Origin of the sequence: Trichocoleus sp. ST-U2 (genome assembly GCF_039961875.1) — a bacterium.
Taxonomy (GTDB): domain Bacteria; phylum Cyanobacteriota; class Cyanobacteriia; order Cyanobacteriales; family FACHB-T130; genus FACHB-T130.
The window spans coordinates 114,898-230,240 of the sequence record NZ_JAMPJY010000002.1; the positions used below are offsets into that span (position 1 = coordinate 114,898).

General features: G+C 46.7%; 104 protein-coding genes, 1 pseudogene and 1 riboswitch (2 of these 106 only partly in view). Of the genes and pseudogenes, 57 read left to right on the forward strand and 48 right to left on the reverse strand.

Translation table 11 applies throughout. The annotated features are described in order from the left end of the window. Nucleotides 1–895, reverse strand: partial view of a flavin-dependent dehydrogenase gene (locus NC996_RS01810; RefSeq protein WP_190685643.1) — the 5' end (the start) only. Its footprint begins 1,349 nt before the window's first position; only the first 895 of its 2,244 coding nucleotides appear in the window; the start codon lies at nt 893–895; the stop codon falls past the left edge of the window. Nucleotides 896–1,124: 229 nt separating this feature from the next. Between NC996_RS01810 and NC996_RS01815 the strand changes: the two genes are divergently transcribed. The 9 genes from NC996_RS01815 to NC996_RS01855 all read left to right on the forward strand — a co-directional run bounded on the left by NC996_RS01815 (nt 1,125) and on the right by NC996_RS01855 (nt 7,811). Beyond that, the gene (locus tag NC996_RS01815; protein ID WP_190429539.1) at nt 1,125–1,355 is read left to right on the forward strand and encodes a hypothetical protein; all 231 of its coding nucleotides are present in this window, start codon (nt 1,125–1,127) and stop codon (nt 1,353–1,355) included. Between the two features lie 20 nt (nt 1,356–1,375). Next, nucleotides 1,376–2,131, forward strand: a complete 756-nt coding sequence (locus tag NC996_RS01820) for a phosphatase PAP2 family protein (protein WP_190685646.1) — start codon at nt 1,376–1,378, stop codon at nt 2,129–2,131. Nucleotides 2,132–2,172: 41 nt separating this feature from the next. Further along, nucleotides 2,173–2,658 (forward strand): glutathione peroxidase, encoded by a 486-nt coding sequence (locus NC996_RS01825; RefSeq protein ID WP_190685875.1) that lies wholly within the window; start codon nt 2,173–2,175, stop codon nt 2,656–2,658. 12 nt (nt 2,659–2,670) lie between these two features. Beyond that, nucleotides 2,671–3,099 (forward strand): DUF1824 family protein, encoded by a 429-nt coding sequence (locus tag NC996_RS01830; RefSeq protein WP_190429536.1) that lies wholly within the window; start codon nt 2,671–2,673, stop codon nt 3,097–3,099. Beyond that, entirely contained in the window at nt 3,096–3,917 is an 822-nt protein-coding gene (locus tag NC996_RS01835) for an SDR family oxidoreductase (protein WP_190685648.1), read from the forward strand. Before NC996_RS01830 ends, NC996_RS01835 begins: the two co-directional genes overlap by 4 nt. A gap of 245 nt (nt 3,918–4,162) precedes the next feature. After that, on the forward strand, nt 4,163–5,332 hold the full coding sequence (locus NC996_RS01840; protein WP_190533518.1) for a pyridoxal phosphate-dependent aminotransferase: 1,170 nt from the start codon (nt 4,163–4,165) through the stop codon (nt 5,330–5,332). Between the two features lie 70 nt (nt 5,333–5,402). Then, a complete protein-coding gene (locus tag NC996_RS01845; RefSeq protein WP_190533515.1) occupies nt 5,403–6,338 on the forward strand; it encodes an aldo/keto reductase in 936 nt (311 codons plus the stop codon). 214 nt (nt 6,339–6,552) lie between these two features. Further along, a complete protein-coding gene (locus NC996_RS01850) occupies nt 6,553–7,500 on the forward strand; it encodes an alpha/beta hydrolase (protein ID WP_190685651.1) in 948 nt (315 codons plus the stop codon). 26 nt (nt 7,501–7,526) lie between these two features. After that, entirely contained in the window at nt 7,527–7,811 is a 285-nt protein-coding gene (locus NC996_RS01855) for a DUF2470 domain-containing protein (protein ID WP_190410617.1), read from the forward strand. A gap of 60 nt (nt 7,812–7,871) precedes the next feature. Here the strand turns inward: NC996_RS01855 and NC996_RS01860 are convergent, their stop codons facing one another. The 5 genes from NC996_RS01860 to NC996_RS01880 all read right to left on the reverse strand — a co-directional run bounded on the left by NC996_RS01860 (nt 7,872) and on the right by NC996_RS01880 (nt 10,023). Next, entirely contained in the window at nt 7,872–8,309 is a 438-nt protein-coding gene (locus tag NC996_RS01860) for a hypothetical protein (RefSeq protein ID WP_190685654.1), read from the reverse strand. A 30-nt stretch (nt 8,310–8,339) separates the two neighbouring features. After that, nucleotides 8,340–8,483 carry a hypothetical protein gene (locus NC996_RS01865; protein WP_190685656.1) on the reverse strand — a complete coding sequence of 48 codons (144 nt, stop codon included), beginning with the start codon at nt 8,481–8,483 and terminating at the stop codon, nt 8,340–8,342. Nucleotides 8,484–8,562: 79 nt separating this feature from the next. Further along, nucleotides 8,563–8,904 (reverse strand): 2Fe-2S iron-sulfur cluster-binding protein, encoded by a 342-nt coding sequence (locus tag NC996_RS01870; protein ID WP_190410620.1) that lies wholly within the window; start codon nt 8,902–8,904, stop codon nt 8,563–8,565. 13 nt (nt 8,905–8,917) lie between these two features. Continuing rightward, nucleotides 8,918–9,298 (reverse strand): calcium-binding protein, encoded by a 381-nt coding sequence (locus NC996_RS01875; RefSeq protein WP_190439246.1) that lies wholly within the window; start codon nt 9,296–9,298, stop codon nt 8,918–8,920. Between the two features lie 71 nt (nt 9,299–9,369). Continuing rightward, nucleotides 9,370–10,023 carry a Uma2 family endonuclease gene (locus NC996_RS01880; protein WP_190685659.1) on the reverse strand — a complete coding sequence of 218 codons (654 nt, stop codon included), beginning with the start codon at nt 10,021–10,023 and terminating at the stop codon, nt 9,370–9,372. A gap of 188 nt (nt 10,024–10,211) precedes the next feature. Between NC996_RS01880 and NC996_RS01885 the strand changes: the two genes are divergently transcribed. Beyond that, nucleotides 10,212–11,288 carry an alpha/beta hydrolase gene (locus tag NC996_RS01885; RefSeq protein WP_190410623.1) on the forward strand — a complete coding sequence of 359 codons (1,077 nt, stop codon included), beginning with the start codon at nt 10,212–10,214 and terminating at the stop codon, nt 11,286–11,288. Here the strand turns inward: NC996_RS01885 and NC996_RS01890 are convergent. Then, nucleotides 11,269–12,780, reverse strand: coding sequence for an FAD-dependent oxidoreductase (locus NC996_RS01890; RefSeq protein ID WP_190685662.1), 1,512 nt, complete (start codon nt 12,778–12,780; stop codon nt 11,269–11,271). The genes NC996_RS01885 and NC996_RS01890 overlap by 20 nt on opposite strands. Nucleotides 12,781–12,909: 129 nt before the next feature. After that, nucleotides 12,910–13,416 carry a DUF1499 domain-containing protein gene (locus NC996_RS01895; protein WP_190533493.1) on the reverse strand — a complete coding sequence of 169 codons (507 nt, stop codon included), beginning with the start codon at nt 13,414–13,416 and terminating at the stop codon, nt 12,910–12,912. Between NC996_RS01895 and NC996_RS01900 the strand changes: the two genes are divergently transcribed. Continuing rightward, nucleotides 13,415–13,885, forward strand: coding sequence for a tetratricopeptide repeat protein (locus NC996_RS01900; protein ID WP_190685666.1), 471 nt, complete (start codon nt 13,415–13,417; stop codon nt 13,883–13,885). The two genes, NC996_RS01895 and NC996_RS01900, sit on opposite strands and share 2 nt — an antisense overlap. A gap of 265 nt (nt 13,886–14,150) precedes the next feature. Here NC996_RS01900 and aroQ read toward each other — a convergent pair whose 3' ends face one another. The 5 genes from aroQ to glyA form a co-directional block, all read right to left on the reverse strand. Further along, complete coding sequence (gene aroQ, locus NC996_RS01905) at nt 14,151–14,609, reverse strand: type II 3-dehydroquinate dehydratase (protein ID WP_190410627.1); 459 nt, start codon at nt 14,607–14,609, stop codon at nt 14,151–14,153. A 23-nt stretch (nt 14,610–14,632) separates the two neighbouring features. Further along, nucleotides 14,633–14,776: a hypothetical protein gene (locus NC996_RS01910; protein ID WP_190410628.1), complete on the reverse strand. Its 144-nt coding sequence runs from the start codon at nt 14,774–14,776 to the stop codon at nt 14,633–14,635. 167 nt (nt 14,777–14,943) lie between these two features. Continuing rightward, nucleotides 14,944–16,215, reverse strand: coding sequence for a competence/damage-inducible protein A (locus NC996_RS01915; RefSeq protein WP_190685669.1), 1,272 nt, complete (start codon nt 16,213–16,215; stop codon nt 14,944–14,946). Nucleotides 16,216–16,251: 36 nt separating this feature from the next. After that, nucleotides 16,252–17,310, reverse strand: coding sequence for an MraY family glycosyltransferase (locus tag NC996_RS01920; protein ID WP_190685672.1), 1,059 nt, complete (start codon nt 17,308–17,310; stop codon nt 16,252–16,254). Nucleotides 17,311–17,520: 210 nt separating this feature from the next. Next, nucleotides 17,521–18,804, reverse strand: a complete 1,284-nt coding sequence (glyA, locus tag NC996_RS01925) for a serine hydroxymethyltransferase (protein ID WP_190675215.1) — start codon at nt 18,802–18,804, stop codon at nt 17,521–17,523. Nucleotides 18,805–19,412: 608 nt separating this feature from the next. On the opposite strand from glyA, the gene NC996_RS01930 reads away from it, so the two are divergent. Both NC996_RS01930 and NC996_RS01935 read left to right on the forward strand, forming a co-directional pair. Next, the gene (locus tag NC996_RS01930; protein ID WP_190410633.1) at nt 19,413–19,610 is read left to right on the forward strand and encodes a hypothetical protein; all 198 of its coding nucleotides are present in this window, start codon (nt 19,413–19,415) and stop codon (nt 19,608–19,610) included. 237 nt (nt 19,611–19,847) lie between these two features. After that, nucleotides 19,848–20,321 (forward strand): Tic20 family protein, encoded by a 474-nt coding sequence (locus NC996_RS01935; RefSeq protein ID WP_190685675.1) that lies wholly within the window; start codon nt 19,848–19,850, stop codon nt 20,319–20,321. A gap of 25 nt (nt 20,322–20,346) precedes the next feature. On the opposite strand, the gene NC996_RS01940 is transcribed toward NC996_RS01935, so the two are convergent. Next, nucleotides 20,347–21,138, reverse strand: a complete 792-nt coding sequence (locus NC996_RS01940) for a fumarylacetoacetate hydrolase family protein (RefSeq protein ID WP_190685678.1) — start codon at nt 21,136–21,138, stop codon at nt 20,347–20,349. Between the two features lie 237 nt (nt 21,139–21,375). On the opposite strand from NC996_RS01940, the gene rpsF reads away from it, so the two are divergent. From rpsF to NC996_RS02005, 13 genes are all read left to right on the forward strand, one after another. Then, a complete protein-coding gene (gene rpsF, locus NC996_RS01945) occupies nt 21,376–21,708 on the forward strand; it encodes a 30S ribosomal protein S6 (protein WP_190410636.1) in 333 nt (110 codons plus the stop codon). A gap of 187 nt (nt 21,709–21,895) precedes the next feature. Further along, nucleotides 21,896–24,559, forward strand: coding sequence for an ATP-dependent chaperone ClpB (clpB, locus tag NC996_RS01950; protein ID WP_190530305.1), 2,664 nt, complete (start codon nt 21,896–21,898; stop codon nt 24,557–24,559). A gap of 97 nt (nt 24,560–24,656) precedes the next feature. Next, nucleotides 24,657–25,667: a hormogonium polysaccharide biosynthesis glycosyltransferase HpsE gene (gene hpsE, locus NC996_RS01955; protein WP_190685680.1), complete on the forward strand. Its 1,011-nt coding sequence runs from the start codon at nt 24,657–24,659 to the stop codon at nt 25,665–25,667. 110 nt (nt 25,668–25,777) lie between these two features. After that, a complete protein-coding gene (locus NC996_RS01960; protein ID WP_348259969.1) occupies nt 25,778–26,836 on the forward strand; it encodes a glycosyltransferase family 4 protein in 1,059 nt (352 codons plus the stop codon). Between the two features lie 19 nt (nt 26,837–26,855). After that, entirely contained in the window at nt 26,856–28,025 is a 1,170-nt protein-coding gene (locus tag NC996_RS01965; RefSeq protein WP_190685686.1) for a glycosyltransferase family 4 protein, read from the forward strand. Between the two features lie 48 nt (nt 28,026–28,073). Then, nucleotides 28,074–28,712 carry a methyltransferase domain-containing protein gene (locus NC996_RS01970; protein ID WP_190685689.1) on the forward strand — a complete coding sequence of 213 codons (639 nt, stop codon included), beginning with the start codon at nt 28,074–28,076 and terminating at the stop codon, nt 28,710–28,712. Nucleotides 28,713–28,907: 195 nt separating this feature from the next. After that, on the forward strand, nt 28,908–30,920 hold the full coding sequence (htpG, locus tag NC996_RS01975; RefSeq protein WP_190685693.1) for a molecular chaperone HtpG: 2,013 nt from the start codon (nt 28,908–28,910) through the stop codon (nt 30,918–30,920). A 94-nt stretch (nt 30,921–31,014) separates the two neighbouring features. Continuing rightward, entirely contained in the window at nt 31,015–31,251 is a 237-nt protein-coding gene (gene rpmB, locus NC996_RS01980) for a 50S ribosomal protein L28 (protein WP_190410643.1), read from the forward strand. Between the two features lie 584 nt (nt 31,252–31,835). Beyond that, on the forward strand, nt 31,836–37,370 hold the full coding sequence (gene hpsA / locus NC996_RS01985) for a hormogonium polysaccharide biosynthesis protein HpsA (RefSeq protein ID WP_190685696.1): 5,535 nt from the start codon (nt 31,836–31,838) through the stop codon (nt 37,368–37,370). Between the two features lie 47 nt (nt 37,371–37,417). Next, nucleotides 37,418–38,110, forward strand: a complete 693-nt coding sequence (gene hpsB / locus NC996_RS01990) for a hormogonium polysaccharide secretion pseudopilin HpsB (RefSeq protein WP_190685699.1) — start codon at nt 37,418–37,420, stop codon at nt 38,108–38,110. Nucleotides 38,111–38,148: 38 nt separating this feature from the next. Continuing rightward, entirely contained in the window at nt 38,149–39,243 is a 1,095-nt protein-coding gene (gene hpsC / locus NC996_RS01995) for a hormogonium polysaccharide secretion pseudopilin HpsC (protein ID WP_190685702.1), read from the forward strand. 97 nt (nt 39,244–39,340) lie between these two features. Then, the gene (locus NC996_RS02000; protein ID WP_347277788.1) at nt 39,341–39,967 is read left to right on the forward strand and encodes a prepilin-type N-terminal cleavage/methylation domain-containing protein; all 627 of its coding nucleotides are present in this window, start codon (nt 39,341–39,343) and stop codon (nt 39,965–39,967) included. A 107-nt stretch (nt 39,968–40,074) separates the two neighbouring features. Continuing rightward, nucleotides 40,075–40,611 (forward strand): type II secretion system protein, encoded by a 537-nt coding sequence (locus tag NC996_RS02005; RefSeq protein WP_190685708.1) that lies wholly within the window; start codon nt 40,075–40,077, stop codon nt 40,609–40,611. A 93-nt stretch (nt 40,612–40,704) separates the two neighbouring features. Here the strand turns inward: NC996_RS02005 and glgB are convergent, their stop codons facing one another. From glgB to NC996_RS02025, 4 genes are all read right to left on the reverse strand, one after another. Further along, on the reverse strand, nt 40,705–43,011 hold the full coding sequence (gene glgB, locus NC996_RS02010; RefSeq protein WP_190685711.1) for a 1,4-alpha-glucan branching enzyme: 2,307 nt from the start codon (nt 43,009–43,011) through the stop codon (nt 40,705–40,707). A 548-nt stretch (nt 43,012–43,559) separates the two neighbouring features. Next, the gene (locus NC996_RS02015) at nt 43,560–43,868 is read right to left on the reverse strand and encodes a hypothetical protein (protein ID WP_190685714.1); all 309 of its coding nucleotides are present in this window, start codon (nt 43,866–43,868) and stop codon (nt 43,560–43,562) included. Nucleotides 43,869–43,908: 40 nt separating this feature from the next. Then, nucleotides 43,909–44,625 carry a glutathione S-transferase family protein gene (locus NC996_RS02020; protein ID WP_190410651.1) on the reverse strand — a complete coding sequence of 239 codons (717 nt, stop codon included), beginning with the start codon at nt 44,623–44,625 and terminating at the stop codon, nt 43,909–43,911. A 294-nt stretch (nt 44,626–44,919) separates the two neighbouring features. Further along, nucleotides 44,920–45,081 carry a hypothetical protein gene (locus tag NC996_RS02025; RefSeq protein WP_190533454.1) on the reverse strand — a complete coding sequence of 54 codons (162 nt, stop codon included), beginning with the start codon at nt 45,079–45,081 and terminating at the stop codon, nt 44,920–44,922. Nucleotides 45,082–45,687: 606 nt separating this feature from the next. Between NC996_RS02025 and NC996_RS02030 the strand changes: the two genes are divergently transcribed. The 3 genes from NC996_RS02030 (at nt 45,688) to NC996_RS02040 (ending at nt 50,816) form a co-directional block, all read left to right on the forward strand. Next, entirely contained in the window at nt 45,688–48,075 is a 2,388-nt protein-coding gene (locus NC996_RS02030; protein ID WP_190685717.1) for a GAF domain-containing protein, read from the forward strand. A 239-nt stretch (nt 48,076–48,314) separates the two neighbouring features. Next, entirely contained in the window at nt 48,315–48,839 is a 525-nt protein-coding gene (locus NC996_RS02035) for a hypothetical protein (RefSeq protein ID WP_242031517.1), read from the forward strand. A gap of 321 nt (nt 48,840–49,160) precedes the next feature. Further along, on the forward strand, nt 49,161–50,816 hold the full coding sequence (locus tag NC996_RS02040; protein WP_242028987.1) for a penicillin-binding protein 2: 1,656 nt from the start codon (nt 49,161–49,163) through the stop codon (nt 50,814–50,816). Nucleotides 50,817–51,348: 532 nt separating this feature from the next. On the opposite strand, the gene NC996_RS02045 is transcribed toward NC996_RS02040, so the two are convergent. From NC996_RS02045 to NC996_RS02060, 4 genes are all read right to left on the reverse strand, one after another. Further along, nucleotides 51,349–53,415 (reverse strand): thioredoxin domain-containing protein, encoded by a 2,067-nt coding sequence (locus tag NC996_RS02045; RefSeq protein WP_190685719.1) that lies wholly within the window; start codon nt 53,413–53,415, stop codon nt 51,349–51,351. 118 nt (nt 53,416–53,533) lie between these two features. Beyond that, nucleotides 53,534–54,349 carry a hypothetical protein gene (locus tag NC996_RS02050; protein WP_190685722.1) on the reverse strand — a complete coding sequence of 272 codons (816 nt, stop codon included), beginning with the start codon at nt 54,347–54,349 and terminating at the stop codon, nt 53,534–53,536. A gap of 308 nt (nt 54,350–54,657) precedes the next feature. Further along, nucleotides 54,658–54,939, reverse strand: a complete 282-nt coding sequence (locus tag NC996_RS02055) for a hypothetical protein (RefSeq protein ID WP_190685725.1) — start codon at nt 54,937–54,939, stop codon at nt 54,658–54,660. A gap of 17 nt (nt 54,940–54,956) precedes the next feature. Continuing rightward, a complete protein-coding gene (locus NC996_RS02060; RefSeq protein WP_190410657.1) occupies nt 54,957–55,124 on the reverse strand; it encodes a hypothetical protein in 168 nt (55 codons plus the stop codon). A gap of 69 nt (nt 55,125–55,193) precedes the next feature. Here NC996_RS02060 and NC996_RS02065 point away from each other — a divergent pair, with 69 nt between their 5' ends. After that, on the forward strand, nt 55,194–55,403 hold the full coding sequence (locus NC996_RS02065) for a hypothetical protein (protein ID WP_190685728.1): 210 nt from the start codon (nt 55,194–55,196) through the stop codon (nt 55,401–55,403). A 68-nt stretch (nt 55,404–55,471) separates the two neighbouring features. After that, nucleotides 55,472–56,083: pseudogene (clpP, locus tag NC996_RS02070) on the forward strand (ATP-dependent Clp endopeptidase proteolytic subunit ClpP); the annotation flags it as partial. Nucleotides 56,084–56,380: 297 nt separating this feature from the next. On the opposite strand, the gene NC996_RS02075 reads toward clpP, so the two are convergent. After that, nucleotides 56,381–57,238, reverse strand: coding sequence for a hypothetical protein (locus NC996_RS02075; protein WP_190685730.1), 858 nt, complete (start codon nt 57,236–57,238; stop codon nt 56,381–56,383). A gap of 926 nt (nt 57,239–58,164) precedes the next feature. Between NC996_RS02075 and NC996_RS02080 the strand changes: the two genes are divergently transcribed. The 3 genes from NC996_RS02080 (at nt 58,165) to NC996_RS02090 (ending at nt 61,972) form a co-directional block, all read left to right on the forward strand. Further along, nucleotides 58,165–60,468 carry a ribonuclease R family protein gene (locus NC996_RS02080; RefSeq protein WP_190428770.1) on the forward strand — a complete coding sequence of 768 codons (2,304 nt, stop codon included), beginning with the start codon at nt 58,165–58,167 and terminating at the stop codon, nt 60,466–60,468. 79 nt (nt 60,469–60,547) lie between these two features. Further along, nucleotides 60,548–61,156, forward strand: a complete 609-nt coding sequence (locus NC996_RS02085; protein ID WP_190410662.1) for a flavin prenyltransferase UbiX — start codon at nt 60,548–60,550, stop codon at nt 61,154–61,156. A gap of 78 nt (nt 61,157–61,234) precedes the next feature. Next, entirely contained in the window at nt 61,235–61,972 is a 738-nt protein-coding gene (locus NC996_RS02090) for a LapA family protein (RefSeq protein WP_190685733.1), read from the forward strand. 129 nt (nt 61,973–62,101) lie between these two features. Here the strand turns inward: NC996_RS02090 and NC996_RS02095 are convergent, their stop codons facing one another. Next, nucleotides 62,102–62,293, reverse strand: a complete 192-nt coding sequence (locus tag NC996_RS02095) for a hypothetical protein (RefSeq protein ID WP_190410913.1) — start codon at nt 62,291–62,293, stop codon at nt 62,102–62,104. A gap of 381 nt (nt 62,294–62,674) precedes the next feature. On the opposite strand from NC996_RS02095, the gene NC996_RS02100 reads away from it, so the two are divergent. Beyond that, nucleotides 62,675–64,183 (forward strand): NB-ARC domain-containing protein, encoded by a 1,509-nt coding sequence (locus tag NC996_RS02100; RefSeq protein ID WP_190685736.1) that lies wholly within the window; start codon nt 62,675–62,677, stop codon nt 64,181–64,183. Between the two features lie 60 nt (nt 64,184–64,243). On the opposite strand, the gene NC996_RS02105 is transcribed toward NC996_RS02100, so the two are convergent. Then, nucleotides 64,244–64,471, reverse strand: a complete 228-nt coding sequence (locus NC996_RS02105) for a hypothetical protein (protein ID WP_190410665.1) — start codon at nt 64,469–64,471, stop codon at nt 64,244–64,246. Nucleotides 64,472–64,741: 270 nt separating this feature from the next. Between NC996_RS02105 and NC996_RS02110 the strand changes: the two genes are divergently transcribed. From NC996_RS02110 to argB, 3 genes are all read left to right on the forward strand, one after another. Further along, complete coding sequence (locus NC996_RS02110; protein WP_190685739.1) at nt 64,742–66,193, forward strand: NB-ARC domain-containing protein; 1,452 nt, start codon at nt 64,742–64,744, stop codon at nt 66,191–66,193. Nucleotides 66,194–66,266: 73 nt separating this feature from the next. Further along, nucleotides 66,267–66,842, forward strand: a complete 576-nt coding sequence (locus NC996_RS02115; RefSeq protein WP_190685878.1) for a shikimate kinase — start codon at nt 66,267–66,269, stop codon at nt 66,840–66,842. Between the two features lie 89 nt (nt 66,843–66,931). Then, on the forward strand, nt 66,932–67,825 hold the full coding sequence (gene argB, locus NC996_RS02120) for an acetylglutamate kinase (protein WP_190410667.1): 894 nt from the start codon (nt 66,932–66,934) through the stop codon (nt 67,823–67,825). Nucleotides 67,826–67,849: 24 nt separating this feature from the next. Here argB and NC996_RS02125 read toward each other — a convergent pair whose 3' ends face one another. Further along, on the reverse strand, nt 67,850–68,410 hold the full coding sequence (locus NC996_RS02125) for a hypothetical protein (protein WP_190428765.1): 561 nt from the start codon (nt 68,408–68,410) through the stop codon (nt 67,850–67,852). A 333-nt stretch (nt 68,411–68,743) separates the two neighbouring features. Between NC996_RS02125 and NC996_RS02130 the strand changes: the two genes are divergently transcribed. From NC996_RS02130 to NC996_RS02140, 3 genes are all read left to right on the forward strand, one after another. Continuing rightward, nucleotides 68,744–69,268 carry a tetratricopeptide repeat protein gene (locus tag NC996_RS02130; protein WP_190530348.1) on the forward strand — a complete coding sequence of 175 codons (525 nt, stop codon included), beginning with the start codon at nt 68,744–68,746 and terminating at the stop codon, nt 69,266–69,268. A gap of 291 nt (nt 69,269–69,559) precedes the next feature. Next, the gene (locus NC996_RS02135; RefSeq protein WP_190685881.1) at nt 69,560–70,867 is read left to right on the forward strand and encodes a metallopeptidase TldD-related protein; all 1,308 of its coding nucleotides are present in this window, start codon (nt 69,560–69,562) and stop codon (nt 70,865–70,867) included. 56 nt (nt 70,868–70,923) lie between these two features. Further along, a complete protein-coding gene (locus NC996_RS02140) occupies nt 70,924–71,751 on the forward strand; it encodes a DUF3153 domain-containing protein (RefSeq protein WP_339380321.1) in 828 nt (275 codons plus the stop codon). A gap of 65 nt (nt 71,752–71,816) precedes the next feature. Here NC996_RS02140 and NC996_RS02145 read toward each other — a convergent pair whose 3' ends face one another. Beyond that, nucleotides 71,817–73,184, reverse strand: a complete 1,368-nt coding sequence (locus tag NC996_RS02145; protein ID WP_190685742.1) for a mechanosensitive ion channel family protein — start codon at nt 73,182–73,184, stop codon at nt 71,817–71,819. A gap of 308 nt (nt 73,185–73,492) precedes the next feature. On the opposite strand from NC996_RS02145, the gene NC996_RS02150 reads away from it, so the two are divergent. The 3 genes from NC996_RS02150 (at nt 73,493) to NC996_RS02160 (ending at nt 77,860) form a co-directional block, all read left to right on the forward strand. Then, entirely contained in the window at nt 73,493–74,185 is a 693-nt protein-coding gene (locus NC996_RS02150; protein ID WP_190685745.1) for a hypothetical protein, read from the forward strand. A gap of 92 nt (nt 74,186–74,277) precedes the next feature. Continuing rightward, on the forward strand, nt 74,278–75,165 hold the full coding sequence (locus tag NC996_RS02155; protein WP_190685747.1) for an ADP-ribosylglycohydrolase family protein: 888 nt from the start codon (nt 74,278–74,280) through the stop codon (nt 75,163–75,165). A 241-nt stretch (nt 75,166–75,406) separates the two neighbouring features. After that, a complete protein-coding gene (locus NC996_RS02160; protein ID WP_190685750.1) occupies nt 75,407–77,860 on the forward strand; it encodes an HD family phosphohydrolase in 2,454 nt (817 codons plus the stop codon). A 52-nt stretch (nt 77,861–77,912) separates the two neighbouring features. On the opposite strand, the gene NC996_RS02165 is transcribed toward NC996_RS02160, so the two are convergent. Both NC996_RS02165 and NC996_RS02170 read right to left on the reverse strand, forming a co-directional pair. After that, nucleotides 77,913–78,833, reverse strand: a complete 921-nt coding sequence (locus NC996_RS02165) for an alpha/beta hydrolase (protein ID WP_190685753.1) — start codon at nt 78,831–78,833, stop codon at nt 77,913–77,915. Nucleotides 78,834–79,087: 254 nt separating this feature from the next. Beyond that, nucleotides 79,088–79,633, reverse strand: coding sequence for an HAD-IIIA family hydrolase (locus NC996_RS02170; RefSeq protein ID WP_190685756.1), 546 nt, complete (start codon nt 79,631–79,633; stop codon nt 79,088–79,090). 82 nt (nt 79,634–79,715) lie between these two features. Here NC996_RS02170 and NC996_RS02175 point away from each other — a divergent pair, with 82 nt between their 5' ends. Next, nucleotides 79,716–81,224, forward strand: a complete 1,509-nt coding sequence (locus NC996_RS02175; RefSeq protein WP_190685759.1) for a CIA30 family protein — start codon at nt 79,716–79,718, stop codon at nt 81,222–81,224. An 82-nt stretch (nt 81,225–81,306) separates the two neighbouring features. Here the strand turns inward: NC996_RS02175 and NC996_RS02180 are convergent, their stop codons facing one another. The 10 genes from NC996_RS02180 to NC996_RS02225 all read right to left on the reverse strand — a co-directional run bounded on the left by NC996_RS02180 (nt 81,307) and on the right by NC996_RS02225 (nt 91,539). Then, nucleotides 81,307–81,924 (reverse strand): ElyC/SanA/YdcF family protein, encoded by a 618-nt coding sequence (locus NC996_RS02180; RefSeq protein WP_242029194.1) that lies wholly within the window; start codon nt 81,922–81,924, stop codon nt 81,307–81,309. 363 nt (nt 81,925–82,287) lie between these two features. After that, nucleotides 82,288–82,764 (reverse strand): hypothetical protein, encoded by a 477-nt coding sequence (locus NC996_RS02185; protein ID WP_190535420.1) that lies wholly within the window; start codon nt 82,762–82,764, stop codon nt 82,288–82,290. Nucleotides 82,765–83,093: 329 nt separating this feature from the next. Beyond that, nucleotides 83,094–83,891, reverse strand: coding sequence for a carbohydrate ABC transporter permease (locus NC996_RS02190; RefSeq protein ID WP_242030340.1), 798 nt, complete (start codon nt 83,889–83,891; stop codon nt 83,094–83,096). A 323-nt stretch (nt 83,892–84,214) separates the two neighbouring features. Then, a complete protein-coding gene (locus tag NC996_RS02195; RefSeq protein WP_190685762.1) occupies nt 84,215–84,766 on the reverse strand; it encodes a 5-formyltetrahydrofolate cyclo-ligase in 552 nt (183 codons plus the stop codon). Between the two features lie 59 nt (nt 84,767–84,825). Beyond that, nucleotides 84,826–85,839, reverse strand: coding sequence for a transposase (locus tag NC996_RS02200; protein ID WP_190685887.1), 1,014 nt, complete (start codon nt 85,837–85,839; stop codon nt 84,826–84,828). A gap of 364 nt (nt 85,840–86,203) precedes the next feature. Next, nucleotides 86,204–87,148 carry a GDP-L-fucose synthase gene (locus NC996_RS02205; protein WP_190530363.1) on the reverse strand — a complete coding sequence of 315 codons (945 nt, stop codon included), beginning with the start codon at nt 87,146–87,148 and terminating at the stop codon, nt 86,204–86,206. Between the two features lie 129 nt (nt 87,149–87,277). Then, complete coding sequence (gene gmd / locus NC996_RS02210) at nt 87,278–88,357, reverse strand: GDP-mannose 4,6-dehydratase (protein WP_190685764.1); 1,080 nt, start codon at nt 88,355–88,357, stop codon at nt 87,278–87,280. A 553-nt stretch (nt 88,358–88,910) separates the two neighbouring features. Beyond that, complete coding sequence (locus NC996_RS02215) at nt 88,911–89,660, reverse strand: sugar transferase (RefSeq protein WP_190432811.1); 750 nt, start codon at nt 89,658–89,660, stop codon at nt 88,911–88,913. A gap of 160 nt (nt 89,661–89,820) precedes the next feature. Next, nucleotides 89,821–90,975, reverse strand: a complete 1,155-nt coding sequence (locus NC996_RS02220) for a glycosyltransferase (protein ID WP_190432838.1) — start codon at nt 90,973–90,975, stop codon at nt 89,821–89,823. Nucleotides 90,976–91,227: 252 nt separating this feature from the next. After that, a complete protein-coding gene (locus NC996_RS02225) occupies nt 91,228–91,539 on the reverse strand; it encodes a hypothetical protein (RefSeq protein WP_190410682.1) in 312 nt (103 codons plus the stop codon). A gap of 27 nt (nt 91,540–91,566) precedes the next feature. On the opposite strand from NC996_RS02225, the gene NC996_RS02230 reads away from it, so the two are divergent. Beyond that, a complete protein-coding gene (locus NC996_RS02230; RefSeq protein ID WP_190685767.1) occupies nt 91,567–91,713 on the forward strand; it encodes a hypothetical protein in 147 nt (48 codons plus the stop codon). Nucleotides 91,714–91,757: 44 nt separating this feature from the next. Here NC996_RS02230 and NC996_RS02235 read toward each other — a convergent pair whose 3' ends face one another. Genes NC996_RS02235 through NC996_RS02250 form a run of 4 tightly spaced genes read right to left on the reverse strand, consistent with a single transcriptional unit; the run spans nt 91,758 to nt 96,053 of the window. Next, entirely contained in the window at nt 91,758–92,159 is a 402-nt protein-coding gene (locus NC996_RS02235; RefSeq protein WP_190410684.1) for a hypothetical protein, read from the reverse strand. Next, nucleotides 92,152–93,150, reverse strand: a complete 999-nt coding sequence (gene galE, locus NC996_RS02240) for a UDP-glucose 4-epimerase GalE (RefSeq protein ID WP_190685770.1) — start codon at nt 93,148–93,150, stop codon at nt 92,152–92,154. Before galE ends, NC996_RS02235 begins: the two co-directional genes overlap by 8 nt. A 45-nt stretch (nt 93,151–93,195) precedes the next feature. Beyond that, nucleotides 93,196–93,339, reverse strand: coding sequence for a hypothetical protein (locus NC996_RS02245; RefSeq protein WP_190410686.1), 144 nt, complete (start codon nt 93,337–93,339; stop codon nt 93,196–93,198). A gap of 59 nt (nt 93,340–93,398) precedes the next feature. Continuing rightward, nucleotides 93,399–96,053, reverse strand: coding sequence for a filamentous hemagglutinin N-terminal domain-containing protein (locus tag NC996_RS02250; RefSeq protein WP_190685773.1), 2,655 nt, complete (start codon nt 96,051–96,053; stop codon nt 93,399–93,401). Between the two features lie 653 nt (nt 96,054–96,706). Between NC996_RS02250 and NC996_RS02255 the strand changes: the two genes are divergently transcribed. The 4 genes from NC996_RS02255 (at nt 96,707) to NC996_RS02270 (ending at nt 102,916) form a co-directional block, all read left to right on the forward strand. Then, nucleotides 96,707–98,197 (forward strand): right-handed parallel beta-helix repeat-containing protein, encoded by a 1,491-nt coding sequence (locus NC996_RS02255; RefSeq protein WP_190685775.1) that lies wholly within the window; start codon nt 96,707–96,709, stop codon nt 98,195–98,197. Between the two features lie 232 nt (nt 98,198–98,429). Further along, the gene (gene pap / locus NC996_RS02260) at nt 98,430–99,917 is read left to right on the forward strand and encodes a polyphosphate:AMP phosphotransferase (protein ID WP_190685778.1); all 1,488 of its coding nucleotides are present in this window, start codon (nt 98,430–98,432) and stop codon (nt 99,915–99,917) included. 75 nt (nt 99,918–99,992) lie between these two features. Continuing rightward, on the forward strand, nt 99,993–101,039 hold the full coding sequence (locus NC996_RS02265) for a YdcF family protein (protein ID WP_190410690.1): 1,047 nt from the start codon (nt 99,993–99,995) through the stop codon (nt 101,037–101,039). A gap of 128 nt (nt 101,040–101,167) precedes the next feature. Further along, nucleotides 101,168–102,916, forward strand: a complete 1,749-nt coding sequence (locus NC996_RS02270; RefSeq protein ID WP_190685890.1) for an ABC transporter ATP-binding protein — start codon at nt 101,168–101,170, stop codon at nt 102,914–102,916. 12 nt (nt 102,917–102,928) lie between these two features. Here NC996_RS02270 and NC996_RS02275 read toward each other — a convergent pair whose 3' ends face one another. Continuing rightward, nucleotides 102,929–103,054, reverse strand: coding sequence for a hypothetical protein (locus tag NC996_RS02275; RefSeq protein WP_277878954.1), 126 nt, complete (start codon nt 103,052–103,054; stop codon nt 102,929–102,931). A 95-nt stretch (nt 103,055–103,149) separates the two neighbouring features. Next, a riboswitch (cobalamin riboswitch) is annotated at nt 103,150–103,300 on the forward strand. A gap of 20 nt (nt 103,301–103,320) precedes the next feature. Here NC996_RS02275 and NC996_RS02280 point away from each other — a divergent pair. Then, nucleotides 103,321–103,983, forward strand: a complete 663-nt coding sequence (locus NC996_RS02280) for a HupE/UreJ family protein (RefSeq protein WP_190685781.1) — start codon at nt 103,321–103,323, stop codon at nt 103,981–103,983. Nucleotides 103,984–104,080: 97 nt separating this feature from the next. Here the strand turns inward: NC996_RS02280 and NC996_RS02285 are convergent, their stop codons facing one another. Further along, nucleotides 104,081–104,923 (reverse strand): M56 family metallopeptidase, encoded by an 843-nt coding sequence (locus NC996_RS02285; RefSeq protein WP_190685783.1) that lies wholly within the window; start codon nt 104,921–104,923, stop codon nt 104,081–104,083. Further along, nucleotides 104,914–105,345 carry a BlaI/MecI/CopY family transcriptional regulator gene (locus NC996_RS02290; RefSeq protein ID WP_190410694.1) on the reverse strand — a complete coding sequence of 144 codons (432 nt, stop codon included), beginning with the start codon at nt 105,343–105,345 and terminating at the stop codon, nt 104,914–104,916. The genes NC996_RS02285 and NC996_RS02290 overlap by 10 nt, the downstream gene beginning before the upstream one ends. 222 nt (nt 105,346–105,567) lie before the next feature. On the opposite strand from NC996_RS02290, the gene NC996_RS02295 reads away from it, so the two are divergent. The 3 genes from NC996_RS02295 to NC996_RS02305 all read left to right on the forward strand — a co-directional run bounded on the left by NC996_RS02295 (nt 105,568) and on the right by NC996_RS02305 (nt 109,647). Then, the gene (locus NC996_RS02295; RefSeq protein ID WP_190535441.1) at nt 105,568–106,248 is read left to right on the forward strand and encodes a tetratricopeptide repeat protein; all 681 of its coding nucleotides are present in this window, start codon (nt 105,568–105,570) and stop codon (nt 106,246–106,248) included. Between the two features lie 92 nt (nt 106,249–106,340). Further along, nucleotides 106,341–108,698 carry a TonB-dependent receptor gene (locus NC996_RS02300; protein WP_242037538.1) on the forward strand — a complete coding sequence of 786 codons (2,358 nt, stop codon included), beginning with the start codon at nt 106,341–106,343 and terminating at the stop codon, nt 108,696–108,698. Between the two features lie 169 nt (nt 108,699–108,867). Next, complete coding sequence (locus NC996_RS02305; protein ID WP_190535444.1) at nt 108,868–109,647, forward strand: superoxide dismutase; 780 nt, start codon at nt 108,868–108,870, stop codon at nt 109,645–109,647. 153 nt (nt 109,648–109,800) lie between these two features. On the opposite strand, the gene NC996_RS02310 is transcribed toward NC996_RS02305, so the two are convergent. Further along, nucleotides 109,801–109,929, reverse strand: a complete 129-nt coding sequence (locus NC996_RS02310; RefSeq protein ID WP_277879747.1) for a hypothetical protein — start codon at nt 109,927–109,929, stop codon at nt 109,801–109,803. 278 nt (nt 109,930–110,207) lie between these two features. Between NC996_RS02310 and NC996_RS02315 the strand changes: the two genes are divergently transcribed. Both NC996_RS02315 and NC996_RS02320 read left to right on the forward strand, forming a co-directional pair. Then, the gene (locus NC996_RS02315; RefSeq protein ID WP_190425305.1) at nt 110,208–111,314 is read left to right on the forward strand and encodes an extracellular solute-binding protein; all 1,107 of its coding nucleotides are present in this window, start codon (nt 110,208–110,210) and stop codon (nt 111,312–111,314) included. A gap of 125 nt (nt 111,315–111,439) precedes the next feature. Then, on the forward strand, nt 111,440–113,026 hold the full coding sequence (locus NC996_RS02320) for an iron ABC transporter permease (RefSeq protein ID WP_190685786.1): 1,587 nt from the start codon (nt 111,440–111,442) through the stop codon (nt 113,024–113,026). Nucleotides 113,027–113,407: 381 nt separating this feature from the next. Here the strand turns inward: NC996_RS02320 and NC996_RS02325 are convergent, their stop codons facing one another. Beyond that, the gene (locus tag NC996_RS02325; RefSeq protein WP_190685788.1) at nt 113,408–114,649 is read right to left on the reverse strand and encodes a hypothetical protein; all 1,242 of its coding nucleotides are present in this window, start codon (nt 114,647–114,649) and stop codon (nt 113,408–113,410) included. A 582-nt stretch (nt 114,650–115,231) separates the two neighbouring features. On the opposite strand from NC996_RS02325, the gene NC996_RS02330 reads away from it, so the two are divergent. Beyond that, nucleotides 115,232–115,343 carry the 5' portion of an ABC transporter ATP-binding protein gene (locus NC996_RS02330; RefSeq protein WP_190685794.1) on the forward strand. The gene runs 947 nt beyond the window's last position, so the window shows 112 of its 1,059 coding nt (coding positions 1–112); its start codon is at nt 115,232–115,234; the stop codon falls past the right edge of the window.

The window sequence follows — 115,343 nt, forward strand, 5'->3', positions numbered from 1 at the left end:
CATACTCCGCGGCAATAATGCTTTCAAATTCCGCCGGGGTAAATAAGCCTAAATCAATCAAGCTTTGAAATTCATCGCGGGAAATGTTCCACTCCCGGTTCATGCGCCCGAAAGGGAGCCGTTCCAGTAATAGCACCCGGTAGCCGAGTTGAGCCATGACAGCAGCGTGGATGACGCCCAAGGCACCACCTACATAAATCAGGTCGTAGGAAGAGGACTGAGGGGAGAGGACTGAGGGGAGAGGACTGAGGACTGAGGGCTGAGGGCTGAGGGCTGAGGGCGCTTCGCCTTCCCGAAGGATGGACTGAGAGGGGAGGGAGGAAGAGTCAGTGAAGGCTTCATCTCCCTTTTGATTCCTGATTTCCCTGTCTCTTCGGAAGATAACCTGCGCTGGCTGTTTCGGATTGCGAACGCTCTCGCGCCAACGTTTCTCCCACCAATAGACGCGATTCAGGTCATATTCCCCGTTCGGCATTTTTTGAAAGAAGCGGACGGTTTCCGGGTAATCGTGAGCCAAAGCTTCAAAGATAGATTGCTTTGACAAATCAATCGCCGGTGGTTCTGGATATTGTTGGGGAAACCGGCTTCTCAGATTCGAGGTAAGTTGTTTCAGGATCTCTCTTTCACCGGGGATAGCCTGCTGTGCCCAACGGAAGACCTTCAGATACGTGGTTCGCTGCACCGACCAAATAAAAATTGAGAGTTCGGGTTGCGGAATCGCGGGATTTTGGGTTGTATCCGTTTTTTTAAGACTCTCAGGATTGGGAAATTGCAGTCTGATACCGTCAGGCGTGAACATTTTCTCCCCTGCTCCTGGATCGTACTCTTGTTGCAACCAGGCGCGGACGGCGGCTATATCCGGGGTAGGAACTTCTAAGTAAAGTATTTCTCTCATATTGGCGATCTGCATTAGGGAACCTATTCCTGAGAAAGACAGAGTGAACCGGGGTCAAAGTGCGCTAAACTTCCGGATACGAATTGCTTAGAATCGATTAAAAAACTTTACACAATTCTCATTTTCTTAATGTACAGGGGTGCAACTGTTGGACGGGCGGGGAACCGCTCACGACGAAAGCCCTGAGCGATGAATCCTTTAAACCCGCCCATAGACTATGACCTACGCCATGAATTATCCCATCCCAGCCAGTCCTCAAGAAATTGTCGCCTTGCGGCAAAAGCCCGTTGATGAAGAATTAGTGGCAGCAGCGATCGCTGGAGTCGTTCAAATTGCCCGTCAAGAGGGGCAGTCTTTAGACGAATTAACCGCTCAAGTGCTAGAAGAAGATAGTCTGCTGGATCAGGCACAAAGACACTGGCTTAGCGACATCGTTGCCCAAGCTTGGGCTAGCCTCTAGCAAATTAGAACCGCCAGATCATGCGCGAAATTGCCAAGCGAGTTATCTCCGTGTTGCCGCAGTGGTGGCGATCGCACATATTGCCCTTGTTATTTACGATTCCAGCAGCGGGTCTATTCGTTGCTGCCCTAGGGCTGTGGGGATTTGCCCAAATTGCTGACGAAGTTTTAGACAAAGAAACCCAAGCCATTGATACGGCAATTCTAGTGGTTATCAGAAGCCTGCACGCGCCGCTGCTCGATCGGCTAATGCTGGGATTCACATTTGTGGGAGAACCCACGGTGTTGCTGGTCATTTGCTTGGGCTTCGGGATTTGGCTGTACCGAGACGGTCGGCGAGGGCAAGCCATAACACTTGCGATCGCTGGAGTGGGTGCGGTTGGCTTAAACTATTTACTCAAAGTGGTATTTGGTCGCGCCCGTCCGGCGCTTTGGGATCGGGTCATTGATGTGGGTCAATACAGCTTTCCTAGCGGTCATGCGATGATTTCAATGGTTGTTTACGGCGCACTTGGCTATTTACTGGTCAAGCAGTTGAGTAAATGGCATATAGCGATCGCTAGCGGGACACTGCTATTGGTTACGGGTATTGGTCTGAGTCGGCTTTATCTTGGCGTCCATTGGCCTACGGATGTCGTCGCTGGCTATGCAGCAGGGATTGTGTGGTTGATGACCTGTATCCTCAGCCTAGAAATTTGGCAAGAATATTACAAGCCAGCCCCTCAAAAAACGCCCATCCCTAACGAAGAAGAATCCAATATCGCTAACCGCAGATAAGGGAAAACACAGCTCAATCAGGGTGTATAGGAATGAAATTAATGAGCAGTACAGTCTCTGATATCGCAGTAAAAACTATCAACGGTGAAGATAAGCAACTTTCCGAGTACGGCGGAAAGGTCCTTTTAATCGTGAATGTCGCTTCCCAGTGCGGCTACACGCCTCAGTACAAAGGATTAGAGCAGTTAAACCAAAAGTACCAGGATCAGGGATTGCGCGTTCTAGGATTCCCTTGCAACGACTTTGGAGCGCAAGAACCCGGTAGCAATGAAGAGATTGTGAATTTCTGCACGACCAACTACGGCGTCAGCTTTGAGATGTTTGACAAAGTTCATGCCAAAGGTCAAGAACAGCATCCGCTGTATGCTCGGCTTACCAGTGCAGTACAGCCTACGGGAAATGTTTCTTGGAACTTTGAGAAGTTCTTAGTCAGTAAGCAAGGTGAAGTCGTGGATCGATTTAATAGCAGTGTGAAGCCAGATTCAGCAGAATTGATTGCAGCGATTGAGCGGGAATTAGCCCAGTAAGTCAAGGAATTTATGTCTGTCCAGAATTTGTCAAACTTAACCGTTCAAGAAGCACATAAAATCCTCAAAGTTTTCGACTGCTTAAGGATAGATTCCAGTGAAGATGCACCGGATAAAGATTCAATTCGCCAAGCGCTACTTTTGGTAAGTGAGCTTTCTGATAACCAAATACTAGGGGTTTGTGCCGATACAACAGAGCAAGGGATTAAAGCTTTAAAAACCTATGCAATGGCTTTAGGTTATGAAGTCAATAAAGATTTAGCACCGATTGATGGCTCTGTTTATATTAAATTTAACCCCAAGACTAACTTGTGTTATCTCAATCCGTACATAGGAGAACATCGTGGAGTTTTGGTGTCCTGCCAGTCTGCGAATGAAGACGGAATTAACGAGATGTACGGTCATTTACCTTTAGATTTATTTACATCGAAATTTTCATGAACGTTGCAATCATCGGCTGTGGTTATGTGGGTAAGACAATTGCCCAATATTGGCGTCAGGAGTTAGGATTTACTGTCACCGCAACCACAACTTCTCCCGAACGAATTTCAGAATTAGAAGCAGTTGGCCAACGAGTCGTCCTTACAAAAGGTGATGATTTGGCAGGTCTACAATCGGTGCTGGAAAATCAGGATACTGTACTGCTGAGTATTGGAGCAAAAAATGCCGATGTTTATGAAGAAACTTATTTAAAAACTGCCCATAGCTTAGTCTCAGCCTTAAAACAAACTCCTTCAGTACGACAGCTAATCTATACGGGGAGTTATGCTGTCTACGGGGATAAAAATGGGGAATGGGTGGATGAAGAATCACCCGTTGCACCGGCTAATAAGAATGGTCAAATTCTCTGCGATACCGAGCAAGTATTGCTATCAGCATCCACTGAAAATCTAGGCGTTTGCATTCTCCGTTTAGGCGGGATTCATGGGCCAGGTCGTGAATTATCCAAAATATTCAGTCGAGTTGTTGGTACAACTCGCCCAGGAAATGGCGAAGACCCAACAAATTGGATTCACCTAAATGACATTGTTGCTACTATCGAGTTTGCCCGCAAGCACAAATTCCAAGGAATTTATAATTTAGTAGATGATGCACATTTGACTTATCGAGAACTTCTTGACCGCGTGTGCAAGCAACATAATCTACCCAATGTTTCTTGGGATGCATCCCAGAAAAGTGTTCGACCTTATAATGCGCGAGTGTCAACTCAGAAGCTAAAAGCAGCCGGGTTTCAATTGAGTCATCCGGAAACGATATAGCAATCTTATTGGAGTTATGAGAGGCCATCGATTTAGATTCCCGACTTCTTAGAGAAGTCGGGAATCTCGGCTTCACTGTATGCAAATTTCCAACTTTCCCGTTTAAAGTAGGCTAGGGGATTTAAGCTTGTACAATTTGCCCTTTGATTCCTAAACTTCTTTGAAAAGGAGAACAAGAAAAAGGTAATTGTTAAATTTTAAATATTATGAAATACGCACAATAAACCCTGAACGATGAGTTTTGTATGCTTACCGAATCTTCTCGAATGCAGGCGGTGCAGTCGCCAATTATTCCCGTTGTTGGGGAATTGATTCGTAGCTGTCCGGGAACGATTTCCTTGGGACAAGGCGTTGCTTATTATAGTCCGCCGCCAGAAGCGATCGCGCAACTGTCCCATTTCCTGGCAGATCCAGAGAATCACAAGTACAAACCCGTACAAGGTATCTCGCCGTTGCTGGAGGCGATCGCTCAAAAATTAAAATTTGAGAACGCGATTGACATGAATGCTGAGAACTGCATTGTAGTCACGGCTGGCAGTAACATGGCGTTCGTGAATGTGGTGTTAGCGATCGCAAATCCCGGCGACGAGATTATTCTTCAAACGCCTTATTACTTCAACCAAGAGATGGCAATTACGATGGTGGGTTGTCGTCCGGTTCTGGTCGCGACGGATGAGAATTATCAACTCCGTCCGGAGGCGATTCGGCAAGCAATTACCGAAAAAACGCGGGCAGTTGTCACAATTTCACCTAATAATCCCACGGGAGCCGTGTATTCGGAAGCAGCATTACGCGAAGTGAATCAAATTTGTCGCGATCGCGGCATCTATCACATCAGCGATGAAGCCTATGAATATTTTACTTACAACGGCGTGCAGCATTTTTCCCCAGCAGCGATTCCAAACAGCCACCCCCATACAATTTCCCTCTTCTCGCTGTCTAAAGCTTACGGTTTCGCATCCTGGCGCATCGGGTATATGGTGATGCCGAAACACCTCCTCATCGCCGTCAAGAAGATTCAGGATACGATTTTGATTTGTCCCCCGGTGATTTCCCAGTATGCCGCATTCGGGGCATTACAAGCGGGAGTAGGCTACTGCAAGGAAAAGCTAGAAGCGATCGCCTCTGTGCGAGAAATTGTCCTCAACGAATGCGATCGCATCCAACATTTATGCACCATTCCCCCAGCAGATGGAGCTTTTTATTTTCTGCTGAGAGTCCATACAAAATTACCTGCAATGGACTTGGTAGAAAGACTGATCCGCGAACATGGTGTCGCGGTTATTCCAGGTACAACCTTTGGCATGGAAGACGGGTGTTATCTGCGCGTTGCCTATGGTGCCCTGCAAAAAGAAACCGCAGCCGAGGGGATTGGGCGATTCGTGAGGGGTTTGTCAGCGATTTTAAGCGCATAATCGTCAAGGGGGCATTTAGCGAAGAATTACACCTTTTTGCCATGAATTGCAAGGAATATTGACGGAAAGCATGAATAGCCAAGAAAAATCCTCTTTAATTATCGGCTGCTGGCAACTCGACGATCGCAGTTGGAAACGAATTCCAGAAACCGATATTGCCCGTGCTTTGGATATTTACTTAGCGCTGGGTACTACTCATTTTGATACCGCAGACATCTACGGACGCAGCGAAAGTGTTCTCGGTCGCTTGCTCAAAGGAAGCGACTGCACCATTTTGACCAAAGCCGTCTTTTTCGACAATATTCCGAATCCAACACAAATTCGCAGCAAAATTGAGAATTCTCTCCGCAATTTGCAGCGCGATACTCTCGATTGCGTACAAATCCACTGGCACAATCCAGGATTAGATTTTGCCTCTACTTTTACTACGTTCGCAGAACTTTTAGAACAAGGTAAGATTCGCAAACTTGGCGTTACTAATTTCAACACGCCGATGCTGGGAAAAGCTTTGCAATACGCCACAATCAGCACTCATCAAGTTCAATACAGCTTAATTGACCGACGAGTAGAAAACTCAATGCAAAGTCTATGTCTCCAGCATAATATTGCTTTGTTGCCCTACGGTCCTCTAGCAGGCGGCTTCTTGTCAGATAAGTTCCGGGGTGTTGCATCACCCCCAAGCGAAGGCTCTCACGCTCGTGGCTTCTACTACAACAGTATGATCCGCGCTCACGGCGGCTGGCAACTTGTCCTAGAGATGCTAGACACGTTGGCACAGGTGGCAAAAAAATATGAGAAAACAATTTCTCAGGTAGCTTTAAACTGGGTTAAACAACAGCCTAGTGTAGCTGCTGTCATCTCAGGCTTTACTCAAGATCGTCAGCAGATTCACAAGAATGTAGAAGCTTTGAGTTTCCAATTGGACAAGGACGATCTGCAATTGCTTTCAGAGCGTTCATCTACCCTATTCAAGCAGCCGGGAGATATTTATTCTTACGAGCGATAGATGAGCTGAGCTTTGCTAGGAGGCACTGTTAAGTTAACTCGAAATTTAGCTCGTCAAACCGAAAAATGAGCAGAGTGCATCCCATTTTTCTAAAAATAAGCTTACAGGCTGAAACCTGCTCTTGTCAGGCTTCATTGTATAGCTGCGATTTTAGCTATCAGGCGTTTTTACTCTAATTGGGATGCTCCTAACCTTAATTGCTTTCTGGATAACTATGCAACCCTTATCTTCAACTCAAAATTCACCAACTGAAACTGAAACCGTAACTCCTACGCAGTTTTACACTTGGAAAAACTATCGCTGCGCCTACGAGTTTCATACTGCAATTAATCCGAATACAAATGACGGGACTCCCCTACTATTGATTCATCCCATTGGGGTAGGATTATCCCGAAAATTTTGGCAGCGATTCTGTCGAGAATGGTATGAAGCGGGTCGCCGGAATCCAATTTATAATCCAGACTTACTGGGATGTGGTGAGAGCGATATGCCTCATGTGGCTTATAGTCCTCTTGATTGGGCACAGCAATTGCAACATTTTTTGCAGACTGTAGTAAAAAAACCTGTGATTGTAGTGGTTCAAGGGGCTTTGCTGCCGGTAGCAATTGAGTTAGTTCGTCTAGAAACGAATTCTAATTTTATTCGAGGCTTGGTGCTGGCTGGCCCTCCCGCTTTGACATTGCTTGCTAAACCTAGAGAAAATTGGCGGCAAAAACTTACCTGGAATCTGTTAGACTCTCCTTTTGGGAGTGCCTTTTATCGCTATGCGCGGCGCGAACAGTTCTTACGTTCTTTCTCAACTAAACAACTCTTTGAAAAGGCTGATTCAGTCGATCGGGAGTGGCTGGAAACGCTGGAGAAAGGTGCGACAGATCCAGAGACTCGCCATGCTGTTTTTTCCTTTCTAGCAGGGTTTTGGCGGCAAGATTATCAAGACGCGATCGCATCTATCTCTCAACCCACTCTAGTAGTCGTCGGCGACACGGCATCCAGCATTAGTCAAGCTGGCAAAGGCGAAACTCCCGATGAACGCTTGGCTGACTATCAGAAGTCTTTACCTAATGCTGAGGGTATCAAAATGTTAGGTCGTAATGTTCTACCCTATGAGTCAACAGTTGAATTCGTCAATGTAGTTACCAATTTTGTCACTAAACATTCTTAATTAATTACATCAGAGGATGCTATCTAATGTCCGATGCAATAACGTCTGAAATAAGCGATCGCATTTGCGCTCACATGAACGACGATCATGCTGATGCTGTCGTTCTTTACGCCCAAACTTATGGTAATTCTCCCGATGCTGCAAAGGCAGAAATGGTTTCAGTAGATCCAGAAGGTATGAATCTCATGGCACAAGTCAAAGGTTCGGATGTGCCGATACGCATTCACTTCGATCATATTCTCAAAGATGCCGAAGATGCTCACCATACGCTCATTGCAATGGTGAAACAAGCGCGTTCTCATTCAAAATAGTACCAAAAAGAACGTTGAGTAGGGTGGGCATTGTCCACCTTACTTTTATGCTCGTAAAATTTAAACTTGTTGATTAATCTGTGACTTATCTAGTCCCTCTTTTATCCAGGTAATGCACTCTTGTTCAGTTCCAAATATTTTTGGCGCGGCAACATTATTTAAGTTATCAGATTTATAATGATCGTAAAAATATTTACTTGCTAATTGATAAACAATAATCAAATTATCTTGATAAATGTATCTATTTTTAAAATAATCGTTTTGGCTAACAACATCTGAATTCTCATCTAGATGTTCTTTGGCTGCCTCAATAATCCTATCAATGCAACTTGAATAAATACCAGCCGGATTTTCCAATTTATGAAATCTACCTTTATGCCCTAATTCAGAAAGTAAAGTATAGGAGTAAATATTTTGACCATCCGCCATTCCAAAAACAAATGGGATGATCAGATATCCTTTATGAGAGACTGAGTTTTCGTAGAGTAACCGGCTCATTTTTATCCTCCGTACTAGCTATTTCACCCTTCATTTCTTCAAAACGGTGTGTTCTTTCTCAAAAGAACGGCATCCTTCGGCTTTTTCATATACGTCAGCGCGATCGCACTCAATAATCTTCCCTGTAAATACTTTTGTAGCGGCAAGTTTAACCAAATTTTCACCTAAAAACATGGCAACAAAACAATCTGTATCTTTAGTTAAAACTGACTGAATTGCTAGTTCCGAAATATTGCAAGCATTCGCACAAAAATTATTCAGATTTAGCAGTATCTGGCTGAAAGTAAAGAGCTGATTTATATAACACTTGTTCTTGGTGGGTTTCTAAAGTGCAATCCGACAGCGGATAAGCCACACAGGTAACAGTATACCCAGCCTCTAGTTCTTTTGGACGTAGAAATTTTTGTTCGCTTTGGTCTACTTCACCACTCACCAACTTGGCGATACAAGCCGAACATTCCCCTTGCTTACACCCAGAAGGTAATCGAATGCCCGCATCTTCAGCCATATCTAGAATATACTGATCGTCTGGCACGGAGATGGTACGGTCAAGCGCGATCGCTGGATTTACCAGCCGGACTTGATAAACTGCCATTAAAACGACTCCTTTAAAACTCGTATCCTCTGTCAAGCCAATAGTGCCAGTCTGCGATTGCTTCCAAGGTTTCGCTATCAGCATCAATCGGTTCTATTTCTGATAAACGAGCCGAGAACGTATCTTCACCTGTAGCATCTTTGTAAAGCACTTCCACAAACATATCGTGCAAGCATTCATCTTCTGATGACATTTCCACTACCTCAACTTCTTTGCCTTCAGGTGAGGATGATTTGCCTCCCTTTCTCACCCACTTAGCTTTAAAGGGGAAGTTAAGATTATCGTTAAGGTAGTAGTACCATCCCATCGCCTGTTCTTCTTCGTCATAGGCATCGACGATTATTTCCATTGCAATGCGATTCTCTCGGATTTCGTCTTCCTCAACGTTAGGCATAAGACATTAGCTCCGGATAATTAAACTTTGAATATAATAAATCTTTCGAGCGATCGCGTCCTCAATTCTCCTCAACAATTGTCGTCACGATGCTCTATTTGCTGCCTTACCCAAGCGCGAAAAGACCGAATCATGGGGATTTCCCCAATTCTTAGACTTTCTTCCAGAAACCCTGGAATTTCTGTTGTTAAGGGTAGATTTGCAAAAGTAGGAGAGACAGTGCAAGGAACATACACTTCGTCTCGCAATTGATAAATTTGCATCACAGGTTCGTCATAACGCCAAACTTCCGGAACACCCAAAGCAAGATAAATTGAAAGTCTGTCAACCGAAGCGCTGGTATAGTCCACCTCCACTGCTAAGTCAGGAGGTGGGTCAATCGTTAAGTCAATATCCCTTTTCTGTCTGATTAGCGGTTCATTTTGAATATAAAAGCAAGAATCCGGTTCAACACCCCGCTGTAAGTCTGGACGCTTACAAGTGAGAGATCCAGCACTTCTGAGGTTGAGGTTCAGTTCCTCAGCTAAAGCGAAAACCAAGTGTTCCAGCAGTCTATTGTTATGCTCATGAGGCATCAGAGGAGTCATTATTTCCAGCGTTCCGCGATCGTAAGCCAGCCGAGTGTTACGATCTTCCCCCATCTCTGCAAGTATTGTTTCAAAAGTCTGCCAACTAATGTTTCTAAGTACACCCCGCCCTTGAGTGGTTTTCGTTGTCGTCACCATAGGACTTAACCCCGCGTTTTCTACCAAGATATCAAGTTGAGTAGGCAGTGTGGATGCGTGAAGCGAAGCGGCTGCTTTCTTGGGCGTCGCATTCTGTATCTAAAGAACGTTGCTGTCAGCAATATTATCAGTAAGATTATTTGATAATCTCTCATGCTGCATACGTAGTTGATAAAGGAGTAAGTTCTGTGACTACCCTAAAAGTGTTATCAATCGCTTCTGCTGGTGCAGTGTTTATTGTTGCTGGTATCGCGGAAACTGCCGCTGCAAAGTTCAGCGATGCTCCTTTATTCAACGATGTAGGTAGCTACAGCACAACAATCTCCGCTAATAATGACTTAGCCGATATTTACTTTCCAAACCCATCAAACCTTAAAACTGGCAACTATTCGTTTCCCATTGCGCTGCTCTTGCAAGGTGCGAATGTTGATAAATCAAATTACACAAATTTTGCTAGTACAGTAGCAAGCTACGGATTCGTAGTAGTTGTACCCAATCACCAGAAGTCACTGCCAGAGTTAGGATTTACGGGACTTCTACCCGAAACGTCACAATTAAACGCCGTTCTAGCACAAATGGTGAAAGAAAACTCTAACTCTACTTCACCTGTTGCTGGCGTTATCAATACACAGAAACTAGCCTTACTCGGTCATTCCCAAGGGGGTGCTGTCGGACTATCTGCTATTGCCAACCTCTGCCTTCCTATTTTATGTGAAGGCTCCTTCAGCCGACCTAATGAACTCGTAGCAGGAGCGTTTTTCGGTGCAAATTTACGGAACTTCAATACTCAAGAGTTTATTCCCATCAACAATTCAAAAATTCCCACTGCTCTCTTACAGGGAAATCTTGATAGTATTGCTCTTCCTGTCAACGCCCAAAAAACCTACAATCAGATCCAAAATCCTCCTAAAGTATTGATTACCATTTTGGGTGCTAACCACTATGGCATCACAGATACGAACAACCCCATAGGTGCAAGACCAGACAGCAACACTCCGACAGTAACTCAAGATGTAGCAGTAGAAACGGTAGCTCGCTGGAGCGCACTTTTCTTGCGTGCCAGCGTTCTCGATGACAAAGATGCTTTTAATTATGTGTATTCTACAGGGGATGCTCTCGATGCAAATGTGAATGTAACTAGCCAATCAAAGCCAGTTCCTGAATCCTCTTTGACATCTGCATTGATGTTGCTAAGTGGTTTTGGTGCAGTGTTTGGACTGAAGAAAAAAACACAGCTAAATAGTTCTAAGGGAGCCAAATATTAGGTAAGAATGTTTTACCGAAATTACGTATGCTTTGGTTAATTGACCGACCAACTTGAATATGCGGCTCATCCGCCTCTATTGGTAGAATCAAAGCCTTACTCCCACGCCCAAAGCGAGAAATAACCAAATTTGCCGCTTCCAAACCAGTGACATAAGCCTTTTCTTGCGACCAAGAACCGTGACGAGTCACAATCCAATCACCGCTCATAAATACATTCTTGATACTTGTCTCTCCGGGTAACATATACTGATAGCTACCAGGGAAAAAGTGAGTCACTGCACGCGGTAAGCGGATTACACTACTATCGATTACTTTCGCATCTCGAAAAGCCGGGATACAAGTTGCTAAATCTTGTTGTACAAGCGAAACGATTTCTTCATCATTTAAGGGAAGAAACTGATTGGCGTGATAAAAATCTGCTTCAATAACTGTCCCTGGCTCATCGCGGTACTCATCATGTATGGCATTTAAATCGAAAAACGTCCATCCAGTTGTTGCATTAAAACCAAAACAGGCATTGGAAGGACGAGGAATATTAATTTTGCGGTTAAACCATAGGCGAGTTGCCAACACATCAACCGCGCCCAAGTTGTGAATATCTCGAAATTCTTTACGGTTTTGTAAGCTGGGGCTACCAGACACAATCTTCTTCATGCCACTGATACCAACAGCAAAAATAATCGCATCTGCCTCAAAAACTTCATCCCCACAGACAACTGCTGTCGCTTGATTATTGCTATCAACAATTACGTCACTGACTCGTCGATTAGCGAGTAATTTTGCCCCTGTTTGTTCAATCCGCTCCACCCAAGGCCGAAATATCATCTCACCAACCGTTCCGCGACACCAGACGACATCAAAATCGGGTTGGTGAGCCAAAATGAAGTAATAAAGCATACCCAGCGCGGCAGCGGCGGAACATTGCTCTCCAGGGGCAAATAAACCAACCAGCAGCATCGGCTCAAAGGAATCGCGGTAAAGCCGCGCCGAAACCCCAAAATCTTTGAAGAGTTCTCGCGCCGTTACAGAGTCATAGCGTCGCCAAGCTTCGTCGCTATTGTCAAAATCAATAACTGCGTAGAGTAGCGGTAAAGCTGATAGGCGATCGCTTAATGGCAACCGTTTAAATTGCGTGTAGAGAAAAGTTCCAAGTGGAGTGGGAAGCCGTGGTAAGTCTTGGAAAATGGGAGATTCGACTTCTAAACCGGCTGGAGAATACTGGGAGGAACGAGTCCAAGGCGTAAACGGACTCAGCCCTAATTCCTTTACCAAAGAAAAGATATTTCGGTAAGGATACCAGAAACCATGAATCCCCGCTTCTACAGAGCGCCCCCCTGCGGTCTTCCAGCCCGCCACCAAGCCACCCGGATAGGGGCCAGCTTCTAGAAGGGTTACGTCATAGCCTTGACGCGCTAGGTGGTAGGTAGCCCCCAACCCTGCCCAACCAGCACCAACGACGACTATTTTTGGGGTTTGTGTTTCTGTTGGCATCGCGCACATCTCCATTCTGTTTTCAGGATGACAAGAACCCCACCCTCAACCCTCCCCGCAAGCAAGGAGGGGGCGAAGAGGAGCTTTTCTGTGGGGGCGAACCGATTGAAGGGGTTTTATTAGTTACACCTAGCTTCTCAGTTCGTTGAGTTTGGCTCTGATTGTCTCTATTCTTTTACGGTTCACGCCCAAATCCGACTGTCCTAGGCGGGAGGCTGAACGGACATGGATCGTTTTTGCGCTTTCATCGAGATAAAATTCCACGTCATCGACAAACCCCATCAGCGCACTAGTGAATTCTGCGTAGAGGTAATTCTCCGTTTCAGTGATAATTTTGGTTTTCGGGAGGGAGTTGATAACTGTTTTGAGATTAGCGATCGCCTCCGTTGGGGAAGAGTTGTAGGTCAAAGGCTCAATTTTATTCTGGGCATTTTGGCTTTGACTGCTGACACAGTTGGGCGTACTAGGGCAAGGCGCTAGTTGGCCTGACTGGACACCGAGATTAGTGGGTGGTTTTCCGGCAAACACGATCGTTCCTCCTGACAAAGCGGTAGTTGCCCCTATCCAACAGATAGCTGCTAAACATAAGGATAGAGAGATTAGAAGCCAACGCGACCGATTGGAAGTGATATTCATGAATGAATTTTCTATCAATTCGTTACTAGAAGACCTAAAAAATCCTGATGAAACCGTCCGCTATGAGGCTACAGCAGAGCTGTGGCGCGTCTGGTTTCATCAAAAGGGAGCGGTAGGGTTTGAACTACTTGGGCGAGCGCAGGCAATGCTGGAGGCAGGAGAGCTTGCCAAAGCAGAGGCGTTACTCACCGATCTGATCGAGACTCAACCAAATTTCGCGGAAGCCTGGAATAGACGAGCCGTTCTTTACTATATTCTCAGGGAGTACAAAAAGGCGCTCCAAGACTGCCAGATGGTGGTTAAGCTCATCCCGTTCCATTTTGGGGCGCTGCATGGGATGGGGTTGTGCCATATCGGACTGGGGGACTACAGCGCTGCTATTCAAGCTTTTCGACAAGCGCTGGAAATTCAGCCTTACGCCTTAGAAAATCAAAGATTGATTCTTGAATGTACCGCACAGCTGAGCTAAGAATTTAAGCTAAGAACGATTCAGCTACAAGCAACAGCACTTGTTACTCAAAACACCCATACATAAGAAGTTTGGCAGTAAATGGCTCCCTGACGGGGAGGGAATAAACTCCAAAAAAAACCCGGTCGCTGCTAAGACGACCGAGCCAATATGCTATGCGTTTAATGAAGCTCATTTTCAGGCGATCGCTTGTTACGCCGGGAAGCAACGCCGAATCGGATCGGTCATCTGTTCCTCAAACAAAGACAATCATTCGCCACGAAGTTTATTCACCGCCACTTTTTTGTCTCAAATGGTGAACGAGAGCGTTTAACCCCAGGCGGTAACTCTCTGCACCAAAGCCGCTGATTTGTCCAATTGCAATGGGTGCGATATAAGAATGATGTCGGAAAGCTTCGCGTCGGTAAATATTACTCAGATGCACTTCTACAGTCGGAAGGTTAACAGCCGCGATCGCATCCCGTATCGCTACGCTGGTATGAGTATATGCTCCAGCGTTAATTAAAATTCCTTGGTGCTGCCCAACGGCATTCTGAATTGCATCCACTAAGACGCCTTCATGATTTGACTGTAAAGTAAAGACCTTACAGTCGAGCGTTTGCCCTTCTTGTTCTAACAGGCGATTAATCTCATCCAACGTCACAGAGCCATAAATCCCTGGTTCTCGGAGTCCCAATAGGTTTAAGTTTGGTCCGTGCAGCACCAGAACAGTAACTATGCCCAAGGTTTCAGCAGCAACTCAATAGACTAACTACGACGGCGCGACGATCTCTCATTCACTGGAATTGGAATCAGTTCTGGTTCCGGCTCAGCTTCCGGTCCCAGGAGCGTTTCGATGAGCTTACGTGCCCATTCTTTGAGCTTTTCCAACACATTTTCTATATAGTCCATTGAATTGAAAACTCCTGCAATACAACCAGGATGAGTACTTAACAACAGGGCAAACGTGAGAGTTTATGAATCCTATTGTGGTTAAGATTTATTCTAACCCTAGCACATGGAGAAACAGGTGAGTAATCTCACTATGGATGTGTGTGACCGGGCGGCGTCTATCCGTCTTAAGACACATCCGCCGTTAATTTTTTCTTCAACATTGTTCGCCGCAGTTGGTCAAGGGCAATTGAAGCGCTGGCGTACCGAATCGAGTCTCGCTCTCGATTTTGACCCAGCTGGTGCTTAAAACTTTCTACCGTGTCATCCGGCCCCGCTAGACCAATATAGACTAATCCCACCGGCTTGGTTTCCGTACCACCTCCTGGCCCAGCAATCCCTGTGATACTGAGTCCCCAAGTGGTTGAGAGACGTGTTTTTACACCTACTGCCATTTGCTTGGCGACCGCGTCGCTCACCGCACCGACCTGGGCTAAGTCTTCTGGATTGACACCCAAAAGGGAAATTTTCACCGAGTTGTCATAAGAAATGACGCCGCCCAAAAAATAATTGGAACTCCCGGCGACACTGGTTAGCATCTGCCCCAAGCCTCCACCCGTACAGGATTCTGCCACCGAAAGCGTTTCCCCGGCTTCTTGCAACAAAAAGCCGACAACAGAAGCAAGAGTGTCAGTGTCAGTGCCGTAATAATCCAGCCCTCCTATCTGCCGCAGTTGTTGCGCCACTGGCTTAATCAGTCCTAGCGCTTCCGGTTCTGACGCCGCTCTTGCCGAGACTCGCAGCCGCACCTCTCCGTGAAGGGCGTAAGGAGCAACGGTGGGGTTAGGGAGGTCGAGAAACGGCGCGACTTTTTCAGCTAGAGCCGATTCCGCAATTCCCCAGAACTTTAACATCCGGCTGTAGATGATTTCTTTGCCCCAGCCTTGATTCTTGAGAAAGGGGACGGCGGTTTCCTGCCACATCCGCTTCATTTCTGAAGGGACGCCGGGGAAAGTCAGAATCGTCAGACCCGTGCGGGGTTGCCAGATAATGCCGGGGGCTGTACCGCCTGGATTGGGTAAAACTGAGGCGTGCTGGGGAATGAGCGCTTGTTTCCGATTGCTGGGGGTCATCTGACGCCCCCGCATAGCGTATTTGCGAGTAATGTCTTCGACGATTTCCGGTTGTTCTACCAAGGGAACGCCAAAAAAATCAGCGATCGCTTCCACGGTCAAGTCGTCGGGAGTGGGACCCAGACCGCCAGTAAAGATCAGCAGATGGGATCTCCCAACAGCAATCTCCAACACCTGCTTGAGACGTCCAGGATTATCTCCCACCACCGTTTGATAGTAGTGGGGGATTCCCAGAGAGGCTAGTTGCTGCGCCAAAAATTGGGCGTTGCTATTGAGAATATCGCCGAGTAGCAGTTCCGTACCAACACAAATAATTTCAGCACTCATGCAAAAGTTTTTTATTTTTTAATTTTGTATTTTTCCTCATTCCTCACTCCTCATACGCGAATTTCGCCAAACTTGCCAGCTGGTATACCCCAACAACAACGTTGCACCCATCGCATAAGCAAGTCCGCTTGGTATTTTAGCCAAAGCTAGGGCTAAACTTCCCACCCAGAGCGTCAAAGCGTAGATAAACAAAACTATTAAACGTTGTGGCAGACCCGCTTGCAGCAGCCGATGATGCAGATGAAATTTATCGCCAATAAAAGGCGAATTGCCACGCAACAGCCGTTGCACAATCACCGCTGACATATCCACAATTGGCACAGCCAGAATCAGGTAAGGCAGTAATACCGCAGTGACAGCAGTGCTTTTTACTAAGCCAATTACGCCGACACCCGCCAGAGTAAAGCCCATAAAATAGGCTCCGCCATCCCCCATAAAAATCTGAGCGGGGTTGAAATTATATCGAAGAAATCCCAATGAGCCACCGGCAAGCGCTGCGGCAATCAGTGCTGCCGCCGGTTGGTTCATAAACAAACTTACAATCAGCATCACCACGGCAGCGATGCCAGAAACACCGGCAGCTAGACCATCTAGACCATCAATCCAATTGATGGCATTAGTCAGACCGACCAGCCAAATGACGGTAATCGGCCAGCTAATTGTGTCTGGCAATGTGACCAGTCCAGCAAAGGGAACGGTGAGGAAGTCAATTTGGACGCCGAGGTGCCAAGCCCAGCTGGCAATGATAATTTGCAGAAACAGCCGCAAGAAAGGCGACAAACTAAACAAATCATCGGCTAAGCCAACCAGGAAAAAACCAAGACCACCCAAGATAACGCCCCAAACTTCTAGGGATTTCTCTGCGCTCAAAGCGCCAAATCCCCCGGTTCCCCAAACAATCAGTAGGGCAATAATGGTGCCTGCAAAGATAGAGACACCTCCCACCCGCACGATAGGATGCTTATGGACTTTGCGCTCACTGGGTAAATCAACCAGTCCCTTTTGGAGGCCAATTTTGTTCACAACGGGTGTTGACCAGAGGACAACACAGGCAGATACGAGAAAGGCAACCAGGTGATACAGCTGGGGGGGCATCTGAAATTAAGTAGGGTACTAGACATCAGAAGGGAGAAATTAAAAAAAGCTGTTAGCTGATTGCTAATCGCTATTGATCTTTCATCCTTCAAAACAATCGTCAGGCAGAGTCTACTACATTTCAGACGGGAAGAGGCAGAGGGGGATGGGGAATTAAGCGGGGGAATGGGGAGTAGGGGCATAGCCGCCCTGACTATGCCCCTACGATTTTTATGCCAAGGCTGGTACGGGAATTGTCAGGTGGGGGTACAGGGGGAAGCGATCGCATAATGCTGCCACTCGCCGCCGACATTCCGCCGCCACTGCTTCCTCTTCTGGATTCAGGAGCCGTTCGGCAATAATATCCCCGATTTCTGTAAATTCACCAGTAGACATCCCGCGCGTCGTCATTGCTGGCGAACCCAGCCGCAAGCCACTGGTTACAAACGGCGACTCTGGATCGAAGGGTACGGTATTTTTATTGGCGGTAATGTTCACTCCGCTCACTAGCTGATCTGCTCGCTTGCCAGTCATGCTGATAGAGCGCAAGTCTACTAGCATCAAGTGATTGTCAGTCCCGTCAGAAACAATCTTGAAGCCGCGTTTTTGCAACTGAGTTGCCAACGCACGAGCATTTTCAATTACTTGCGCCGAATAAGTTTTAAACGCGGGTTGCAGTGCTTCCCCAAATGCCACCGCCTTAGCGGCAATGACGTGTTCTAAGGGACCCCCTTGAGTACCGGGGAACACGGCTTTATCTAGTTGCTTGCCGAGTTCTGGGTCGCTGGTCATAATTAAGCCGCCTCTAGGACCGCGCAGGGTCTTGTGGGTGGTGGTGGTGACGACGTGGCAGTGGGGTAGAGGATTGGGGTGATGACCTGTGGCAACTAAACCCGCAATATGGGCGATATCGGCTAATAGATAAGCTCCGACTTCATCAGCGATCGCGCGGAATTTCTCAAAGTCAATGATGCGCGGATAAGCTGAATAGCCGCAAATGATTAACTTAGGACGGTGTTGTAGCGCCAAATCCCGGATCTGATCGTAGTCTAGCTGCTCGGTTTCCTGACTGACTCCATAGTGGCAAACCTTAAACCACTTCCCCGACACATTGACCGGCGAACCGTGGGTTAAATGCCCCCCGTGAGACAAATCCATCCCCATAATCGTGTCTCCTGGCTGCAACAGGGTCAAGAAAACGGCAAAATTCGCCTGCGCCCCCGAATGCGGTTGCACATTCGCGTGAGCTGCTCCGAATAGCTGTTTGGCGCGGTCAATCGCCAATTGCTCAATTTTGTCGATAAAGTCACAGCCGCCGTAATAGCGTTTCCCCGGCAAACCTTCGGCATACTTATTTGTTAATACCGAGCCTTGTGCTGCCAGCACTGCTGCGGAGGTAAAGTTTTCACTGGCAATTAGCTCCAAGTGGGCGCGTTGGCGCTGGAGTTCTTCGTGGACAAAGCTGGCAACGGTAGGATCGGTTTCGGCTAGAAAGTCTAAGTTTGTTTTACTCACAAAGTGAACCCCTAGAAATAGTGTCAGTCTTCCTTTCAAACTTTGATTCGGGTGCGCTTTCGGTCAACGCCATGTCCGCGCTACTAGCCCAGGTCAGTATTTTCGGGAGTCTTCAATCTTAACGCTGTTGGAGTCGTGTCTCTACCCAACTTTTCTGTTAACACTTGAAGCGAACAATTTTTGGCAACCTTTCATCCAAACTAGCTAACCTGGCGCAGTATGCAATTTTGCTGTATTTCTCTCGCCCATTCATAAGGGGCTAGAGGCTCTGGAAAAATTTGCTTGACATTTGATCGCCAACCCCGGATAAATTGGGGTTTAGAAAAAGTTGCCCATGATCTTAACCTTACCCACTTGGCAACCGATGCGATCGCAAACTGCAAGACTTTAGAGGGATTAGACGCCCATACTGTTCAGCTCCCAAAGTTAGGTGCCAAATTTATTTTCTGCCCTCCTCTCTTCCCACACGCACAAAGCGTCGCTTTAGTAACCATCCTCACGCCTACTTTTAGGAGAGGACATTAAGCTGTATGTTAATTTACCATATTTCGCCGAAAACCTGACCTAGAATGGATGCGGGCGAATTAAAGCTCTCGTGGAGGTATTAAATGTTAGTCATTCTTACGGATGAGCAGATACTCTCCCCCAAACAAGTTTGTCAGACCTGTTTACTTGCCGATCAAAGTGGTCAACCCCGCTGGCGTCAGGGGCAGCTCCGCTGCGCTCAAGCGATTCACAAGCTTACCGAAAATCAACCCGATCAATACGAGTGTCTTATGGGCTTCCGGATTGCCAATATTGAGTAATCTCGTTTTGCTCAAGTTTATTTTCTGAAGTTTAAAGCCTGCTGAGGTGCTATCTGCGATTTGGGGCTTAATGGCGATCGCTACTTTCTCTGACAAACAAGAGTGCGCCTACGCTACAGGCTCCTTGTCTTTGATGAGGCACGTCTGACCTAGGGGTGTCCTGGTTGACATCGCATCTGCGTTATCCTGAACTTAGTAATAACTGGCGATAAATATATTATTTCAGGAGAACGCACGATGACTTGGCGTGGTTCAGCAACAGCGAAAGACCGGGTTTTCGCTTGCCTTCCTTATTTACTCCCTTTGCTTTCTGTGCTTCCCTTTGGGGCGTATCTGTTTAGACAGTTTCCTGTCTTAGCACTGATTTTATTGCCGCTACAACCGTTGCTAGCAATTTACAGTATACCGTTTGCCAGTTTAATCATTTTCTTTGTCTTGTTCTTAGGCGTAGTTAGAAACGAAAAGATTAGCCATTTCATTCGTTTTAACACCATGCAGGCACTCCTAATAGGCATTGCTCTATTTTTGTGTACTATGGCATTGCAAATTTTGACTCCAGCGCTAGGAACTGGCTTGGTAGGACAAACGCTGTTTAATGTTGTTTTTCTAGGAACGCTTGCTGCCTGCGCCTATTCAGTTGTTCAGTCTGTGATAGGACGTTACGCAGAAATTCCTGGGATTTCAGAGGCAGTTTACAGCCAAGTTCCCTAGTTTCTTGCCGCAGGCAGAATCTTCGTTAGGGCGCGGCTGGTGTGGGACGTGACACAATCGTGTTTTCCATGTGACCGATGCCTTCAATTTCGATGCGAACGCGATCGCCCACCTGCATCGGACCAATCCCTTGAGGCGTTCCAGTCAACACCACGTCTCCCGGCAACAGTGTCATCACCTGAGAGATGTAAGACACTAGAAAATCGGGCGCAAACACCATCTGATTAATGAGTGCTGACTGCACCGGCTGGGAGTCGTCGTTCAGAAAAGTTTGCAAGCGGGCAGCCGGACTCAACTCACGGACGATCCACGGCCCCAAAGGACAAAAAGTATCAAATCCTTTTGCCCGCGTCCATTGAAGATCCTGCTTTTGTAAATCGCGGGCGGTAACATCATTGGCAATGGTGTAACCCCAAATTTTAGTTTGTGCCTCTTCTGGCGTACAGCAATAAACGCGATCGCCAATGATTAAAGCTAATTCGCCCTCGTAGTCCACTCGCTGCGACTGCGGGGGGTAGTGAATTTCTGTCCCCGCTGCGGTTACAGACGTTGGCGGCTTGAGAAATAGTAACGGTTCTTTTGGCACATCCGTCCCCATTTCAGCGGCGTGGCTGGCATAATTTTTGCCCACCGCGATAATTTTAGACGGGGCACAAGGAGCCAGAATTTGATAAGTATCGGGTTCTAACTGCAAATCCGTAGGTTGCCCGTGTAACCAGGGAGGCGCATCAAGCACCTGAACGCCTCGGCTTAGTTGCAATAAACCGTAGTAAGTCTGTCCTTTTGCGGTTCGGACTCGGACGTAGCGCTGCGCCATAATGTTGACTGCTATTTGATTATGCTGATGTGTGGTCTGGACGTTGAGGTGAATTTACCCTGGTAACTTTGTACAATTGATGGACTGGTAGTAAGATTTTAATTCCTTGCTTCTTCATCTTTAGACGCTATAGGCTAGCGAGTTGAGATTTTCAAGGTGCGACTTCCATTCCCAATCCCAAACTTCCTAGTCCCAGTGCTAGAAGAAGCCGTCTTGTCCATAAGGAGATTAACAGCAATGCAGATCGTTTACGAAACTATGTACATCCTCCGTCCCGATTTGACCGAGGAACAAGTAAACTTGGCGATCGCCAAGTATCAAGGTATTTTGAGCGACAATGGGGCACACGACATCGAAATCCAGCATCGGGGTCGGCGGCGTCTAGCTCAAGATATCGGCAAGCATCGGGAAGGCATTTATGTCCAGATGAATTACCAATGCAATGGCAGCCAGATAGCGCCGATGGAACGGGCAATGCGTCTGTCGGAAGAAGTCATCCGCTACCTCACCATCAAGCAGGAAGTGCGCGAACCGAAGCCAGAGCCAGTTGAGGCAGAAGCAGTCAGTTAAGTGCGATTGGGGTGGAGTCTCTCCGCCCTTGTTGAGTCGCAAGGTGGACTTTCGTCCCACCCTCCATTCCTTCCCTCACACCAGGGAGGGAATTTTTTTTTATTCGCAATCTAGCAATGAGCCATTGACTCCAGATTGTTATACTGACGTGTGAGACACGGTATTCGACTGAGATTCGTTTTATAAAATGCAGCCTACTGACCCTGCCAAGTTTACTGAGAAAGCCTGGGAAGCCATCATCAAATCTCAAGATGTGGCGCGTCGATTCAAAAATCAGCAGCTAGAGGTAGAGCATTTAACGATCGCGCTTCTGGAAGAAGAAGAAGGGCTGACAAATCGGATTTTGAGTCGAGTCAATGTGGACATCCAGGCGTTAAAGTCGCAACTCGAAGCCTTCACCCAACGCCAGCCCAAAGTCGCTGTCGTTGACCAGTTGTACCTGGGGAGGGGCTTAGATGTCATGTTAGACCGAGCTGAAGCCTCACGAACTACCTTGCAGGACGAATTCATCTCGGTAGAACATCTATTAGTCGGCTTCGTCGAAGATGACCGCATCGGACGCCGGTTGCTCAAAAGCTTCAACTTCGATCGGCAAAAGCTAGAAGCAACGATCAAAGAGGTTCGGGGTACGCAGAAAGTAAAAGACCAAAATCCAGAGGCTCGCTATGAAGCCTTGGAAAAGTACGGGCGCGACCTGACAGAAACAGCCAAATCCGGTAAGTTAGACCCCGTAATTGGGCGAGATGAGGAAATTCGCCGCGTGGTGCAGGTGCTATCTCGCCGGAGTAAGAACAACCCCGTTTTGATTGGGGAACCAGGAGTAGGTAAGACAGCGATCGCAGAAGGGTTAGCCCAGCGCATCATCAACGGCGATGTACCTGAATCTTTGAAGAACCGCCGCCTAATTGCCCTGGATATGGGGAGTCTGATTGCGGGAGCCAAATATCGGGGAGAATTTGAAGACCGCCTCAGATCGGTGCTAAAAGAAGTCATCGATTCAGTCGGTCAGATTGTCCTCTTTATTGATGAGATGCACACGGTGGTTGGTGCTGGTGCCACTCAAGGGGCAATGGATGCGAGTAACTTGCTCAAACCGATGCTGGCGCGGGGAGAACTGCGTTGCATTGGGGCGACGACCCTAGACGAGTACCGCAAGCACATTGAAAAAGATGCGGCACTCGAACGCCGGTTTCAACAAGTCTATGTTAATCAGCCCAGCGTAGAAGACACGGTTTCGATTCTGCGGGGGCTGAAAGAACGTTACGAAGTCCACCACGGCGTGAAGATTACCGATTCTGCCTTAGTTGCCGCCGCCAGCTTGAGCGATCGCTACATCACCGAGCGGTTTTTGCCAGATAAAGCAATTGACTTGGTCGATGAAGCTGCTGCCAAGTTGAAAATGGAGATTACGTCCAAGCCGGTAGAACTAGAGGCAATTGACCGACGGGTGATGCAGCTAGAGATGGAAAAGCTCTCCCTGCAAGGAGAAGGTCAACGGACGGGTTTAACAACCGTTGTGGGTGCCTTTCGATCCTCTCAAGAGCGTTTAGAGCGTATTGAACAAGAGATTGCCTCCCTGAGCGAAAAACAAGTTCAACTCAGTTCCCAGTGGCAATCAGAAAAACAGCTCTTAGAAGACATTAACGCAGTGAAGGAGGAAGAAGATAAACTCCGGGTGCAAATAGAGCAGGCAGAACGCGCCTACGACCTTAACAAAGCTGCTCAGCTGAAGTATGGACGGTTGGAGGTTTTAGGACGCGACCGGGAAGCCAAAGAAGCCCAACTGTTGGAACTGCAATCTCGCGGTGCTGCCTTGCTGCGGGAAGAGGTACGCGAAGACGATATCGCCGAAATTGTTGCTAAATGGACGGGTATCCCAGTCAACCGCCTGCTAGAGTCGGAACGGCAAAAGCTACTCCAGCTTGAATCTCATCTCCACGAACGGGTCATCGGTCAGCAAGAAGCCGTTGCCGCCGTTTCTGCTGCTATCCGTCGCACCCGCGCAGGGATGAAAGATCCTAGTCGCCCGATCGGTTCTTTCCTGTTCATGGGGCCAACAGGCGTGGGCAAAACCGAGCTAGCCCGTGCCTTAGCTCAGTTCCTGTTTGACAGCGAGGACGCCCTGGTACGGATTGATATGTCCGAGTACATGGAAAAACACGCCGTCTCGCGCCTCGTAGGTGCCCCTCCAGGGTACGTCGGTTACGAGGAAGGCGGTCAACTGTCTGAGGCAATTCGCCGTCGCCCCTACTCGGTCGTGCTGCTGGATGAAGTGGAAAAAGCCCACCGCGATGTGTTCAACATCTTGCTGCAAGTGCTGGATGATGGAAGAATTACCGATTCCCAAGGCAGGACGGTAGATTTCCGGAATACGGTGATTGTGATGACAAGCAACATCGGCAGCGAGCATATTCTCGATCTGGGGGGGAACGAGGACCAGTACGAATTGATGCAGAAGAAAGTAACGGATGCTTTGCGATCGCATTTCCGCCCCGAATTCCTCAACCGCGTGGACGACATTATTCTCTTCCACCGGCTGGAACGCTCGGAACTGCGCCAGATTGTTAGTATTCAAATCAAACAGATTGAGAAGCTGCTTGCCGATCAAAAAATCACCATCGAACTCTCGGCATCTGCCCAAGACCACTTGGCGGAAGTTGGCTACGATCCGATCTATGGTGCCCGTCCTCTCAAACGCGCCATTCAGCGTGAATTGCAAAATACCCTTGCCACAGCGCTGCTAGAAAATACCTTCGTGAGTGGCGACACCATCTTGGTTGATTGTGTGGACAATACGCTGACTTTCAGCAAAAAACAGTCCCTCAGCCTCCTTGAAGCTCAAATCATTTAACAATCATCAGTAGAGACGTTGCCTCTAAACGTCTCTACTGTTAGTCTGAAAGCAATACAACATCCAAAATTGATGCGACAACGCCAAGAACATATCCGTGGACTTTACTGTAGCCATTTGCACATATAACGGTGCAGAACGTCTGCCCGAAGTTCTAGATCAACTGCTTCATCAAGTTGGTACAGAGGATATTGAATGGGAAGTGCTAGTTGTTGACAACAACAGCAATGACGATACTGCTGCTGTCGTTGCTCGCTATGCAACCAATTGGCGTCAAGATAGCCAGTTAAGATATGTTTTTGAAGCCAAACAAGGCGCTACCTATGCTCGATATCGAGCCGTGCAGGAAGCTAGAAGCAGCGACTTGATTGGATTTTTGGATGACGATAATCTACCAGCAGACAACTGGATAGCCGAAGCTTATCGCTTTGGTTGCGATCGCCCTCAAGTGGGAGCCTATGGTGGCATTATTCATGCCAAACTCGATGAACTACCACCCCCCTACTTTGAGCAAATAAAAGGGTATCTTACTATCTATAACCGAGGTGCAACGCCTTTTCACTACAAGCGTTCCGATAAACCGCGCCGAATTCCTGCTGCACCCGGTTCAGTCATCCGGAAGCAGGCATGGCAAGACGCCGTTCCTCCTCCAGAAAAACTCCTAATACCTGGCAGAGACGAGAAAACAATGGCTGCCGGAGAAGATGCCGAAATAATGTTCTATATTCAAAATAGTAAGTGGGAAGTTTGGCACAATCCCAAAATGGAGATTTGGCATCATATTCCCCCATATCGATTAGAACAAGCCTATCTACTCAGACTGGCTCATGGATATGGCCTTTCCAATCATCTCACGCGAGTCACTCGGTTTTATCGATGGCAGCGTCCCTTCCTACCTTTTTTGATACCATTTTTTACATTACGCAATAGCTTAAAGGTATTAATTTACTACCTAAAAAATAAAAATTCTCTACCCAATAATATTGTGCAAGCTTGTGAATTTCAGTCCCAATTAGGGCAACTTTATAGCCCTTTTTTAGTAAAATATAAAAAAATGCCAGTCAAAGGTTTCATTAACGTAAACGCAAATTTTGAACAAAGTCAATGAAGATAGCATACGCTACTCACTATGACATTTTTAATAGCCGTACTTGGCCTCGCAACTTAATTGGGCACTGTGGGACTAATTACTACAAAGCGAAAGCTCTGGAAAGGCAATTGGGATCGATAGAGTATATTGGTCCTCTTGAGGAGATGTACTCCCCCTCTTTAAAATTATTATCTAAGGCGAAGAACCGCTGGCATAAGCATATATCTAAAAAAATATATTACCCTTGGGCCGAACCTGTTGTTAATCAAGGCTATGCAGTACAAATTGCCCAAAAACTATCAAAAGATTCAGAAATTATCTTAGGTCCAGATATGAATTTGATTTCATATCTTGAATGTAAGCAACCGCTTGTTGTATGGACAGACGCTCCTTATGCAGGTTTAATAAATTTTTATACTAACTACACTAATCTTTGTAGAGAAACTATCCAGCAATTAACGGCTATGGATAAGTTAACGTTGGATAAGTGCAGTCTAGCTATATTCTCCTCCGACTGGGCAGCTCAAACTGTAATTGATACTTATCAAGTTGACTCTTCTAAAGTCAAAGTGATTCCGTCAGGAGCCAATGTTGAGTGTGATAGAACGTTAGACGATATTAAGGAGATTATTGAAGCTCGAACCTCGGATAAATGCAAGCTCCTCTTTTTAGGCGTGGATTGGTTTAGAAAAGGTGGAAAGATAGCTTTAGAAGTAGCTAGCGAATTGAATAAAAGCGGATTGAATGTTGAATTAACAATAGTTGGATGCCAGCCTTTTAAGGATAGTTCTCCTCCTGATTTTGTTGTTAATCTTGGTTTTATTAGTAAATCAACAGCAGCGGGATTAATTAAAATTAGTAAGTTGATAGCTGAATCTCATCTGTTAATTGTGCCTTCACAAGCAGAAGCCTATGGTAATGTCTTTTGTGAGGCAAACTCCTATGGAGTTCCTTGTGTATCTACCAAGGTAGGCGGCATACCAACAGTAATCAAGGATAATGTAAATGGAAAACTTTTTTCAAGAAACTGCAATATTCAAGAATATTGTGCCTATATTTCTGATCTATTTAATAATTATGGAGCTTATAAAAAATTAGCTTTATCTTCATTTAATGAGTATCAAACTCGGTTAAACTGGTCAGCAACTGCTCAGACAGCACAAAGGCTGCTTATGGATTTAATTTAATTAAGCCTAATTACTCCTCATGAAAATCGCTTATGTTACAACTTATGATGTCTCTAATAGCTTGACCTGGCCTAGGTCTCAATTAGGGCTTTGTGGTGCTGGGGCTAATATAGCAAAGGCTTTAAAAAGTCAATCTATTAGCCTGGAATACCTTGGACCTTTAAATAAAAAAACCTCAATAATTACTAGGGCTAAGTGGGGTTTATATCGAAACTTTTTTAATAAAGATTACTACCGCTGGGCAGAGCCATTAGTGCTTAAAAATTATGCATATCAGATATCTAAAAAACTATCTAAATTTAACTCAGATATAGTGCTTTGTCCTGAAAATGCAGTGCCGATTGCTTATCTGGAATGTAAGCAGCCGCTTGTTCTTTGGACAGACTCAACACTGGCGGGGTTGATTGATTTTTATCCTTATTTGAGCAATTTATGCCAGGAAACTAAAGAAAATATATATTTAATGGAGCAAGCTGCATTGAATAAATGCGAATTAGTAATTCTTGCATCCGAATGGGCTGCTCAAACAGCTATTGATATCTATGGAATTGCCTCCTCTAAAGTAAAAGTGGTTCCCCGAGGACCTAATATAGAGTGCAACAGAAATATTGATAATATCCGTACCTTAGTGGACTCAAGAATGCCAAATCCCTGCAAATTATTGTTTTTGGGCGTTGACTGGTACAGGAAAGGTGGGGATGTAGCGCTTGAAGTAACTAAACAGCTTAACAGAATGGGTCTGGAGGCAGAATTGACAGTGGTAGGATGTCAGCCTATTACTGGTGAACCCTTACCTAGCTTTGTGAAGTCATTAGGGTTTCTTAATAAATCCACCCAAGCAGGGAAAAATCGAATAGATGAGTTGTTATCCGACACACATTTTTTAATCTTACCTTCACGCGCAGAATGCTATGGAATTGTTTTTTGCGAAGCCAATTCCTTTGGAGTTCCTTGTTTAGCTACAAATATCGGTGGTATTCCCACAAGTGTCAAAGATAACGTAAATGGAAGGACTTTTTCCCTAGATGCTCCTATCTCTAATTACTGTAATTATATTGAAAATATTATGAGAAATTATAGTAAATATAAAGAGTTAGCTATTTCTTCATTTAATGATTATCAATTTCGGGCAAATTGGGATGTTGCAAGTAAAAGAGCAAAACAACTATTTATACAGTTAACATCCTAAATTAGAGATAATTTGGTCAAAATTATATTTACTAAGTGGGAAGTTTCTATGACAAGCATTAATACGTCCACAATCCCCAGCGATGAATACTTATCAAAAAATCGGCTCATCAGCTACTACAACCAGGCACGTCTCATTAGAGGGTTGGGACGGCAAGTCAACAGCATTCTTGAAATCGGAATCTTTAATTCCCTTTTCACGGAAATGCTCAAGCGAGGTGGATATAATGTCACAACAGCTGATATTGATGCAAACCTAAAGCCAGACTTGATTTTGGATCTAGCAAGTGATTTTTCATTACCAAAAGAGAAGTTTGATGCGATCGCTATTTTTCAAGTATTAGAGCATATTCCTTACGATGATGCAGAAAAAGCCCTCAAAAAGCTGGCAGATGCAACAAAAAAATTTTTAGTAATTTCGGTTCCTTATAGAAGTAGATTTTTGTCAATTCAATTTAAATTTTCTTTGTCATTAAAACCCAAGTATTTTTTTGTTCGGATTCCGCTTTTTTGGAGTCAAAAGCCTTTGACTGATGAACACTGCTGGGAGATGGGACTCAAAGGCTATCCGAAAAAGCGTCTGGTCAACTCAATTGAAAAAGCGGGTCTTACTATTAAGAGAGAATTTATCGATCCTTTAAACCCCTATCACTACTTTTTCGTACTAGAAAAAAACACAAATAATTAGCATTCTAGGCGGAGATTGAGCGATCGCGTCCAGATACAATTTCCCTTACTAAACTAGAAAGTAGGGAAATCCGCATCTCCTGTGGGTGGTAATCCCATAGGGTTAGGCAGCTCTTCCCTCTACTCAGAACTCACAGCGATCGCTCACAATCAATATTTAAGATACTCGAAGCAAGCGAATTAGAGATCCCTAACTATGCTGGAACAAGGCACAATCACGATACATACCGAGAATATTTTCCCGATTATCAAGAAATCTCTCTACACAGACCACGAGATCTTCTTGCGGGAACTGGTTTCAAACGCTGTAGATGCCATCCAGAAACTCAAGATGGTTTCCTTCGCAGGCGAATTCACCGGCGAACTGGGCGAACCAGAAATCAAAATCGCAATTGACAAAGACAAAAAAACCCTCTCCATCTCCGATAACGGTATCGGCATGACGGCAGAGGAGGTCAAGAAATACATCAACCAAGTTGCCTTCTCTAGCGCCGAAGAATTTATCCAAAAGTACAAAGCCAACGCAGAGCAACAGATTATTGGTCACTTCGGTCTTGGCTTCTACTCCTCCTTCATGGTGGCCCAAAAAGTCGAGATTGATACCCTCTCTTACCAGCAAGGAGCTTCTGCCGTCCACTGGTCTTGTGATGGTTCACCCGTATTTCAGTTAGAAGACTCACCAAAAACTGAACGCGGCACTACTATCACTCTCACACTTCAGGATGAGGAAGTGGAATACCTGGAACCAATGCGGATTCGGCAGTTGGTAAAAACTTACTGCGACTTCATGCCAGTAGCTATCCAACTGGAGGGAGAGACAATCAACCGCCAAAAGGCACCTTGGAAGGAATCGCCCCAAAATCTGACCAAAGAAGATTATCTAGAATTCTACCGCTACCTCTACCCTTTCCAAGAAGAACCGCTGCTGTGGGTGCATCTTAACACCGACTATCCCTTCATCCTGAACGGGATTCTTTACTTCCCGAAGCTCAAGCCGGATGTAGACACCACCAAAGGGCAAATTAAGCTGTTCTGCAATCAAGTATTTGTCAGCGACCATTGCGAAGAAGTTATTCCCAAGTTCCTGCTGCCGCTGCGAGGCGTCATTGATAGCACTGACATCCCCTTGAATGTCTCCCGCAGTTCCTTAACCAACGACCGGACAGTTCGGAGAATTGCCGATTACATTGCCAAGAAAGTAGGCGATCGCTTGAAAGAACTTTACCGCGAAAATCGCGACGAGTACATCCGCTGCTGGCAAGACGTAGGCACTTTCGTCAAATTCGGCTCCCTCAACGACGACAAATTCAAAAAGCAAGTCGAAGACATCCTGATTTATCGCACCACTGCGAACCCTACACCTGCGGCTCCAGAAACTGCTCAATCCGATATTCCAGCCGTTGAAGTGCAATCCCAGGAGGGCGATGTCTGGCAAGAAGTGACCCCAAGTCAAACCTCAGCTTCTTCACCTCTCAGCCCTCAGTCCGAAGCCCTCACCACTAACTACACCACCCTCAAAGAGTACCTGGAACGGAATAAAGACCGCCACGAAAATCGAGTTTTTTACTGCACCGATGAAGTCTCTCAGGCGACCTACGTAGGACTACACAAAAACCAAGGTCTAGAAGTCCTGTTTATGGACTCCTTCATAGACTCTCACTTCATCAGCTTCCTAGAGCATGAACATCCGAATGTTAAGTTCTCCCGCGTAGACTCTGACCTCGACCAAACCCTGCTTGACCAGGATAAAGCAGGAGAAATTGTTGACCCCAAAACTAACAAAACTCGCTCAGAACAGATCAAAGAGTTATTTCAGAAAGCCCTCAACAAGCCCAAACTGAACATCCGCACCGAGGCGCTCAAGTCAGATGATCCTCAAGGAACCCCACCAGCAATGGTACTCTTGCCAGAAGTTCTGCGGCGTCTGCGGGAGATGAACGCATTAATGCAGCAGCAAAGCGTTGAATTTCCTGAAGAACACATTTTAGTGGTCAATACCGCGCACCCGCTGATCCAAAATCTAGTTCAGTTAAGCCAAGGCAGTATTATCCAAGGTAAGGGTCAATCGCCCACCGGCGATTTAGCTAATCTAATGTGCCAGCATATCTATGATTTGGCATTAATGGCTCAGAAAGGATTTGACGCTGAAGGGATGAAATCCTTTGTGGAACGGTCGAATCAAGTGCTAACTCGTCTGACAGCACGCTAGGCGAGTATGGGTGGGCACTGCCCACCTAAGCAATAGCTTGGGTACAATCTAAAAGCTATATCTAAATAACGACCGAAAATCTGGAGATTCGACTATGTCGCGCAAATGTCAGCTGACCGGAAAAAAGGCGAATAATGCCTATGCAGTTTCTCACTCTCACCGGCGTACCAAAAAGCTACAGGAAGCAAATCTGCAATGGAAGCGGGTTTGGTGGCCTCAAGGGAATCGCTGGGTGAAGCTAAGGCTTTCTACGAAGGCAATCAAGACTCTAGAGCTAAAGGGTCTGCAAACGATGGCTAAAGAAGCGGGAATTAACCTGAATCACTATTAGTACAGCCTCTAGAGAATCCCTGAGTGCTTATGGCTTCTAGTAGAGACGTTGCTTGCGATGTCTCTACACTTTGTTATTTATGTGCTGCCTGATACCCCACTTCATGGTGCGTGTTGGGCAGTTTCTTTATTTTTTTACTAGAGGTGATAGGTTTTGCACAACATCTGGGTATCTTAACTACAGTGAATCTACCCCGGTTTTTTGTTAAGTTGTGTTGAAGCTAAACGCTATGTTTGCAAAGATGGTTTATAGAGATTCTTAAATCTATCCCTTGAGGGAAGCGCATATCTAGCTTTTATTCCAAAATACGGAACGGACATCTCTACTCCGGAAAGGTACTGGAAAATTTAACAAGCCGTTAAACATCTGAGTGCGTAGTTTCCCGGTTGCCCACTAGAAATTGGGTTGTTAAGACAGAGGAGAAATGTCGAACTATAAATTTTTGATGAAGCTTCCCTCCACCTCATAAAAGGCGAAATTTCAGGCAATCAGCCTTTTCTCAACCCTTTCAACGCTAGTTCTTAATTTTTTAAGTTTTAAACTCTTCATTCCACTAATCTCTCACCTTTGACAGGAAAGTAGCCATGTCATCCCGCAACAAGCTAGTTAAAGCTATCCAGAATTTTTTCCGACAAATGATGCAGCTAGCCAGAACAATTACCAAAACGCTCATGAATTGGCTCTTGCGGAGCTTAATGGTGATCGGTCGAGGCTCAAAGCTTGCCAAGTCTGGATTTATTTTGCCAACGGTGACAATGGTAATCCTAGTCGTCATATTGCTGACGACAGCAATAATGTTCCGAGCCTTCGATCGGTCGAAAAACGCCAATAATGTCAGGGTGGATCAGGCAGTACTGCGAGCGGCCGAGCCAGCACTTAACCGTGCCAAAGCCAAAATAGAAGCGTTAGTAAATATTGAATCCAATCCGGACTTGACAAGCCCAACTCCGAATGATGAAGTTCTGGAGGGCGCTTTTTATAAAAACGCTACAGATAAGGCTAAAGATAAATATACATTTGGTGACGAAACCCGTCTTTCTGTACCAGATCCAACAGATCCAACCGGCACAAAACCGAAATACAACGCATGGAGTTTTGAGGTTGATACAGATAACAATGGCGAAAATGACAGCTATACAGTGTATGGCATATTCTTCCGTACTCCTGGCATTGACCCAGTAACCAAAAAGCCCACGCCTAGAAATGCCTTAGAAGCTAGAACTCCGCCGATGGAGAGCGGCTCTTCAACTGCGGGACCCTGTGGAGCGCTGACTGCCGCTAGCTTAACAGGAAGCAAGGGTTGGTATAGAGTAGGTGCTAACCTCAAAAGAAGCTTTTTTGTTTACGCAGTAACCGTTCCCAAAGATCCCAACAAACCCAACAAAGGCTTTTCGGCTTTAGAGTATCAGCAAGATGTGCCGCGAATTCCTCTCAGCAATAACGCGGTGGTATTTGACGGCGATTTGGAGATAGCACCCGGTCCTGCTTTTAAGTTAAATGGACGTGTCAAAACAAATGGCAACTTCCTGACTGGTAAGAAAAAAGAAGTTGTTGAATTCTATCAAGTCAGCAGTCCAAATTCTTGCTTCTATCAGGAAGAAAACGGCAAGATGATTGTTGGGGGGAATGTGGGTATTGGCGCACTAGATACCAATCCAACGAATACACTCGACCCCGTCAAGGTTCATTTGTATCAGCCAGGAAAAGCACCCGACCAGAATAAATCGTTGAATACTGGCAACCAATCTGTTACCCAGAATGCGTGGCTGCTCTCCTATAACACCCAAGCGTATGAACAGCGAATTAACTATTTAGTAACAGAACAAAGCAAGAAAGCTGAGTCTAGCGATCCTCTGGAGGTAAATGAGAAATATAAAAACACTACAAACCCTCAAGAGCGAGCGGAGAAGCGCCAAAAAGCACTAGAGGTATACTTCAAAGATCGCACTCGTCAAGTTCCTTTTGAAGAAGTTAAGTTTGGTGACAAGGCTGCGGCATTGGCAGGAGCAGCCCTTGAAGGTAGCAATGAAACGCTGCGACCACCGGAAGCGTGGGTGTTTCCTACTAATCCTAATGATGGGATCAACAGCGCGAGCTATGCCAAGCTAACGCTGAACAAGCAAGGAACAAAACTACTGCCACCAGCAACGCAACCAGAAACACAAAAACAGTCGGGTAAGGAAAGTTTACTGGGCGATCGCGTGTTGATCGGCAATAACTTGCCAGCTCTGTGGTTCGATACTAAGAAAAACAAGTTTGTTGGACAGGATGCCACACAAGATATTCAGGGGACTGTGTGGGATGCCCCAAAAAATGCCTCGACCCGTAACCGTCAAAGCCGTGTCAAAGCACTTTCTGACCTGGGAGACACAGATAGAAATGGTTACTGGGAGGAAATAGCGTCAACTGCACCCAAAGATCCGCTAGAGGGCAAAGGAGGTTTGCGCGTCGTCACCGGGGCAGGAATTTATATTGATGATGATGAGTATGGTCTTCCTCAGACGAAAGGCCTTCCCAACTTTTCCCGACGCAACATTGGAGGCGCACCGCCAGTACCAAGTAAAGAATCGTTTTTACCTAATCCAACCTGGGACACAAGATTTGTCGATACCAGCGTAGGGGGAAGTGGTACACAGCCTATCAAAGTAGCGGATCTAAAATTTAGTAATCAAGATCCTATTTTGGTGTGGCCTGACACCATGCCGATGACCGGCGGTGCTGGAGAGGCTCGGAAAGGCGACCTGCTGATGAGGGCAACAGCAGTTTATCAATACGGCAGCAGTGCTGGAAAAGATCAGAACCCCATCGCTTGTGTCAGTAGCTATTACGATCCTACGGATGCAAACACCGCTAGAAATCCAGTCGGGCTACCTGATGTAAGTGGTGGTCTTGATACCAATGGTGACGGCATTATCGATCAGTTAGCGAATGGCTTACCTTCTGGTTCGCAGCCTGCTGATGGTGTGGGCAAGTCCAACAATGGCGTCGTTTACAGCTTCCCCGGAAGAAATATACAGCCCTGGATGCAAAGACAGGCAAGGTTGGTATTTCCCAATGGGCGGTTTGCCAATGAAGCTTTGAGAACGGCTCTCTTGAAAGGGGCTACCGATCGCACTCTGGCTGATAATGCTGCAATTGATACAGCAATTTGTGCCTTCACCATTTTAGGCAACCCCTTGAGCGGCATTAATCCTGCTGCTATTCCTCATGGTGCGATCTACGAAACTACTTTCTTGGATGCAAGGCAGGTTAAGACACTTCATCAGACCTATCCGATAACAGACGCGGCACAAAACATTAACCCGGTGTACGACCTCAGCCTAGAGGAACGTCAGCCCCAAGAAGTTCGCGTTACCGCCTTGGATCTAAATAAGCTGCGGAAAACAAGTGCCGCTACTTCAGCAACTGGCCCTAAACCAGAGTATTTGCTTCCAGACAGCGGAATTATCTACGCTACTCGTGATGACGCTTTACTGGATTTGAGCGACCCTCTAATCACATTGGCTGGCGACACACCAGCACAAAAAGAACAAAAGAAGGCAACGCAGAAGCGATTAAGTACGGTAGATTTTAAGCTCGACCCAACCCGCCGTTCTAATGGGATTCTGCTAGTCAACGGCAGTAGACTTTCTCGTAAAGATGACAGCAACTCTTACAAATTGGTGTCGCCAGAGGGAGCAGAAAAAGGTCTGATATTAGCTAGTAATTTACCAGCGTATGTGCAAGCAAATAAAGATGGTAACAATAGTGGCTTCAACTTGCATCAAACCTCAAGTGGCAATCTGTTAGAAGAGTTTGATGAAAAATTAGCAGGCATAGACTGGGTAGCTGGTGATTTTTACGGTCGCAAAAATTTGGATAAAAACTTTGCCTGCCGCAAAGACGATCCACGGCTTCCTCAGTGCAATCCTGGCGACTTATGGCGACAAGCAACTGTTCTGGCAGATTCTGTAACCCTACTTTCTGAGAATTTCAAGTTAGGTTTCCGGAATGAGGGAGATTATGACCTGAGAAATAACCAGGAAGCCGCAGATAAGCGGAAGAGAAACGGCTTCTTGAATAACAACTTCGTCACGAGTCGTAATTTCATCGATTCTGTCTACGCGGGCAGCAACGCTACTGATGCAAACTACCGTCCTAGTTCTTACTTCAACAACTTCGTGACGCCCATCCAACGTCGGGTGAGTTCAGCTCAGTCCTTTGAGTATTTGATGGAAATGTGTCCGAAACTGCCGGTTTCGGAATGTCAGGCGAAGGATTGGGTGGTTGGTTATCGGGTTAATGCAGACACAGACTTAGATGATCCAGTTGCTTTTGACGCAAATGAGAACGGTACCGTAGGAGACCCCGAAGACATAGAAAGAAATATTAAGGTAGGTAAGCTAACCAATGCTGTGGCGGCTTCTGCTCTACCTTTCGATAAAGCTCGTCTAGGTGCAGGTACAATCGCTCAAGCCGCCTTCGACTCAATTGCTGCTGACAACAACCCAGAGTATCAACGCTATGCCCGCCGCGTTGCCTTCGCACGGAATCCAGATAAAACGCTCAAAATGACGCAAGTCGCTTCCAACCCCGCTACTCCTATCCCGTTAGGATTCCCTATAAATGCGGCTGGAGCGGTTACGGAGATTCCATACAATGCTGCGACGCCACTAGGCTCAATATCAGCAGTAACAAATTCCCTCTGGTTTAGGACAACTAATGCAACTCTAGGCTCTGCACCTTATTGTGATGGAGGCAGTCCAGTAATTCCAGGTTGTCTTGGTGGAGCTAACAACATCACTTATGGCACCAACCAGCGACTGTACTATCTGCCTCCAGAAAGGGGTGGAAACAAACTGTTCTTGCCAGACATTTCTAAAGCACCAGCACTAGGTACCATAGCAACAGCCTTGAATGGTATCGATCCTAATGGAGACGATGATCCGGCTGACTATGCAGTTTGTGCAACGGCAGGTACTTCAAAGCTTTTAGCAGTTACTACTCCTCTAACAGCTGGTCCGTGTCCGGTTAGCGCTAATATTGAGGCTGCCAGAACTGGCCTTTTAGCTCTGACACAGACGCCACCGCCGTCTCTGTTGCCATCAGCACTCCCTCTACAGCTGCCCCTGCCCGGAACTGTAAGACCCGATAAATTCTACATTTACAAGCTCGACCCGACTAGCCCCCTTACTACGGGTGTGGGTTCACTTACGCTTAACGGAGATCGCGACACCGTCTTTGTCTTCCAAGCTCCATTAGGTAAATCGATTGCGTTTAATGGGGTAAAGCTGAACCTGAATGGAGTAGACCCTAATAATATTTTCTGGGTCTCAGACGATAACCTGACTTTCGCTGGTACTAACGTGTTAGCAGGTAATTTCTTTGGAAAAGCTACAGCGAATCCTACCATCAGTGCAACTACCACAATATCGAGAGGTCGTTTGCTAGGATTTGGTAATCCCACTATTGCGGCAGGTGCCATTCAAGCGATGACTTCCCCTGATGAGCCGCTGTTGGTGCCAGTGTTGCAGACTCGTCTAACCACTAAAACGACTGGCAACCCAACGACTGATGCAGACACAGCGGCTGACCAAACCCTCTGGATGCAAAAAGCCAAAGACACCACATTTAATCTGTTAATGGCTGGAGGATTAACTCCCAATCGTGTAACGGCAAATGGACTAAGCGAAACTAATGGCGGATTGATGGGATTTGCAGGAGTCTTAGAAAACTGGAAAGACATTCCGTCTCGAATCAGCGGTTCATTTATCCAGTTCAAGACCAGTACCTATGCCACAGCCCCGTTCCTTCCCATTCCCAACACTTTGATTACCCCAGCGCAAACTATTTTTGGCTATCCACAGGCGTATAGCATTAACAACTCTAGCGATGGGCTTAATAATGGACAGGGTCGAAACCCCTACTATATGCCACCCGATCGCCGCTGGGGTTTTGATGTGGGAATACTATCCCAGCAGCCTGACACATTCTCTACACGATTTACCGAAAAACCTGAGACTCTTCCTGACGAGTTCTTCCGGGAAGTCGGTCGGGATGACCCGTGGGTGAAAAACTTAATGTGTGCTAAGTCACCAGGTAGTCCTCCCCTCCTCGGTAGTAGTTATTGCCAGCCCTAGGCAAAACAGCTACGAAATTTCGCAAAACTCCTAGTTAAGAACCAGCCATGATCGCACACCAACAGCATCCACTCTCCACTCAATCTAGTGAAGCCGGTTTCACGCTTATTGAATCTTTACTGGCTATTATCGTGGTGACTATCTTGATGGTGGGGCTAGCACCAGTGCTAGTCCTCTCAACTGCCACTAGGGTTCAAGCAAAGCGAGTGGAAATTGGAGTCCAAGCCGTAAAAAGCTACATTGATGGGGTAAAATCTGGGGCGATTGAGCCTCCCAGCAACAAAGTTGAAACAAGTCCAAGCAAAAAGTTCATCACTGAAGTTGCTAAATTTCCTACTCCCACCAGTTCAGGCACTTTGGACATGAAAGCTGGTTACGACTCTGCTCTGTCACCAAAACTGTACTGCATTGATGGAGATGGAGATGGCTTCTGTAAACATACCAGCACTTATGATATGGTCATTCAGGCAGTTCGCAGCTATACCCCAACTGCGGCGAATGCCAACCCAGACCCCAAGCAAACCGGATACAGCCTAGGTCTACGGGTGTATAGATCGGATGCCTTTAGCGATGCTCAGTCGTTGCTCAAAAGTGACACCCAAACAAAAGTGACCCAATCTACTTTTACAGGGGGGACGGGGGGTCGCAAAGCTCCAATTGTGGAAATGACGACTGAGATGGCTCCCAGTCAACCCAAATTGCAAGATTTGTGCGTTCGCCTAGGTTGCGGCGGTCAATAAATTACGATGGCTCAATTAGTTGCAATGGGAATAAGGGTATGAAAAGCATACTGAGATTATTTCTGACCAGTCAAAAGCAACGCTTTGGTCAGGCTCAAAAAACGAGTGGCTTTACGCTGATTGAAGTTCTAGTAGCAATGATTCTAGCCACCCTCGTCATTGGACCTTTGCTAGGGTTTATGATCAACATTCTGGACACAGACCGCAGAGAACAAGCGAAGTCAAACTCCGAGCAAGAAATCCGAGCGGCACTTGACTACATCGCTCAAGACTTGCAACAGGCAGTTTATATCTACGATGCCGATGGTATGGCTGCAATCAAAAGTCAACTACCTCTTCCTGCAACAACAGATAAAGTTCCAGTTTTAGTGTTCTGGAAGCGGGAACTTAAGAAGAAAATCGTGCCGGTAACGACGAACAATTGTACTAACCCTGATACCTGTGACGATGCTTTTGTCTACTCACTTGTTAGTTACTACCTGATTAAAGACACTGACCCCACTTGGTCTGAAAGCGCCCGTATTGGCAGATTTCAAATCCAAGATGGCATCCGCAGTAATAGCGGGACTGTTAGAACAGAACCAGTGTATAACTATGATGGAGTGGCAAATACTTTAACTCAAAATGGTACGCAACAAGTCAAATATCTTGGCTCAGCTTCAAATCCAGGGAAAAATGGTTGGCCTGATGCAGGATTCTTGCCTTTTAATCTGACTTTCTCTGGCGACTTAACGAATAAAATGAAGTGGTGGAGAAAACATCCCAGTGAAGGATATAGCAATCAAATTGTACCATTAGTTGATTACATAGACCAAAGTAAATATACCGATCCTGATAAGACGACATTTTTGAAGCCAGCCAATCCTTGCAGAACAAAAGTTATTAATAACCCTGATGGGACCACAACAACAGTAAATATTAAGCCGGTTCCAGAGGAAAGTACTACTCCATCGGAACTTAAAACTGGAAGCTTCTATGCTTGTGTAGATTCATCCACAAATTCGGCTCAGATTTTTATCAGAGGGAACGCTTTGGCTCGAATTAGGGATGGTGCTACTTGGAGTAAAGATTCCGTATATTTTCCCAGCGCGAGTATTCAGGTGCAAGGACGAAGTTTTCTGGACACTAAATAACACGCTGCAAAGAGTCAGTTTAACCAGTGGGAGAATTGGGAGAATAAACATGGATAGTCTAGCTTTTACAAAAAACTTACAGCACCAATCGAGGCGAATCTTCTACCGAAACGCTTCAAAAACTCCAACTGCCTCTGAGAAGGGATTTACCATGATCGAGCTGCTGGTAGTAATTATAATTATTGGGGTGTTAAGCGCGATCGCAGCTCCTGGCTGGCTGGCTTTTACAAATAAGCAACGGATGAACGCTGTTAACGATGCAGCCTTAAACACCCTCCGAGAAGCCCAGAGAGAAGCTAAGAGAACAAAACAAAGCTATAGCATTAGCTTTAAAACCGACGCTGATGGTGTTCCCCAGGTTGCTGTTTACCTTGCTAAAGACTCCAAGGGAATTCTCCTACCTGCTTCTAGTTGGAAGAAATTGGGCGAGAACCAGGAAATGCCAAAAGGAACAGTTTTGGTGGGTACCAACCTTACAGGTGTAAACACGGCTGGTTCTTCCCTCACCCCTCTTACTGGTAATCAGACGCAACCAATTACCTTTGATTATCAAGGGAATCTGTCAAGTGAATACAACTCACCCAACTTGGGACCCAACAATAAAGGTTTAATTGTCTCTGTAGCATTAACCCAATCTGGATTCAGCGGCACGAAGCGTTGCGTTATTGTCAGAACTCTTTTAGGTTCTATTCAAACAGGGCAAGATAATCAATGCATCCCCTAAGTATTAAAAATTAGACTATTACAAAAATCGGTAAAGATACGGAACTCAAAAGACACATCCAACAAGGAAACTTGAGAAATTGGGTGTGTTTTTTTAATATCTAGCTAATGCGTAAAAAGTTATCTAATTGCTCCAGCGGTGGATTCACGCTGATAGAGAGTTTAGTCGTAATTTTAATAATAGGGATTTTGAGCGCGATCGCTGCCCCTAGCTGGTTAGGATTTCTAAATGCTCAACGCCTCAGAACAGCCCAAGACCAAGTTTACCGCGCGATGCGAGAAGCCCAAAGCAACGCTAAGCGGGACAAGGTTGCTTGGGAAGCCAGCTTTCAAGAACAAAATCAAGTCGTTCAGTGGGCAGTTCACCGCGCCGGTATAAACCCCAGCCCCGGACAATGGCAGAATTTTGAGCAAAATATTCAAATAGACGCTCCTAATACCACCTTAGCTTCACAGTCATCAGGTAGTCCGCGCCGAGTCCGTTTTGACTACAGAGGTTGCGTGATTATGAATTTGCAAGAGAATTTATATTTGGCAAGGCTAACGCTGAACATTAACAATGGTGGGGAAGTCAAACGGTGTGTATTTGTTTCCACCCTTCTGGGAGCGATGCGAACAGCGCAAGATAAAAGTTGCAAAGTGTAATCTATGCGATCGCTATTATCGCTTGGTAATAGGGAATGCGATCGCATCGAGATTCTTGTTCCCAGAACGGTTGTCTGGGAACAAGAAACCCGACTATCCCTGAGACAACCAAGACTGCATCGCGGCTGCTGTCTTCTGCCGGTCAAGCTTCAAAACCAGCACTCCTAGTGGCGGCAAACACAAGTCTAGCGAATAAGGACGAGTGTGGAACGACCACTCATCTGTCCACTTACCGCCTAAATTGCCCATGTTACTTCCCCCGTACTCACGGGCATCGCTGTTAAACAGTTCGGTATAGAATCCGGGTTCGGGGACACCTACACGGTAGTGACTATGCGGCTGAGGAGTAAAATTGCACACTGTGATAATAAACTCCTCCGAATCTTTCGCCCTGCGGATAAACGCGACCACGCTATGACGGTTGTCGCTGCAATCAATCCACTCAAAGCCTTCTTGAGCAAAATCCTGAGTAAAAAGAGCCGATTCGCTGCGGTAGACATGGTTGAGTTCACTCATAAACCGCTTCAGTTTTTGATGCGACTCATGCTGCAACAAATGCCACTCCAAGTCACCCCAGACATTCCACTCACTCCACTGCCCAAACTCCATGCTCATAAACAGAGTCTTCTTACCAGGGTGAGTGAACATAAAGGCGAATAAGCAGCGAGCATTCGCGAACTTCTGCCACTCATCCCCCGGCATCTTGCCAATGATATTACTCTTGCCGTGGACTATCTCATCGTGAGATAGCGCCAGCATGAAGTTCTCGCTGTGGTTGTACCACATACTGAAAGTAATATTGTTCTGGTGGAACTGGCGGAACCAAGGGTCCATGTGGAAATAGTCCAGCATGTCGTGCATCCAGCCCATGTTCCACTTCAAATTAAAGCCCAGTCCCCCTACGTAGGTAGGCCAAGACACCATAGGCCAAGAAGTTGACTCTTCTGCTATCGACAGAGTGCCAGGGTAATAGCTGAAAATCGTATGGTTCGCCTGACGCAGAAAATCAGCTGCTTCAATGTTTTCTCTGCCGCCGTACTGGTTAGGCAACCATTCCCCAGGCTCACGGCAATAGTCTAAGTAAAGCATCGACGCCACAGCATCCACACGAATTCCATCAATGTGGTACTTGTCAAACCAGAACAGGGCGTTGGCAACCAGGAAGTTCCGCACTTCATTGCGGTTGTAGTTAAATACTAGAGTGCCCCACTCTTTGTGTTCGCCTTTGCGGGGGTCGGCGTGTTCGTAAAGGTGGGTGCCATCGAAGAAGGCGAGACCGTGACCATCTTTGGGGAAGTGACCCGGAACCCAGTCCACTAGCACCCCAATTTCGTTCTGGTGGCACTGGTCAATAAAATACATGAAGTCCTCAGGTGTCCCATAACGGGAAGTACAGGCATAATACCCAGTTACCTGATAACCCCAAGAGCCATCATAAGGATGCTCAGCAATTGGCAATAATTCAATATGAGTAAATCCCAGCTCTTTAACGTAAGGAATTAACCGTTCTGCCAGTTCCCGGTAGGTGAGGAAACGCGCTCCTGGTTTGTAGTCAGAGACGACTACCACTGGCTCTGTCTCTCCATTGGACAACCGTGGCGGTTCAGCAGAGGAAGCGTGCAGCCAAGACCCTAGATGAACTTCATAGACAGAGATAGGATGGGTGAGCGGGTCGGTGTGGCGGCGCTTTTCCATCCAATCTTGGTCATTCCATTGGTAGGAATCTAAGTCAGTGACAATCGATGCTGTTTTAGGACGCACTTCATGCTGGAAGCCGTAGGGATCGGATTTTTCGTAAATGTGACCGTCGGCGTTTTTGATTTCATATTTATAGTGTTCCCCAACACCCAAACCTGGAATGAACATTTCCCAGATGCCGGTGGGACCTTTACGCATTTGATGTTTGCGACCATCCCAGTTGTTAAAATCCCCCAAGACAGAGGCGTTGCGGGCATTGGGTGCCCAAACTGCAAAATAAACTCCTGTCACCCCATCAATTTCCGTCGCATGGGCACCTAGTTTCTCATAGATGCGATGATGATTCCCTTCTGCAAACAGGTGCAGGTCAAATTCTGTCAGGTGGGGAGAACGGAAGGCGTAGGGGTCATAGATAACACGTTCGTGTTCCCCTTCTTGAATCCGCAGCTGATAGTTTGCCAGTTCTGGCATCTCAATAGTGCATTCAAAAAAATGAGGGTGATGCACTGCTTGCATGGGATATTCTGTCCGTTCTTGGGGGCAAACTACCCACGCGGCGTTGGCATTGGGTAGATAGGCTCGCACTGCCCAGACGGTTTTGCCATTTTGCTCAATGGGATGGGCACCCAGGATTTCAAATGGGTCTTGATGTTGATTCCAAACAATCCGCTCAATCTGTTCGGGGGCGATGGTCATGGACATAAACCTATTTATCTAAAGGTCTTGAATGAATGGGTTCTCGATAGGGCTTTTTGGACGCGCACGTGTGTTGCGATCGCCCGTATCGTTGGCTTAAGGCGATCGCGTAGCGCCTGCCCTAAGCCTGAAAGTCTTCCCGTAAGGTAGGGCTATAGCAGCTAGCGGTTGAAGAAAGAGCATCTCCCTCTGGTTAACAGCACTTTAATATTTATATACATTTTTTGTTTTTTGTATATTTTGTCATCGGTACCAGGATACAGTTCTTGCTTCTACGTAGAACAATGCAAATAAAAGTGCATTGTCATCTAGCCTCAAACTGACTTCTTTAGAATTAACGCGATCTACGTCTTCATCTGAGTACTGAGTGAAGAGCTGGAGCAAGCAAGTAGGTATAGTAAACAAAGGCAGCTTTTAAGTAGGGTGTACGCAGTTTATGATAGCGACTTACTTAGGCAAACGTTTTTCGCGTTGCTCTGACTCTCTCAGGAACGCGAACATTTATAACAGTTACCGCACCCAAACCAGAAAAATTAATCGCTAAAATGCGGGATTTATTTGGGCGTGGGGATACCAAAGGTACGTAGCAGCCGCCGCACGCGGAGCAGAAAAACTAATTCTCGCAGTTTGGGATTTACCTGGGATGTTGCAGCAGGACGGGTTTGCAGAGCGTTCTGCAATTGGGCATACTCAGCAGCCGTGAGTTGCTTGCCGTCGATAGGCGATCGCGCTTCCGTAATAATCTCCGTCCGCAATACTTCCTCAGGAGTATCCTCCGGTGGTGGCAGTCCCCTAGCAGGCATCACCCCCAGCAGTTGAAATGAAAATTGCAAAATCCATAGTGAAATAATGGCCTTTTTCATTTCTATTTTTAATTTTCAGTGTATTTTTAATTTTTAATTTTTAATTTCCCAATCCGGGGGGTAGTGGTTCCCGACAAAGAAGGTGAATCCGCTCAATGCGCTCAAACAACCAAGGATAATCTTCTCGGTATTGAGGAATCAGCGCCAGAGGACTGAGTAAAGCGGCTGCGGCGATGTCTGCAACACTTAAGCGATCGCCCACCAGGTAGAGGCTATTCTGCCAGCGACTGGATAACACTTCCATTGCTACCTTCAGCCGATTTGCTGCCAGTTCCACCGCCGCCTGATTAATTCCATATTGCCGCCGCACCACCTGAATCACCAGCTGACTAGACGGCGAAGGGTCGATTTGCTTACCAGCACCGGCACGAAAATCATAGTAAACAAAGCGAGTCGCCGTGCCGATACTTTCATCCAGCCAATCTTCCAGCATCAAGGCTTCTGTCTGTAGTTGGCGATCCGGTAACGATAGCGCTGGTTCTGGGCGATAGCGATCTAGAAATTGTAAAATCTGCGTCGAGTCAGCGATCGCTTGCACTTCCTGCCGCGTCCCTGACGGGATGGCTTCGCTGACTCCCTGCATATCTTCTGCCTCTAACAAAAGCACCGGCACTGTCGTGAGTCCGGTGATTGGCTTGAGTTTGAGGATATGTAGCCCTGGGGTTAAATTTTCAACCTGATAAGCAATTTGCTTATAACCTAGCCCCAGTCTTGCTTTCCGACAATAGTGAGAAGTACTAAATTGCAGTAGTCGCATTTAATGCCAAAGCCGCCTACCGCAACAACAGATAAACATAGTCAGACCTTACTCCGACTCTAGGTGAGCCAACTAATGCTTGTGACCCCAGTTGTTTTCGTCAGTCAGTTGTTGCCAACATAACAGTTGTCCTGGGTGTCAATATTGACTCAGATAGTAGTAGATACCCAGTGAATGTGTGAGGAGCAATTACCAGATCGGGGTTCAGATGTTTTAGAACTCACTACTAACTTTCATACCCGTCGATTCGGTATGAATCCCTTTCAGGAGAAGTAAGGAGCGAAAACCAGCTCCTTAAGGAGACTTTGTGGGCGCTGGGCTAGTAGTCGTTCCACCAGTCGTTGGAGATGTGGTAGGAGAAGGGCTAGTAGTACTATCACTCGGTCCTTCCTGACAAGCTCCCAAGGTGGTAGCCAAGCCGAGAACTAAAAGCAGACTCACTATTTTTTTGTTCATACACTCCTCTTTAAGAGATTGCAACCAAAGGAATCGTTTGCTATTTAATCACAATATTGCGGTTTTTGCTTAGACGCTCCCGCAGGTGAAATCTGGAATTCTTGGTTTCACCAGTCCTCTTAGCCAGTTTTGGGTATTCCAAAAGAGTGAGGTTCCTTGCTCCCAAGCTTGAATTCCGGTGCGCCCCACCGTATTCTTCAGATTTCGTACTTAGGAAAGAATACTCTCGTACTGCTGGATTCACACTCACTCTTGGGAGTGATATTGCTTTGAGTTTTTTTCAATTTCTTTTTTAGCAGAAGCCTCGGAAAAACAGAGCAAACTGTACCAGCAAGTGGTAATTTTGTCTATCCGCGACTTTTCGAGGATTTCCACATCGGGAGCGAATTTAGTTTTCTCAGTCAAAGCAACGGAATGAAGCTAAAAAATCAACCTTTATGGAGATGTGGAGACTCACTATCAGTTATTCTGAATACAATTTCTAACCAAAGTGACTGATAAACTAACATGGCTTACCAATTGCTAGTGATTTGACAACAGGACGATTGACCGCTGCCTAAAATTTTTACCAAACTAGACGCGCAAGAAGAGTTCAAGGGAGGCGGCGTGTTTCCGCTTGTGGCTTATACCAGCAAATTATTTCCAGCCTGGATTCAGTACCCGCGAAAGCATTGGGCACTGCTACAGAAAATTGTGGATCGCATCCGCAACTCGTTGGAGTTGCAAGTGGTGCTGCAAACGGCAGTGGACGAAATTGCCACGTTGCTACACCTAGATAGGTGTTGTTTTTTGTGGTATTTCGAGGATACCAAGCGGGTACAAGTTGTCTGCGAGCGGATCAATGGAGAGCAAAAGAATTCTCAACTGGGGTACCATCCCTTAGAAACTTTTGGCGCAGTGGAGAGTGCGATCGCTTCTGGGAAATTAATTATCAACAGCCAAACAGCAGGTTCTCACCCGACGACAGGGGGGATGATGAATCGATGGCTTTCCTGGCTAAAGCGAGATAACCAGCAAATCGACACCAGTGGACGCTCCCAAGGGTCTTCTCCCTGGGACAGGGCTAACTTGTTCGTTCCGGTTAAGCGAAAAGAAGGGTGGGTTGGCTTTATTGTCTGTATTTCAGAGCAACCCCGCACCTGGTCAAACTCCGAAATTGAATTTCTGCAAGCGATCGCCCAGCAGCTAGAAATTGCGATTTGTCAAGCTCAGCTTTACGAGCAAACCCAGAAACAAGCTCAAAGAGAGCAACTGGTGAATCAAATTACCAGTCAAACCCGGCAGAGTTTTAACTTGGAAACAATTCTGACCGAAGCGATCGCGCATCTGATGCAGGCGCTGTCAGCAGATCGGTGTCTAGTGCATCTGGTGGAACATAGCGACACTTTGGAAGAGGAGCGAAGCCGGGGAGTCGAGAAGCAGCTTGTAGAGACAAAGGCGATCGCGTCTGAAGCCGGGGAGCAAGAAGCAGAGAAGCAAACAGATAAAACTTTCTTATTGCAACCCTTGCCCACGGACGGTGCCGCTTTTCGGCGGAAATACCTTTTTGAGGTGTGTCGGGAGCCTTTTCCCTCTACCATTGATGACTTTGATACCCACGGGCCACTGACCCAATGGGCGATCCAGCATCGTCAACAAGTGAGTATTCCTGACATCAAGCAAGATCCCCGAATTGGGGAAGCAAACGAAGAGTATCAAAAAGCCCAGATAAAATCTTCCCTGGTCGTGCCAGTACAGGCAAACGGAACACTCAACGCAATTCTTTATCTCAATCAGTGTTCGCATATCCGGTATTGGTCGAAAAATGACCGGACACTTGCCCAAGCGGTTGCCGATCAGCTGGCGATTTCCATTCGACAAGCCAACTTATACGCCCAAACTCAGCAGCAGGCAGTAGAAAGCGCCGCTCAAGCTAAGCAACTGGCCCAAACGCTGATTGAACTGCGGCTAACGCAATCCCAGTTGATTCAAAGTGAAAAAATGTCAAGTCTGGGTCGGATGGTAGCTGGCGTTGCCCACGAAATTAATAATCCAGTGAACTTTATCTACGGCAATATTCCTTATGTGGAAAAGTATGTAGATGACCTGATTCGATTAGTGCGGAGCTATCAAACTTTCTATGTCAATCCAGATGCTGAATTACAAAAGCTCACTGAGGAACTAGAGCTAGATTTCCTCCTGAGAGATTTACCGCGCATTTTGAATTCGATGCAGGCAGGTGCCCAGCGAATTCACGAAATTGTTAAATCATTGCAGAACTTCTCGCGCCATAATCAAGCGTCCCTGAAACCAGTCGATATTCACATCGGGCTGGAAAATACGCTGTTCTTGCTGCACAGTCAGCTGGGCAATGAGATCCAAATAGAGAGAAACTATAGCGACTTGCCTTTAGTGGAGTGTTACCCGAAGCAACTCAATCAAGTTTTCTTGAGTATTCTGATGAATGCGATAGAAGCGCTCAATCGGGGGTCTTCCGAGGACAAAAAAATCGCCTTGCGTACCGAATTGGTGCCGGACTGCTCTCAAGGGGTCGCTAGTGTGCGGATTGCGATCGCTGACAATGGGCCAGGAATTCCCCCAGAAATTCAGTCGAAAATCTTTGACCCCTTCTTTACTACGAAAGACGTTGGTCAGGGCAGCGGATTGGGCTTAGCAGTAAGTTATCAAATCATCGTTACCCAACACAAAGGCAAGCTACAATGCCAATCCCAAGTCGGTCAAGGTGCAGAGTTTATTGTTGAAATTCCCTTAATGCCCCCCCAACCGTTGTTAGCGCGGGGTGAGGAGAAGGACGCTAGCATTCAGGAGTCAGCAGTCAGAAACTCGGAAGTAGAAATTTATTCCTCATCCTATCGGGTGGATAACGCGAGCAGCTCTCCAGCAGCTTCCCTCAGCATCCCAACATCTTACATTCTTCATCCTGGCGAACCTTCTCCTGTTCATCTCAAAGCAATCGCGACGACCTTGCCAAAAGAAGCAATTAGAGAGTGTTAAGCTGTGGTTGCGTCGAAGGTAGCGACTAGGTACACGTTCGCTATCGATTAGCCATCTCGACAAGAATGTTGGATTCGATGCGAGAAAATATGGACTATAGACAGCTCTTGTGTCTAGAGTTTAAATTGATTGGTTTATTGTCCTTTGTCAGTGGTCAACAGTCAGTGGCAAAGCAAACTGACCTTGAGAAGAGAAAAAAACTCATTTCTGACAACTGATACTAATAAAAAGAACTACTTATGGCTGCTGCCCCTCACTCCCTGACTCCAGATCGTCACCGTCCGGATAGAAGAAGCACTGTTTCCTCGCGGCAACCTAGAGGAAAGGCAATACCCCTGCGTTCCGAAAGCGGTTCATCGTCTAGAACCCGTAGCAGAAGCTCCCAACAGCGGGACTTTCAGGCACAGACACCCGCATGGCTGCGATCGCTGGTGACATTGCAGCGCACCTCCAACCTGGTATGTTTCTTCTTGATTGCTAGCACCCTGGGAGTTTATGCCTGGACGGTCTATACTCAGCAGATGTGGAGCCAGGAGTACCGCAAGTTGGAAAATCTGCAACGCAACGAGCGGCAAATGACAGCGGCAAATGAAGCCCTAAAAAATCAGTTGGCTCAAGAAGCTGAGCGTCCGGGTACGGGTTTGGTTGCTCCCAATCCAGCTAACACCATCTTTCTGCCGCCAGCGCCCCAGCGCCAGTCACGGCCCAAGCCAGTGGCAGCTCCTAACTCAGAAACATCCCCAACTACGCCACTAGGCTATTAACGAGGTATGGAAAAGTCAGGAGTCAGCAATCGTAGGTCGCTGCCTACGCAAAAGGTTTCTGGAACTGCTAAAGAGACGGGCGAGTTGAACCAGAATGGAAGTGGAATGCCAGAGTCAGTGAAAAAACTGCCTCGAAAACCCACTCAAAACGGAAAAAGTCGTCAGTCATCAGAACCAAAGCAAGGCGGCGAAAATCGGCAACAGGAGAAGATATCACCACAGCAGTCTTTACCTCAGAAGTCTTTTGATTGGAGCCTATTGCGTTCTCCGTCCTTGTTGCTGGGTACTTCATCCTTACGGTTGCTGCTTGTTTGGCTAATCATGTCTCTGAGCGGGCTAGGGCTGGCGATCAATTTGTATCGCCTACAAGTGGTGCAGGCACCGAGCCTGCTGCAAAAAGCGCGACAGCAGCAGATGGTCTATCTGCGCCCCTTTGTTCCCCGACGCTCGATTGTGGATCGCAGTGGTAACGTTTTGGCAACTGACCGTCCCGCCTATACGCTGTACGCCCATCCAAAGCTGTTTAAACAATCCAAACAGGCAATTGCGACGAAATTGGCGGTGATTTTGGGAGTTTCTGCTGACAATTTGCTTAAGCAGTTCAACAAGCAGGAAAGTGGAATTCGGGTTGCCTACGCCCTGACCGAAGAAGAAGCCGACGGTATTTCCCAATTGCGAACCGATGGCTTAGAGCTGATTCAACATTACGCCCGCCTCTATCCCCAGCAGGATCTAGCCGCAGACGTGGTGGGCTATGTGGATGTGGATCATCGCGGTCAGGCGGGTGTGGAGTATAGCCAGGAAAATTTACTCACCCGGGCTGTTCGCACCGTTCGACTGAGCCGCGCTGGTAACGGAACGTTGATGCCAGATCACGTGCCCGAAGGATTGCTGCATTTTGATGAACTGCAACTCCAGCTGACAATTGATAATCGCCTACAACGTGCTGCTCGTTCTGCCCTCAAGCAACAAATGGAGTTGTTTAGTGCCAAACGGGGCACTATCATCGTGATGGATGCGCGGGATGGTGCGGTGCTGTCCCTGGTTGCAGAGCCGACGTACAACCCGAATGAGTACTCTACATCGGATGTAGGTTTGTTTAAGAACTGGGCGCTGGCAGACCTTTACGAACCGGGTTCGACGTTTAAGCCGCTCAATATAGCGATCGCGCTGGAAGCTGGAGCCATCAAACCCGACACTGTATTCTACGATCGAGGTCAGATTCAGGTAGCTGGCTGGCAGATCAAAAATGCTGAAGAGGGAAGTCACGGTGCCCTGTCGATTTCTCAGATTCTGCAACAGTCGAGCAACGTCGGCATGGTGCAAGTTATCCAACAACTCAAGCCGAGTATCTACTACGGTTGGCTGGAACGGCTGGGGCTGGGACAAGCGGTTGGTATCGACCTGCCCTTTGAATCACCCGGACAAATGAAAAGCCAAGAGCAGTTTACGTCATCTCGAATTGAACCCGCTACCACCTCCTTTGGTCAGGGCTTTTCTCTCACCCCCATCCATCTGGCTCAGTTGCACGCTGCTCTCGCCAATGGTGGCAAACTGGTAACTCCTCATCTCGTCCGGGGACTCATCGACTCCCAAGGGCAGATGTACTGGCAGCCAACGCTACCCACGCCGCGCCCCGTCTTTTCCCCATCGACGACTCAGACGGTGTTAGAAATGATGGAAGCGGTCGTCACGAAGGGAACCGGGAAAGCGGCGCAAATCCCAGGCTATCGAATAGGAGGGAAAACGGGCACTTCCCAGAAAGCCAGCGCTACTGGGGGATATTCTAGCTCTGCCAGAATCACTAGCTTTGTGGGCATTTTTCCGGTTGATGCTCCCCGCTATGTGGTTCTAGCTGTTGTCGATGAACCGAAGGGCAAGGTCTATGGTTCCACCGTAGCCGCACCTGTAGTGAAATCAGTGATGGAAGCCTTAATTAGCCTTGAGAAAATTCCGCCTTCTGAAATTAAAAATTAAGTAGGAGAGCGTAAAGAAACCTATGTTGAAGCTGTCATTAGTTATTGGTGATAATTCAGAGCTAATAACTAATCGCAACCAACCGTTAGATTAGTTGTGCAAATCTGCTGACCCTTACATTTTTAATTACGAGTGGGGATAACGGCTTGCAGGTGATCGCGCAAAATTTTTATTTAATATGACTTTCTTAATTAGGCTGCCCAAGGTATCCTTAAATAATAGAAATATGTCTGATTTAAATATTAAAAGCTAGTTCTTCCTTATCGGTTTTATTTTAACAAAAATAAAATAAAAAGTCTATATCGTAGCCCTCAATAATTGTATGTAAAGGCAAGATCCCCGACGGCTAAGAGAAGTCGGGGATTCGGAAATCTAGCATCTCACAATTAAAATAGGATTGCTATCGCAGCCCTAAATGATTTGTGAAGCACCATCCTAAAATAAATTGCGGCTAATCGCTAAAGCCAATTCCGAAGGTGAAATTAAAAAAGAAGAATTAAATCTTACCTCTTTAATTTCTAACTTGGTACTTTTAATTGCGAATTTGACTTCGCTGCACTTGTTCCCACATTTGGTCGCGACTTTGGGACGGTTCCAGACAAGTTAGTCCTTGGCAAACTAACCCGACCGCACCTGATGGCAGATTCGACTCCGCCGTCGATACTGTTGTAGGCAGATATTGAGCAACTAAAGGAGTTAGGTGGTCGATAGTAGTGCGAACCAGCGTACAGTGATGATACCAATCCAGGGAGGTAAACAAACTCGGACAAGCTTGAGGTGACTGATGCATCACACTGCTGAAGGCTTGCAAAGCTTGTTCGCTGCGGTCGAGATAGGTAAGATTTTCAGTGAGTAAAGCCAGACGCACTAAGTTAGCGATCGCAATTCCATTCGCAGCCGGGGTGGCATTATCCACATAGCTGCGTTCCCGCACTAACAGATCGCTACTGGCATCGCTGGCGGTGTTATAGTATCCACCCAGTTCCACACTCCAGAGGAATTCGTCAAATTCTTCTTGGAGGGCGATCGCTTTCTCCATCCAGAAACTAGCGTGAGTCACTTGGTGCAAATCAAGCAGCGCTTTAATAAACAAAGCGTAATCTTCCGACTGCGCCAGTACCAAAGGTTTCCCGTCGTAGTTGAGACGGTGGAAGCGCCCCTCCACCCACTGACAATCCAAAATGAAATTAGCCGCTTTTCCAGCTAAGGAGAGATATTCTTCCTGCCTAAATACCCCGTAAGCTCTGGCTAAACCTGAAATCATTAGGCTATTCCAAGCCACAATCATTTTAGTATCCGTCACTGGCGGAATTCGACCTGACCAGTTGCCAGTTTTTGCCTCGTAGTTATTGCGGGCGGGAGGAAAGGTTTCTAGGGCAGTGGGAGACGTACCGTAACGTGCTTCAAATAGCTTTGCGAGTGCCTTTTCTACTGTTTCGCTCAAAATATCCGGATGGCGGCGCTGTAAGACGTTGAGACCTTCAAAGTTGCCCCCCGGCGTCACGGTAAATTGCAGTTGAATTTCGTCTAACTCGTCTGGAGTCAGCAATTCGACTACTTCAGGGTACGTCCAGACATAAAATGCCCCTTCCTCTGGTTCTGCTTCCTCTGGATGGGTAAAATTATCCGCGTCTTGGGCAGCATAGAAATAACCCTGCGGTGCCGTCATTTCTCGCTTTAGCCATTGAAATGTACCTGCGATCGCTCTTTCAAATGCCGGTTCTTGTATCCCAGCACTCCACAAATCAGCCAGATACTCCACGATCTGACCATTGTCATAGAGCATTTTTTCAAAATGCGGTACCGTCCAAGTCGGATCGACCGTGTAGCGGTGAAAACCGCCGCCTACATGGTCGTAAATCCCGCCCAGTGCTAAATCTAAACCGCGCTGGGTACACGCCTGCTTGGCGTCGTATTTGGATTCAAAATTAAATCGAATTGCTCGCAGCGCCAACTCGGCATAGGGCATCATTGGGAAACTAGCGCCATGTTCGCTAGAAGCCACTATCCCGGTATTCGTTTCTAACCCCTGCTGTAGCAAATCCTTGTTGGTCAAGGCAGGTTTTAAACCCGTCCCCATACTTGGTCGCAGAATGGCTGCTTGCTGGAGATGACCCAGAAGTTCTTCTTTTACCGCGTGCAACTTCGCTTTGTCTGTATCGTAGTAACCACGAATCGCTTGTAGCACTTGTAAAAATCCGGGACGCCCGTAGCGCGGTTCTACCGGAAAATATGTACCGCCATAAAACGGCACCCGATCCTCAGGAGAGAGAAAGACATTCAAGGGCCAACCGCCTTGACCTACCATCATCTGTAACGCCTGCATATAAATACTATCAATGTCAGGTCGTTCTTCCCGGTCTACCTTGATCGGGATAAAGTTGGCATTCATGTAGTCTGCGATCGCCTGGTCGGAAAACGCTTCTCCTTCCATCACCGTACACCAGTGGCAGCTGGAGTAGCCAATCGATAGGAAAATTGGCTTATTGTCCCGCTTGGCAGCTTCTAGGGCTTCTTCACTCCAAGGCCACCAGTCGATGGGATTTTCAGCGTGTTTGCGGAGGTACAGGCTTTCAGCTTGATTGAGGCGATTGGTCATGGGGCTAATAGCAGAACTCGATATGAGTACGTTTTCACCCCTAGCAGTTTAGCGTGATGAATGGAGCGATCGCTCCATCCCACGCTAGATTCTGGTCAATCGTGGCTGGGTGAGTACATTAGTTAACCGAACCTTTGAGCGAAGCGTTATTTTCTTTAATTTCGATATCGTTTATTTTTAAACGTCCCAATTCCAGTTCCAGTTTCAATCTTTGTTCAATCTTCTCTTGAGGAATTCCCAGCCGCTGGGAAAGTTCTGCTGTGGTAAAACTCAAATTTCCTACTTTTATTTTTGTTTGTTCTTCAAGTTTTAACTGCCCATTTTCTACCCTTGGCTTACCTTCTACCCCAATATAAACTTCCTTCTCTTCTAAAAAAGGGAATGTTTTTATGACTTTTTCTAACAACTCTTTCTCTTGTTGATTCAGTTCTTCTTTGGGAACTTCTGAGACATTGAATACAACCCCGCTTTCTACCTGACCGTTTTTGATGGTTGTATTGAGACCCTTGGTAGATGCCAGTAACTTACTGGTGTTTTTATCTTTAGCAATTGTTGAAATTACCAAATCATTCACTTCATTTTCACTCAAGTCAATTTCTATATCTTGACTATCTAATTCCGCCTGAGTATTTTGGGTATTTTTATCAATAGCAGGTTTTTTATCACTTCCATCCCGTCTGCTTAGTTCTGTTTGCAATCCTTGGCTAGCTCCAATGCTATTTTCTATTTTGGCATCAACATTTCTTTGCAATCTGGCTTTGACTGTTTGGACTTCAGCTTCATTTCTAAAGTCAATTTGTCTAACTTGAGGATTTGTAGTTTTTTCTTTGGTAACGTACCACTCAGGAAGTTGGGTCGCCTGTTTCCAGTAATAATAAACTACTGAAAAAGAACCCAAGGCTAATAACAAAAATAGAAAAATGCTTTTTTTCATGTTCAAGTCAACTTATTTTTGTAACAAAGTTTGATATTGATATATAGAGATTTTATCCTTGTTTATAACAAAATTAGTTTCTTTCCTTTCTTAGCGTTCTTTATGTCTTTGGGTTTGAATAACATTGCCTGGTTCACGGGAAGCAGAGGGACGAGAAAAAGAAAAGCGCCCCAACTGCTCTAGCTTGCGTAGATTATAGACGCTGCCCCGGTTCAACCGATCAACTGGGGTGCTAGGACAGGGTGCTAGGCGCGATTTGCTAAGAGCAATACCGCTTCGCTACCGCGCCTACCAATAACTTCCATCAATTAAAGCATCCTATCTCTGGCTTGATTGATGGAGGGGCGATCGAGGTGCTGTTGGTACAAACAGGCAAAAAACTCAATTTCTTGTCGGGCACTTTGTTGGAGTGGTGTAGGAAGAGAATCCGCTAACACGGTAAAAGGTTCTGTGACACTTTCGAGTAAATCGTAGATTTCTTCTAAAGGTACATCCTGATATTGCCGTGTCTGTGCAGCCAGTGCTGCTGTTGGCGTTAAGTCAATCTTCTGTTGAGCGATCGCTTCTAAATCTTTAAATTGCACGGTCATATCGAGCAACTCCTTTGTTAATAAGGACGCATCTGTACAGAAGTCGATCCAGTCAACTCCCCATTAGCGTTGGGTTGAGCAGTTGAGAGCGATCGCGGTGTCTGAATTGTGGTTGGGACGCTTAGTGCTGCGATTACATTGAGCAACAAGGTGATCGTGGCGGCTTGCAGAAGTCTTTTAGGCATGACTCGGTTCCCTCCATCCCCGAATAGTTCTAACAGTACGATTTGCTATAGCGATCGCACTTCGTCCCATTGATTCACCCAGTTGGGCGATTGTTTCCTGACGAAGACAACCAGCAAGATGCGATCGCTGTTGAAAAACCGAACCTCAGAGGACACAACGACAAAATACGCCTACCCTTTCAGTGCTACCGACGGGTTTTCCCTGATGTTCTACATTCCAGCCGACAAGCCCAATCCACCTGCTGCAAGCGCACCTTCTCGCTAGGGTTGTATCGGTAGTATTTCCAGCACCCGGTACTTTCTCCTACAATCGCTAAAATTAAGAAAAATCACCCGAAAAAGCAGACTCCATGATTCCTACCGTTATCGAACAATCAGGTCGTGGCGAACGTGCCTTTGATATCTACTCCCGGCTCCTCCGGGAACGCATCATCTTCCTGGGACAACAGGTTGATTCCGACCTTGCCAACTTAATCGTGGCTCAGCTGCTGTTTCTAGACGCTGAAGATCCAGAGAAAGACGTTTACCTGTATATCAACTCTCCCGGTGGTTCCGTCACCGCAGGTATGGGCATTTTTGACACGATGAATCAAATCCGCCCGGATGTTTGCACCATCTGCCTCGGATTAGCCGCTAGTATGGGCGCTTTCCTCCTCAGCGCGGGTGCTAAAGGCAAGCGGATGAGTCTGCCTCATTCCCGGATCATGATCCACCAGCCTCTCGGCGGCGCTCAAGGTCAAGCCACCGATATTGAGATTCAAGCCAAGGAAATCCTGTACCACAAAAGACAGCTGAACGAATATCTGGCTAAACACACAGGTCAGCCCATCGAGCGGATTGAGGAAGATACTGAACGCGATTTCTTTATGTCGGCAGAGGAAGCCAAGGACTACGGTTTGATCGATCAGGTGATTAAACGCAGTCCCTCTGCTACCCGCACAGCCGTTGCAGCGGTATAGAGAACTAAAAGTTAACGGACGTGCAATTTCTGGTTAGCCCATCCATCGAGCGGGGCTTGGGAGGATCGAGTCAAGCAAATGTTGTGAGATCCCCTCAGGAACATAGATTAAATAACTTACGCTCGTTCACGTTTTGTAGGGACATGGCATTGCCATGTCCCTACTACGCAAAAATTAGGAGGTTAATCAATCCACGATCCTTCGTTCCCGATCGATTGAGGGAGAAATACAGAAAATTACACATCCCGTCAATAAAAAATGGAGCTTCCCCCATTTTTTATTGACGATGTTGCTCAGTTACTTTTCCGGTGTTGGGAGAGATTCAAGATAGCGCAGGAAATCCAGCAATTGTTCCTGATTCAGCTCCGAACGACCTCGCTTACCGTAGGTTCGCTTCAGATAATCTTTTCCTTGCTCAGCAGTCCAGCGCAAACGCTTAATTTCTACCGTCGTTCTAGCCATCGCTTCGGATAAGTCCATCTCCTCAGCAGCAGAACTTGTGCTGCCGATAGTCATATCCATCGGACTTGGCTGAATAACCTCTTCGCTAGCGTGATAACCAGGCGAAGAGGTCATTGGCTGATTATGCTGGCTGCTAAACAAGCCTCCCGACATTTCTTCGGGTGTCTCGATCGCAGCATCATCCCCATAAAGCTCAGTATGGGCAGGGGAATACTCTTCTGCAAACGGGACATCCTGATTCGATAGCACGACGGGAGGTGGTGAAGCAGGTTCTTTTTGCCCCCGATCTGAGAAGGACATTCCAGCCATATCATTGAAGCTGACTGGATCGGAATACAGCCGATTTGGGCTTGGCTGCGAGGGGCTTTCTGACGGAATGACCGTTTCGCGTCTGGGGTTTGCGATCGCCCCCACTGGCACCTCAACCGCCACAGTTTGCGTAATCTGAGCATCAGACTGCGTAACTGGAGTGTTGTGGCTAGAACTTCCAGCAGGAATTCCCAAACAGTTCAACGCTCTGGCTGTTGCCTTGTCTTCTGCCAGCTCAATCTCACCGGCTGCTGCCAAACCTGTCGCTAGGATTACACCTTCGACTTGAACAGCGGCTTTGACCACGTACTTTCCTTCATGAATGGTTAGTAACTCAGTGGTCAGGCTGCCTAAGGGATAACGAACTCGGAATTGAGAAAACATAATACTCCACGCCACCCAAACCTAGTCGGGTTTTTTGGCTCCCATCAACGTTAAGTATAGTACGCCCCCTGAAAAACGATTTTAGAGAAGGTACCGCAAGAAACTAAAATAATTAGAGACTGTTCATCGGTATGGTATAAAACCATTCCCTACTGCCCGCTACGCTCGCAAGTGACCGAGTCCGTTTCACAGTGGTTGGCTTGAGAAAAGGCAGTCAGACAAAGTGCTTGTCGTCGCTTTTGTCGTCAAGCACCTGAACAGAGAAAGCACTGGTTGCTGCCAGGCGCTGGTTGCATCCAGAGTTCTTGTTCGGGACATCTGCTTGATATTCGCAAAGGCGGGCTGAAGGAGGGATGGTTGCCTGACGATGTTCCCTTGACGCTCAACTGTGGACTGTAGATTAAAGACGACCAACCGTGGACTAGAGACTACCAAACGCAGCCGTCTGTTGTCCAAAATCTGTAAAAAGACAAAATTTTGTTTGTTTACAAAGTCTAAAATCGATAGTCCAAAATCTTCCGCTCGCGTAGTGTATGCCGCGATTAACTGCGACTCCTCGCATAGCGTATATCGCGATATGCATCTCCTCGTGTAGCGCTAAGAAGGCTAGAGCATCGCGTTCGATGACGATGACAAGGTTTCGCATACTGTAGGGTGAGAAACGCGCCACCCAGGTAGTAGCGAGACATCTGTTAAAAACGCGGCGAATTTGGCGCTGCCACATCAGGGTAAAAATACCCATGCTTTCTAAGCATGGCGTCAGGATAACAAGGAGAAAAATCGCTTTCAATCGTCAGCGGTCAACAGTCAGTAGTCGGCAAGAAGAAAGAAGCAACTGTTGTAGAGATAAGGTTAGCTCGTCTCTATCAGCTGACAAATGTAGACAAACAGAATTGTTTTTATGGTGGAGGCAAACTCATAGCTGCATGGAATTTTCAATCGCTACACTACTTTCTAATTTCACAGATGACAAATTAGTCGCTCCTAAGGTTCTGGAAAAAAAACTGCGTTGCCAGGATGAAGAGAGCTTAACTAAACTACAAATTGCCTTGGATGCCTTAGAAAAAATTGGCATTTTGGTCAAAGATCGCGGTAAGTATCGGCGCGTCCAAGAAGAAGATGTCGTCGAAGCCAAACTGCGCTGTTCGAGTAAAGGGTTCTGCTTTGCCATTCAGGAGGTAGAAGGAGCGGAGGATATTTACGTCCGAGAGAGCCATCTGAGTACTGCTTGGAATGGCGATCGCGTTCTCGTCAAAGTCACCAAAGAAGGAAACCGCAAACGCTCTCCAGAAGGGGAAGTGCGGCTGATTCTAGAACGGGCCAATCCCTCGGTCTTGGCACGAGTCAAGCAAGTCGAAACCGGCTTTAGAGCCGTCCCTCTAGACGATCGGCTGCTATTTGAACTGAATCTGCATCCGAACGGTCAAAACTTGGCGGAAGCCGTCGATTACCTCGTTCACGTCGAAGTTTTACGCTATCCCCTGGCATCGCAGCCGCCGATTGGCAAAGTCGCTCGCATTCTCGGCAGCAATGCAGAAGCCGCCGCAGACACCGATATTGTCTGTTGCAAGCACGACTTACCTCGCAACTTTCCATCTGAGGTGCTTAGAGCCGCAGAGGAATTGCCCAAACAGCCAAGTCAAAAAGATTTCAAGCACCGGCTGGATTTGCGGAATTTGTTAACTCTTGCCTTTATTCCTGAGCCTTCAGGAGCGGGAAGTGAGAACGAAACCGCTCAGCACGTCACAGAAAACGCTCTGACTCTTAACAAAACAGAGGCTGGAGTGTGGCAGTTGGGCGTCCACATCACGGATGTTGCCCACTACATTGAGCCACAAGAAGCCCTGGATCGGGAAGCTCGCAAGCGGGGAAACACCGTCTATCTCGGAGACATGGTGCTGCCAATGCTGCCGGATGCTGTTGCCAGTCGCTGCTCCTTGGTACCCGGCGAAGCTCGCTTAGCGATCTCGGTACTGTTAACTCTCGATTCCGCCACCGGACAAATGGTGGAGTATGAGATTCAACCCACGGTGATTCAAGTAGATCGCCAACTCAGTTACGACGAAGCGACAGCAATTTTAGAGCGTCATCAAGATGCCGAAGCGCCAGTGTTTGAAATGCTCAGTCAGTTGTTTTACGAGCTGAGTCCGGCAGTGAAAGCACAGCGCCTAGGGAGGGGAGGATTTGAACTGAATCTGCCCGGTACTCAATTGCCCTACAACGATGAAGGCATCCTAGGAGCGATTGTATTTTCGGGAGGAGTGCGTTCTCTAGTCGTAGAGTTGATGCTCCTGGCAAATCAAGCGATCGCTACCCATTTGCAAGCACTCTTTCTGCCTGCAACGTATCGCATTCAGCCTTCTCCAGACCCGGAGGATGTGCAGGAATTGATGAAGTTGGCGAGTAATCTAGGCATGGAACTGCGCTTAGAGCAGGAAGAAGCTGTGACATCACGGGATTATCAACGTTTTACTCAAATGTTCGCTCAATCCCAGTCAGAGCGAGTCTTGATGTATCTGTTGCAGTCCACCCTGAGACCCTGTGGTTACAGTACAGCTCCAGGCTCTCACTTTGGTTTGGCTTTGGGAATAGGCGAGGACGAAAGCCCCTACACTCACTGTCTCTCACCGCTGCGACGCTATGCAGATTTACTGATGTCGCGGGTATTGCTTGCTGTATTCGAGAAAGGACGCGATCGCCGAACCACTCGCGCCAAAGAAAGCGTGAATCTGCGTCATAGTTCCGCCCAGGGCAATATCAACTGGAATGTCTTGCCACCAGACGTGCAAGAAGATTTAGAAAGCCAGCTACAGGGTATCGTTGTGCATCTCAACGAGCGTGAAAAGCTGACTTCAGATGCACAAGCGGATCTGGAAGGACTCAAAAAAGCCGAGCTAATGAAGGAGCGCACGGGAGAGGTCTTCCAGGGCTTAATTACCGGCGTCCAGTCTTACGGGTTCTTTGTGGAAATTGAAGACTTGCTAGTGGAAGGACTGGTACACGTCAGCTCTCTTAAAGATGACTGGTACGAGTTTCGCTCCCGTCATGCTTGCCTGGTTGGGCGGAAAAGCCGCGTTTCTTATCGTCTAGGCGATCGCGTGGAAGTCCAAGTTAAGAGCGTTGATTACTATCGTCAGCAAATTGACTTGGTCATTGTCGGCGGCGGTAGCGAAGCCAGCAATGAGGATATAGAAGCAGATCCTTCTGCCGATCCTGAATTGGATGAATAGCTAATCGTTAATGGCTCATGGTGTGTTCAAGAACCATGAGCCATTAACCGTTTAGCTAATTACTCATTACCTACTACTAATGACCAAACCCCTTATCCTCGGCATCACGGGTGCCTCTGGCTTAATTTATGCCGTACGTGCCTTAAAATTTCTGCTCCAAGCTGAGTACAGCGTTGAACTGGTTGCCTCCAAATCTACTTACATGGTTTGGCAGGCAGAGCAAACTATCCGGATGCCTGTAGAAGCAGTGGCACAGGAACTATTTTGGCGACAGCAAGCTGGAGTCGAAACGCAGGGTAAACTTTACTGCCATCCTTGGGGCGATGTGGGAGCCAATATTGCCAGTGGTTCCTTCCGCACCCTAGGGATGGTGATTATGCCGTGTAGTATGAGTACCGTGGCGAAACTGGCAGCTGGCTTAAGTTCCGACCTTTTGGAGCGAGCAGCAGATGTCCAACTCAAGGAAGGGCGGAAACTGGTTCTTGTGCCCCGCGAAACGCCCTTTAGCTTGATTCACCTGCGTAACCTGACGGCTTTGGCAGAAGCAGGTGCCAGAATTGTCCCAGCAATTCCTGCTTGGTATCATAATCCCCAAACAATTGAAGACTTAGTAGACTTTGTGGTGGCGCGTGCCTTAGATCAGCTAGATATTGACTGTATCCCGATTAACCGATGGGAAGGAAAATGAAAAATTAAAAATGTAAAATTGAAAATACAAGAAGAAATTCTGCATTTTTAAGCTTTAATTTTTAATTTTTAATAGATTATGCCTGCGATTCGGATTTTACTGCTGATGTTGGTGCTAGGGTCCGTAGCACTACTTGCTTTACAAAATTTGTCGCCGGTGCTAGCGCTGGTATTTTTGGGTGCTAAGACGCAAGCGCTACCTGTAGGGGTTTGGATTTTGGCAGCGATCGCAACGGGTGCCCTGACTGGCAGTTTCTTACAATTGTTGAGCTATCTACAACGGCGTCCCTTACAAGCACGCATCCGCAAACTAGAAGCTACAGAACCCCCTCGTGCCAACCAGTCGCGGCGGGAAACTGCCCAATCTACCTATACCACTCAACAAACCTCTACCACTCAACAAACCAGTTACACCCCTCCCCCTCCGCCAGAGCCAACGAATACCGATGCGGATGGAGATGACTGGGAAGATGAGGTTGCGGAGGATGATGATTGGGGGGATGAATTGGAGGAACCGCGCGATCGCACTCCAAGCCGACAACCGTTTGCAAAAGAATCTGTAGAAGAACGTACAACCTACGAGCGTCAGCAAGAACCGAAAAGCGCCTCTCGAGCGGGTTCCGTCTATTCTTACAGCTACCGGGAACCGCGCAATTCTGGGGTGGGAAAAACTGAAGCCGTTTATGATGCTAGTTACCGGGTAATTACCCCGCCCTATCAGGAACCTGAACCTGTACAGAAAACCAATCCGGATGAGGACGACTGGGGATTTGAAGACGAGGACGACGAGTTTGACACTGATTGGAAGAACCGATAAGCCTAGAGGGTGACTTTTTTTTGAGAGGGTTTCCCTCAACCCCTCTCCGGGGAAGCATTCACACGCTTTATTATTTTGACTCCTGAATGCTCAAGTCATTAACCCCAAGAATTAACTCTAAACTACTGCTTATAACCGCATCAGTTCGCGCGATTGCTGCTTAACAAGACCTGTCATTGCGGCTTTCTGCAAGGTCATGAAGGCATTAAAATCCTCATTGTCATACTTTTTTCTTAATAACTGTCGCAGTTGATCTTCAGCTTCAACGGTTAAATATCCAATAGTCAGTGCTTGTTCGACAAGTTCGCGGATGAGCATCATAATTTTTCACCAACTCAATCAACACCAGGAGAAACCATTAGGTTTTTAAATAGGGAATTCACTTCAGTTAATTTACGGATGCCTTTTCTGAGGCAGAGCAATATAATTGAGCCGCAGGGTAGGGTAATGCCGTTAAAACCTAGGAAAACCATCGCTTCACCTCTTTTCTCCCTCTCAAAAACTGTGAAATTTTAATGAACTTTAGATGAAAGTTAGATAAAGTCTTCCTAAAATTTAAGGATAGCCAAAATATTAAAGAAACTTCATCTAACAATCGTTATTAAATTCGTTAGAACTTCATCGTAACTTCGTTAGGATTTCATAATTAATCCGTTAGAATCAGGCGTTGACAGCCTTTATTGGGGTTAGCAACGCGAGACAATGGTATCAACTGTTGAGCGGCAGGACGACGAGTTTACAGAAGCAGCAAATAATTGGCATTTGGAGAAGCTTTATATAGATTTAGCATCTGCCAAAGGAAGGAGTCTGACACCCGTTGAGAAGAAATTCTTAAGAGGATTGTTGTGTGGCTATAGTCCAGCAGAAATAGCAGACACTGTCTACAAAAGTCGCACTAGCAGTGCCGTTAGAGTTTACTTATCGAATGGGCTGTACAAATACATTCAAGAACTCCTGATTCGCCAAACGGGTGACGTTATAAAAATCAAGAACTGGAGCCGCGTCACCAACTTGCTCTCAAAAGCTGGATATAAAATAGATTCAGCTAACGTAGCCGAACACGGTCAAGCTGAGACATCTGCGATCGGGACAGCGATCGCTTCCCAGGATTGGGAAGAAGTGATTGATGTAGCAGCTTACTACGGTTGCGAGGAAGAACTGGCAACCTTAGAGCAGTGGATTGTCCACGACAGCTGCCGCTTAGTGGCATTGTTGGGGATAGGGGGAATCGGGAAAACTGCTCTTGCTGTAAAGCTAGCAGAACAGATTCAGCAAGATTTTGAGTTTGTCATTTGGCGATCGCTACGTCATGCTCCATCAGTTCAAGATTTGGTGGCAAACTTGGTTCAATTTCTGTCTCAAGGACAGGAAATCATCGGTGACGCAACCGCAGACGAGGGAATTTCCCTACTGATGGCTTATCTGCGATCGCATCGCTGTCTGATCGTCCTCGATCGAGCAGAGGAAGTCTTATCTCCTATCCAACACGCTGGATACTATCGTCCCGAATATGAGGGATATGGGGAACTGTTCCGACGTCTGGGAGAAGAACGCCATCCTAGCTGTCTGGTTCTCACCAGTCGGGAGAAACCGAAAGAAATTGCATCCTTAGAAGGGGAAAACTTACCCATTCGTTCCTTAGAACTAAGGGGGTTGTCAGCATCCGATGGACAAGAGTTACTGCAACTCAAAGGTTTAGTTGGCTCAACCGAAGAATGTAGAGTCCTGATCAACCGCTATGCGGGAAATCCGCTAGTCCTGAAAATTGTAGCAACGACGATTCAAGATGTCTTTGACGGAAATATCACCGACTTTTTAGCAGAAGGGTTGGTTGTCTTTGGGGATATCCGAGATCTACTAGATCGGCAGTTCAATCGCCTCTCGGACTTAGAAAAAAAAGTAATGTACTGGCTGGCAATTCGTCACAAGTTAATTCCTATACGTTCCTTGCGAGACGAGGTGGTGCCGGGAGTATCGAAACGGCAGCAGCTAGAAGCAATGGAATCTTTGCGACGGCGATCGCTGATTGAAAAAACCTCGAATAATTTCACCTTGCCACCTGTTGTCAGGGCGTATCTCGCTGACAAATTAGTTGAGCAGATTTGTGAAGAAATGACGACTAAAGATGTGGCTCTTTTATTAAGCTTGGGGCTAATTAACGCTCCATCTGGGAGATACGAAACCAACCGTCGTCTAACCTTACCGGGTTAAAATTACCGGGTTAACAAAGGGCTGGAAAGGACGATTTTTCGCCAATGCTTGGCTTAGCCGCTAGCATCTCCCACAGGAAAGTCGCTGAGAAAGGGCGAGTTCGCGGGACTCTTGCCTCACTTGACCCAGCATTGCAGCTTGCTGCAACTGCATAAAAGCGTTGAAGTCTTCTAATCCATACTTAGTTGTTAAAAGTCTCCGCAGCTGTTCTTCGGCTGCAACAGTTAAGTAGCCTGTACTCAAAGCATGTTGGACGACTTCGCGGATATTGCTGAGGTTATTTTTCATGGTAGAACACCCAACTTTGATGATCCTAAGTGAGATTACCGTGCTTCACAATTTAACCTTATTAGGCAACCGTAACATTACTGAAATTGAAACAAAGCAATTATAGGGTAATTTCAAAGTAATTCAAAGCCAAGTTGGTTGCTCAAGTTAATAGTTTGCAGGATTTTGTTGACACAAAGCTCCAAATTTTGTCAGAAATACGCAAAAAGGTCTATCGGTATCTATATGGCTGGTGGATTTGACCTCAGAAGAGATAACAGTAACGTTTTTTTGTCCGCAAGCTTAAAGAAAAAGCTACACGAAGAATTCAACAGAAAGTACAAGCCTGAAGGCAAGCGTGCCTTAATGCAAGAATTTTTGAGTGCGTGGCGGAAACAACTCAATACACTTGAACCCTCCCGCCAAGCTTTACAAGCAATTTTGAACTCGGAGAGCCGCCAAACCTGCGAGTATCGGATTGCCAATGGCTTATGTCATCTGTTATTGAACTGTTCCTATGATGAATGGAGCGAGTTTTCTCAGAATGCTCCCGACAATTCTCAGAGCTTGCTATCCTATCCAATCGGGGAAGAGGTCGGTTCTCAAGACTCCTTATCTACCACTCCTGGTATAAGATGCTGGGAGGAAAGTCAAACCGTCAACGCCCTAACCGAAGCGCCACTAGATCGGGGCAAAAAACGCCAGTGGGGCTTGTTTATCCCTAATCCGCGATGTCGGATGGTGTGGGGGCGAGAAAGCTTCATTCAAGAAGTATTGAACCGCCTGGACGATCCCACAGAACTCTCTATTTTTTCCCTCAGCGGCAGTCCAGGGTATGGCAAATCTGAAGCTGCCAGCCAAATTGCGAAAGAAGCACTCGACAGAAATCTGTTCGCGGATGTGGTGTGGGTGACAGCGAGGCAAAGCGAGTGGGTGGATGGTTACATCAGCCAGGAAAAGCAGTTTGAGGCGCTGACGTGGAAGAAATTTTTAAATGAAATCGCGCATCAACTGGATTGTCCCCCTGAGCGAGTTCACCAGCGTTTGAGAGCAGAGAAATTGCTTGTCGTCTTGGATAATGCGGAAACCGCACAAGTTGAAGATATTCTGGCGAACCTTATCAAAATGCTCAACCCCAGTCGCGCACTGATTACCAGCCGACACCGAACTAAACCTCCCTATGTAAGACTAATTGAAATCCCAGGACTCGAAGAAAGATGGTCGTCTAAATTGTTGGAGGATGAGGCAAAATACAACAACATTTCGGTAATCAAGCAGGCAAGCAACGAACAGCTTTATCAAATGCATCAATTGTCTTGCGGCGCACCCTTAGCACTACATTTCCTGGCTGGGCGAGTATTCCACGATCAAGCACTTGAGCCAATCTTGTCGGAATTAAAGCTTGCCAGCCGACAAGTTGAGACCTTCTACCGCTTCTGTCTGGAAGCAGCGTGGCAGCGAATCAATGTGGCAGCAAAAAGTGTACTGCGTTATATGGGCGGGGTGGATGCCACGGTTAGCAGAGCCGAGTTGTCTCAAGTTGGGAAATTACTGGATTCGGACTTAGATGCGGCACTGGCGGATCTGAGACGATGGTATTTGATTGAAGACGTACAAGATGAGCTAGGTAATCCCCGCTACGATCTGCATCCTTGGGTGAGAAGCAGCGTGCGCGGAGGATTGGTAGAAAAGTGGCAATCGTCGCTGGAAGACTTGGATAAAGATAGCTACCGGGAAATTTGATATGTAGGTGAAAGAGTTAATTTCTTCCGTTGATGGTTACACTAGGACAGCGATCGCTCTGGCAATTGTAAATATGGAAAATAGCAATCAGAACCTACGCGACCGGCTCAAGGGCATCAATGTCTATCTGATTGGCATGATGGGTGCGGGAAAGACAAGCGTGGGACGCTTATTGGCGCAGCATCTGGATTATCGCTTTTTCGATACCGACGCTGTAATTGAGCAAGTTGCCAAAAAATCGATTAATGAGATTTTTGCCAGTGACGGGGAAGAAAGCTTTCGGAAGCTGGAAAGCCAAGTGCTGTCCGAATTGTCGGCTTATACGAAGTTAGCGATCGCTACTGGCGGCGGTATTATCCTGAAGCGAGAAAATTGGAGCTATCTCCAGCACGGTCTCGTCGTATGGCTGGATGTCCCTGTGGAACGTTTAGTCGCCCGTTTGCAAAACGATACCACCCGACCTCTGTTAAAAAACGCTGACATCGCGACCGAATTCCCAAAGCGGTTTGAGCAACGAAAACCGCTGTACGCCCAAGCCGACCTGCACATCACCGTTGGCGAGGGGCAAACTCCCGAACAAATTGCGACGCAAGTAATTGAAGCAATTCCCGCAGTTCTTAAGCCAAAGCCAGACAATAACGGTCAGTAAAACTGGAAACAGCCGCCTCTAATCGTGCCGCAGACGCCAGTATGCACTAAACTTCTAGAAAACGATTACTGGCATCATCCTGCTAAGCAATGCTTAACGATAGCGAATACCTCAAGAAAGCTGAAGCGACTCGCGTTCGAGTGCTAAGCGAAGCACTACCCTACATCCAGCAATTTGCCGGTCGCACCGTTGTCGTTAAATACGGCGGCGCGGCGATGAAAGACGCTTCGCTCAAAGATAAGGTAATGCGCGACATTGTATTCTTATCCTGTGTAGGCTTGCGTCCCGTCGTGGTACATGGCGGTGGTCCAGAAATAAACTCTTGGCTGGGCAAACTGGGAATCGAACCCCAATTTAAAAATGGCCTGCGCGTGACCGATGCCGCCACAATGGAGGTGGTGGAAATGGTTTTAGTGGGTCGGGTCAATAAAGAAATTGTCTCCTTAATTAACCGTGCTGGCGGTTCCGCTGTTGGACTTTGCGGCACAGACGGCAACTTGATCAAAGCCCGACCAGAAGGGGTAGAGGGCATTGGTTTTGTGGGAGAAGTGAACAGTATTGATATCAAGCTTTTGCAGTCACTGGTCAGTAGCGGATATATCCCTGTAGTGTCTAGCGTGGCAACCGATGACAGTGGACAAGCCTATAACATCAATGCGGATACCGTAGCTGGGGAACTTGCGGCAGCTTTGGGGGCAGAAAAGTTGATTTTGCTCACAGATACAGCAGGGATCTTGCAGGATTATAAAGATCCCTCCACTCTGATTGCCAAAGTGGATATCGCCGAAGCGAGGCGTCTAATTGAGAAGGGTATCGTGGGCGGTGGGATGATTCCCAAGGTGAAATGTTGCGTGCGATCGCTTGCTCAAGGCGTTCGGGCTACTCATATTATTGACGGTCGTATTCCCCACGCACTGCTATTAGAAATTTTCACCGACGCCGGTATCGGCTCGATGATTATCGCCTCTGAGTTTATGACTTAGGGTTTATGACTTAGGCGTGCGCGATTAACGAATAATAATCTGCCTGGGTTGGTTGAAGCGTCTGCGATTGCCTCGCGGATTCACAATCACTGGATTAATCAGGATAGAATCCCGAATCTGGGGATTGATTAAGGTGGGGTTGATCAGTGTTGAGTTGTTGACTCTCCTGTGCGATCCCACCGGGTAGCTGGGATAACTCGGATAGGAGTTGGGATAACCCTGGTAATAGTCGGGATAACTCGGATAGGAGTTGGGATAACCCTGGTAGTAGTCGGGATAACTCGGATAGGGATTGGGATTGACTCGATAGTAATTACTCGATCCGCGATCGCTCATGCCTGTCGTTGGGTTGATCGGAATCGGACTGGGAATCGGACTGCCATAAACAAAGCTACCCGACGGCGGCTGGATAACTCCATGCTGGGGAAATCCATAAGTAGGCACGCCTTGCTGAATGATTAATTGTGCCTTGGCTGGGGAAATCGCCCCGGTTAGTACCGTAATGCCCAGCGTCAAGGGTGCTAAGCCGGTAGCAAGGCAAAACCGATGAAAACGATGCAACGGCAGAGGTAGGGTTTTGAGCATGGTTTTACATCCTAATCTTTTGGATGGTGCTAAGTATGAAAGTTTAAATGACTTCTTAAGATAAACCCTGGCAAGGCGAGGAAAATTCCCCTCGTTGATTCACCTGAACGGGTGATGTTGAAACAACGAAACAGAAACCACCCGTTACAGACGATAAATCTTCCGAGCTGGCATCTGGCAATTTTTGTCTTTCGATGCTCTCGAAAACCCTGGCAAAGGCAATTGATTTTAGCCGTCTTGATTACAGGATAATCTGCTTCGCTAAAATTTAAAGGGGCTGTCGGTGATGACGTACAAAGCACAAAAAAGTTCTCTTTAAATTCGATTGGCAAAGTGAATTCAGAAACCCAGGACATTATTAAAACCGAGTACCAGACTGGCACAGCGGCATTTGAACGTGGAGATTACCGCCAGTCAGTGCAGCATTTAGAGAAGGCGAGTAGTTTGGTGACTCGAAACTCCCGATTGGGAGGAGAAATCTTGATTTGGCTGGTGACGGCTTACGAAGCAGCAGGACAAACAACAGAAGCGATCGCCCTCTGCAAACAGCTGCGACATCATCCCGATCCACAAACTAGCAAGCAAAGCCGTCGCTTACTCTACATTATGGAAGCCCCGCAACTCAGCAGGCGTCCAGAATGGTTGACAGAGATTCCCGATCTCACAACTCTCGCTGACAGCGAACCGGAATTTCGCCGCGGGAGCAATCTTCAGGGTGCTACGAAAACTCCTCAAAAGCGTCCAGAACCGGAACCCATCGATCTCAGCCAAGTAAATACCAAGGACAATTTGTTTATTTGGGTTGCCTTGGTTGCCATTGGTTTGACACTCGGTGGATTAGCTTGGTTTAATTTTTGAACGCTAATTTTATCTGCGATCGGGTTCTTGTTTGGCTTCCCGCAAACCTTTTTTTCATGCTCAATATGGCGTGAGTGGATGGGCTTTCCTCAGTTGAGAAAATTCATCTAATCGCAAATTCAGCTTCTGTTTGATTTGTTGAGGAGATTTTTTCTCATCAAAAGTCGTAGAACAATTAGCAGCAGTCGGTAAACTTCCTCTCTGTCTTTACGGCGGTATTTAGGGCAGTAGTGCAACGAGTTCTTCTGGTAGCTTTAAGATGGTATGGGTGAAGCGGGAGAACCTGAGATGGTGACTGATGCGACGCTGGAGCAGATTCTGAAATTGGCGAAGGGACGAACCGACTCCGCTGAGGTTTACTATCTATCAAGCCAAGACACACCAGTTGAGTTTGAAAACAATCGCTTAAAATCCCTGCAAACCAAAGCGCTACAAGGAGTAGCGCTGCGGGTACTACACAAAGGAAGGCTGGGTTTTGCCAGTTCCACTGACTTGACGCGGCTGGAAGATTTGGTGGATGCTGCCGTACAAACTTCAGAAATTGGCGATAAGGCTGAGTTTGAATTTGCTGCGGATGTACAGGTGACGGAACCGGAAAAAAAATATACGCCACCAGCAACCCAGGAATTAGTGGAAGTGGGCGATCGCTTAATTTCTCAAATCCACGACTACAACTCCGATATTCTGGTAGATGTGGGGTTCCACGTCCGGACAAATAACGTAAAAATTGCAACCAGTGCGGATGTCTACGCCTCGCGCACTAGCCAAGTTGTCAGTGCCAGCCTTTCGGGGAATTTGGTACGGGGTGAAGATTTTCTCCAGGTTTATAGCTCCGATATTGCCCGTGAAGGCGTCCCAGATTTTAATCGCCTTCTAGAAGATTTGTTACGAAAATACGCTCTAGCAGAGCAGCCAGCGACCATTCAGAGCGGATCTTTCCCCGTTCTGTTTAATCCTAGAGCTGCCGCTAGTGCCATCGGACGCCTATTTAAAACGGTTCTCTCCGGTCAAAGTATCGTCCAAAAAGCCTCTCCTCTGGTCGGTAAACTGGGCGAAACCCTATTTGACGAACGCTTAAATTTATTTGAAGATCCCAGCATCGGGCCATCTGCCTGTGCTTTTGACGATGAAGGAACGCCCACCCGTCGCAAAGTGCTTATCGAGAAAGGCACGGTAAAAGAATTTTATTGGGATCGGCGCTGGGCAGCCAGGGCTGGCTGTGAGTCAACAGGAAACGGCTTTCGGGGTGGTTTGTCGCGTCCCAGCCCAGAGTTAGTAAATCTCTGCTTTGCGCCTGGGAAGACATCGACAGCGGATTTAATTGCCAGCATGGATGAGGGGGTGATTGTGGATCAGGTTCTCGGTGCTGGACAGTCGAATCAAATGGCGGGAGAGTTTTCTGTCAATCTGGATTTAGGCTACAAGGTAGAAAAAGGTCAGATTGTCGGTCGAGTCAAGAATACGATGGTGGCTGGTAGTATTTTTGAGGCGTTTAAAAATTTGGTGGATTTGGGCGATAAGCCGGAATGGGTAGGCGGGGGTAGTTTCTTGCCGAGTTTGTTGTTCCAGCAGTTGGGTGTAGCGGCGCGGCAAGGGTAACGAACGACTTCCGGCACGAGAGAAGGCAACCAGAGAAGTAAGGAGGAGAGAAAGGCGTGAAGTTAGCTGTGTTGAGTCGGAGTGCAAGGGGTGCTTTCGGTAAAGTATTGCCGAAAATGCGGGTTTTTTGGGCGATGCTGTTAGCGGTCGTATTGCTGTCGGGCTGCGTTCAGTATGATGCTGGGGTGAGGTTCGAGAATCCGAACCGGGGCGAGATTGTCCAGCATATCAAGTTGGGCGAACAACTGACGGCATTGAGCAGCGAGCAGGCACAGGAATGGTTAGATAGCCTTCAGCGTCGGGCGCGACAATTGCAAGGGAAAACGAAGCGCATCTCAAACCAGGAAGTTGTGGTGACAATTCCGTTTGCTAGCGGTGCGGAACTGGAGGAGAAGTTTAACCAGTTTTTTAATCCCCCGGCAAAGAAAGGTTCTCAGGCGACGACAGATACAGATTTACCAAAGATTAATTCCCACCTGAGTCTGAGACAGGGGAATTTCCTGTTCTGGATACGGAATCGCTTAAGCTACGATTTGGATTTGCGATCGCTCGGCGTTCTTTCTACTAACGGTAACGTTATCGTTAGTCCCGGTTCGCTGTTCGATCTAGACTTTAGCTTGAGAACCCCTTGGGGGGCACGGAGTGTTGAGAAGGCGGAGAATGCACTCAACCCAGTTGTCTCGGAGAAAGGACATCTGTTAGTTTGGACGCTCAAACCCGGTGAGGTGAACCATGTTGAGGCGGTATTCTGGCTTCCCAGTCCCCTCGGTATTGGTACCCTGATGATTATCTTGTTAGTAGTGGCAGGGTTTTATTTGAAATACAACCGAGGCAAGGGAAGCGGTGTCAGTTCTGCACCTCCATCGGTGCCACAGGTGCCGTAAAAACGCGATCGCGCTTTATTCGGAGCTTAACATTCGGACCTAACAGACTGGGAGCCTAGAACAGCTTACTTGCCGTTCGGAAGACGCTTCTGGGAATCCCAGTCGCTGGGATAGACATCAGCCTCAGTCTGCGATTTGCGTACTAACAATGTATAAATTTCGGTGGGTATTTCAATCTCCGCTTTGTGCAAGGCTTCTTTAATCGCCTCATTTGCTTTAGAAGTGGTTTCTAAAAACTCCAAACGCCGAGAATTCACCCAAAAGCGGATTTCCAAATTCACCTTTCCAGAATCCAGTTCCCGGACAAGGACTTCTGGCACTGGTTTTGGCTGCACGCCTTTGACTTTAAGAACGGCATCAGTAATCACTTGTTTAGCAGTAGAGATATTGGCACCATAGGCAATGCCAACTGTAACCGAACTGCGGCGGTGCTTGAAAGCTGTGTTATTGATAATGCTGGCAAGGAAAACTTCTTGATTCGGGATATACACTTTCCGCCCATCATAGGTATTTAGAGTGGTTGCCCGCAGTTGAATTTGGGTAACGGTTCCCTCAAATTCCTTGATCGTCACTTGATCGCCTAACCGAAAAGGTCGGGCGGCAAGTAAAATCATCCCGGAAATGTAGTTACTGAAAACCTCTTTGAGGGCGAAACCAATCGCGACGCTGGTAAGTCCCAATGCCCCCAGCAAGGCCCCAATGTCAAGCCCCAAGACGCCTAGAGCGATGACAGAGCCAATAACCCAGACTCCACCGTATCCCACTCGCCCCATCAGAATTTCAGTGCTGCGATCGCCTTCTGTCTCTTTCTGCGCCCATTTCAAAGCAATGTAACGTACGCCTCTAGCACCTACCCAGGTGATGCCAACGACGACCAATGCCCCTAAAATTAAGGGCAAGCTGCTGATGGCGTCCCGTACCAGATCGCGCACGGTAAGATAAAGTCGCTGTCCAACATCAATGGCTAGGGGCGGTTTTTTGAAAGCTTGATTTAATTGATTCGCCCATTTCTCGCCAAGCACCTCTACAGACACCCCAAAGTCGCGGGCGTCCTGTTGAGTTACTGACATTAAGACTCGGTTATTGAGTTGTAAGGTGGCTATCTTCCGTGGATTGTCCGGTTTAACGGTGACTTGCCCCAAAGCCTCTGATTGCAGCAGTATACTGGCAATCCGCCGATTGATAATTTGCGATCGCTCTTGAGCGCTGATTCCCGATAAACTACCTACTTGAAAAACTGGGCGTCCTCTGACAACAACATCAGCAAAATATTGTTCTTCAGTTGAAATCCTTACGGGTGTGGATTTTGGCGAGGTAGCCTCCTGGGCAAGCCCAGGTGGAATGGTAATGAAGAAAATGCTGGTAATGACAATTAAAATCTGGAGTCGCTGTGAGCCTTGCTGCCCAGTGCAACGATGAAAAAGAATTTTCATATCCATTCCGAAGGACGACCAAATTTAGCATAATTCGCGCATTTGGCATCTGAATTCTTACTATAGATAGGGAATCTTACTCTAAGTTTCAGTTGTTGCATTTCTCTTCCCCATACTTGACTTGTTTTCCCTCTATAATCTTTGATGAGCGATCGCTTGGTGTTCGTTATTCATTTTTTTATCTATCTTTAGGCGGATGAAAATACTTGATAATTAAAACTCTTTATTTTTAGTAAACTGCAACACTGAATAGTCTTACTCGCTCTGCTACTCTGTTGAAACAAAAATTATTCCAATGGAGAAGCGCAGTGCAAACTTCAACAAAATCCTATCTTCCAGAAGAGCTATGTAAGGCTCCAGATTATCATTTAGCGGAGAATTACCCAAAAGATTTACCAGAAATTGAAATAGGTTCTACTAAATCTAAATACTTAGACTCCCTAGCACCCATTAGTGCTGTGCAAGTTTTTGAAGACATACCAGGTATAAAAAAATCTACTTTCTCATTTGATACAGAGACAGAGACTTCCTTTGAAGTTTGGACTATTCTACCCAACAGGGTATTACTTCCCGAAGATTTAGAGTTTCTCAAGCAAGACAAGCATCGGGTAGAATTAATCGCGAAACAACTGGTTGAAATTGGTAATTCTTGGCTGAATTCACGAATTTTTGACAAAAAAATAAAAGTTCAAAGTTGGGAAGATATTCTAAGTATTTTGGATAAGTATGAATATGCTTATGATTTAATCGATATTGTTGAAGTTCCTTATAAAATTAGTAAAACAAATTTACAAAACGAATCTAGTGAAAAAGCTAAATATTGGAGTATTTCTCCACCGAGTTGGAATATTTCCCTGAAGAAAACTCGCAGTTTTAATGGATGTTATATCGTCGATGACTACAATTCATCTTATAATTTCTCGATAGAAGTTTGGATAGGAATTCCTTTTTTGAAAAATATCCAAACAGGAGAAGTCATTACAAGAGAAAATTTTCAGTGAAGATGCGATTCTACTGGGGAGACGGTAGACTATAGCACGGCAGATGTTAAGAGAACGCTGTCTAAGTCGCGATCGCCTCTACGATAGAAATCATGCGCTACTCTCTGTTAAGTCGGTTTCGCGGCACCTTGTTGGGCGCTGCATTCGGGGATTTCACCCCTTTGGGCAAAAAACAGTCTCAGCAGCCTACTAGCTGGGGCAAAATGGCGGTTTGGGGTGCAGAAAGCTTAATTGAGCAGGGTAAATTTGATTTCGCAGATTGGCGTCACCTCACGGAAAAATTTTTAGAGATAGACGCGAGCAGTGCTAACGCGCCTACGCCAGGAGCGATTATTGCCACACTGCCGATTGTGCTGTTCTCCCATGAATATAAAGACAAACTGCGGCAAAATTTAGAACAAGTTGTCAGCATCTGGCAAGATGAGCCAGAGTTAAGAGATGGGGCGTTAGCAGTGGGATACGCGATCGCTCAATGCCTTCGAGAAAAACTCAATCGGGCTACTTTGATTCCCAAAACCCTTGCCTTCTTAGGAGATTCCCAGACGCCTCTGGTGCAACAATTAGAGCAAGTCCAAATTTTATTAGCAGAAAATGCGAGCTTAGAAATAGCGATCGCTCAACTATGTCGGAATGCCCAGCCCCAGAGTACTCCCATCGCTCTGGGTTTTTACTGCTTCCTCAGTACTCTAGAAGATTTTCGCCTGAGTGTCGCCCGTGCTGCCCGTAGCGGCTACCAACCCCCGATTACCTGCGCGATCGCGGGTGCTTTATCGGGAGCGTATAACAGTACAGTGGGCATTCCTGCGGGATGGCGGCTATCTTGGAATCAACCTAAGTGGGGAATCGCCTCAGATGCTCAGTTGTTTCAACTAGCAGACAATCTCCTTGCTGTTTGGTCTGGTGTTTATGATGCCTCAACAGCAAAGCAAGTCCAGCAAATCAGCGCTGTAGCAGCGCCCCATGTAATTCAACGGCGTTAATTTTTTTTAATACCAGCGATCGCTACTCCATGCAAGCTAAGCTGGTCAAAGAAAATTAAATTTAATCGGATAAATCCCCCAAGGGGGATAGGCAATTTGGGCAGTGTTTTGTAAGGTAGGATGAAGCCAACAAAGGGGTGCCATTAAGGGTAAAGATTGCTGTAAGGTGCCTTTTATGAATGCCAATCTACTTTTCGCTACCATCACTCCTGTCGCCTAAAACGACAGCCATACTATAAACATGAAGACGCTTCAGTCATTGACGCACCAGCTTGATCAATGGCGGCGGACGTACCAGCCCCTTCGCAGTCTTTTACCTTCCCGACTTGTTGATTCGCCTGCTGCTATACCAGGGCAAGGTCTAGGATTAGGTCTTGGCGCTACTCTCCAAAACCGCAGAAACCGTCCTCGGATTGTTTGGCTGCTGGCAGTGGTGTCCCTCACCGGAACAATGGGGCAGCGCTACTACAATGCGCCAAAGCTCGCCGTCGGCAAGATAGCACCGCAGACGATTCGGGCAACCTTTGACGCTAATGTCGTAGATACTTTCACCACAGAAGAAAAACGGAAGGCAGCCCGCACAGGTGCCGTGCCCGTCTTGACGATCCAGCAAGACGTAACCGAACAAGTTTACGATGATTTGGAGCGATCGCTTCGTACCGCCGACGACCTCCGACAACTAGCCGGTTCTTTGCCAATGGTTCCGACTGCCATATTGTCTGCTGCCACTCAGATTGACCTCCGCAAGTGCGCGGAGTGGGAGTGGCGCTCCATATTGGCAGCGGTGGACACTGACATGAAAGTGAATCAATCCCAGTCAGGGTTATTGCCAGATGCCAACGGTCAATCGAATATTTCCGCAACACCTGCTGTCGCCGAACTCCAAGCTTACCATCAGGCCGCAAGTCCTCAAGATTTTTTAGCCCTAATAAGCACGATTAACCAAGCCCGCGCGCAATACGCCGAAGCTGTCGCCGCCTTCTCAAATGGCAATCCAGAAAGGCGCTACGATGCCTCCCTGCTTGACTTGTCGAATGAAGCTTGGCAGCAAACAAAAACCGGCATCCCCCAGGTTGCCGAACGGATGCTCACCCAAGGGATTCCCCCAGGCTTGCCTGACAGTATCTTAGAGCAAGCGTTGAGAGTGCAAATGAATTTGCTCGTTCCCCCGGAAGCTGAGCCGGTGGCAACCCAAATGTTGCTCTGGGGACTGCGCCCCAACTTAATAGAAGATCCAGAACAAACGAAACAACTGGCAGAACAGGCAGCAAAAGCGGTGGCACTGCAAACGATCGCAGTTCGGCAGGATGAGGTGATTGTCCGCGCCGGTGAAACCATCTCCCAGGCAGATTTTGTGCTGTTAGAGTATTTTCAATTAAGCCGCCGGAGCCTCAGCTGGTCTGGATTGATTGGTTTTGGAATTCTGGTCACGGGTGCCGTGGGTACGTTCTGGCGGGTGGAACAGCGATTTCATCCCCAAATTCGGCAACGAGATCACTTGCTGATATTGCTGCTGACTTTGAGTACACCAGTGTTAGTAAGTTTGGGCGTTCGCTATACGAATTTGCCTGCGGTTGGTTTATTAGTGGGCAGTTTTTACGGTTCTGCGCTGGGTGTCACCGTTGTCGGACTGCTGGGTGGAGTGTTATCGGTCAGCCTGCCAATTACTTGGGATTATTTGCTGGCGGGTGCGGCGGGTGGAATCATGATGAGCTTACTGGCAGGGAAAATGCGATCGCGCGAAGAACTCGCTTTCCTTGGCGTTGGCGTCGGATTAACTCAAGGCACTGTCTACCTGATTGTGAATTTGATTCTCGGTGCCGCAACAGGTTCAATTTGGTACACCGTACTCCAAGAAGCTGCCTTATGCGGTTTTTCCGGTTTAGCCTGGAGTATTGTGGCACTAGGTCTGAGTCCCTATCTAGAACACGTATTTGACTTGGTGACACCGATTCGGCTGGCGGAACTCGCGAACCCCAACCGTCCCTTGTTGAAACGTTTAGCCGCTCAAGCTCCGGGAACTTTTCAACATACATTGTTCGTTTCCACCCTGGCTGAAGCCGCAGCGCGGGAACTGGGCTGCAATGTAGAACTTGTTCGAGCCGGTACTTTGTACCACGATATTGGGAAAATGCACGATCCATTGGGATTTATTGAAAATCAGATGGGCGGTCCTAACAAGCATGATGAAATTAATGACCCCTGGAAGAGTGCTGAGATTATCAAAAAACACGTAACTGAGGGCATGGTAATGGCGCGGCGATGCCGTTTGCCCAAGGCAATTCAGGGGTTTATCCCGGAACACCAGGGAACAATGTTGATTGCCTATTTTTATCACCAAGCGCAGCAGATAGCCGAGAAAGACCCCACTAAAATTGTGCGGGAGGAAGATTTCCGCTATGATGGGCCGATTCCTCAGTCGCGAGAAACGGGGATAATGATGTTGGCAGATTCCTGTGAGGCAGCATTGCGATCGCTTAAAGATGCGACTCCAGAACAAGCCCTCTCCATGATTAACAAAATTCTCCGCGCCCGTTGGCAAGACAGCCAGTTAGCTGAGTCTGGGTTAACGCGAGAAGAACTATCCCGCATTGCGGAAGTTTTCGTCCAAGTCTGGCAACAATATAATCACCAACGCATTGCTTATCCCAAATTTACGGTTAGCTCAGACAAAGGATGTAAAGCATCCGTTTAATAGAAGAGGATTCGCGTAGCTGGACTCTCCTCGCGGATTGAGAAAAACACACTTACCCATTAGCTGCTGACAAATAACCTTGAAGCAGTCCAGTCACAACTTCTGGTTGCTCTAAATGAGGTAGTACTCCCGTTCCTACAATTGGCTGAAACCGGCGAATTGCTTTTGGATTGAGTGCAGCCAAACGTTTCCCTAGATTCACACTGATAAATTGTGCCTCCTCACCCCACAGGATAAAAGTCGGCACCGTCAATTGCTGGATATACAGGGCGAGGTCAAAATAAAGATCGCCCCGCAAAAACGCTAGCGCCGCATATTCCCCATTCGGCTGCTGCGCTGACGCCAAATAAGCCTCTACTATCTCTTCAGACAATCGTTCTAGCTGAGCAAATAGGAACCGTTCGAGAAAACTCCGCACCGCCACTTCGTTTGTCGCGCCAAGCGTATAAATTAGCTTATCTAACAGCGGCGTCCCAATTACTTGAAGCGGTAATCTGCGCCCAGCATCTTGCCCAAAATCGGCAAAACCAGATGGACAGACTAAAAATAGCGTTTGGAATAACTCCGGACGTTCAGTTGCCAGACGGATTGTGAAACCCGCCGTCAGCAAAGATGCCACAACTTTTACCGGGGTAAAGCTTTGCTCTCCTCCAGAAATCGCAATTTTCTCAATAAACTCCGTCAGCGTCTTCAAATAGTCTGCAATTTGATAATCTCGGACTGGATGAGCTGACTCTCCCCAACCAATTAAATCTGGTGCGAATATGCGGTGAGTCGTTGCAAAAGCCGGGTACACCTTCGACCACTCGTAGGCAGAAGCTCCGCCACCAAAGCCATGCAGGAAGATTAACGGTGGCAATTCAGCTTGTCGTTGCCCTAACCACGAGTCCTCTCCGGCGGTGTAGTAAACCATCGAACCCAGCGAGGTTTCTATGACTTTTTGCTCAAAACCAGGCGGTTGAAACTGAAGCATAAGCAATAACAAGCCTTAAGCTTACATCTTTATTTTGCGTATTTTTGCGCTTACCTTTGCGCTCTTTGCGTTAAAAAATAGCCAATTTTGGGCTAAAAAAATAGTAACTTATGAATCTGTATTTGCTGGAGCAAAATCAATTGCAATTACAGTTGCGTAAGTATTGATAACTGATTCTGGCACAGTAATGGTTAAGCCACACAGCGGATTGGACTGGAAAGCGCGTCAGCGATCGCATCCTCATCCCTATTTATTCAAACGTCAGTGTCGCCATAGGTTTGTCTCCAGCTTTCTGCTTGCTGAAATTTGATGCCTGCGGCTTTTGCGGCGTTCCTGTCATCCGAGCGATCGCCTACCATTAACACTTTGTCTGGCAAGTGTTTTTCTATCGCCAAATTCAGCATTCCTGGATTCGGTTTGCGAAACTTCCCAGATTCAGGGTGTTGGCTGTGATTAACAATATCGCTGGGGGTTACGCAAAAACACTTTTTTCCTTCAAAGTCAGGACAGAAATAAATTTCTTCTATCTCTGGTAATAATCCCAAAGTGTATTGCTGCTCTTTAATGCAACTTTGCAGAGATTTTTTACCACTGGCGACACCCCCTTGATTGGTTACGCCGACGATTTTCCAGCCAGACGCGGCGAAGTAAGCGATCGCTCCCTCAGCGCCTTGAATAATCTGCTGATCGCCGGGACGCTGGATAAACTTGTGATCTGAAAGTGGCGATCGCACGGTGCCATCAAGATCGAGGATGAGTAAATTAGTCTCAGCATTGACGGCTGAAGGATCTTGCTCCATTAGAGAGTTGTTTTCAAATCAGTGGGCTATTAAACCAAGATAAGGGGAAAAGTCAGCTAAGAACGTGGAATCTTACAAGAAAATGACGAATCAAAATAACCGATCTAAATGGGATTTCGGTAGATTTTTGCAAACGCTGACCTATTTCGAGGTGATTCCTTTCTTCAACTGCCTTCAGCGGTTGCTGCAAGGTCGCACCAAGGATAATCAAGACAAACCTACTGGAGGAAAGCGCGTGGGAGTGATACTGGTTGCTGGGGCGACGGGTGGGGTCGGTAAGCGAGTCGTGCGGCGACTGGTTGAACGGGGTTATAAAGTGCGTGCCCTTGTCAGAAATACTCAGAAAGCGCAGGAAATGCTTGGCGACAATATAGAACTCTTTGAGGGAGACATCACCATCCCAGAAACGTTGACTCCGGAAATGATGTCGAACGTTAGTGCTGTAATTTGTTGCACTGGGGTTCGGGTGCAACCAGTCGGGGGCGATACACCAGATCGGGCGAAGTATTATCAGGGTATCAAGTTTTATCTGCCCGAAGTCGTTGACAGCCCGGAAATCGTGGATTATCAAGGCATCCAGAACTTAGTGCAAGTTGCTGCCAACTACTTTAGCCCTCAGACGAAGGGGGGATCTGAAAAAGTAGTATTTGATTTTAGCAACCTTTCAGATGACATCAAGAATACTTGGGGTGCGGTGGATGATGTCGTTATGGGTGGCGTAAGCCAGAGTAGGATACAACTGGTGGAAGGCACGGCGCTGTTTGCGGGCAACGTATCAACCGACAACTCTGGTGGTTTTGCTTCCGTTCGCACCCGCAACTTCGACACTCCGATAAATTTGGCGGGATACGAGGGTGTGGAATTGCGCCTCAGAGGCGATGGAAAGCGCTACAAGTTCTTCATCCGCACAGAAGCCAGATGGGATGGCGTTGCTTATTCTTATTCCTTTGATACCGTAGCCAATACCTGGATGAATGTTCGCGTTCCCTTCGCTGACTTAACTCCCGTGTTTCGCGCCAAAACTTTGCAAGATGGCGAAGCAATTAACCCTAGCAAAATTTGCTCGTTCCAGTTGATGCTGAGCAAGTTTGAATACGACGGAGAATTAAATCCAAAGTTTTCACCGGGAGGCTTTGCTTTGCAGGTGGAATCTATCAAAGCTTATGGCGGCGCGATGCCTCAATTTATCATGGTCAGTTCGGCAGGTGTAACTCGTCCCGGTCGTCCTGGAATTAATTTAGAGGAAGAACCACCAGCGGTGAGAATGAATGACCAACTAGGAGGAATCCTTACTTGGAAATTGCGCGGGGAAGAGAGTATCCGGGAAAGTGGAATTCCTTACACAATTATTAGACCTTGTGCGTTGACTGAAGAACCGGGAGGCAAGGCGTTAGTTTTCGAGCAAGGTGATAATATTCGGGGCAAAGTGAGCCGGGAAGATATTGCCGAATTGTGCGTGCGATCGCTAGAAGAACCGAAAGCGTGTAATCTCACCTTTGAGGTAAAAGAGGCAGAAGATAGCCAAAATCCCGACTGGGAAAGCTTATTCTCCAGCTTGCAAAGCGATCGCATTGCAGCAATCAAATCGTAAAACAAATAGACTTCTTGCCTCTGCGGTTTTATAAAAAACTCCGTGCAAGAAGTCTACTATCTTTACAGATATTTGCCTGTCCCTACTTTATTCCCTCAAATTGCCCCAAAAAAGTTGGTTGAGGACGGATAAGATTAACCTCTAAAACGGCTTTCACCGTCGCGAGTGCTTCCCGCGTTGTATAAGATTTCATCACCCCATCTCCATACCGTCCCCAATCGGGTGTACCCAAGCCGCTCGCATTCACACCTAATTGACGGCAAGTATACACGGCGCGTGACAAGTGGAACTGCTGCGTGATGACAACCGCCTGTGTCACCCCAAAAATCTCTCGTGCGCGATAGCAACTTTCATAAGTGCTGAAACCAGCATAATCCAGAGCAATATCAGCAGCCGGTACACCGCGATCGCTCGCGTAGCGCTGCATCACGCTCACTTCATCGTAGTCGGTGCGGCTATTATCGCCCGTCATTAAGAGTTTTTTAACGCGACCCATCTGATAAAGTTGCACAGCCGCTTCCACCCGATCGGCTAGCATCGGTGTGGGGCTACCGTCGGGCAATACGCCTGCACCAAGAACAATGGCGACACGCTCAGCCGGAACTTGGGCAGGATCGGTATAGCGATCGCTTCTGGTAACTGCACTCACATAGTAGATCGTCGCTGGAGCGATCGCGGCACTTCCCAACAAGAGGAGCAGAAAAACACGACGCCAGTTAGACAAAAACCATTGACGCACGCTCAATCAAACTCCCCCCAAACGTTATCAGAAATCTGTTCTAGCTAGCCTCAAGGAATTGCATCCCAACTCCGGAAAATATCAATCGGCCAAAATAACCCCTTAAAAAGAAAAACCCCTGGCTTGTCTCCAGGGGTAAACATCAGGGTGCATCTAACTAATCTTTGTTTTACATAGACAACGTAGCTATATCCGGAAGAAAACTAATTTCTATACCTCTACGTCTTCAGTTGTTCTTCCGATCGGAATTTGAAAGATTAACGAGCGAATCAACTTTGTCTAATTAGGCAGAGTAGGAAACGCCCAGCCTGTCTAATCCACGTTTCACGCTGCGCTAGCAGTGGCAAAGAACAACTTCTCCAAGTTTTGTGGCTGCATAAATGCTACGTATTGAGGGGCAATCTCCGGGGGTAGCAGTTCAATCAATAGCTTGTTCTCAATCCACAACTCGATCACATCAAAAAACGAGTCCCGGTTACAGCGCAGCACGCGCCAGCCTTCACGGGTGGCAATCTTCTCAATCTGTTCTTGGCTCGTCGGTACAGATATGGCAGCATGGGTAGCTGTAAACGGTGAGTACAAAACGTTTTGAATGAATGCTGCCTGCTCGTAACCTTCACCAGGTATCATTTCGGTACCAACCGGATAAATCTCAATCATCGTCCCGTACTCATCGCCAGCAATAACGATATAACTGCCTGGATTTGGTGGGAATGGGGCAACCTTCCCATTCCATATCTCTGCAAAGACATTGGCGACGTGAAGGGGATTTTCAGCGGGGAGAGAAATGTGGTGAATCATAGAGAATGACTGCTCCTGAAGGAAATCGCTGCAAGAATTTAAATTAGGTACTTCTGAAACATCCATCTGAGTCATTGAAATTTCGCAAACAGCCAGGTTGTTCCCACAAAGTTCACCCGATTGGGTGAGTTTCCATCACCTGATTGCATGACTTAAATCGAGGTGAATCCACTTAAATCTCTCGTGCGCGATCGCTTTCGGGTTGAATTCAGGACTCTTGGAACTGAAAATAAAGCTAATAGTGGCACCGCTCTGTTTCTAAGGGAAATTTCTGGTTGGATAGGGTGCTTTGATAAATCTTTGCGCGATCGCCTTGATCTGAAGCACCATTAACCTTTGACGCCGCTCCCTGCATCTGTCGGCACAATATATCGTTGCAAAAAGAGGAAGACAAGCAGCACTGGAGTAATGGAAATAACAGAACCCGCTGCTACCAGTCGCCAATCCAGGGATAATGCCCCGGCAAGGGTAGCGACACCTAAAGGGAGGGTGTAATATTCGGGTCGGTCGAGGACAATTAAGGGCCAGAGAAAGTCACTCCAAGAACCGATAAAGACAAAAATTGCCAGCGTTACCAGTGCTGGGCGAATTGCTGGAAGCATGACGTGCCACCACAAGCCTAGCTCCGAGCAGCCATCCATCCGAGCCGCTTCTTCTAGTTCTTTGGGCACGCCCTGAAATGCTTGCCGCAGCAAGAAAATCCCGAAGGCAGAGGCGATGCTTGGCAAAATAACACCCAAATAGGTATTTCTCAAACCTAGCTGTACGGTCAAGATGTACAGGGGAATCATCACGATTTGGAACGGAATCATAATCGTGGAGACGACAGCCGCAAAAACCATGTCCCGCCCCCGAAAATCCAGCCGTGCCAAGGGGTAAGCGGCAAGCGAGCAGAATAGCAGATTTAAGCCCACTGTCAGCACTGCCACCAGGGTACTGTTGAACAAATACTGACCAAAGGGATTGGTTTGCCAAACGGTGATGAAGTTCTGGAATGTCGGCTCTTGTGGGACTATCTGGGGTGGGAACTGAAAGATATTTTCAGTGGGAGATTTTAAGGAAGTACTGATGAGCCAAAGTAGAGGAAAAAGCATCACTAGCGCGATCGCTCCCAGGAACCCATACATCCAAAAAGTTTTAACTTTTGAGTTTTGAGTTGTAAAAAGGCGATATATCACGTTTGTTTTTTGAGTTTTGGAATTTATCATTGGGCGACAATAGCTGTTTTCTTTAATTGAAATCAGTCAATAAAAAATAAATAATTATTTCTATTATTGTTAATAATTTATGATGTTTATTTTTGGAAAAAATCTTGCTTTTAATCTAATTAAGTCATATTATAGTAAGAGTATTGGTCTAACCAAATGCTTGTTCTAAGTAGGTGGTTGGAGCGCAGAGGACATTGTCCTCTGCGCGGAAATTAAAAAATAAAAATTGAGAAATTGAGATTTCATCGCATCATCCTCAACCCCGTTTCTGTACAGACGCCCTGCAAAGATTTATCCCAGCTATCAATTGGCAACTCTAGGGAAAAAGCAAAGTCAAAGACAATGCCGATAGTTAATTGGGTTGCCCATTCAGATGAATTGAGCAAGCGATCGTAATAACCACCACCATAACCTAAACGATATCCCCGCACATCACAAGCTACAGATGGCACAAGAATTAAATCTACCTCTGTTGAGTGTAAAACAGGGCTATCTGGGTGCGGTTCAAGAATACCATAGGCACCTTTTTGTAGGGAGTCTCCAGGTTTCCAGAGATGCCAAATAAGACGATCGCCAACACACCGAGGAAATCCCCATTGGCGACGAGCGCTAATGAGAGGGCTAAGGTCAGGTTCTTGTCGAAAACTGAAATAAGCTAAGACCGTTTTGGATTGGGTAAATAGGTGGGAAGATTCCAGGTGGGTACAGATGCGATCGCTCTTTTCTCTCCATTCCTCCATAGGCATCAATTGCCGTGTTTTGAGAAGCGATCGCCTTAATTGCTGTTTATCCACAGGACTTACGCAACTGTCACAAGCACTGGCGCTGCTATGCCGCGCCGTGTACCAAAAAACTAGACAAAACGCATGAAAATATCCGGTCGTTTCAATTGTTGAATTAAATAGTCTGACAAAAGCCCGTATTTAATTTGATAAATAGTTTGACCAGTCTGATAAGCAATATCTTTAAGCCTGAGCCAGACTAAAATAGCACAAGCAATATGATTTCTTTGAATACGAGCTTTGCGACATTGGCAAGATTCAATGCCAGTTAATTGTTTTAATTCTCGGTGAAACTCTTCAACCTTCCAACGAATCTTGCACACCTGTTGTACAACATCCGTGGAATTTTGAGATAAATCGTTAGTAGCGACATAATCCGTTCTGTCGGTAGAGACAGCAACCCGTAAAAGCTTCACTCTTTTGCAACCAGGAAATTTGTTGATTTTAATTACTTTACCGCATTTCAGTGCCGTTTCATTCCAAGATAAGTTTTCAATTTTCTTATAATCTTCATTTCCTGCGGTATCATCAACAAGCCGATTTCGTTTGAGGGGACAATAGTAGTATTTACCTAAATCATCGATATATAACATTATTTTATTCGTTGCATACCAGGAATCCATTAAAACCGTACTAAACGGTAGATTCTTGTATCCCATCAGGTTTTCGAGCATATCCAGCACATGGTCTATCTTAGTTTTTCCGTCTGATGATGGGTTATATATACGGTAATCTATTACCCAAAATTTTCCGCTTTTAGGGTTTACATAAATACAACTTATTAACCCTATGCCTCGGATAACACCATGTTCATTACCGCTATATTGCCAACGAGTTAATTCTATTTCTTCAGAATATCTTTTATCGATAACTGTATCATCAAAAATTAAATAAGCCTTTTCATCTCTCTCAATTAATTCTTTAACATTATCCCAAAGTAGGCTTGGTGTTAATTTTTCGGTCTTTAAATAACGGTTGATTTTATCGTGACTAATTACTGCTAAGTGTTTAGCTAAATTTGTTAATGTATAATTAATTTGACTACTCAGCAAGTACTGGCAATAGTTAAGTTTAGTAAACTTCATCATCTGACGGAATATACACTTAACTTGATTTTCCCATCAAGACTCGTTTTAACTTTTAAGAAAAGTTAACGCCTGTTATCAATCTAAATATTTGCTCTACGCTCAGTAGTAGCTGTTCAAGCGTACGTTTGTACTACTTATGCATTCGCGTTGTGCCAGTTGCGTAAGTTCTGATCCAGTTGATGATCGACTTTGTTCACAAGTCTTATAACTTAAGGTTTGTGGCGAGGGGGTTATCGTCCATCCTTTGACTTGATATCCTGGGGACTTGTTTTGCTTTGCGATCGCTATTTTCGCTCCTGACAACGCAGAAACCCGTTTTGTTCGGCAAAACGGGTTCTTTACACTGGCGAGTTTTTCACGCTTACTCAGCGTGCTGCCGATACCAATCGATCGTGTTCTTCAGCCCTTGCTTGAAGTCCACTTGGGCTGTGAAGCCAAACTCTTGCTTCGCCCGTTCTGTATCTAAACAGCGGCGCGGTTGACCGTTCGGCTTATCGGTTTCCCAGATAATTTCGCCCTGATAGCCCATCAGTTCGCAAATCAGTTCTACCAAATCCTTAATAGAAATTTCATAACCCGTTCCCAAATTGACGGGTTCTGCGCCATTGTAGTCTTGCGTACCCATGACGATACCCAAAGCCGCATCTGTAGAGTAGAGAAACTCGCGAGTGGGACTCCCATCGCCCCATACAGGTAGCTGCTTATCGCCTCTAGCTTGAGCTTCGTGGACTTTGCGAATTAAGGCGGGGATCACGTGGGAACTCTTGGGATCGAAGTTATCTTCCGGGCCGTACAAGTTCACGGGTAACAGGTAAATACCGTTAAAGCCGTACTGCTGCCGGTACGATTGGAGTTGTACCAGTAAAGCTTTCTTCGCAACGCCATAGGGGGCGTTAGTTTCTTCCGGATAGCCATTCCAGAGGTCATCTTCTTTGAATGGTACTGGCGTGAACTTGGGATAAGCGCAGATAGTCCCTACACAAACAAATTTTTGAACCCCTGCTTGATAGGCAGCATGAATCAGTTGAGTGCCCATCATCAGGTTGTCGTAGAATAATTCAGCGGGTTTTACCAGATTCAGACCGATGCCACCGACGTGAGCGGCGAGGTGAATCACGACATCCTGCTGCTCAACGGCGCGTTGACAGTGTTCTAAGGAGCGGAGATCGTACTCGCGCGATCGCGGTATCGTAATCTTGTTTTGATCGGCTCCGGCTTTACACAACCGATCTACGACCTGACGCCCCAAAAAACCAGCTCCGCCAGTGACGAGAATCCGTTTATCGCTTAAATCTAAACTAGCCATATCTCTTGCCATCCTCCACTGGATTCAGGATATCTCCAAAAATTGATGAGTGATGAGTTAATGAAAAACTCATCACTCATCACTCAGTAGGGCGCGGGGATCGCTCTTGCCCCTACAAGTCAAAACGACTTAATCGTGCATACTACCTACATTCTGGCGAATCGTGGCAAGATCCAGAGGCGAGTGCGAACCATTGCCATTCGGACAATTCAAGCCCAAAGCTTGCATATCCGCTTCTACCATCAAGCGAACTAATTCTTCAAAGGTAACCGAGGGTTTCCAACCCAGCTTTTGGTACGCCTTCGTGGGATCGCCAATCAGTAAATCTACTTCCGCTGGGCGCAAATAGCGTTCGTCAAACTCTACGTAGTCTTTCCAATCTAGATTGACGTGTTCAAAGGCAATATCTAGGAATTGACGAATGGAGTAAGTTTCTCCTGTGGCTACAACGTAATCATCCGCTTCCTGTTGCTGTAGCATCAGCCACATTGCTCTTACATAGTCTTTTGCGTAGCCCCAATCCCGCTTGGAATCGAGATTACCCAGGTAGATTTTTTTCTGCTTCCCGGCAACAATGCGAGCGATCGCTCTGGTAATTTTGCGCGTTACAAACGTCTCGCCTCTCCGTGGACTTTCGTGGTTGAAGAGTATCCCGTTACACGCAAACAGGCCGTAGGATTCCCGGTAATTCACCGTCTGCCAGTGAGCGTAAAGCTTCGCACAAGCATAAGGACTGCGAGGATAAAACGGTGTGGTTTCCTTCTGAGGCACTTCTTGTACCTTACCAAACATCTCAGAAGAACCCGCCTGATAAAACCGTACCTCAATGCCAGTACGTTGTTGGTAGTCCCGAATCGCTTCCAAAAGGCGTAGCGTCCCCATCCCAACCGCATCAACCGTGTATTCCGGCGAGTCAAAACTAACGCGGACGTGGGATTGGGCACCTAAATTATAAATTTCTACCGGCTGGACTTGTTCTAAAATCCGGCGTAGCGTTGTGCCATCGGTTAAATCGCCATAGTGCAGAAACAACCGCACACCCTCTTTGTGAGGGTCTTCATACATATAATCGATCCGGTCTGTATTAAATGTAGAAGTTCGGCGAATGATCCCGTGAACTTCATAGCCTTGCTCAAGCAAAAATTCGCTCAAGTAAGAACCGTCTTGTCCCGTAATGCCCGTAATTAGCGCTCGCTTGCGTTGCGTCATACTTAGTATTCCCTATAGCCTGTGACGAAACAATCGTCTTAACAGTAACTGGTAATTATCCTGTAAGCTTTCTCTCGCTAACATTGCAGCAAGAGTCACTTGCACCCAAATTTATGAAAAATCCCTCTGTAAGTAGAGGAAATCCTTAATTCACTCCTTACGTTAACGCAAAATCTCTGGCGCAACATCAGGAATATACGTAGATTCTGCTAAGCCTCGGCAATAAGACTTACGTATTTCGACGGTGGACTAAATGTTGAGCAAAGAAGAGGGGAAAAGCTTCTTGCAAGAGTACCTACAGTACCTGTTGCATAAATTCTGAGCGACACAAATTAATTAATCGCCATTACAACAACCAATTTATCTAAACTCTGAAATTAGACATGAAGAGTTTACCTGCTGTAGAGGCAAGCGTAACTCCCAGCGCTGTACTAACTCATCAAATGATGAACGACAAAATACTACAGCTCTCTCTACACAAGGAGGAAAGCTGTAGGAGCCGTTGTTCAAAGAACTTGACTTGAGTTATAGATTGCCGAACATTAGCTATGTTTCAGTAGGCACCATTGTCTTTGGGGGAAACGACAACGCCAATTGTTTTTACAACTAGCCACAAATCTAGCCAGAAATTCCTGGCATTGACGTAATAGACATCTATCTGGACTCGGCGCGGATAAGGGATGTCATTGCGCCCAGAAACTTGCCATAATCCGGTGATTCCAGGTCGAATCGTCAGCACTTTGTCAATGTGATGCCCGTATTTTGACAACTCCTCGGCAACGAGAGGTCTTGGCCCAACAACGCTCATGTCCCCTTTTAGAACGTTCCAGAATTGGGGAAACTCATCCAGGCTAGTCACCCGTAGGAATTTACCAATCCATGTAATTCGAGGGTCGTCTTTGAGTTTGAAATTATCCTCGAATTCCTGACGCAGATGGGGTGAGGTTGCCATCATTTGCACCAACACTTCGTCTGCATTTGGCACCATCGTTCTGAATTTGAGACAGCCAAAAGGCTGATGATTTTTCCCGATTCGTTCCTGGACATAAAAAATGGGACCTCGTGTGCTCAGAGCAATCAGCAAGGCCAACAGCAGGTAAACCGGAGAAAACAAAATCAAAACCGACAGTGAAAACAGAACATCAAAACATCGCTTAGCGAAATCTCGGTCTAGACGCTGTAGGGGGAGGTCTCGCTGTTTGCTCAAACCTCTGGGCCTACCTGTCGGCGCGAGTGGTTGAAAACCTCGCTTCACGAACGCCCACAACATCTTGCCGGAGATAAGTTGGCTTTCGGCAGTCATCTTACTCCTTCACTTCACACCACACAGTCCCGATCATAAAGCCACAAGACGCCTGAAGACAGCTAATGGAGTCCCAGAAAGTAGAATTTGGTCATTAGTCATGGGTCATTGGTCATTAGTCATGGGTTTTTAGCAATCGGCTAAAGAGCATGACTGATGATTAGGGACGAATGGCTGAGGATGACTGAAATTCTTGATAACAGCTCTCTAGAAAGGCTAGATAGCGCTTCTGGAAAGTTTGAGGGGCGAACTGAGAAGCGCGGACTCTAGCAATCTCCGGATTAAATAATCCTTGCGATGCTTCAAAGGTTTTTACCGCTTCTATCAAAGCCGCTTCTGTTTGGGCTGGAAAAAATAAGCCAGTCCCCTGGGTCGGGTGTTCCCGAATATCCAGAACGGTTTCTAATGCCCCACCAGCACCATAGGCGATCGCAGGAGTGCCACAAGCTTGGGCTTCTACCAACGCCATGCCAAAGTCTTCACAGGCTGCATATACAAATGCTTTTGCTTGAGCCATATACTGCTCAACAACATCATCTGGTTGTGACCCTAGCACTTTTACATTGGGTTTCGCTAGCTGGCGCATTTCGTCAAGTTCCGGCCCCGTGCCAATCACCACAAGCGGGCGTCCCAGTTGGTTAAAAGATCGGACAATTAAAGATACTTGCTTGTAACTCACCAGCCGGGAAACGGTGAGGTAAAAATCTTCTTTCTGGGGCTGAAAGGAAAACCGCTCGATATTGACGGGTGGATAAATGACTTCTGCTTGCCGCCGATAGCAGCGCCAGATGCGACGTGCGGTGTGTTGGGAGTTGGCGATGAAATAATCAACGCGGTTTGCGGAGAGTACATCCCACTGACGCAGTTGATGGAGTAGATACCGAGTCAGGATGCCTGGGAGACCCCGTCCTAGTCGGCTACTGTCTAAGTAATCAAAAGTTAAATCCCAGGCGTAGCGCATGGGCGTATGGCAGTAGCAGATATGCAGTTGTTGCGGGCTGGTGAGGACTCCTTTGGCGACAGCGTGGGCAGAGGAGAGAATGACGTCATAGTCGCGTAAGTCTAGCTGTTCAATCGCTAGTGGTAGTAGAGGGAGATATTTTTGGACGCCACTGCGGGCTTTCGGGAAGTGTTGCAGGAATGTGGTGCCAATGGGGCGATTGAAGAGATAACTTTCGGGATTGGTGGATTCAAAGTCAATTAGGGCATAGAGGTCGGCATCAATGTGCTTGAGGATTTCCCGGACAACAAGTTCTGACCCGCCAGTAGCTTGGGGGGTCAACCATTCATGGACGAGGGCATACTTTAATGACAAAGCTGACTTCACAGTTGCGCGTACTTAAGGGCTGAGTGTAAATTTTACTCACTCCTCAGCCAGCGATCGCTAGCTCAAGAGCGATCGCTGTAGACTCTAAGTGCATTACCGCACTTTTGCACGCCTGACACTGGATTACAGGGAATTAAAAATAGACTTCCTAGAACTTAGCTTAGAAAAATAGCCTGATTCTTCTCTTCTACTACTTTTTTGAGCTTTAGAGAGCGAGTGGAAATCGCAGGCAGCTTTTGGTTAACTTCCACAGTAACTGTTTATCCCGTTTACTAAATTTTTTTCTGGATTATAGGATTTCTGCAATTTTTTAAATCCAGCGTCAACTGCGGGAAAATCCCTTTTTTTGAGAGCTGAAACATATTCGCGAGTTGCCTTACTACTCTCTCGATACATTCTAATAAAATCAGCTTGAAACTTTTTAAGCTTTGGATCGTTGACGCTAATATTTTTCATTTTTTGAGCTGATTTATCCCAAATCTCGGCTGTTTTAGCTAGCGCTTCTGGAGAGCTATTCTGACCTCCATTGGTAACGGTTTTGGTTTCATTCACCGTTTCGTTGGTAATCTTGAATATCTTTTGACACTGAGTGATTTTACTTTCGGTGCAACTGACGATCGAGAAACTGACGGCGGCAGTCACGGGAAGGATGACAGCGTACCAACGAAGAAAGTGCATGAAAACTCTCCTGATGAGTTGATGGGTACTTCCACTTTATTTCCCTAGGATTGACAGCCAATCGGGATACGATGGCAAACCAGAGACCGAGATTAAGATTCGGTCTCTTCCGTTGCTTCGATGGCATCCACAAGGCGTTGTAAAGCTTCTGTTAGCTGCATCAACCGCACAAGAGAATCATCTTGGGTTTCTGCCAAGGTTTGCACCGCATCGCTTAAGGCAAAAATTTGATAGTGCTGCTGTTGGACTTGATGCCCCTGTTCTTGTACTTGAATGGTCAGGGCATCCACTCGGTCAGCAAGGCGGTTAATTGTCTCATTAGTGGCAATTACTGCCTCCCTAAGATTTCCCTGTTGTTGTACTTGAATTGTGAGAGCATCTACTCGCTCGCCAAGACGGTCAATTGTGTCAGCGCTGGCAAGTACTGCCTCTGCAATTTGTTCAACAATCGATTCTAAACGACCTAATCTAACTTCCACTCCAGAATTATCCATGACGATGCTGATGCCATTGCCAAGCGTCAGCAACGATTTTACTCAGGTCTGCGTATTGCGGACACCAACCGAGGATTTTTTTTGCTTTATCGCTGCTGCCGACTAAAATAGGGGCGTCCCCGGCACGGCGATCGCGTTCTACTGCTTTGATCTCCCGCCCCGTGACCGCTTTGGCTGTCTCAATCACTTCTCTGACTGAGAAACCGTTGCCATTGCCTAAGTTAAAGACATCGCTCGTTCCCCCTTCCAGGAGATACCCTAGCCCTAAAACGTGAGCATCTGCTAAGTCGCTGACGTGGATGTAGTCCCGAATTCCGGTGCCATCTGGGGTCGGGTAATCGGTGCCGAGAATGAAGATAGATTCCCGTTTGCCCAAAGCTGTCTGAAGTACTAGGGGAATCAGGTGCGTCTCTGGCTCGTGATCCTCACCGAGTAAGCCATCGGGATTCGCACCAGAAGCATTGAAATAGCGGAACGCCACGGACTTTAAATCGTAGGCAATATCAAAATCTGCCAGAATTTTCTCTACCATCCACTTACTCGTCGCGTAAGGACTGAGGGGATTTTGGGGATGGTGTTCGGTCATGGGAACTTCCTGGGGCATCCCGTAGATGGCGCAAGTGGAAGAAAAGACAAATTTCTTCACGTTTGCTGCCACCATTGCTTCTAGCAGTGTCAAAGTGCCAACGACGTTGTTCTGGTAGTATTTGGCGGGATCGGTGACGGACTCTCCCACCGCAATATAGGCGGCAAAGTGCATAACTGCCGCAATGTTGCGAGTGGCAAAGAGTTGGTCGAGGAGAGCGCGATCGCTCATATCTCCCACTACCAGTTCTACTTTGAGTACATTTTCCACCAATTCCCGATGTCCGTACACCAGGTTATCTAATACCACTACCCCATAGCCTGCCTTGATCAGCGCCAGTACGGCATGGGTTCCAATATATCCAGCTCCACCCGTCACCAGAATGGTTGGTTTGACTTGCGACACGTTCAATACCTTCTCAAACTTTGAATCAGTGCTTTATAAGGATAGCTAACTGAGGGCAATGCGTTGTCCTCGGTAAGAGAGCTTGTGTTCCTTATAAATACTTTCCTTCACCAAACTAGCGATCGCATACCTCTTTCGTCGGAAAATCGCACAGAAACGCGGAAGCATCCCCATTTCTGTGCGATTCAAAATTATATCTTAGAGATTTTTGCGGCTGAGCTTACAAACCAGCGCTTTAGCGACATTGATTACTTTTGAGGAACTGCGCGATCGCTTTGTTGTCGGGGAACAAACAGGGTTTTAGAGCTTGCCGGTGGTTGATTGCGGCGATCGCGGTGTTCTTGACAGCGAGGCAACCTGTGTAAAAGTGGCAGCTTTTCATCTTCGAGACTCTCTACCGTACACAAAATCGGTCTTTGATTTTCTGCACCCGCTACTGGTACAGGTGAGAGTGTATTTCCTTGAAAGTCTGTCACAATTTCTGTCTTGGGTTGGTTCCCAGGTTCCGGTTGGGGATTTGAACTGGGTATGGGGGTAGGAGTTGGCGCAGGACTTGGCACGGGAGTTGGCGCAGGACTTGGTGCAGGAATTGGCGCGGGAATTGGCGGTGGAGGAGTGGTATTGATCGTAATATTGCCCTGAACAGTTCCACCGGGGAAAGATTCGGGGGGCGATATTGTCGAAGTGCCCGTGGTGATGGCTTGGGCAGTTCCATTCGTCGTGGGATCGCCAACAACAAATGGAGTCGAGGGGACTGGAACTCCCCCGTGATGATTGATATTAATGGCTCCACCCCCGCCCGTTCCTGTCGTGTTAATGCTGGGGTTGTTGTAGGTAAAAGTAACGAACTTATTATCAACGGTGAGATTCTGTCCCGCCGCGATAGTTACATTACCGCCAGTGCCACTGCCAAGACTCTGAGCATCGATGATTTTGGCGGCGATATCATTACCAGCAATCAGCGTAATGTCACCGCCATTGCCAGAGGAAGAGCAAGAATTGCACTTAGAACTGGAATCTATGGTTTCAGTCTTGATATTGCCTCCGGCGCTAATTGCGATCGCGCCGCCAGTCCCAGAAGCAGCCGTGCCAAAGTTATCAGAAGAGGAAAAGATATCTCCGGTTGTAATATTTCCCGATGGGGCGCTGAGGGTAATTGCACCTGCATTACCAGGGCGATTACGAGAGTCTAAATTGTAAACTTGATTAACTGGATCGGCGGCATTAATAGAACCGCTGGTGCTGCTAATACTTATATTTCCACCAGACGACTGAATGGTTTGAACATTAATATCACCCGGTGCCGACAAGGTAACATTTAAAGGTTCCGCTGGTCCCAATAAATCATCAGATTTAATGGTTCCTGCAACTGTAATCGTTCCAGCTGAGGTAGGAGATTTCACAAAGGTTGTGTAGGAGGGATTTGCGCCTGCATCGTCAAAATATTCGGGAGGGGCACCCGGAAAGGGTTCGGCGAAGGGTACGTTATCAGTTGTCCCAGTCGCACCTGCTTGTAAAATCAGGGCACGACTATTAGGATCTACCTCTGGATCGATCGCATTAATGACGATATCTCCACTAATCGTAATTTTTCCGGCTGCGATTATCTTCAGGGAAGCACCCGTATAAGAATCAAGCATGACATCGCCATCAGACGTAATGATGGGGTCATAAATACTTTGAAACTTGCCGCCAGCTCCCGATAAGTTGAGAATTGAGAAATTCCCCCCTGCTGAATAGTGAGCATCTCCAGAAATCACTCCATCACTGATTAAACTGAGATTGCCGCCACTTTGAAAGGGTGTTTCTGGGTGATTCAGTGCCAAAATATCAACCGCTTGATTGCCTTGAACAGTGAGATTCCCTCCCGCCTTTGCCACAAAAGGAGTCGCGACGCTATCCCGCACTCGCACGGTATCTTTTGCCAGCAAATTCATATCCCCAGATGTCTGTATCTGGCTTTCAACCAGAGTCAAATTATGGTTGGCTGAAAGTGTAGCTGTTCCCGCATTGAGCTGACGGACTACCACATCCCCCGCTTCTACTTTGATACCAGACCCCGTTAGTTCCACCTCTCCATTGCTATTTGTAGTAAGTCCAGTGGCATTTCCCGCTTTGCTACCTGTTAGTAGCTGAGGTAGAGAGGAAACTGTTCCGGTTGAAGACTGACTAGCATCAGGAGAAATTGGTTGAATTTCTAAGCTTAGTAATTGTCCCGGTTGACTAATTCGGACTGTATTCTGTCCGGGTACTGCTGCCACAATCAGTTTACCGCCCGGTGCTGACAGAGTTCCCTGGCTAACAACAGTGCCACCCAGCAAGGTAAGATTTTGCCCTTCTTTAACTGCTAGTTCTCCAGAGTTGACAATAGCACTCGGTTGAGAAGTATTAAACGAATAACTGCTAGGCGTTCCCGTTAAGGTTGCGTAATTATTATCACCGCTAGCATTAAAAGAATTAGAGCCAAAACCAATCCCTGTGGCACTGGTTGCGGTAAAGCTTCCCGGCACATCCAATCTGGCATTGGCACCAAATATAATCCCCGATGGATTCATCAGGTATAAATTAGAATTTCCTCCGCTGACTTTAATTAAGCCATCAATTGTAGAGGGATCTCCACCCACTACTCTGCCTAAAATATTTTCAATTTTGGGATTAGAAATAAAGTTAGCTATTTGGTCTGCATTGAGGTTAAATTGCTCAAAGCTGTGGAAAAGGTTTGCTCCATCACCAGACAGTTTTCCTCCGCCGATATTGATTGTATTGCCTTCAGGAGCGGCAATTGTGCCCGTACCGTCTTGAGCTGGAACAATCGTTTCTGCCTGTGCCGGTTTCACAGCGATCGCTGGTGCAACGGCAAGTAAGCTAAGCAATACGCCAGAACTTTCAAAAGCTGATTTCATCTGGTGTTAACCCATTGGGGTCATGATTTATCCTGCTCCTCATTACCAGGATTGATAGAACTATCAGGATCTCAAACAGGCTTCATTAATAAATAAATAAAATATTTCTAAAAGCGAATTTTATTAAACTCTATTTGTGTAAATATAGGGATAAAAATACTTTTATCTTGTACGCACAAATACGAATCAATAGCTAATTCTACGGTTAACTATAATTTCTATTTTTAAATAAAAACATATTTGTATTTTGGCAATGCTTTAATACTACAAAACCTGTGTAAATTTACTGAAAATCGAAAATTTTTCCGGATTGATAGCTATAACAAAGAACTATTTAACAAGGCTTGTTGTAAAGTGATTTTGCAAAGTGCAAGCTACGTATATTCGCGGAGGATTGAAATTCTTAGTTTTGGTAAAGACTCTATTTTTGGTTACAAATTATTCCTCGATCCGAGACTGCTGGATTTATTAGGAACCCGATAAATGTTGAATTTGTCAAATATCTGGGTTGTTAGCTCAGCTTCTAACCTTTCTGAGTTCCAACCTTTTTTTGCAATTGCACAGTATTCTACGCCCAAAAATAAGTAAGCTCATTTGGTCATGCAATTGCAAACAATAAATCTCTTCTAATATTGAATAATGAGGTTTTTGGTATGAAACAACCACTCTATTTCTTAACTCTCGCTTTCTGTGTTGCCTTAACGATTTCCTCACATCAAAAAGCTGAGGCGGCTGGAACTGTCGGGAACGGAACCGCTGCAAGTTGTACTGAAGCTGCTTTAGATACTGCTTTAGTAGGTGGGGGGACTGTAACCTTTAATTGTGGTTCTAGTCCGCATACGATTGTAGTGAAAGAAAAGGTACTTTCCGCGAATACAGTAATCGACGGACGAAGTGTAGTAACTCTCAGCGGAAATGGAACTAATCGGATTTTTTCCACTGATAGCCTTGTTCAATTGACCCTGAAAAACCTTACCATTGCCAATGGCTTTAGTACCGAAAATGGTGGTGGCGTTTATAGCGGCTACCGAGGTAAGTTAGTCGTGCTTAACTGTACCTTTAATAACAATAAATCAACAATGCCGGGAGAGGCGGGAGGGGGTGCAATCTATAGTAAGAGTGAAAGTACAATTATTATAGATAAAAGCACTTTTACCGGAAACCAAGCCAGCCTTGGCGGTGCAATCTATGACCTACTCAGCGATTTAACTGTAACGAATAGCACGTTCACGGGAAATAGCGCTGGAATTGTGGCTCCTGGCGGGGCTGGTGGCGCTATCTATAATGATGGTGCGAATGGTAATCTAGGTAAAATTATTCTCCGGAATAATACCTTCACAAACAATATTGCTACCAATCAAGGTGGGGCTTTTTTTAACCAACTTTATAATAGCAATACGACAACTATCGAAAACAATACCTTCTCTGGTAACAACGTTACAGGTACTGGAGATAAAGGATTTGGAGGGGCTATTTTTGTGGTTGGTGGCACCACGACTGCCCCTAATTACACTGCTGGAACAAACAGCACTATTTTTGTAGTAAGAAATACTACCTTTTCTAACAACATTTCTGCGAATCAAGGCGGAGGACTTTGGACGGGAAATGACGTAAGCGCAGAAGTTTCTAATACTACTTTTTCAGGCAATCGTGCTGTGACTCCAGATGCGAAAGGGGGTCTAGGCGGCGCAATCATGAGAACCAGTGGCAAGATGACCCTCAATAATGTCACGATTGCTAACAATTATGCTGGGTTTATGGGGGCTGGTATTTTTGGCAGCAGTCCAGATATAACGCTGAAAAATACAATTATCGCGAATAATAAGGCGGATAATGGCGGGAATACCTGGAATATTAAGCAGAATTGTTCTGACGAAATGACTAATGGCGGCAACAATATTCAATTTCCCGCCAAAAACCCGAACGACCCCACCGACAAAAACTGCGCGGTTGGCATCACTATTGTTGAACCGATGCTAGGGGCACTTTCTGCAACTGGTGGTTTGACTCAGACTCTACCCTTATTAGCAGGTAGTCCAGCGATTAATACAGGAAATAATGCAACTTGCTTAGCAACCGATCAACGGGGTGTTGCCAGACCGCAAGGAGGTGTTTGTGATATCGGAGCATTTGAAGCAAAATGAGCGGATGGGTAATTGGTAACAGGATGTAATTTACCAATTACCGATTCTTTTCAAACTATCTGGTGCCCGGAGCAAACAAGAAGAAGGCAAAGGGCTTTTTTCTTCTTCTTGTTTTTGGCTCCTGTATTTTTATGTCTAAGCTTTGACATTTGGGGATTGTTACTCAATAGTTAGCGCAACAAGTGCAAGACTAGGAGATGGTCAAAGGTACTGCTCTTTCCTAGTCAACATCATGCTAGATACGCTGGATTTAGATCTTTGCCTCGATAAAAATATCTATGAGTCTCAGATTGAGACGTTAATGCGTCAAGTGCGATCGCTCCAAAAGGCTTGCTGGGACAAAAAGCTACCCATGATTGTCGTGCTGGAAGGTTGGGCGGCAGCGGGGAAAGGTGCTTTAGTCAAGAAAATGGTCAATTACATGGACCCGCGAGGGTTTACGGTTCACCCGATTTGGCCTCCCAACCAGGAAGAGCAACAATACCCTTTTTTGTGGCGCTTCTGGCGGAGACTGCCAGTCAAGGGCAGTATTGGGATTTTTTATCATAGCTGGTACACCCATGTTTTAGAAGACCGGCTGTTTGCACGAATCGAGGACTCAGAAATCCCAAGCGTGATGGCCCAGATAAACGCCTTTGAGCGCCAACTGGTGGATGATGGAAATGCGATCGCTAAATTCTGGATTCATCTAAGCCGCAAAGAATTAAAGCACCGACTCAAAGAATATGCCAAAGATCCGTTAGACGCTTGGCGAGTGCGTCCGGAAGACTGGAAACAAGAGAAACACTACGGTAAATATGTAGATTATGCCGAAGAAATGCTCGTCCAAACCAGCACTGGCTCCGCCCCCTGGACATTAGTGGAGGGCAACTGCCAACGCTGGGCGCAGGTCAAAGTCCTCACCCAATTCGCTGCCACTCTTACAGAAGCCCTCGACCGACTTCACATTCGGACGCCTATCACCCCTGTACCCCCTCAAAAACACCTCAACCCAGCAGAGCCGGATCTCTTAGCGCAAGTCGATCTCAATCTTGCTCTCTCCAGGGATGAGTACAAAAAGCAGTTACGCGATGCCCAAGTAGAACTGCTGAAGCTTCAAATGAAGATTCACAAACATCAAGTGCCCGTCTTGGTGCTGTTTGAAGGTTGGGATGCGGCTGGGAAAGGAGGAGCCATCAAACGCTTAACCGATGTCCTCGACCCCCGCAGTTATGCCGTTCATCCCTTCGCAGCACCTACGGATGAAGAGAAAGCGCATCACTACCTCTGGCGGTTCTGGCGGTGGTTGCCAACAGCAGGGACAATTGGAATTGATGACCGCAGCTGGTACGGGCGAGTGTTAGTAGAGCGTGTTGAAGGTTTTGCCACAGAACTGGAATGGCGCAGAGCCTACCAGGAAATCAATGAGTTTGAGAGCCAACTGACGAATGCAGGCTACGTTTTGGTCAAGTTCTGGCTGCATATTAGTCCTGAAGAACAGTATCAGCGATTCATATCGCGTCAGAATGACCCCTTTAAAGAATACAAACTCACCGCCGAAGATTGGCGAAATCGGGACAATTGGGCTTTCTATGAAGTGGCAGTCAATCAAGCAATTCAGCGGACGAACACTCCTAACGCTCCCTGGACAATTGTTGCTGCGAATGATAAATACTATGCCCGTGTTAAGGTAATTCAAACCGTAACCGAGGCAATTCGGGCAAAATTGAAACGTCAATAAGAGGCAATCGGTAATCGCTGGTGAATAGTCGTTACCAATTACCCATTACCAATTACCCATTACCAATTACCTACTATGTTTTTACTACTAACGCGGGTTCTGCTGTGGCTGCTGATTGGCACCTTAGTCTACTTTTTGTTAGTGCGATGGATTCCCAAACAATATCTCGCTTGGTTGGGCGGGCTGCTGTTGTTTGTCATCATGGTGATGGCGTTTTACAACCCCAATGAAAGGTTGGTATCGAGTGCCTGGAACATTCTTTCGTTTCCGCTCAAACCGTTGGGGTTGTCGATTATGCTTTTGTTGTTCGCCATCGGCGGAGTGAAAAAGAATGCGCTAACAGGCGTAGCTTGGAACCAACTTAGGATAGCCTTCTTCGTTTTGTTGTTGTCTAGTTTGCCAATCGTTGCCTACTGGCTGGCTCAGCAAGCGGAAGTGGAGGCGATTCAACTGGAGCAACGACGCCAACTGATTTGTCAAACTCAATGTCCGGCTGATATTACGCCGACCGGCTCTCAAATTGTGGGGGCGATTGTGGTGCTGGGGCGAGGGACGACACAACCCAATCTTCCCTACCGGACGCAGATTCAATTAACTGATACAGGCGATCGCATTCTATACTCTGCTCAGCTGTATCAAGAACAGCTACGGAGCGGTAATGACCCCTTAGTGATTGTCAGTGCAGGACCTAGAGCGGAGCTGACAGGAAATCAAGATAGTGTTAACGAGGCTAACGATGTCGCGGCGCTGCTGGTCAGGATGGGTGTACCCCGCAACCGAATTGTGATTGAACCGCGTGGGGTTGATCTCCGCACCAGTGCGGTCAGAGTTGAGGAAATCTTGAGGCAGCGCGGTATTCGATCGCGCCGGATTATTCTCGTTGCCTCCGGCTTAAATATTCGCCGTGCCAACCTTACGTTTGCCAATTTGGGCGTCACGGTCATTCCCAGAGCTACAGATTTCTTTACCTTTCAAAGTGGGGCAACGCCTGCCCGACGCATCACCGTCACGGATTTCGTTCCCACCGTGGAAGCGCTAGTCACGACAACGCGAGTGGTAGAAGAATATCTCACTTTCATCTACTACTTCTTACGCGGCTGGTTGACACCCCTCGTTTTATAGAAGCAGCACGAGCGCCAATTCGTCTACGATGGTTTGGGATTGGATGTTAGGCGAAAGCTTCTTGCAGGTTGCAAGAAAGTTTTTTGTCTGTTGCCTTTTCTCAGTTTTTAATCCTCAGTCCTCACAGAATGGCTCACTCTCGGCTGCAAAAATTGGGTGCTTATCTGCGTCCCCACTGGCGACAGGCTACCTTAGGCGTTATCGCGCTGTTTGTTGTGAATGCAGTGGGCGTTTATATCCCTTTGCTGATTCGAGATAGCGTTGACGAACTCCGCCAAGCGTTCGACTTCGCTCAAATCTGGAAGTATGTAGCGCTAATCCTGATTCTGGCTTCGGCAATGTGGGTAGTGCGGATGGCCTCGCGCATCTTGCTGTTTGGAGTCGGGCGACAAGTAGAATTTGACCTGAAACAAAAGATTTTTCAGCATCTACTCACTCTGGAACCGTCTTATTTTGCAAGCAACACTGCTGGAGATTTGATTAACCGGGCGACTAGCGATGTGGATAATATCCGGCGTCTGCTGGGATTTGCCGTATTGAGTTTGGCGAATACAGTTTTTGCCTACGGACTGACATTGCCGGTGATGCTGTCGATTAATTTGAAGCTGAGTCTGCTGGCGATCGCAGTCTATCCGTTTATGCTGATCGCTGTGCAGCTATTTAGCGATCGCCTACGGAACGAACAGCTGGTGTTGCAAGAGGAACTCTCCAGCATCAGCCAATTGATTCAAGAGGATATGAGCGGGATTGGTCTGATCAAAATCTACGCTCAGGAGGAGAACGAACGCCGCGCCTTCTCCCGGTTAAATAATCGCCTGTTGCAAGCCAATATCCAATTAGCAAAGACCAGAAATGTCTTGTTTCCAATCATTCAAGGCATGGCTTTTATCAGCTTACTGATATTGCTATGGGTTGGAGCGCGGTCAATTGTGGCAGGTGCGATCACAATTGGCGATTTTCTGGCATTAATTCTCTATACTGAACGATTAGTTTTCCCCACCGCTTTACTGGGTTTTACGATTACTGCCTACCAACGAGGTGAGGTGAGTATCGACCGCATTGAGTCAATTCTGATGGCAGAAGCCAAAATTAAAGATTCTCCGAATGCACTCGCATTACCCGTTGAAAAAGTAAGCGGTAAATTAACAGCGCGTCAACTCAGTTATACGTTTCCGGGAGCCGAAACTCCCGCGCTTAAGAATGTTAGCTTTACGATTGAACCAGGGGAAACCGTGGCGATTGTGGGACCAATTGGCTCCGGAAAATCGACACTTGCCAATGCCTTGCCGCGATTAGTGGATATTCCAAGCGATAGTTTGTTCGTAGATGGCAATGATATTACGCAGATCAAATTGCCCGATTTGCGCGGAGCGATCGCTTATGTCCCTCAAGACAGTTTTCTGTTCAGCACTACCATCAAAAACAACATTCGCTACGGCAATCCTCTGAGCGAACAGACAGAGATTATTAATGCTGCTAAGCAAGCGCAAATTCACCCGGAAATTCTCAATTTTCCCCAGCAATACGAAACCGTTGTGGGTGAGCGCGGCATTACCCTCTCAGGGGGACAGCGACAACGGACGGCTCTCGCCCGTGCTTTGCTGATGGATTCCCCGATTCTGATTTTGGATGATGCTCTCTCCAGCGTTGATAATCAAACTGCCACAGCCATTTTGAATAATCTTTCGGAAGGCATCCAGCGCAAAACGGTTATTTTTATCTCTCACCAATTGTCTGCGGCTGCAACTGCCGATCGCATTTTTGTGATGGATCGAGGTCAAATTGTGCAGTCTGGGACTCATGCCGAACTTTTGCAACAACCTGGACTTTACCGTTCGCTTTGGAACCAGCACGAGCTAAAGGAAATCCTCAGCTAATTTTAGTAGCACTCAAGTAGCGATCGCTATTTGAGTTTCTTGAGGTAATGCAATTTGATTCGTCGGGTTGGATGGTACTTCGGAAACCCTGGGTGTAAAGAACATTAAAGCCGAACCCAGCAGACAATTAACGCACATTTTTCCGATTCCTCCTCAAATAAAGCGGCTCTTGGAGTCATCTGTTTGAGGTTCATTTTACCCATACTTTTTAAAATGCCAGCACTGAAGTGATATGATTGCCCTACTCAATCGGTTCTGGTGGGGAGCAGCCACCAGAGGTAACGGGGAAAGTTCGGTGTAAAACCGTCGCTGTCCCGCAGCTGTAATGAGATCCGTCGTTTTGGTCTCTCAGCCAGAATACCCGCCAAGAGAAATTGATTTGCGAAATCTGCGAGGTACAGAATATGTCTAAAGATAGACGCTTTGCTTTCTTAAATCTGATGCAAAGCCGAACAGTAATTGTATTTTTGGTTTTAATTAGCACTTTCCTATGCGCCCAGCAGGCGATCGCTCACCATCCAATGGGTGGCAAGCCGCCGTCTAATTTATTTGAAGGGTTCTTTTCAGGGCTAGCCCACCCCTTAATTGGACTGGATCATTTTGCGTTCGTGGTGGCGATTGGTTTACTGGCGGTTGGGCAAGTGCGGGGCGCGTTCATCCCAGCCGGGTTTGTATTGGCAGCACTGGCGGGAACTGGGATTCATTTACTCAATCTAGATTTACCGGCATCTGAGATAGCGATCGCCGGTTCCGTGATTGTCTTTGGGGCGCTGCTGCTAACGCCAAACAAACCAAACTGGATGGTTCTTATAGCGCTGGGAGCGCTTGCTGGTTTATTTCACGGCTATGCTTATGGCGAGGCAATCGTCGGTGCTGGTATGACACCGCTTGTTGCTTACCTTCTGGGTTTCACTTTCATTCAATATGGCGTTGCCTTGGTTGCCATGCTGATTGGCAATGCAGTGAGCCGGAAATCTGCCACTCAACCTTTATCCTGGCAGCGATTTGCCGGTTTGGTTATCTGCTCGATTGGAGTGGTTTTCTTAAGTAATTCCGTCCTCGGTTAATGATAATCTCGCGCAAAGGTGCAAAGACGCTAACAGAAACTTTGCGTCTTTGCGCGAAATTTGAAAGGAAATTATCCTGATTGTGCAACACCAAAATTTAAGTGTGAAACGGCACGGTTACTAGCGGCAGAAACCCTAGTAGTATCCAATGCCAAAGCCATATGCTGGGTGAAGCTGACTCCTCTGATGGTGCCAGAAGCGCTTCGATTCTCTCCTCTAAACGGTTTCGAGGGGCAACGGCACTGAACGCTGCACAGAAACTTTCAGACTGTACTGGCGAGACACTCACCACCAATAGCAGAGATTCTGCTAACAACAAGGGATCTACCTGTTGCGCCGCCCATCGATCCGCACGAAGTTCCCGCAATAGTAAAAGTTCTTGCCACAAAGCTTCTGTATTCGGCAACCAAGCAGTTATCTGGCGCACCCAGCCCAGCCAGAAAAACCAAAATGTATCTCGATAATAGTAATGCGCTTGTTCGTGGGCGAGAACTGCTTCTAGATGATCTCGATCGAGGGTTTCTAACAATCCCTGACTGACGACTAATTCAGGCTGCCAGAAACCAATTTGGGCGCTAAATAGAACGCTGGCATTGAGAAGGCGACCCAATTTACCTTCAAGCTCGATTTGGGGATAAGTGCGTGTCTGTTGTACCGAACGCCATCCTTCATGTGCCAGCTTTAGACATAAAATTCCGGCAACGCCTAAAAATCCCCAGGCGAAGGAGTAACTGAACCATCCGGCTTGCAGTCCTCCCATTTTTCCGTCTGCACCCATACAAATAACCGCGATCGCTGTCACGATCAATAGCAGCGGCGGAAACAAAAATAACCCAAAGGATCGTTGCCAGCGTTGCGTCCAAGTTCCTGATGGCTCTAACCCTGTGCATCTCAGACACCACGCCAATCCTAACGCCGTCAGAATCATCGCTAGATGCATGATTTTCCCTCCTCTCTCGCTTTGCGTGCGGATTGAAGACGAAGCGCGATCGCTTCTATTTGCTCTACGCTAGCGCTATCTAGGCTATCTGCAAAGGCGGCGACGACATCCGGGTTCCCCACTGCCAAAAACTGGTGTAACTGTTCGTGAGCTTTAATGACTTGCGCTTCTTCCCGCGATACCAAAGGTTGCCAGCAAAAGCTTCGTTCTTGTTTATCGCAAGCTAGCCAACCTTTTTGGGTCAGGCGACGCAGCACCGTTGTTACTGAAGTATAAGCTAACTCCCGGTCTGGGTCAGCCAGAATGCGATCGTGTACATCCTTAACGGTGGCAGAGCCGAGTTCCCAGACGATATTTAAAATCTCCGCTTCTAAAGGGCCAAGAGAAAGTTGTTTGGGACGGTAGTTAGGTAGAGGAACCATACATCTGAACTTTGTGCCTTGTGCAATCTCTGAATAAGCTTACACTCCAGACTTGCACTCTTGTTCAAGTTTGACAGCTTGTCTTTTGACGGCAACAACGACTCAACTCAAAATAATGGGGTTGCATCCCAGTCAGAGCAAAATCTACTGACATTGAGCCTGCGTAGGCAGGCTTTGTTTGTGTAGCCACAGACTGACAGCCTGTGAGCAATTGGCTACTAAATGACGGGTGTTACGCAGTGCTTTCTCAACATCTATGTTCTCAACGTCTATGTTATGAGTCGCCTTTCCCGCAAGATTGTCATCTTCAGCATTATCTTCAGCATTGTAATGGCACTGCTGAATTCGCCGTCGATGGCTCAAGCTCAGCCATTACAAATCACGCTAATGGCGAGTACCGATACAGCTCAAATGAGTGCTGAAGGCTTCTTCAAGCGCGGAGTTTACGAGGTATTGAGCGGAGATTACCCTGAAGCGATCGCTGATTTAAACCAAGCAATTCGGCTCAATCCCGATAATGCTCAAGCTTACACGAATCAAGGTCTTGCCCGCGCTGCCCTCGGAGATACGCAAGGAGCGATCGCTGACTTTAGCCAAGCAATTGAGATCGACCCCAGCCTCGCTTTAGCTTACTATAATCGGGGTTTTGTCCGCTCCCAACTACAAGATTATCCGGGAGCAATAGAAGACTTTAGCCAAGCGATTGAACTCAATCCTCAGGATGGCGATGCCTATCACTGTCGCTGTCTCATTCACTACACGCTGGGAGATAAGCAGGGAGTGAGAGCAGATTTTGAGAAAGCCACCGATCTCTATCTACAACAAGGGAAACGACAACAATATCAAAGTTTACTACAAGAAATTAAAGAGCTTCATTCGTCAAGTCATTTTCTGGTTTCTTAATCATTTGTTACCTTGAATCATCCATGCGATCGCTAAAACTCAAAGCAATTAGCTAAAACGATTATTAACTAAAACTTTATTGGAAAAAATATATGAATAAACACTTATTGTTCAATAGTTTTTTGATGGCGAACGTTGTAGCAGTATTCATTGCCCCTCCAGTTCTGGCGGAAGTTACACAAGTCACTAGCATTCGTTTAATTCCCACAAGTAGCGGCATTCAGGTAATTTTAGAAACTACGGGTGGTAAGCTTTCTCAAATTTTGACATCCAGCAATAACGATATCTTTATCGCTAACATCATCAATGCTCAGTTGAGCTTACCCGAAGGGAGTCGTTTCTATCAAAACAACCCTACTGATGCAATCACTGCTGTATCTGTTACTCCTTTGGATTCTAATAGTATTCAGGTAGTCATAATTGGAAAGGCTGGGATTCCGCCCAGAGAAGTTAATCAAAGTGATTCCGCGCTTATTTTCAACATAGATAATACTACTGATTCCATAGCATCTGAGCCTGATAGCGAGGCTGATGAAACGCCTGAAGCAGTTGAATCAAGTGAGTTGACAACTGAGCCAGAAGTTCAAGTAGGAACAAATGAAGAAATTCAATTAGTCGTAACGGCGAAGAGAGAAATTTTCCCGGAAACGTCTACGCCCGTCTATACAATTAATCAAGAAGAAATTCAAAAGCAAGGCGCTAATAGTGCAGCGGAAGTCTTGAGAGGACTCCCTGGATTTGCCATTAATGATGCCGGTTTCGGGGCAGATATTCATACTGGCACTTACTACCGAGGACATTCGATTAATCAGTCTGTTTTTCTCCTCAATGGCAGACCTATCAACACGAATATTAATACTTATCATGGTGCTACCGACCTTAATAGTATTCCAGTAGAAGCAATTGAACAAGTGGAATTATCTAGCGGCACCAGTTCTACTTTATATGGTTCGGAAGCTTTTGGAGGAGTTGTTAATATCATCACCAAACAAGGGCAAGAAGTTCCTAAACTCAATGCTTCAGTTGAATATGGCTCTTTTAATCAGTCCAACTATCGGATTAGCTACGGGGGTTCTGCGGACAATCTAAGATTTAATCTCGGCTATGAAGAGTACGAAGCAGATAATCGTTATGCTGTCCCTAAAGGTGCAGCGAATCGGGATTCCGAAGGTCTTCTATTTAACGGAGATACCGCAACTAGCAACTACTTTGGCGGGATCTCGCTAGATTTGAATTCAAGAAATACTCTTAGTTTAGATGCTTCTAAAATTAGCAGTCGTCGGGGATTACTTTATTTCGGGTTTCCTCTGCAAAGAGACAGATTAGACCACGATGCTTTTAATATTGGGTTATCTTGGAAGGCTTTGCTAGGAGAAGGTGAAGATTCTGTTCTCAGAACGACACTTTCCTACAATCAGGATTACTTTAATACTTATGGCCCGACTCAAAATATCTTCTACCGGACTGGTACTCTGAATTCCCAAGCTCTCAATGCTAGGGTAGAGCATCAATGGCAAACATCTCCTCGAAATACTCTAACTTGGGGCTTCGATGTACAAAATAGCTACTTAAATGGGAATGTTTTAAGTACAGTCCCTAATCAGCTTACCCTGAACGAAAGTGAAAACAGAGATAGGTTTCATACAGCAATATTTGCCTTAAATACTTGGAAAATAAGTAACTCATTACAGGTAGATTTTGGTCTGCGGCAAAATTTTAATAGTGACTTTGGGAACTATTTGAATCCCAGTATCGGGGGACGGTGGGCTGTTACTCCAACGGTGGCGGTGCGGGGCAGTTGGGCTTCGGTTCAGCGCAATCCTGGATTAGATCAATTGTATGTTTTTGATACGGTTCATAACTGGTTGCCTAACCCGGATCTAAATCCAGAAACCGGATCTTCTTGGACGGCTGGAGTTGATATCCAATTTTTAGAAAATTTGACAGGACAGTTTACCTATTTTGGCAGCCGTTTAAACGACCGCCTCGGAGTTATATCAGGACGCTGGGCGAATATTGGGCTGGTAAATACAAATGGTTTAGAAGCCGCATTACGGTGGCAAATGACTCCGCAATGGTCAACTTTTCTCAACTATACCTATACAGATGCGCGAATCGAGACAGGATTGGAGAAGGGATTACAACTAGGTTTAATTCCTTACTCAGTAGGACAATTCGGGATTGGTTATGCGAGTGGAGGATGGCAACTGAATCTATATGCAAGTTACCACGGCGGGGCACGGAGAGCTTTCTTTAATAATCCTGGGGAGAGTAACAAAGATTTTTCCCCGTCCTTTTTAAATTTAGATTTAAGCGGTCGGATTCCGATTACTAAGAATTTTGGGATTACAGTGAATTTAGAAAATTTGGCTGATGTAAGGTACGAGAAAGCTAATCGAATCTATCATCCCGGTTTAACTTTACGAGTTGGCTTACAGTCGAATTTTTAAAAGTTTTGGATAGGGTAAGAGTAGAATTTTACTGCTTTTTGTCAGAGCGATCGCTTAACGCAATCCTGTCGTCATCCCGAAATTACCTCCTTGAGATAGAGGTATTTATGCCGCTAGACAGGTGTAATTTTTGATGAAAGCGCAACTTTCTACCGAAATTGATTGAATTATGGCTCTTTATCGTCGAAATTTCCTGTTTCTGCTAGGTGGCACTGCCGGAGCAGCCGTCATTGGGGCTTTCCCCGCAGCTTGTGCAGCTCAAACAACTCCAAAAAGTGAAAACCAGCAAGCACAGCAGCAGACACCGCAAGCACAACAGCAGGGGCAAACGGCAAATACTTTTACACTGCCGCCTTTACCTTATGCCTACAATGCTCTGGAACCCCATATTGATGAGGCGACGATGCGGTTTCACCATGATAAACACCATGCCGCCTACGTCAAAAACCTGAATGAAGCCGTGAATAAATACTCGCAACTCAAAGGCAAGAGTCCTGAAGAATTGCTTCGTGACATCAATAGCGTGCCAGAAGATATTCGTACTACAGTACGCAATAACGGCGGCGGTCACGTAAATCATACGATGTTTTGGGAAATCATGGCACCCAATGCTGGTGGAGCGCCGACGGGAAGAATTGCCGAAGCGATTAATCAAAGCTTTGGCAGTTTTGACGCTTTCAAAAAGCAATTTAATGAAGCCGGTAGCAAGCGTTTTGGCAGCGGCTGGGCTTGGCTGGTTCGCGGCAAGGATGGGAAGTTGCAAGTGATGAGTACGGCGAATCAAGATAGTCCGTTGATGGAAGGAATGTATCCGATTATGGGCAATGATGTCTGGGAACACGCTTACTATTTGAAATACCAAAATAAGCGTGCTGATTATTTAGATGCTTGGTGGAACGTCGTTAATTGGAATGCAGTAAACCAGCGATTTGAGAAAGCATCAGCTTAGTTGAATGCCGCTGATTTCAGCCCTAAACTAAAGTTTGGGCTAATAGCTTAAACCCGTTTAAACGGGTTTAAAGGCTGACCAGTAAGTTAAAGCTTACTTTAGCTTTAATCCGGAAATTTATTTGCAAACTCTTTGTGTTAGTGCCATCCCGGCCTAGCCTAGTTGCTCGAAGCCTTGGTTAGCAGGCTCAATTGAGGTTGTGAAGCGCGAGGTGGCTCTTGCAGTGCTAGATGGACTTCGTTTGTCTCGCCGGATTCCCGCCTCTGGGCAATTTGCTCTCATCGGGATGCTCCCGCTCCTGGGAACCCAATGCATCTACAGCGCTATTTTTGTAGCTTAATGATAATAATTGACAATAACTCTTTTTGCAGCTATATTCAAAGGTTGTCAATTACGTTACTAAAAGTTGATAACACAGGCTATAGAAGATGGCTTCAAAGAAAAGCAACCCTTTGTACAGGTAGTGGGTGGAGAATTTGTTTGTGGTAACTTAACAAACGGTTCTTAGCTACCTAGTTAAAAAACATTGTCAATATAAGATTTTATTGAGGAGTAACCTGGTGAAGCGTCGAAAGTTTGTGTTTTTAATGGGACTGGCAACTGCGAGCGGTGGGTTAGCGATCGCCTGCTCTGACAACCAGAGTGTCACGACTCCCAATGCAACCTCCCCAACCAGCAGCCCTGCCAGTACGACTGCCGCCAGTCCATCTGCCAGCCCAGTTGCCGCCACCGGCCCATTGGAAAAAGAACTGGTGGTCTACTCAGGACGGGACGAGAAACTGGTTGGCGACCTGATTAAACAGTTTGAAAAGGAAACTGGGGCGAAAGTACAAGTCCGCTATGGCGACACCGCTGAGTTAGCAGCAGCCATTCTGGAAGAAGGTAAAAATAGTCCGGCTGACGTTTTCTTTGCTCAAGATGCCGGGGCACTCGGAGCAATGCAAAAGGCAGGTAGGGCATCGCAGTTGCCAACTTCACTGCTCGATCGGGTAGAAAGCCGCTACCGCTCACCGGATGGGAAGTGGGTTGGAATTACGGGTCGAGTGCGGACAGTAGACTACAACACCAAGTTAGTTAAGGCAGCAGATTTACCAGAATCTATCACTGGCTTTACCGATCCAAAGTGGAAAGGAAAAATTGGTTGGGCACCTACGAATGGCTCCTTCCAGTCCTTTGTCACCGCTTTGCGCGTCTCGCAAGGCGATGAGAAAGCTAAGCAATGGCTAGAAGGCATTAAAGCCAACAATCCCAAAACTTACCCCAAAAATGCGGCAATTGTAGAAGCGCTATCCCGTGGGGAAATTGCGGTCGGATTTGTCAATCACTATTACTTGGAAAAGTTCAAGCAAGAAAATCCCCAAGCTCCCGTGGATCATCACTTCACCAATGATGTGGGTTCCTTAGTCAACGTGGCAGGCGTGGCAATTTTAGAGGGTGCAAAACATCCCAATATTGCTCAGAAGTTTGTGGACTTCATGTTGGCTCAGGATGCTCAGAAATACTTTGCCACCAAGACTTATGAGTATCCACTAGCTTCGGGAATCGCTCCGGCGGGGAATTTAAAAGCACTCAACGGAATTCCCAGCCAAGCGACTGCCATTGACTTAAGCAATCTGAACGACTTGGATGCAACGTTGAAGCTTTTGCAGGAGACACAGGTAATTTAAGTCGTTTGTGGGAATGGGGAATAAGTACTGATAACTCTTATTACCCATTACCAGCCTTCAAAAGTGATGTTATTTCCGCAATTTTGTTGAATTGCTGGTTGTTAATCCCCATATCGATTAACTGATTGGAGAAAGCAGCTCGACCCCCTTTATTTCTGACTTTAACAGCAGCGGCAGTAGCGATCGCGATCGCTCTGCCTCTGACTTATTTGTTCATCCGGACGGCTGGTGTCGGTGGGGAAGCGCTTTGGGAATTAGTTTCCCGTGCGCGAACTCTCACCATTTTGTTCAACAGTGCGGCGATGGCGGCAATCGTGACCCTGTGTTCGGCATTGATTGCCGTACCACTGGCATTTTTAACCGTGCGAACCGATTTACCGGGACGCCGATTTTGGCTAATAGCGACGACCTTACCCTTAGCAGTTCCTAGCTATGTAGGGAGTTTTACGCTGATTGCCACTTTTGGGCCACGGGGTAGCTTGTTGCAGTTGTTGCTGGAACCTTTGGGGGTGCAGGAATTACCTTCGATCTACGGCTGGCCTGGGGTGATTTTGGCACTCACCTTATTTACCTACCCTTATCTGCTATTGAGTGTCCGTTCTGGATTGCAAGGAATTGATCCCACCCTGGAGGAAGCCGCCCGAAGTTTAGGTCAAAGCGGTCAAGCTACTTTTTTTCGGGTTATCTTGCCCCAGTTGCGCCCGTCATTGGTGGCTGGGGGTTTATTGGTGGCGTTGTACTCGCTGCGGGACTTTGGGACGCCGTCGTTAATGCGGTTTGATGCCTTTACGCGAGCGATTTTTTTGCAGTATAAGGCAAGTTTTAACCGCAATTCAGCAGCGGCTTTGGCGTTGGTATTGGTGGGACTGGTGCTGTTGATTTTGTGGTTAGAGTATCGGGCGCGATCGCGTGCAGCATACTACAGTCGCGGCTCCACCTCCCAGCGCCCTCCTAAAGTCTTGCTACTAGGTCGTTGGAAGTGGCCTGCGGTAGCTTTTTGTGCGGTCGTGACAGCGATCGCTTTAGTGCTTCCTATTGGCATTACCGTGTTCTGGCTGATTCGCGGACTCCATAATGGCTACAGCCTTCCGAATCTGGTACCGGCTGCACTCAATTCCATTTTGGCGTCAGGAATTACAGCGGGTGTCGCCACTCTTTTTGCCTTACCTGTGGCAATTTTAGCGGTGCGGTTTCCTGGGCGAATTACTTCAATAATTGAACGCTGTTCTTATATTGGCTTTGGCTTGCCTGGAATTGTGGTGGCGCTGTCGCTGGTATTTTTTGGGGCAAACTACTTGCCACAGTTGTATCAAACCCTGCCGATGTTGGTGTTTGCCTATCTTGTCTTGTTTCTACCCCAGTCGGTGGGAACCGTGCGGGGTTCGCTTTTACAGGTGAATCCGCAGCTGGAAGAATCGGCGCGGAGTTTGGGTAGAAGTTCGTGGCAAACTCTCAGAGAAGTTACGCTGCCGCTGGTGCGCCCAGGTGTTATTGCTGGAGCTATGTTGGTGTTTCTGACGGCAATTAAAGAATTACCGGCTACCTTGCTATTAGCACCGATTGGCTTTGAAACCTTGGCTGTAAAGATTTGGAAAGCGACGGAAAATGTTGAGTTTGCTGAGGCAGCAACTGGCTCTCTATTTATGTTATTAGTTTCGATTGGCTCGACTTTATTACTGTTATCTCAAGAGCGCGTGAGGAGTTATAAGTAGGCGGAAATGGTTTGTAGGAGATTTATTTTGACGAACCGCCAAGGACGCGCTAGCGTTCGCGAAGCGGTGCGAAGCGGCGCGAATGCGCGAGAGAGATGAGCATTAGCGCTATAGGACGCCAAGGAAGAGAAGGAAGCGGGTTTCATGAATCACTTAAGATTGCTATCTATATGGTTTTTATCAAATTCAGGACTTACGCAACTGGCACAGCGATAGCGAAGCGCTGCTGCGTTCGCCCTTGGCGTTGCCGAAGGCTAGCGCAGATCGCATAAGAACACCACGAAAGCGCGATCGCTCAGAAAAACTACGCTATGCCCCGTATGGCAAGGCGTTTCTCCTCATGCACGCGATCCTTCCTGATGGATGATGGCGATCGCTGTGCTAATCTTTGCGGACATACTGACGGATACGTTGAGCCGTCTCTTCTGCCCGAACTTGTGCGGTTGCCTGCTTGCCACTTTCGGGTTCCCAGTTGTACTCGCGACTGAAATAGTGCTGAATTGCAACCTGTCTCTTGGAAGTCAACACCAAAACGATCTGATAGTTGACATCGTAGAATTTGTCACCATCACCATCTTCTTTTGGAACTAGCCTTCTACTAGGAGTTAGCTGAACCCGAACATCAACAAAATCCTTCAGCGTGTAGGTCTTGACCGTATTACTGTCCTGGGAAATGATACAGTGACCTGACCGATCGAAGACCCAAACTTTAGATGATTGCACGTTCGCTTTCAACCACTGTGCGGTCACTTTTGCGTATGGGTTTGGAGCCACATATTTGTCAATCCAGGTTTGCCCAAATCCAAGTGCCAATTGCCAGGGACAGTAAACTCTACGACTGACCTCATCTGCTATTGGCTGCACTTGTTGCCACTCTGCTCCCTCCCAGGGAGACTTTACAGATGGGTGAGCCTGCCCACACAGACAAAGTAACTCGCCCGATCGCATTTCGACAAAGAGCCGCACCTTTGCCCAAGGGTCTACATCTAAAATAACCCGATGAATATCTGAAAAATCATAATGTTCCTGGCGTTGTCTCCACAGACTCCCATATTGGTAAGTCAGTCGATTCTGGGTTTGGTCAATGCAATAAGACTCGATTAATTTAGAGCGGATACTCAAAAGACTGACATACAGCGCGTTGATTCCCACAAGGAAGAACATACCAGGGAGTAACCCAGACCACTGCAACCAGTCCACCTGTGCAATGCTTAAGCGATTTGCTGTAGGGTCTTTTAGGAAGGTGTTGATGCGATCAACACTCTCCTGCGTATTATCCAACCCAGAAGTTTTATATTCCCTTAAAGGAACTTCACCTTCACTGGTTTGTAACAGAACTTGGTAAAATACCCCATCATCTACATTTGTTGTCAACTCCACAGCCTGCAAATTACGAATGGGTGTGTTCTGCCACACCCCCAACCCCAACCAGCCCGGTTTGCTTAACTGACACGTAACCTGCGTCGGTTCTATCCGTTGGCAGTTCAATTTTGCAGGCCCGGTCCAGAGAAGAAATCCAACTCCTATCCCGGTCACGAGAATTTCTCGGAACACACGACCGAAGGACACGTAATTCTGGCGGAGAACTAATTTATTTGGAGACTGTTCAGCAATTTGCGTCATAGCAACTTTGAAGCAAGGATTGAAAATAAGAAATGTTGATGTTTCAGCTTTAGCAACCGAAGACGACTTCTTACAAGAACCTAACAAATTGGTTTTGCCATGCTGGGGCTATCAGCATTGCTACAGGCATCAGAGCTTCTGTTTAATTTAATATGCTTCGCTGGTGCTATATATTTGTTCTTAGGAGTACAAATGTTGATGAGCAAGCAGCAGGTTCAGTTATCGAAAACGGTTACTCCAATTGTTTACCGAAGACTTTTCTGGACTGGATTGGTCACCAGTATCACTAATCCAAAGGGAATTTTATTCTTCTTTGCATTCCTGCCAGAGCTTGTTGTTACCACTACAGGTCCCGTACCATTGCAAATGTTTGTCGTAGGGTTGACATTCAGGTTCTCAGGAGAAAATTAGTTGCTCAACTCAGGCGTCCAGCGTTAGCCATGTCCTTGGCCTAATTGTGGAGATGCAATCTGCGCTTCGCAGCAGCGCTTCGCTATCGCATGTGACAGTTGTGTAAGTCCTGAAATTATTTGTTGTGCCAAAGGGATATTTAATCAAGCCGCCTATTTTGAATTTTGAGTTATGCAACCACCGGCAATTTTACGCTTACAGAATGTAACGAAGCAGTTTAGCCAAAATACAATTCCGGCTGTTGAAGATGTAACGTTGACTTTGCAGCCAGGGGATTTGTTAG

What these genes read in the sequence shown, in the direction of transcription:
- hpsB (WP_190685699.1), top strand. Translation starts at nt 37,418, where the DNA reads ATGATCGCACACCAACAGCATCCACTCTCCACTCAATCTAGTGAAGCC.
- NC996_RS02020 (WP_190410651.1), bottom strand. Translation starts at nt 44,625, where the DNA reads ATGCGACTACTGCAATTTAGTACTTCTCACTATTGTCGGAAAGCAAGA.
- NC996_RS02115 (WP_190685878.1), top strand. Translation starts at nt 66,267, where the DNA reads ATGGAAAATAGCAATCAGAACCTACGCGACCGGCTCAAGGGCATCAAT.
- pap (WP_190685778.1), top strand. Translation starts at nt 98,430, where the DNA reads ATGCTAGATACGCTGGATTTAGATCTTTGCCTCGATAAAAATATCTAT.
- NC996_RS01860 (WP_190685654.1), bottom strand. Translation starts at nt 8,309, where the DNA reads ATGAGCCGGTTACTCTACGAAAACTCAGTCTCTCATAAAGGATATCTG.
- NC996_RS02050 (WP_190685722.1), bottom strand. Translation starts at nt 54,349, where the DNA reads ATGAAAAAAAGCATTTTTCTATTTTTGTTATTAGCCTTGGGTTCTTTT.
- NC996_RS02045 (WP_190685719.1), bottom strand. Translation starts at nt 53,415, where the DNA reads ATGACCAATCGCCTCAATCAAGCTGAAAGCCTGTACCTCCGCAAACAC.
- NC996_RS02040 (WP_242028987.1), top strand. Translation starts at nt 49,161, where the DNA reads ATGTCTCTGAGCGGGCTAGGGCTGGCGATCAATTTGTATCGCCTACAA.
- NC996_RS01850 (WP_190685651.1), top strand. Translation starts at nt 6,553, where the DNA reads ATGCAACCCTTATCTTCAACTCAAAATTCACCAACTGAAACTGAAACC.
- NC996_RS02025 (WP_190533454.1), bottom strand. Translation starts at nt 45,081, where the DNA reads ATGAACAAAAAAATAGTGAGTCTGCTTTTAGTTCTCGGCTTGGCTACC.
- NC996_RS02155 (WP_190685747.1), top strand. Translation starts at nt 74,278, where the DNA reads ATGCGCTACTCTCTGTTAAGTCGGTTTCGCGGCACCTTGTTGGGCGCT.
- NC996_RS02015 (WP_190685714.1), bottom strand. Translation starts at nt 43,868, where the DNA reads ATGAAAAAGGCCATTATTTCACTATGGATTTTGCAATTTTCATTTCAA.
- NC996_RS02280 (WP_190685781.1), top strand. Translation starts at nt 103,321, where the DNA reads ATGTCTAAAGATAGACGCTTTGCTTTCTTAAATCTGATGCAAAGCCGA.
- NC996_RS01965 (WP_190685686.1), top strand. Translation starts at nt 26,856, where the DNA reads ATGAAAATCGCTTATGTTACAACTTATGATGTCTCTAATAGCTTGACC.
- rpmB (WP_190410643.1), top strand. Translation starts at nt 31,015, where the DNA reads ATGTCGCGCAAATGTCAGCTGACCGGAAAAAAGGCGAATAATGCCTAT.
- NC996_RS01845 (WP_190533515.1), top strand. Translation starts at nt 5,403, where the DNA reads ATGAATAGCCAAGAAAAATCCTCTTTAATTATCGGCTGCTGGCAACTC.
- NC996_RS01895 (WP_190533493.1), bottom strand. Translation starts at nt 13,416, where the DNA reads ATGAATATCACTTCCAATCGGTCGCGTTGGCTTCTAATCTCTCTATCC.
- NC996_RS02300 (WP_242037538.1), top strand. Translation starts at nt 106,341, where the DNA reads ATGAATAAACACTTATTGTTCAATAGTTTTTTGATGGCGAACGTTGTA.
- NC996_RS02160 (WP_190685750.1), top strand. Translation starts at nt 75,407, where the DNA reads ATGAAGACGCTTCAGTCATTGACGCACCAGCTTGATCAATGGCGGCGG.
- glgB (WP_190685711.1), bottom strand. Translation starts at nt 43,011, where the DNA reads ATGTCCATGACCATCGCCCCCGAACAGATTGAGCGGATTGTTTGGAAT.
- NC996_RS01900 (WP_190685666.1), top strand. Translation starts at nt 13,415, where the DNA reads ATGAATGAATTTTCTATCAATTCGTTACTAGAAGACCTAAAAAATCCT.
- NC996_RS01830 (WP_190429536.1), top strand. Translation starts at nt 2,671, where the DNA reads ATGTCTGTCCAGAATTTGTCAAACTTAACCGTTCAAGAAGCACATAAA.
- NC996_RS02305 (WP_190535444.1), top strand. Translation starts at nt 108,868, where the DNA reads ATGGCTCTTTATCGTCGAAATTTCCTGTTTCTGCTAGGTGGCACTGCC.
- NC996_RS02285 (WP_190685783.1), bottom strand. Translation starts at nt 104,923, where the DNA reads ATGCATCTAGCGATGATTCTGACGGCGTTAGGATTGGCGTGGTGTCTG.
- NC996_RS01910 (WP_190410628.1), bottom strand. Translation starts at nt 14,776, where the DNA reads ATGGACTATATAGAAAATGTGTTGGAAAAGCTCAAAGAATGGGCACGT.
- NC996_RS01890 (WP_190685662.1), bottom strand. Translation starts at nt 12,780, where the DNA reads ATGCCAACAGAAACACAAACCCCAAAAATAGTCGTCGTTGGTGCTGGT.
- NC996_RS01915 (WP_190685669.1), bottom strand. Translation starts at nt 16,215, where the DNA reads ATGAGTGCTGAAATTATTTGTGTTGGTACGGAACTGCTACTCGGCGAT.
- hpsA (WP_190685696.1), top strand. Translation starts at nt 31,836, where the DNA reads ATGTCATCCCGCAACAAGCTAGTTAAAGCTATCCAGAATTTTTTCCGA.
- NC996_RS02175 (WP_190685759.1), top strand. Translation starts at nt 79,716, where the DNA reads ATGACGAATCAAAATAACCGATCTAAATGGGATTTCGGTAGATTTTTG.
- NC996_RS02200 (WP_190685887.1), bottom strand. Translation starts at nt 85,839, where the DNA reads ATGAAGTTTACTAAACTTAACTATTGCCAGTACTTGCTGAGTAGTCAA.
- NC996_RS02310 (WP_277879747.1), bottom strand. Translation starts at nt 109,929, where the DNA reads ATGAGAGCAAATTGCCCAGAGGCGGGAATCCGGCGAGACAAACGAAGT.
- NC996_RS01970 (WP_190685689.1), top strand. Translation starts at nt 28,074, where the DNA reads ATGACAAGCATTAATACGTCCACAATCCCCAGCGATGAATACTTATCA.
- NC996_RS02215 (WP_190432811.1), bottom strand. Translation starts at nt 89,660, where the DNA reads ATGACTGCCGAAAGCCAACTTATCTCCGGCAAGATGTTGTGGGCGTTC.
- NC996_RS02035 (WP_242031517.1), top strand. Translation starts at nt 48,315, where the DNA reads ATGGCTGCTGCCCCTCACTCCCTGACTCCAGATCGTCACCGTCCGGAT.
- NC996_RS01855 (WP_190410617.1), top strand. Translation starts at nt 7,527, where the DNA reads ATGTCCGATGCAATAACGTCTGAAATAAGCGATCGCATTTGCGCTCAC.
- NC996_RS02290 (WP_190410694.1), bottom strand. Translation starts at nt 105,345, where the DNA reads ATGGTTCCTCTACCTAACTACCGTCCCAAACAACTTTCTCTTGGCCCT.
- NC996_RS02090 (WP_190685733.1), top strand. Translation starts at nt 61,235, where the DNA reads ATGCCTGCGATTCGGATTTTACTGCTGATGTTGGTGCTAGGGTCCGTA.
- NC996_RS02265 (WP_190410690.1), top strand. Translation starts at nt 99,993, where the DNA reads ATGTTTTTACTACTAACGCGGGTTCTGCTGTGGCTGCTGATTGGCACC.
- NC996_RS02055 (WP_190685725.1), bottom strand. Translation starts at nt 54,939, where the DNA reads ATGACCGTGCAATTTAAAGATTTAGAAGCGATCGCTCAACAGAAGATT.
- NC996_RS02145 (WP_190685742.1), bottom strand. Translation starts at nt 73,184, where the DNA reads ATGAAAATTCTTTTTCATCGTTGCACTGGGCAGCAAGGCTCACAGCGA.
- NC996_RS02005 (WP_190685708.1), top strand. Translation starts at nt 40,075, where the DNA reads ATGCGTAAAAAGTTATCTAATTGCTCCAGCGGTGGATTCACGCTGATA.
- NC996_RS01875 (WP_190439246.1), bottom strand. Translation starts at nt 9,298, where the DNA reads ATGCCTAACGTTGAGGAAGACGAAATCCGAGAGAATCGCATTGCAATG.
- NC996_RS02125 (WP_190428765.1), bottom strand. Translation starts at nt 68,410, where the DNA reads ATGCTCAAAACCCTACCTCTGCCGTTGCATCGTTTTCATCGGTTTTGC.
- NC996_RS02275 (WP_277878954.1), bottom strand. Translation starts at nt 103,054, where the DNA reads ATGTGCGTTAATTGTCTGCTGGGTTCGGCTTTAATGTTCTTTACACCC.
- NC996_RS02325 (WP_190685788.1), bottom strand. Translation starts at nt 114,649, where the DNA reads ATGACGCAAATTGCTGAACAGTCTCCAAATAAATTAGTTCTCCGCCAG.
- NC996_RS02235 (WP_190410684.1), bottom strand. Translation starts at nt 92,159, where the DNA reads ATGGATAATTCTGGAGTGGAAGTTAGATTAGGTCGTTTAGAATCGATT.
- NC996_RS02295 (WP_190535441.1), top strand. Translation starts at nt 105,568, where the DNA reads ATGACGGGTGTTACGCAGTGCTTTCTCAACATCTATGTTCTCAACGTC.
- NC996_RS01870 (WP_190410620.1), bottom strand. Translation starts at nt 8,904, where the DNA reads ATGGCAGTTTATCAAGTCCGGCTGGTAAATCCAGCGATCGCGCTTGAC.
- NC996_RS02170 (WP_190685756.1), bottom strand. Translation starts at nt 79,633, where the DNA reads ATGGAGCAAGATCCTTCAGCCGTCAATGCTGAGACTAATTTACTCATC.
- gmd (WP_190685764.1), bottom strand. Translation starts at nt 88,357, where the DNA reads ATGACGCAACGCAAGCGAGCGCTAATTACGGGCATTACGGGACAAGAC.
- NC996_RS02080 (WP_190428770.1), top strand. Translation starts at nt 58,165, where the DNA reads ATGGAATTTTCAATCGCTACACTACTTTCTAATTTCACAGATGACAAA.
- NC996_RS01930 (WP_190410633.1), top strand. Translation starts at nt 19,413, where the DNA reads ATGTTAGTCATTCTTACGGATGAGCAGATACTCTCCCCCAAACAAGTT.
- NC996_RS01935 (WP_190685675.1), top strand. Translation starts at nt 19,848, where the DNA reads ATGACTTGGCGTGGTTCAGCAACAGCGAAAGACCGGGTTTTCGCTTGC.
- NC996_RS01840 (WP_190533518.1), top strand. Translation starts at nt 4,163, where the DNA reads ATGCTTACCGAATCTTCTCGAATGCAGGCGGTGCAGTCGCCAATTATT.
- htpG (WP_190685693.1), top strand. Translation starts at nt 28,908, where the DNA reads ATGCTGGAACAAGGCACAATCACGATACATACCGAGAATATTTTCCCG.
- NC996_RS02100 (WP_190685736.1), top strand. Translation starts at nt 62,675, where the DNA reads ATGGTATCAACTGTTGAGCGGCAGGACGACGAGTTTACAGAAGCAGCA.
- NC996_RS02060 (WP_190410657.1), bottom strand. Translation starts at nt 55,124, where the DNA reads ATGCCTAAAAGACTTCTGCAAGCCGCCACGATCACCTTGTTGCTCAAT.
- NC996_RS01825 (WP_190685875.1), top strand. Translation starts at nt 2,173, where the DNA reads ATGAGCAGTACAGTCTCTGATATCGCAGTAAAAACTATCAACGGTGAA.
- NC996_RS02205 (WP_190530363.1), bottom strand. Translation starts at nt 87,148, where the DNA reads ATGGCTAGTTTAGATTTAAGCGATAAACGGATTCTCGTCACTGGCGGA.
- NC996_RS01920 (WP_190685672.1), bottom strand. Translation starts at nt 17,310, where the DNA reads ATGCCCCCCCAGCTGTATCACCTGGTTGCCTTTCTCGTATCTGCCTGT.
- NC996_RS01880 (WP_190685659.1), bottom strand. Translation starts at nt 10,023, where the DNA reads ATGGTGACGACAACGAAAACCACTCAAGGGCGGGGTGTACTTAGAAAC.
- NC996_RS02270 (WP_190685890.1), top strand. Translation starts at nt 101,168, where the DNA reads ATGGCTCACTCTCGGCTGCAAAAATTGGGTGCTTATCTGCGTCCCCAC.
- rpsF (WP_190410636.1), top strand. Translation starts at nt 21,376, where the DNA reads ATGCAGATCGTTTACGAAACTATGTACATCCTCCGTCCCGATTTGACC.
- NC996_RS02165 (WP_190685753.1), bottom strand. Translation starts at nt 78,833, where the DNA reads ATGCTTCAGTTTCAACCGCCTGGTTTTGAGCAAAAAGTCATAGAAACC.
- clpB (WP_190530305.1), top strand. Translation starts at nt 21,896, where the DNA reads ATGCAGCCTACTGACCCTGCCAAGTTTACTGAGAAAGCCTGGGAAGCC.
- NC996_RS02190 (WP_242030340.1), bottom strand. Translation starts at nt 83,891, where the DNA reads ATGTATGGGTTCCTGGGAGCGATCGCGCTAGTGATGCTTTTTCCTCTA.
- NC996_RS01815 (WP_190429539.1), top strand. Translation starts at nt 1,125, where the DNA reads ATGAATTATCCCATCCCAGCCAGTCCTCAAGAAATTGTCGCCTTGCGG.
- argB (WP_190410667.1), top strand. Translation starts at nt 66,932, where the DNA reads ATGCTTAACGATAGCGAATACCTCAAGAAAGCTGAAGCGACTCGCGTT.
- NC996_RS01865 (WP_190685656.1), bottom strand. Translation starts at nt 8,483, where the DNA reads ATGTTTTTAGGTGAAAATTTGGTTAAACTTGCCGCTACAAAAGTATTT.
- NC996_RS02085 (WP_190410662.1), top strand. Translation starts at nt 60,548, where the DNA reads ATGACCAAACCCCTTATCCTCGGCATCACGGGTGCCTCTGGCTTAATT.
- NC996_RS01940 (WP_190685678.1), bottom strand. Translation starts at nt 21,138, where the DNA reads ATGGCGCAGCGCTACGTCCGAGTCCGAACCGCAAAAGGACAGACTTAC.
- NC996_RS02075 (WP_190685730.1), bottom strand. Translation starts at nt 57,238, where the DNA reads ATGTTTTCTCAATTCCGAGTTCGTTATCCCTTAGGCAGCCTGACCACT.
- hpsC (WP_190685702.1), top strand. Translation starts at nt 38,149, where the DNA reads ATGAAAAGCATACTGAGATTATTTCTGACCAGTCAAAAGCAACGCTTT.
- NC996_RS01820 (WP_190685646.1), top strand. Translation starts at nt 1,376, where the DNA reads ATGCGCGAAATTGCCAAGCGAGTTATCTCCGTGTTGCCGCAGTGGTGG.
- NC996_RS01835 (WP_190685648.1), top strand. Translation starts at nt 3,096, where the DNA reads ATGAACGTTGCAATCATCGGCTGTGGTTATGTGGGTAAGACAATTGCC.
- NC996_RS02105 (WP_190410665.1), bottom strand. Translation starts at nt 64,471, where the DNA reads ATGAAAAATAACCTCAGCAATATCCGCGAAGTCGTCCAACATGCTTTG.
- NC996_RS02255 (WP_190685775.1), top strand. Translation starts at nt 96,707, where the DNA reads ATGAAACAACCACTCTATTTCTTAACTCTCGCTTTCTGTGTTGCCTTA.
- NC996_RS02185 (WP_190535420.1), bottom strand. Translation starts at nt 82,764, where the DNA reads ATGATTCACCACATTTCTCTCCCCGCTGAAAATCCCCTTCACGTCGCC.
- NC996_RS02095 (WP_190410913.1), bottom strand. Translation starts at nt 62,293, where the DNA reads ATGATGCTCATCCGCGAACTTGTCGAACAAGCACTGACTATTGGATAT.
- NC996_RS02250 (WP_190685773.1), bottom strand. Translation starts at nt 96,053, where the DNA reads ATGAAATCAGCTTTTGAAAGTTCTGGCGTATTGCTTAGCTTACTTGCC.